Raw genomic sequence first — 115,343 nt, 5'->3', positions numbered from 1 at the left:
CGCCCTTCAAATGCCCTTTGTCGAGAAGCCTCCGCACACCCAGCAAAAGGCTGGACCAATATCCGCTAGCGATAAGATCGAACATCATTTGATTGATGGGCGGTTTTTCGCGCCTGTCTTTGTTCGCTAGGAGTACGATCCTGATGGCCGTCCGAAAAGCAGCGTAGTTCCACAGAAGATCATTGACCGTTTTCAGAATGCCAGTGGTTTCATCATTGAAAGCTTCTCGCCATGTGTCGATCCGAAGCTTCAACTGTTGCTCAGCCTGAGTGCCCATTTTCTAACTAGCGCTCCGCATGTTCCAAGGCAGCAGATATTTATTGATTAAGCCAAGCTCAAGTCCAGCGGCTCCGTGAACGGGGAGGCCATTCCATTCCATGTCACTTGGGGTCGAAACGTAAATATCAATCGATCTTGACTGGCTCAGCTCCTCCTTGAGGAAACTGTTCAGTCTAATATTTGTCCGCTGTGAAACACCTGGCTTGCCATATGTATAAAGCCGCTTGTGTAGGCCGACAGTCGCCACTCCAACGTAGATTGCAAACCCATCTCTCACGAAGGAATAGACGCCGACTGCCTTTGGCGCTGGCACGTCTAGGACAAGATCGCCATCAGGTGACAAAAGCCAGCGGCTTGCAAGGGTGAACCCCCCGGCGATCAGCGTATCCAAGGGCAATGGCGGCTTGATACGTTTCGTTGCTACGGGCAAATTAATAATAGCGACGTCAGTGATCGAAGCCGAGCGATTTCCAACTTTAAGAACGTTGTAGGCATGCTGGTATCGAATGCCGAGATGGCGGGCAATTTCAGCGACTTCCAAGCCGTCTGCTGCGAGCGCTCGAATTGATCTGCCTTGGTCAATTCCATGGCTGTGTCTCACTCAATTTCGGTAAGCCAAGCCTCACGACTCATCAGCTTCCTTCGTCCGCAGCTTCAAACTTCCCGTCCAATCGAAATGGACATCCGTCGGCTCATATTGCTCGTTGCTATAGTACCTTTATCATGTGTGAAGTCCGCGTTGAACCACATGCGGTTTTCCGCTCTGCGCCATTCACGAAGGAAGTAAATCGCGATCAGGTTTTCGCCTGTTCATAGGCGACGAACAAATCTGTAACGAGAACGCCGTTGATCCGCATGCCCGTTAGATCGGCGTCTTTGATGTCCGAATCTGCCAACGTCACGCCGCTTATCGTTAAGCGCGATAGGTTCGCATTCGTGATGACGGCTCCAGAGAGATTGACGTTGTTAAAGCTAGAATCTGCAAGATTGATATCGTCGAAAACGGCTTCGCTTAAATTTGTGTCGGTAAACCGTGCCTTGGACAAACAAGCGTAAAAGTGTGCGTCGGCGAGGTTTACGCCATCGAAATTAGACGCTGCCATATCGGCGCGCTTGTAATGCATTCCCTGCATCTGAGGGCCATCAAACTCAATGTTTTTTTGTGGTTCGGCCATCTTGGTATCCTCCATCCGATTATGATTGCTGCTCGAAGAATGCCAGAATGTCCGGTTATTTGCGACCGGCGAATCCAAAATAGAAGCAAGTCCAAGGTGATCCCGAAGAAACTCCCGTGATTTTCCTCATCGCCAAGCCTGTCGCGAACGTTAGGGCTTCACGGCTATTGCTCCAGCGGGCGAATGCCCGGTTTGGGCCGACTGCGGCCTTATCAGATTCGCGCCAACAGCAGACATGTGAGTTGGCAAGCCATGTACGCCTTTACCTACGGCGCTTTGGCTCGGCTCGGCTGGGGTCTTGTATTTTGGTCGTGCTCCTGACAGTTCGCTCTGCCACAAAACCATTCGCACCCCAGAAGTTCTCAATGCCGCCTGGAACATCCTTGTAGAAGTCTTTGACGTCGAAAGGGATGCGATCAATAAGCTTGAACAACTCCGGTGCCTTCGTCAGTTCATCGTCGATCTCCTTGGCGCGGTCAACTTCCTTTTCCTTGACGTAGGGAATGGCAGCCTCAAGCAGGTTTTCGAGGATATCGGACATCATGCTGTCACTGTTGACCCGATGGTGTACCGCAGTGATGGCATCGCCGTGGTACTGCTGCAGATACAACACGCGTTCGTCATGCCAGCCACCACCCGACCCGAAATGAGCGAGCACCTTGTCCCGAAGCGAGACGATGATCTTGTGCGCCTCGCGTTGCTCCGGTGAATACGCGCCAATAACGCCGACATCGTATCGCTCGACGGCCTTGGTGTGGCTGGCGCGGCAATATACCACGACGGCATGGGTAAGGAGGGCTCTTGCGATGTGACCACTACCGCCCACGTCCTCCCGCATTTTCTGCAATTCCTCGACCGACTTCTTCACATCGGCAAGGTCAGTGCTGACAGATATGGCAGACTGGAACTTTCGGACGGCCTTTATGAACGACTGAGCCTTAGGATTAGCGGTAAGAACTGCGGCGGCGGCGGTGAGGTCGAAGACGCGTTGCATGGTGATGCCTCAGGCTATTGAAATCTGGCATCACTTCAGCAGCTCAAGTTCACTTCTTCAAGCCCTTGAGTGGCGTCTTGGCCAACGACCTGAAACCGTTCCGCCGCCTGCCATTCGGGAGAGTGCCGATTTGTTTCAAAATCGTCCAGCGTTCCATCACCGTCCGGCCCCTCGTATCATAAATCTTCGCGGCAAATTCCGTCCTCCGCGCAGCCAGGTTTCCACGAGGAAGATAGTCGTCAGAGGGGCTCGCCTCAGATTTGCGTACGCCGGGTGGCCCAACGATCACGACACCCTCCCAAGCCTTGTCGCCTTTACTAGCCTTGGGCGCCACCGTACCTGGTTCATGGATTGTCCGACTTCGTGTTATATTCGGAGGGAGTTTTTCTCGGTCTTCAACTCAAACGCGACGCAGCCGACGATGCCGCTCTCGCGATATCCCGCCAAAACCCGAGCACTAATAGCGAGTGGATAATTCGATCACAGGTCGTTGAAGTCGCGTCCGACATGCCCGTTAATCCGTGAGCGACTACATTCCTGAGATTTCTAGCGCGCGGATCGACATACAGAGCTCTGAAGTAGTGAACCGTATCATCACCCAATGCCGTCTGGAGTACGGGGTTCGATAGGACCTCGCCCATATTAAGAAGTGTCTGCCTTCCAGGCATCGTGGGGTGATTGCGCACGATGGGTTCGCCGAGCCCTCTGAGCGTCCGCCTCAGTCCCAGCTCGATCTGTGGAACAAGTACGTGAAGCGTCTTGATCCAATCGCCGGTGCGCCATGCCTCGACACCCTCGATCACCATAGTTAGATCATCGAATGCGCCAAGACGGTTTGCCCATCCCGCAATCTCGTAGGAGTCGAGGCCATGGACAGACATGCAGCGCTCTAAGGCCTGATCCAAAAAGATACCCACAAACATGGCTTCCTGCCCCGCTTGGTGCATAATCCGCCCTTCCATGTCCTCGTCCACACTTCCGACGACAGCCGCGATGTGTTCGTCCTCGTGGATGTTGATCGAAATGGTGGCCTGTATTGGTGCGACCCTGGCGTTCTCCAAGACCCTTTCTCTGAGAACGCTGATCCTTGGGACGAACTCGTTTGCGATGTTAGCAAGCGACAATCCAAGGTTTTCCGGAGTGACAATGCTGTCGAGAAAACGCTCCATATCGTCGAAGCCAACTTCGAAACGGAACGAGTGAGCCACCATTTCGACATTGCTCCTGGCCACTGCCTCCGCTCGAGCTGTTCGGACACGGTTGAACGCTACTTCGTCGCCTGCGTTTCGGTACTCGGTCGCTGCCACATCAAGATGCGCAGCCGCCGCCATTGGTTCGCTCCGAGCGGCAAGCGTCTCAAATGCGCGGGCAACCGCCGTATGCACGCGAACCACGTCGGCTCGGGAGCGCAAGCCATTATAGTGCCTTTTAAGGCGGGTACCGATGTCACGGGCCGAATGAGCGTTGAATCTGTCGCCCTCCCCGGCACTCTGCTCGAGAGCGGCGTCCAACGCGCCGACTACTTCCTGCGTTATCTCAGGGGTGCCGACGTTGCGTTCCCAAAGAAGTCGTTCCACAATATCGAAGTTGAAACGGTGGGAACTTCCCATGAGCTCCCGGAATTCCTCCATCAGCAACTCCCTTGATCGCACCTTTGCATCCTCGTCCCTTATTGACAGAGCGAGTGTCAACATACGCAGCGCCGCATCGGTTTTGTCGAAGAATTCTTCGTAAGCGCTTTCGGCAATCATCAATTCGTATGCTGCTAACGCCGTACGTGCATGGACAGGGTCACGGCGTCTCCCCAATTGCGGTGCAATCTCCCAAAGCAGATCACTGTATCGAGCACGAAAAGCAGGGTGATCTACCACGTCTAAGCGTTGAGACCAGAGGTCGAGGGCTCGCTCATCCAGCTGGTGAACATCGGGAATGTACTCGACAGTCCCATCTTCGTAGGAACGCGCGCCTTTTGGGCCGAAGTATCGTTGCCATGGCTCTGCAAAATGATCCGTGTCCAACCCGAATGCTACGGCGTCGACCCAGGCCGACATGTTATCTTGCCCGGAGAGTCCGAGTTCCCTCCGCGTGTTGTGCATGCTGGCTTCGAGACGATAAAAGTTTACAGGCGCACCTGTGGCTGCCTCTTCTCGGATGGCGGTTTCCATAGCCTCGATAAGCGGAAGGGGTTCATCACACATCAAAGAGTTCCATCGTTGGTGGGAATCATAGGCGTATACACAATGGCGAAGTTTTAGATGGTGTCGAGACGAGCACCCAATTGCGAGTGCTCCAGGAATGTAAGAGACGTTAAGCTTGGTGACGACGATCTTGCCATCCCCGAAGGAAAGCTCGAACTGCACCGGGGCGTTCGGCCGCAGCAAACAAGAGAGGAGAAAAAGCCAATCCCTTGACCAAAACCCAATCATAAAACCAGTTAGAGGTGGCTCACTACTCGGTGGAAAAGCCGGCTCAGCTCCGCATGGAAACCGATAGCTCTACGAGTTTGAACCCTCGGTAATTGAGCGAAAGCGTTCGACTATCTTACCAACGGAGCCGCTATTACGTCTCCAACGAGTATGCCATGGGCTTTGCCTTTCACGCTAGCACTGAACAGCATAGCTTGGCCTCTAAGAGCCAAAAACGGAATTTCTAAGATCGGAGTAGCTCACCCGCATGTCGCCACGCGAAATACAGCGCGCCGCAGACTATGGTGATGCGGGAATTCATCTGATCCGGACGAGATCGCTCCGACGCGGCCGCCTCACGAGCCGCTCCGCTCACCGGGCGGTCCCGGAAGGGAACATTACCGGAAGCGGTTGGTTACTAGGCTTCCAGATTAACGAGGAGAAGAATTTATGGTCACCATGGTTGGAAACGAAGGAAGCATCGAAAAGCTGGTCAAGGATCTGCTCTATCTCGAATACGACGCTATCGCAGCATATGACTCATGCATGGAACGCCTTGACGACAAGGCGCTGGCTGCGAAGATTGATGAATTCAAGCAGGACCATCTTCAGCACGTGGCCGTGCTAAACGAGATCGCATTGGAGATCGGTATCGAACCTCCTGCGGAAGGCGACATGAAGCAGATGCTGACGACGGGGAAGATCGCGCTTGCCGATCTATTCGGCGATTCCGCTATTCTCAAAGCCATGAAGACGAACGAGGATGACACGGTAACCGCTTACGAGCGCGCAGCAAAACACGAGGATGCCATTCCGAGCACGAAGGCATTCTTCCTCACCGCTCATCAGGATGAGCTGAAACATCGCGCGTGGATGGAAACCACCGCAGAGTCGATGTGACCTTGAAAAACGCGTGGGCGGTGCTCATCTAAGGATCACCACCCATATATCGACGGCCTGCAGCAACCATGACGGTTGTGCGTTTGCTGTCGCGGGTGACGAGGGCGCTCCCCATGATGGGTTGAGCGCCCTCCGTTTGTTTCCCAACACCGAGATCAAATGTCAGCATCGCACCTCATCATCTTCCTCCACGGCATCGGCGCGTCCGGCCAGCAGCTCAAACCTCTGGCATCGTCGTGGAACGGTCGGCTGCCCACAGCAGTATTCGCGACTCCGGATGCGCCATATCGTAATGGGTACGGCGGCCATCAGTGGTTCAAAGTTGATGGCATGCAGCTAGATCCTGGTCGAATACGCGCGGCACGAGAGGGTTTCGACCGTAAGATCCGCGACGTGATCACACAGAAAGGCTTCGGAGACCGTGTTCATGACGTTGCATTCGTGGGAGTGTCACAGGGCGCAATCATGGCTCTGGATGGCGTCTCGTCTGGCCGTTGGAGCATAGGAGCTGTAGTGGCGTTCTCGGGCCTTTTGCCTCCCATATCCATCTTGCCAGAAAGCAACCGGACCCCTGTGCTCCTCATACACGGAGCTAATGACCGCACTATACCGTCTGTCGCTTCCACGACGGCGGCCGGACAGTTGCGAGCCGCTGGGTTCTCAGTCGAGTTGGAGATCGAGCCTGGAGTGGGTCACACGATCTCAATGAGCGGTGCGGACACTGCGGCGCGGTTTCTTCAGAATGCCTTGGCTCGATAACGGCAGTCGCTGACACCTCTAGTGTCGGATGAACGCGAATACGGCGGTCACGTCAGCCTGATTTCCGGCTCTTGAGCTCGTCTGCGACCGACTTGCGCAGGGCGTCCATGATGTTGATCACGTTGGACTTCGGCTCAGCGGCTTCCGATTTCTTGCCCTTCGTGGCCTTCTTGGGCTTGAGTGCCTTCTTCTTTTCGGCGATCAGCTTGAGCAAGCTTTCCTGGATGGGGTCGCTTACCATGTCCGGCGACCACCTGGCCGTCTTCTGCTTGATGAGCTTCTGGACAAGCGGGATCAGATCGGGGTCACCGTCGTCGTCGATGTCTTCAAAATATGCTTCTTCTGGCCGAACCTCGTCGCCGAAGCGAAGCGACCACAGAACGATACCATCGTCGCGCGGCTCAAGGACGACCGCTTTCTCACGACGCCCTATGACGAGCTTCGAGATGCCTACGACCTTGTCGGCTTTCATCGCGTCCCGGATGACGGCGAACGCCTCGTGACCGACCGCGTCGTCCGGCATAAGGTAATGGGGCTTCTCCAGGTACACCCATTCTATGGATTCAGCCGGAGCGAATGTTTGGATGTCGATTGTCTTGACCGTGTCAAGCGCAACGTTGTCGAGGTCATCGTCCGTGAGTATGACGTAGTCGTTCTCACCACGCGCATACCCCTTCGCCTCGTTCTCGTCCTTGACAGGCTTGCCTGTCACAGAGTCCATGTACTGCGACACGACGCGATTGCCCGTCTCCTTGTTAAGCGTGTGGAAACGGACCTTCTCCGATTCTGACGTCGCGGGCATCATGTGCACCGGACAGGTGACCAGCGATAGTTTCAGATAACCTTTCCAGTATGGTCGAAGTGCCATGATCGGTTTCCTTAGCTGGCCTTGCGCTGTTGCGCGGTCTTGGAAGAGGTGGACTTCGCCGCACCACGCGTTGCGCGCTGCCTGCTTGCTCCGGCATTCGCGTTGGCCGCCGTGCGTTTCGGCTTGTCAGTGGCTTTCATCATGCCAGCGCTCTCGCGCAGCGCAGCAAGCAGATCGTTCGGCTTGGAAGCCTCGACCTTCTTGCGTTTCGGCATCGCCTTGCCTTCGATCTTGGCCTTCACCATCTCCTCGAGCGCGGCCTCGTATCGGTCGTCGAAAGTGGCTGGGTCGAAGTCGCCCTTCTTGGTGCTGATGATATGCTTCGCCAACTCCAGCATTTCGGCATCGACCTTGATCTTTGGCATTTCCTCGAAGGCCTTCTTCGAGGAGCGAACCTCATAATCGTAGTTCAGGGTCGTAGCTATCAGGCCCTTACCGTGAGGGCGGATCAGCACAGTTCGCATCCGACGGAACAGAACGGCTCTGGCAATGGCCGCAACCTTCGATTTGCGCATGCCGTCCCGCAAAGCGACGAACGCGTCGGAACCCATCTTGTCGGGGGTGAGGTAGTAAGGCTTGTCGAAGTAAACATCGTCTACGTCCGAGCACGGGATGAACGCTTCAATCTCGAGCGTCTTGTTGCTCTCAGGGATTGCCGCGGCCACTTCGTCGGGGTCGATGATGATGTAATGGCCGTTGTCGATCTCGAAGCCTTTGGTCTGGTGTTCCTTCTCGACAAGCTCCTCAGTCTCGCTGTCTACGAAGACGCGATTGACCCGGTTTCCCGTCGCCTTGTTGATCGTGTTGAAGGTAATGCGATCGGATGTCGATGCGGCTGTATAGAGTGCCACTCCTGCTGCCACTTCCCCGAATTTAATAAAGCCCTTCCACTGTGCACGCTGGCCTGCCATCGAACTCTCCCACGCAACTAACGCAACTTAGGCGATTCAACCGAATCACTTGCGGATTGGTTCCGGAGCAAAAAGCGACTCTTTTTCAATGACTTGATTCAGTTTTCCACCACAACCGGAGGAGTCCAACCAAGCCGCTGGAATCGATGCATCTTTTCGCCAGGTCGCGAGTTATCGTCGTATCGCAACCGCAGGAGATTCCCATGAGCAAGCGAGAGCTGATCGATACCGGAACTGACAAGCGATACGTCCGCCGTGACGAAAAAGGGCAGTTCAAGGAATCTGTCGATGTCGGTAGATCGCTGTCCGCCGACAAGCGTCACGAGGCGAAGCACGATGCGAAGCCGGGCGAGGGTGACAAAGGCGACCACAAGCGCAAGTGAAAGTCGCCACATATAACGTGAACGGCGTGAACGGTCGGCTCGATGTGTTGCTCCGCTGCTGAGCGAGGCAACCCCGGACATTGTCGTGCTTCAGGAACTTAAAGCGCCTGATGCCAGATTTCCGGTGAAGGAGATCGAGAACGCCGGATACGGCGCTGTGTGGCACGGCCAGAAGTCTTGGAATGGTGCCGCGATACTTGCCCGCGGTCGGAATCCGATGCTTACGAGGAAAGGTCTTCCGGGTGATCCGGAAGACGAGCAGAGCCGCTATATTGAGGCAGTCGTCGACGGCATCGTGATAGGCGGCCTGTATCTGCCGAACGGAAATCCCTATCCCGGCCCGAAATTCGACTACAAACTGCGATGGATCAAGCGCTTACACGATTATGCAGCCGAACTGCTGGACCTTGAGGTACCTGTCGTTTTGGCGGGGGACTACAACGTCATGCCAACTGAGCTTGATGTCTACAAGCCGGAGAGGTGGAAGGACGATGCACTCTTCCGCATCGAAGTGCGTGAAGCCTTCCGCGAGCTGGTGGGGCAGGGCTGGACGGATGCTCTTCGGCAACTTCATCCGGATGAACGCATTTACACGTTCTGGGATTATTTCAGGAATGCCTATGGGCGAGATGCAGGACTTCGGCTGGATCATTTCTTACTTAGCCCAGACCTTGCCAAACGGCTTGCGACGGCGGAAGCCGACAAGCACGTCCGCGGATGGGAGCGTACGAGCGACCATGCCCCGGTTTGGATAGAACTCGCCGACAACTCAGTAAAAAAGCGGAGGAAGTGATGAGCAAAGAATGGCACGCAGATCTGCGACTCAAACTAGATGATCTGGTCGATAAATTCGTCGTCGACGGTGCGGAACATAAGGATGTCATCGAGGCGCTCCGAAAGGAGATCGAACATCTCAGCAAGGCCTACGAACATGACCCCGATCCCGCCGAAGATGACACGGTGATTGACGAACCTGCGGCTACCTGAAGATTAAGATTATGCAAGCTGCTCAGGCCGCGGTGAGCGGAATCAGGTGTCTATAGAAAGAGGTGGAGCGGCGACCTTCTCCAGCAGCGTATAAACTTGTGGTCGCGCAATGGACCCCCGAAGACGGCAATGCGATACTTATGGCACGAGCGTGCCGATCGCGAACCTTTGAAATTGGTCATGACCCACTCTCGTCACTTGCAGCTAAACCTCAAATCCTGGAAGTTAACCATTGCTCTCATGGCTTGCCTCGTTCAGTGCAGGCATCCACAATCATTTCTAAAACCTTCCGAATATTTTCGAATGGGTAGTCGTCAGTGGCCAACGTTCTGAGAAACTCATCCCGCTGCCTATTTTTCTCGGAGCCGCGCTGATCGATGGCACCCTGGTATTCCCCGGCTTTCTCGTCAAAATTTGTCCATCGCACGCGACAGTTTTCTGGGAGCCTCAGATAGCACTCGATCGCAGCGGCTCTGCCGTTGATGTCAGCAGGATGCTCTCCGTTGGGCCCGATAGTTGGAAAAGATTTGAATTTTTCGAGATCGGGCAGCTTGACTGCGTTCACATCAGGCACCCTCGCCAGCGCGTTCAAGGAGCCAACGCCTGCGGCATCATTATCAAATATTGCCACGACTCCACCCGTTTTCTGAATACTACTCAAGCCCTTCATGAAATTCAGAAGATTGCCATGACCGCCGAATGGGTAGTTACGCTCCATGTCGACATACCGAAAAAAATCCTTGATCTCGGGGCGAAGGATATCAAATGCATGACGAATGATGTCTGTGTCACTGGTCCCCTCGGTAACCAGCAGGAAGCTCTGCCCTGCCGAGCCTACCGTGAAGTCTTCACGCTCGAAATATCCGTTTTCGACGACATCCATAAAATCCCAAACGACCATCAAATCCAGGTTTTCGGGACGTTCGGCTAGCACACGGAGCATATCCTCTGCGTTGAGGCGTTCAAGAAGGCTAGTCAAGTCCCAGCCTGGTCCAAGACTGAAGCCGCCTAAATAATTCGGGCCTCTGAGGCGATCGTGATATTCCGGAGGCAAGATGCCGGGGCTGTCGCTATTCATGTCGAACTCAGGTATTGTTTCCAAGTCAGCGTTACGAACCAGTTCGAGCGCGTCCGAGAAGCTAACATCGTGCGGCTGGTCATAAGTAACGTAGGGATCGGAGAAGCGACGTTCGATCGCGGGCAATGTTGAACCCATTAACTCAAGTCGGGTGACCAGATCGCGTAGCGGAGCCTGGAAAACCTCCACTGGCTTTCGATCGTCTCTTCCTTCACGGATTATGGTTTTGCTATGGCTTGGAAGAAAAATAGACTGGTGTCTTGTCGTCGAGAAATTCCCGCTTTCCTCGACTGTGAATTTGCCAATTTTTAAGTCAGAATAAGTGCCCATAAGATTGATATAATCACATACCCAGGCGCGTTCCAGATTTTAAACTCGGCTCAAACGAGTTAGATTTACCGTTTGATTGTGCGCTTCCGCCTAGCTTGCGGCATGTGTTGTAGCATTCGAGGCGCGCTCCACGGCAAGTTCTTCATCGATATCCCTAGCTGACGCTTTTCAAGGAAGCAGTAGTCGCTTCGCGATCGGCCCGAGTTGCGAAAACGGTAGATAGGGCGCTCCGACGACGAGCATAGGCAGAACGACGGGCAGAAACCAGAGAAGGATTTTGCCCTTTTTAATCTTCAGCGCAGAGATTTTCATCGCGGCCCTATAAATCGACCTCGCATTGTGGAGCTCCGCCATTTCCGGACCACCTTCATCGACAAAAACATTTTCAACCAATGTGGCGCGCTCGCTCCACGAATTCACCGATGCAAATCAGGAAAGCAGTTGTGCGGCCTGCCCTTGCTGCATCACCAATTCGACCGCCTGTTTATCGAACGAGACGAAGGTTTCGCCGCCGAGCCAATTGCCTTCATAGGCCATGATGCCGTCCGCAAAATCGCCGCCCGCTTCGAGGATCGCAAGCCCCGCTTCAACAGCGGGCCTGTTCATCACGACATTTCCTGCATCCAGCAAATCGCGGATGGTCACCGCTACGTCTTCCTTCGACAGTTTCGCCCCCCGACGCAATATCCAAACCAACTCGCACAGGCAGGGCAAAGAAACTGCGATCAGCGAAGCCTCTTTCAAGAGTTTGCTTGCGGCGCGTCCTTGTTTTGCATCGTCCTGTAAGACAGCGCGAGCCAGCACGTTCGTATCGACCGAAATTTTCATTCCTCGCCCGCCCACCCAGAGGCGGCAATCTCGTTCATTTCCTCAATCCTCATCGGCTTCTTGACTTTGGATGCGTGCCTGCCAATGAAGCTGTCAATCGTGCCGACAGGTTTTGCGGCCTTCACCCGAAGCTCGCCACCCGGTAGCTTGTCGAAGTCGATCCGCTCACCTGGCTTTATACCGAGATGCTGCAGGAGATCTCGCTTTAGCGTGACCTGCCCTTTCATTGTTACCGCCAATGACGTCATAGGAGTTCCTTTCGTTGACCAGATCACTATAGTAATTGAATTTTTCATTACAAACAAGTTTCATCATCTGCGGTGCTTGGCTTGTTTCCCAGTTTTGCTCCTGAATGTCAGAGATGCGGCAGCGCTTGCAAGCCGGGCTGGGGAGAAGAGGCGTCAAGTCGCGCCGTCTTGGGATGTGCGACTTGACGCAGAGATCCAGCACTGGACCGTGCAGGAAATCATTCGTCAAGTGTTTTGGCACGATCCGCCGGACTGGTGCGGCGAGTATAGTGGCGCTCTAAAGCCTCCTGTGCACCCGGAACCGAGCGATGCATTGCCACCTCCGACTACACTCCGGACCACTTCCACTCAGCCGCCGAGACTTTGATCTCCCCGGAAGCAAGATGCTTGCTCATCTCTGACCAGAGGGTGTCACCCGTAAAGCTCGTCAGATCACCGCTTGCTTCGAATAATGGCAGCGAACCGTAATCTTCTACGAGTGCTAAAATACCTCCAGAGCCATTGATGTCATGGAACGGATCACCGGCGCTGGGCCGCAACACCCGATGTCCCCACATCCCTGGGTAATTATCCTGCCGTAGATCGTTGAGAAGATCACCATCGCCAGATCGTTCGACACATAACGCGGCAAGGTATCTCAGTACTGGCAAGTAAACCGGCTGCCTGCACCCACCAAGCGCTCTGATGCCGGGCAGGATCGATAGGACAAGGAACGCCAGGAAGAGGGTAGGGAGGAGCTTACGGTCTCGGATTGCGCTTGCTATTTTATCAGGAGCGAATTTCACCATGACGTCCGTAGATGCCACGTCCCTAAGATTTCCATCATCAAGAACCAACGGTAACACCCTTTCGGGCCCGACATACCAGAAGTAATCCGTTGTGCTGCGCACCCATCCTCGCCAAGGTCCTGCGTTGAGCCGATCAATCGCGTCCGGCAAAACCGCAGCGTGTCTTTCAGCGATGAAAAATTCATACAGCCAGGAAGTCGGATCTTCGAGGTGATCAGCGATCAGACCGGCGACGTCGAAATCGTCGAGTTGAAGCAGGTTGACTGAACGACCGAAATGCGAACTCCAAAGCTTTGCATTGGCCACCTTGATCGCTTCAGATGCAGAAGGAAACAGGGTAGGGGGTAATTCTTCAAGTAAGCGCTTGGCGGCTCCAGTCGGAGCCTCAACCCCCGCAGAATTGGAAAGCGCGAACTGGTATGGACCATCGGAGCAACATATGCTGCGTCCATCCATTCGACTGCGCGGCAATCCAAAGAGATTGAGCACCTCCCCCTCCATCTTGAGCCATCCTGGCCCCTTTTTGGCGGACTCCTTGAAAGACATGGTCGATCCGGCATAGGTGACATGCCACCGCCGTCCGCTCGACTGCAATCCCATCAGGCTGAAAAGATGGGTGTAAAAAGCGTCTGGCTCGAAGAGTAAAAGGGTGTGTGGGCCGGTCTGCAGGACAGGGGAAGCGGTTAACTCAAGGCTGGCACTTCTGGCATCATCAAGGCCAAAACCTGCCTTTTGCGCAACCCGCTCCACCATGGATCGAACCAGCAGCATGGCTTGGTCGCGAACAAAACTCGAAGTCGTCTGCCGCCGAAGATCGTAAGCCGCAGCGGCGTAGTTCCTCAGCGGCTTTTTCCAGTACGGCTCGATCGACGGCATCAGTCTATTCAGCGCGCGTCGAATGTCGTCGGGACTGCAATAGTGGGGAGGTGTCGGAGACATCACACGTCCGATTCAAGAGGCGAGAAGTCGGGGCAGGGCATCCGTCATCGGATGGGACGATCGCCATTTTAGTGCTGTCGCAAGGGGTTGTGCCTCCGTATCAATCAAAATGGCAGGCAGTGAATGATGACAATAGGCGGGGGGAATGGCAGGCTCGATCAAGAGAGAAACAAAATCAAGGATCGCCTGGCGCGCATTGGACGAAACGATAGTATAGAAATTTCCGCTATTCCAGATCGCAACCGAGTAGCGAAAGAAGGTGCCGAGCGCCGCAGTTGTGGTCTCCAGATCGACCTGCAGATTGTCCATCGTATTGAGGACTTCATCTCTTTTGTCCGAGATTTTGGTCGGCGAGAAATACCTCGATTTGAAGAGGTCGTCCTTCTGCCGTTCATGCTCTTGGTAGAGCTCGACATCGCGGTTAGCGAGCTTCTGTACCTGAACGAGGAGACCACCAGGCCGCAGGCGCGGCGTTATAAAATCGAGTTGGCTTAGACGGTCACGATCGTACATCTGAAAGGTCGTATCCTCCATAAGGATGTCAAACCCGTCCTGGAACTGCTGCAGTTGAGGATCGGCCGCGTATCGTTCATCATCAAGATCGAAGAACGGTCCGTGAAAGAAATGCGCATTCGGGCTGCTACGTTTTGCATAGAATGCTGTTCGATTGGCTTCGGTCGGGCTACAGCACAATGTTTCGATACGTCCACCCCCGAGCGTCGCGAGCGTGCGGGCAAGGCAGCCCGTGCCGGTGCCAAGAGTGTAGATTTTGGTTGGCGCTCGCGTCCTGGCCCAGTTTCGTAGGCCGAACGCTAGAAGTGACGATCCGATCCGACATTCCTCTTCCAACCGATAGGGGATGCTTGCGAAGTAGTGTTTGTCAAACGGCCCCCATAACCGACGGTGCGTGTCGGAAAAGACAGCGCATTCGAGATCGAAATCCAGGAGGCCCAGGTCGACGGTTGGAACAGCACGATCAGGTGCCCCTCCCAGTCCACTCGCAGTCCGCTCGAAAAATTCCGCAAGTGAGGTCAACCGCGGTGCATTTCTCCAATGCTCGATAACATGCATGGAAACCATGGCTCGTTCCTTTTTGTTCGCTTGGCAAGAATCCTTCTGGATTGGTGTGAACACGTGGTGCCGCACCGCGACGGCCTACTTGCTCACACGCTATGATCGGACCCCGCGGAACCTGTAGCAATCTATCGAATTCGTCAGGTTGACGAGAAAGTTGCAGGGATTCGCACCATCAATTCCTAGATTTTAATTATCTCGCAAAAACTCGCCCTCGCCACGGCCTGATGACTTGTCTTTGCATCGAGCTTTCGCCGCGCAGAGCGGAGATAGAGCCGCACCGAACTTTCCGAGATCGAGAGTTTTGCAGCGATCTGTTTTGGGATGAGCCCCCTGGCGATATGCTCGAGACATTGTCTTTCTCGCGGCGATAGCGCCCGCCAAGACCGACGAGTTGGGAGATCGAGTTCCGAAAGCACCTTTTCATGGAGCAGATGCGAAATGATGGAGAGCTCACGAGTGCTATTTGATTTTAGTAAGGACCAGTCGGCACGAGAATGATCCGATGACACCGAGAACAGACAGCGTTCCCCCTGTGGACCCCGTAGTGGTATAGTCATCCCATGAGAGCCAACGTCGCTTAGACGAGCGTCTTCAAAAAACTGGCGGGCTTGTCCCGAGTCCAGTGACGACCAGTCAACGGGAAGCCTGCTCCATCCTAAAATTTCGATAACCGGATCCGTGTCGAAGAAATTCCCTGCGACATAGGCTTCTGTCCAGGGTTTCGGATAGGTGGTGCAATAGTAGGGATATTGCGTGGGTGCGGCTCCTGCGCGAACGACCAGGAATGTCATGTGCTTGAGGCTGAAGAGCCTACAGATCTGCAGCAATGCGTTTTCCAACTGATCGGAATTGTCGATCGACTGGAGCAGGGTCAGCGACGCTGAAAGACGGCCGGTATCGTTCATGGCACAGTTCTCAAGGTTATTCAGTCGTCGGCTGCCTCACCTACGCCTGCGGGGAAAGGGCGACTCTATTTCGTTTCAGAGGCTTCCTCCGGAAAAGACGAGGCGATTGCTTTGACCAAAACGACAACACGCTTGCGGACATTTGGGGACTTCAACTTGGAAAATGCGGTATTCAGCTCTCTGCCTTCCGCCGATTGAAGAAATGCGGTGAGGTCGTTGGCCGCGAGCAGGTCAGTTCGCATTTCTGACTCCATCGCTTGCCTTGAATTGCCATCAAAAAAGAACCCCACAGGAACCCCAAGTACATTCGCAAGATTTTGAAGGCGACTCGCTCCGACCCGGTTCGTGCCGTTTTCATATTTTTGGACTTGCTGAAATGTTATGCCAAGCGCACGCGCGACGGTGGTTTGGCTCAGCCCGTTTGCTCGGCGCTGCGAACGAATCCGGGCTCCGACTTCGACGTCGACCGCCTTGGGCGACTTCGTCCCGCCCTGACCTCTACTTTTCGGAACTTCGTGCGACAACTTTGCCCTCTCGACGGCGTCGGTTAATGATACTGCGCCGAGTGAAGCACAGGCGTCCGAAATATGTAATTCGATTTCCGTCACCCGTCGACCGGCAAGCCGCGCGATATCGCGCACACTTTTGCCTTGCGAGATCCAGAGCAGGCACGCCTTTTCAATAGGTGATAGCATCGGTACAGCTCATTGTTATGTTATAACATATCGCATAATATAGGTTATGGAACTCGCGGCTGAGTTCGACGTGTGTAGCTCTTACGGAAATACGTCGTGCACATTGGCCCTATGTCGGGCGAAATCCGGTTTACAACAGTCCCGCAACTGTGCGCTCGTGTATAAACTCTCCGCCCGGGCCACACGCAAGCGCGAGACTTCCGCCAGCCCCTGAATACTGTCTCCCCTGAGATGAAATGAGAGAAAGAGGCCACCTTGTGGTCGAATAGAAACCATGTAGCCAAAGCTCCAGACCCGTGCCTTAGAGCTGCCATTTAAACTACAAACGCGTCGGTCCGCTAGGATCGCGAAGCGTAAAAACTATTGCGTCCTCGCCTCAACGAGCGAGGCAAAATAAGAGGCCCCGAATGGAAGCGCTTCGTCATTGAAATCGAACCAAGCGCTGTGAAGAATGCGACCATTGCCATCTGGGCCGTTGCCGATCCACCCATAGCAGCCGGGTCGGTCTTCGAGCATGAAGGCGAAGTCTTCGACGATCATCGTCTGTGGCGGATTCGTCTCGACCTTGTTGAACACCGACGATGCGGCCGCTTCTGCGGAAAGGGCGGCAGCCGTCGAATTGATGAGCGTGGGATATTGCTGGGTGTATGTGGTCTCGCATTCGGCGCCAGTCGAAAAGGCAATGCCTTTCACTATACGGCGAATGGCCGATTCTGCCGCGGCTCGCGCGGCGGGAGAGAACGCTCTCACGGTGCCCCGGATCTTGATCATGTTTGGCAAAACATTATAGGCATCGCCACCGTGAATTTGCGTGGCGCTAACGACGACCGCGTCAAGAGGATCGATGTTTCTTGCCGTAATCTGCTGAAGCGCAACGAGGATGTGACCCGCCGTCAGGACCACATCGACTCCTTTGTGCGGTTGCGCCGCATGCATTCCCTTCGACGTTACCTCGATCTCGAAGGCATCGCCAGACGCCATCATCGGCCCCGCCTTAACGGCGAAGGTCCCTACCTCCATTCCGGGCCAGTTGTGCAACCCGTAAATCTCGTCGCAGCGAAAATTCTCGAACAGCCCTTCACGGATCATGCGCGCTGCACCGCCGTCATTCCCGCCCATCTCCTCGGCGGGCTGGAAGATGAAAACGACGCGACCTGAAAAATCCCGAGTTTCGGCCAAATAGCGTGCGGCACCGAGGAGCATCGCCGTGTGCCCATCATGACCGCAGGCGTGCATGACACCCCGGTTCGTGGAGCGATGCGCGAAGTCATTGCGCTCTTCGATCGCAAGCGCATCCATATCAGCCCTGAGCCCAATGGAACGTCCACTTTCATGGTTGCCATGAAGCACGCCGACAACGCCTGTACCGCCCACGCCTGTGGTCACTTCGATCCCGTAGGAACGCAACTGGTCTGCAACGAAGCTGGCGGTTTCAAATTCTTGGTAGGAAAGCTCCGGATTGGCGTGAAGATGTTGCCGCCACCGGATCATTTCGTCGTGGAACTCTGCGATCCTGTTTTTAACGGGCATCTTCACTCTTCTCCTGTTTGTATATCATGGTAAGCAAGCTGCAAATGCTCGCCTAGAGCTGCAATTGCACCGGTCTCGTCGCCATCCTGGCAGGCCCGAAGCAACCTTCGGTGCTCGGCAGCCGATTTTTTCGGACGGGCGACAATAGAACTCGCGATCACCTCAGCGAGAGCCGATGCCCTGTTTAACTGCTCGATGGTCCGCAGCAGCATCTGCCGTTTTGACGGACGGTAGAGAGCATAGTGGAAATCCCAATTCAGAGCCGAAAGCCTTGACGGCTCGCCTTCTGCGTCCGCGGCGTCGAGTGCCATCTCGGCCCTGGCGAGATCGAGCTTCGTGATCTGTGGAAATGCGGATCTGAGAGCCACCGGCTCCAAAAGCAGCCGCATCTCGAAGAGATCGTCGATCATCCCCCGGTCAAGTTCTATGACCCTTGCGCCCTTGTAGCCGATCGTTTCGACCAATCCCTCTTCAGCAAGCGCTTGGAGGGCGTGACGCAGCGGTGTTCGACTGACGCTTAGTTGTTCGGACAATGCATCCTGCCGCAACGGCTGGCCGGGCTGCAACGAGCCGTTCAGGATCAACGTCCTGATCTTGGCAGCAGTCAATTCTGCCTGTGTCTGTTGCGCATCCGAAATCATAATTGTATCCAATAATGCTCTCATCTCACATTGTCAACTCAGAATGAGGAGGAGCAATCACCAAGGACAGGCCGTGTCATAATGACAATAATAGATAAAGATCGGCTACATCGCTCACGTGACCTGCGGGCCGGCGGTTGCCGCCTTTGTCGATACACGCGACGACGCCCTTCTGGCGCGCCATCGGCATGTAAAGTCAGATAAGACTTTGTTTCGCGTAGTTTTACTTGGTGTCACTCGCAACAGCCGCCAGGCACCTGCTTGCATTCCGTCACTTTTGATAGCTACCCCTTGAGGCGTCTACGCGCGAAACATTCAGCGGCAACTCCAGTGGGAATGCCCTCCACTTCTGAGAAGGCCAATACGTTGCGCGTAGTGTCGTGGATTGTTTTCACCCGGGCTAGTGCCTCAGCCAGATTAAACTGAGCGCCCTTGGGTGCTACCGAGAGAACACCGCCGGCGTTTACGATGTAATCAGGGCAATAGGTGACGCCGCGCTCCCAGAGCAACTTATCCTGCAACGGGGAATGCAATTGATTGTTCGCAGCACCGGCAATAATCTTGGCCTGGATTTCAGGAATGGTGTTTTCGCTAAGAGTTCCTCCCAGTGCGCACGGCGAATAAACGTCGGCTTCTGTCGAGTGAATCTGTCCAGAAGACGCAGCGGTTGCACCGAATTTCTGTTGGGCAACTCTAACTTTCTGCTCGTCTAGATCACAGACGATCAAATCAGCACCTGCGCTGTTTAGCAACTCGCAAAGCGCCATGCCTACCTTACCCAATCCCTCAACGGCCACTGTGCGGCCGGACAGGTGAGGAAGACCGCGAAACTCAAGAGCCGCCTGAATACCGTGAAACACGCCCCAAGCCGTACAAAGAGCGCCTTCCCCTCCATCTTCCAAAGGAAGGTTGCGAATATGCTCGGTGGTCGAACTCATCAAACGAACGTCAGCAGTAGAAATCCCAGCGTCTTCTGCAGTCGTGTAAAGACCGCCTAGTTTTTGGACGATACGTCCAAAGGCTAGGAGACGCTCGTTACGTTTGCTAGCATCTAGATCGTCAATGATCACGGCCTTGGCTCCACCATGCTCCAGTCCACTCGCAGCATACTTGTAGGTCATTCCCCGCGACAGTCGTAGGACGTCGCTTAAAGCTTCCGCATCGCTGCCATAGGCTCTCATCCGACATCCTCCCATGCCAAGGCCTAGTGTCGTGTCGTGAATGGCAATGAACGCGCGAAGGCCTGTGGTTTCGTCCGTGCAATATAGAACCATCTCATGGCCCTCGAAATCAGGGTGTGTTGCAATTTCCACTTAACGACTCCTTTACCGAATAAAATTCGTTACTGTAACATCTGAACAGCAGGATATTCGGAGATAACCGGGAAGCAAGGCGATGGATAAAGTTACGAAAAACGTTCGGCGGAAAAGGCAACTCGAAGATGGGCTGGACGCTATGGACCGAAAACTTTTAAGCCTGTTGGCAAAAAATGCGGAGTTGAGCTACGGCGAACTCGGCAATGCGATTCATCTTTCGCCTCCAGCCGTCCACGAACGGGTAAAGCGGCTCCGAGCCGGCGGCTTCATCCGCGCGACCGTGGCACTCCTTGATGGGCCAAAGATCGGCAAAAATCTTCTGGCATTTGTGCATTTGGAAACCAGCAACTGGGAGACGACGCGGAAGGTTCTTGAGATGACGAGCTTCAGCGAGATCGAAGAGGTCCACACGGTCGCCGGCGACACGGCCATGATTCTGAAGGTGAGAACTGAAGATCCTTCATCCCTCGAAAGACTTCTTGGAATGTTCCATCGTCTGGAAGGCTTCAAGAGCGTCAAAACATTTGTGGCCTTGGGTACCTACCTGGAGCGGGGACCACAGATCGGATGATCCAACGTGCCTTGAAGCCCTCGGCCAAAGCGTCCGCTAGAAATGCGCACCGGAAACGACATCTGCCGTTCGTGCGGTCCTAAATGTGAGCGCCGAGTGGCAGTCCCTGTCATACAGCCCCTCTTTATCGGTCATGGACTGAATTATAAGAGAAATCTTTTTCAGTTGCGTTTTGCTAGAGCCCATCGACCGTCGCTTATGACAGGCAAAGCTCGCTGCGATGACCGACGCGTTCCCTCAAGCTTTTGAGGGGCTCTCTGGTAAAGCTATTATGGTGGATAGCGAGCCTCCGTCTCTCTCAATCTGCCATGTGATCGACGTCGGCTTTGAGCGCGTCGTCGGGATCTGAAGTGTGGTCTGCGGTGCAATTGCAGGCTACTCTGAAAGCTTGTATTTTACACCTTAATCTAGCCATGATCTTCCGGCGTTATATGTGTGAATTACACATTTTGTGAATTCCAGCCACCGGAGCGTCCATGTCTCTCACCATTCGATTTGACCGTGCTGCGATGTCAGCCACCCTAGGAATTTCGCTTGCAATCTCGGGGGCATTATCAGAGGCATTCGGAGCCGACACCGGTCTTTATGAACAAAATCCCGAGCCCTCCTTCGACCAAAACCGTTTCCACAACGAAGCTGGATCGCCGGACTGGAGCCTGGTTATCGGCGGAGGCGGGATGTATCGCCCTGAATATGAAGGGAGCGAGAAACTTCAAATAAACCCGGTACCGGTTGTGCTCTTTACCTATGGCGAATGGCTCAAGATTGACCCTAGCGGGATTTCAGTGAGAGCGTTCGAACGCGACGGCTTCTCGCTATCTGGAAAGGTTGGCTATGAGATGGGTCGCGACGAAGATGACGCTGACCGCCTGAACGGCTTGGGCGACATTGACCTCGCAGCCACGATCGGCGCTAGGGCCGCTTACGTGTGGAACGGGATCGAACTCTACGCCGAACTCGACCAGACGATGGGTGGAAGCGAAAGTTTGGTCGCCACATTCGGGGCTGAATACTCGGTTCCTGTCACTGAGCGTCTTATCCTTGGTACGGGTACGGAGGCAATTTTTGCGAACAAGAACCATATGCAAGCCTATTTTGGCGTCAACGCGGCCCAATCGGCCGCCTCCGGACTTTCAGAATATGAAGCCAAAGCAGGGTTGAAACGCGTGAATGTCAAGGCGTCAGCGACATACCTGCTGACTAAAAACTGGTTGGTCCGGGGCGAGGCCGGGCTCGGCATTCTGACGGGCGACGCGGCGGATAGCCCGGTCGTGGAAGAGAAACTTCAACCTTCTGCATCGCTTTTCGTTGGCTACAAGTTCTAACTTGAGCGGTTGATCGGACAGCGTCCGGACACGCTGTGTTTCGGTTTAGGCCGATATCACCAAGTCATGATTGCTGAAGCAGAAGAGCATTTCTACATCTTTCCAACGATTACAACAGCATACCGAATCCTGTTTGCCCTTCAACCCAGCGCTTGCATCGCCTTCCCTCGCAAACCTTGTGGTCTGTTTTGGCGCATTGTGAATGTGGACCCGTTCGTCATGCGTCAATAGTCCGTTTCATTGATCTTGTGGATTAGCAATGCAATCCCGCTCCCTGTTCAACTACGAGCTTGTGCATGCCCTCGGCATCGTTGTTAACAGCATGACCCTACGTATGTGTGGAACACGCCATAGCCGTCTCCAGATCTTTTGTGACGGGGACAAGTCCGCTGAAAATGGTCTCCGCCAGTGGCGCGCCCGGGGGATCCGAGACGAGCAGGTCTACGAAATCATGTGTATTATGCAAGCAATACATTGACGTCACCAGCGCAAACCTATAAATATGTATTATACACATAGATGCGCGTCGACCCGATAGTTCGCATTCAGGTCGTTGTCGGCCCACTGGAGGCACAATATGACAATTTCATTCGGGGCAGTTCGCGCGTCAATCGTATTCGCAACGCTTATAGTCGCGGCACCATCGTATTTGCAGGCGGCCGAGAAGCCAACATCGAGCCAGAGCCTGCCGTCCATCGTGGTCACCACCGCAAAGCTGCGATCGTTGGTGGACAGGGTAGCCGCCTCTGGCACTATCCGCCCGGTCGCTGAAATCTACATTCAGCCCCAAGTCGATGGGCTCTTGATCGGCACCCTGAACGTCGACATTGGGGATAAGGTCGCCGCAGGAAGCACTCTTGCTACCTTGAATCCCGATGCTCTAATTCTGGAGAAGAGCCGAAAGCAGGCGACCAGCGCAAGGAACGAGGCAAATGTAGCTCAACTTCGCGCGCAACTCGCCGAGGCACGAGCGAATGCGGAACAGGCCCAGAGGCAGCAGAACCGATCTCGTAAAATGGGCAAGACTGGGTCGGTCTCCGTTGCTTCGGTCGAAGAAGCAGATGCGGTCGCAGCCACCATGGAGGCTCGGGTCAGTTCTGCCGAGCACGCCGTCCAAGTCGCCCTTTCGGAGTTGAAGATCATCGAGACCGAGATTGCCGATGTCGAACTGAAACTTACAAGAACCGATGTGACGGCCCCTGTTGCGGGGACAATTGCTTCCAGAAATGCCAAGGTCGGCAGCATCGCTTTTGGCAACAACGACCCGCTCTTCACGATCATTCGTGACGGCGAAATCGAGCTTGTCGCCGACGTTGGCGAAGACGACATTTCAAGGATTAGCGCTGGCCAACAAGCGAGTATTTCGCTCTCCGGCGGCCGCGAGCAGGTTGCTGGCCTTGTTCGCCTTGTCTCGCCCACGATCGATCCCATAACCCGTCTTGGCTTCGTCCATATTGTTTTAAGCGACGAAAGCAAGGCACGCGCAGGCATGTACGGGAGCGCGGAGGTCATTGTTGCTGAAACTGAAAACGTAGCTCTTCCGCTATCTGCGGTTCTGACATCAAGCGAGGGAACATCAACTCGCAGAGTGGAAAACGGCGTTGTCACATTCGCGGCAATCGAAACCGGCATTCAAGATGGTTCATATGTCGAAATTTTGAACGGTCTGAAGGAAGGCGACGAAGTTGTTGCCAAGGCCGGCGCCTATGTTCGCGACGGTGATCGGATCAACGCCGTTCCAGAACCGTCCGACGCTTCCCATAGGGAGATGGATCGATGAATTTTTCAGCTTGGTCTATTCGCAATCCGATTGCGCCATTATTGTTTTTTAGCGTGCTTCTGGTTCTTGGGATCCAGTCCTTCAACAAGTTGCCGATTACGCATTTCCCCAATATTGACGTGCCCCTCGTCTCAATTGTCGTGTCACAAAGCGGAGCATCCCCCGCGGAGTTGGAGACGCAGGTAACAAAAGAAATTGAGGACGCTGTCGCATCTCTTACCGGGGTAGACGAAATCCAGTCTACAGTCACAGACGGTCAGTCAGTGACGTCAGTAATGTTCCGCATGGAAGTGCCGACGGAACAGGCCGTGCAGGACACAAAGGATGCGATTGACCGCATTCGCAGCGATCTCCCAGCCAACGTCGAAGAGCCGGTCGTTGCCAAGGTTGATGTCGAAGGTCAGGCGATTCAAACGTTCGCTGTATCGTCACCGAATATGTCGATCGAAGAACTATCCTGGTTCGTCGACGACACGATCAAGCGCTCGTTGCAGGGCCAATCGGGCGTTGGCCGCATCGACCGCTACGGCGGTGCCGATCGCGAAGTACGTATTGAACTCAATCCTGGCAAGCTGAATGCATATGGCATCACCGCCGCTAGCGTGGACCAACAGTTACGGGGAACCAACGTCGATCTAGGTTCTGGCCGCGGTCAGCTCGCTGGCAGCGAACAGGCGATCCGCGTCCTCGGCGACGCCCGCGATGTCGGCGAATTGGCCAACACGACAATTGCGTTACCGAGTGGACGCTTCGTCAAGCTGAAGGACGTGGGCGCTGTAAAAGACACCTTTGAGGAGCCGAAGTCTTTCTCGCTCTTCAAAGGCACTCCTGTCGTAACTTTCGGTGTCTTCCGCGCCAAAGGTGCCAGCGATGTCAGTGTTTCCAAAACCGTCGCTCAAAGCCTGGACAGAGTCCGCGCCAGTAATCCGAATGTCGGCATCGAGCTGGTGGATGATCCGGTGTACTTCACATACGGCAACTACGAAGCCGCTATGGACACCTTGTTAGAAGGTGCGTTGCTCGCAATTTTCGTCGTTTTTCTGTTCCTTAGGAATTGGCGCGCCACCATCATTTCCGCGATTGCCTTGCCGCTCTCTGTTATCCCGACCTTCTGGATCATGGACTTACTGGGTTTTTCGTTGAACCTCGTCAGCTTTCTCGCCCTGACGCTCGCGACTGGTATTCTCGTCGATGACGCAATCGTTGAGATCGAAAACATCGCCCGCCACATCAAAATGGGCAAGACACCTTACCGGGCTGCAATAGAGGCAGCCGATGAAATCGGCCTTGCCGTGATCGCTACCACGTCCACGATTATCGCTGTGTTCGTGCCGGTTTCCCTCATGCCCGGTATCCCTGGTCAGTACTTTATTCAGTTCGGACTGACCGTCGCCTTCTCTGTAACCTTCTCGCTCGTTGTCGCACGTTTGATCACGCCGATGATGGCGGCCTATTTGATGCGCGCCGAAGACGCCTTGGAAGATCATCACGATAACGATAGCGTATTATTGCGTGGATATACGCGGCTGGTGCGAGCCACAACAGGGCAGTGGTGGCGCAGATATGCCACCCTCATGGCGGCCGTTGGCTTTCTGGTTGCTTCCGTGTTTTTACTTTTGCAGGTTCCCAGCACCTTCATGCCCGTGGACGACACGTCCCGCGTTGTGCTCTCGATCGAATTGCCTCCGAATGCGACGCTGCAAGACACGGAGCGAACAAGCATGGCGATATATGATCGTATCAAAAGTATCGATGGTGTGGAAAGCGTGCTGATTCTCGGAGGGGCTTCGCCGAAGGGAGAGCTCGAGGTGCGACGGGCAACGATCACCGTGTCGTTGTTCAAGCCCGACCATTCGCTGGCTAAAAAGCTATTCAATGACGTGCTGGGGTCAATCCCTGTTATTGGCCGGCATTTGCCGAAGGTTGATGTTCATGGCCGTGACCGCCCACAATGGGATATCGAAAAAGACGTTTTCGCCAAGATCGACAATATCCCAGACGTTCGCATCGTAAAGTTAAATGAAGGCAACGAACGCGACTTGTCGTTCAACTTCCTCTCCAAAGACGAGCGCGATCTCAGTGCTGCCGTCGCCATTCTTGAATCAAAGCTGCGCGCCGAGCCGCTTCTCGCTAACATCAGCACTGACGGCGCCCTGCCCCGCCCGGAACTGCAGGTTCGCCCGCGTAAAGATCAGGCTGCCCGCCTCGGCATTACTGCCCGGCAGATCTCCGAAACCATACGGATTGCTACGATTGGCGATTTTGATGCCGCACTTGCAAAGATTTCGCTCGACGATCGCCAGATCCCGATCCGCATTCAGGCGTCGCTTGACATGCGTCGCGACCTCCGGGCGATCCGCTCCCTGAAGATTATGGCTGGCAGTGGCGGCAGCGTTCCGCTGTCGACCGTTGCAGACATCACCTATTCTGAGGTTGAAAGCTCGATCAAGCGCAGCAACCGCGACCGCGTCGTCGCGATTGGCGCCGACCTGCCACACGGCGTCGCGCTGGATGCTGCTTCGGCCCGCTTCCTACAAATCGTCACTGACACGGATATGCCTTCTAGTGTCCGCTTGGCGGAGAGCGGCGACACCAAGCTCCAGAAGGAAATGCAGCAGAGCTTCGTCAACGCCATGTTGATGGGCCTGATGCTAGTGCTTGTGGTGTTGATCCTACTCTTCAAAGACGTCATCCAGCCGTTCACCATTTTGGTCTCCCTGCCGCTGGCAATCGGGGGCGTGGCGGTCGGGTTGCTCATGACCAACAATCCCATTTCTATGCCCGTATTGATCGGCATCCTCATGCTGATGGGTATCATGACGAAAAACGCCATCCTCCTCGTCGATTTCGCGATCGAGTTGCAGCGCCACGGATCGGGGCGCGTCGAAGCAATGGTGGAGGCCGGTCGTAAGCGCGCCCGCCCAATCATCATGACCTCAATTGCCATGTCGGCAGGAATGCTGCCATCTGCTATGGGCGTCGGCGAAGGTGGTTCGTTTCGCGCACCGATGGCGATCGCCGTGATCGGCGGCATCATCGTCTCGACGGTTCTCTCGCTCGTTGTTGTGCCCTCGCTCTTTCTGATCATGGACGATCTATCCCGACTACTCGGGGGAATATTTGGCCGCTTCGTTGGTAAAAAAGATGAGGAAGTATCGACCATGTCTCGCGAGGTACTTACAGATGAGGTTGGATCCCTGAAGGCTCGCATTAAAGCAATTGAGGATTCAGCGGCGGAAGGAGGCGCGCCGGAAACCGCCCGCAGAACGGGTAGGTATCACACAAAGCCTCACGCGGCTTATTGATGAACTCATTCCAGATTACTACATTTTAGCCATTGGGCTCAACGAGGCCGGAAAGGTCATCATCCCGCATTCCGCGAGGAATAGGCTTCCTGAAGGTCTCGAACTGAGCGGAGGGGGCAGCCATCTTCGACGAACCCAGCGATGCAAGGATTTCGGCCCGGACGTCGTTGCGTTTCCTACTTGGGCGGCACCGTCACAGCCATCTGCCGACGAGCTTGGCAACGCATCACGCGGAAGGCAGGTGACGACACATCGTCGCCCGCAGACTTGTGTTGCCTCAGATCTCAATGACAATCTTGCCGAAGTGCGATCCGGACTCCTCATACCGGAACGCGTCTGCCAGTTCCTCAAGCCTGAAACTACGATCTAGAACGGGCTTGATATTTTGGGTGGCGAGAAATTCAACGAGGTCGGCCTGGTCCTGCCAACTACCGTTGAGGCAGCCTTGGAGCCGGATCTGTTTGGCGAATATCGGGATCATCGGGATGGTGGCCTCCAAGCCGCCGAGGAGGCCGATCATCGCGATATGGCCGCCGATCTTCACGGCTTCAATCGACTGCGGCAGGGTAGCTGGTCCGCCAACGTCGATTATGTGATCGACGCCCTTGCCGCCGTTCCACTCATAGGCAAGTCGGCCCCAATCCGGGTTGTCGCGATAGTTGATGACGTGATCCGCGCCGAGCTCACGGAGCCGAGCGAGCTTTTCCGGGGAGGAGGATGTCGCAATGACTTTAGCGCCAAGGGCCTTAGCGATCTGTAGCGCGTAGAGAGATACGCCGCCCGAACCCTGCACCAACACCGTTTCACCCGCCTGGAGTGGTCCGTTCACCAGTAATGCCCGCCATGCAGTGACGCCGGCGGTCGTCACGGTCGCTGCCTCCGCCATGCTGTAGCCGCGCGGCACCTTCGTAAACAGGCACGCTGACGCAGTGAACGTTTCGCACGCGACCCCGTGCACGCCATCTCCTGGCGTCTGCGAAAAGTCCGAGACCTGCGGCGGTCCCGAACGCCACTGCGGAAAAATGCATGTCAGCACAGCGTCACCGGGTAAGAAGTCCGTTACCTCGCTGCCGACTGTTTCAACGATGCCCGCGCCGTCTGCGAGCAGGATGCGACCGTCTTCTGTCGGCGCCCTGCCGCTGGCGATTCCGTAATCGTGATAGTTTATGCAACTGGCCTTCAAGCGGACCCGTATCTCGTTGGCGGCCGGTGGACGGGCATCTTCGACGTCCGCTAGTCGAATTCGATCGAGGCCGCCAGGCGCGTCAAGGATCATGGCTCTCATATTTGTTTTCTCCTGGTTGGTTGGTGGTCGGTGGAAATGAAGACCTGACGTATAGAACTGCACGTCAGATTTTCTCTTTTAGTTACGCCACCAGAGCACGTAGGCTTGGCGAAGAGCACTTTGGCGGGACCGCTTAGATGGCTCGCCGCGCGGTCGCCGGCGGCAGCATTTTCGTGTCGCCTCCCCGCCTATTGGCTTCCCAATGTCGGAGTTTCCCTGCCCTTAAACAACGCCCGATCCGATCGAATCTTTGCCTAATCGGATCAATCGCCTTGTTCGCATGGAGGCTTTAAGCTAGATCCGACCAATGCAAGATTTTCTCGAGACTATGCGCGATCGCGTGTTGAAACATTTCGCCGCGTCGCAGATGACAACGCCTGTTCCGCGAATAAGCGTGGCAGTATCGCGCGGTGTCGGCGATCCAGAAAACACGATGTGCGGACCAGGTTTCTGTTTGGTGCTTCAGGGGACCAAGCAACTCGTTATCGGTAACCAAGCACTGCAGCAGGATGCCGGGCGATCTTTCGCCTCACTAGTCGAATTACCCGCCACGCGGTGCCTGTTTGAAACAGCGAGCCGAGAGCCGTATGTGGCGGTCGGGCTTACTGTCGATCCCGTTTTGCTGGGCGAACTGCTAGCTGATTTGCCTCCGTTGTCGCCGCGTTCCGAACCGTCGAGCTTCAGCATAGCAGACGGAACGCCTGAGCTTCTCCACGCTTGGAACCAACATCTTGCGCTCCTAGATGCCCCCGGTGATATCACCGCACTAGCCAGACCGCGGGAGCGCGAACTGTTGTATCGCCTGCTGCAGAGTGGGCACGGCGGCGTCCTGCGGCAGTTTGTCTGGGAGGACGGCGGTTTAGCGCAGATACGAAAAGCAGTTTCATGGATGCGAAGCCACTTTGATCAATCCATCCCCATTAAGACGCTTGCCGAGATCGCCGCTATGAGCGTCCCTTCGTTCAATCGGCACTTCAAATCCGCCACCGCGACCAGCCCTCTTAAATATCAAAAAGCGTTGCGGCTGCAGGCTGCGCGCCAGTTGCTTTTCAAGGGAAATGATGTGACGCGAACGGCGCAAGCGGTTGGTTACGATAGTGTCTCCCAATTCAGTCGTGAGTATGCGCGGAGGTTCAACTGTCCCCCGAAACAGGATGCATTGGCGATGCGGGAGGAACGCGCCGGACCGCCGGTTGCAATGATTTAACGGCGCAGATGTTTTTTTCAGCTGCTGACTTTTAGACAGGTTGACCAAGCCCTGCGTTCCCTTCGGGCCGCAGATGAAATAGCAAGCGCCAAGCAATTCAGGGGCCGTTAAACATGCCAAATCCGCTTTACGCCCCTTCGAGGGACGTAACGCTCCAAAGGGCTGGAACCACCTTAGCCTACTCCCCATCAGGCTAACACGGTCTTTCGACTTCCTGGTTCCGTTCAATCTCCGCCCACCGTGCGGCTGCCGCTCTACATAGACGGTCGCGGGCACAGTTTTTGGTGCCCGCAGCGCAGCGTGATGTCCGTCTGCCTAACGGAGCGCCACTTGAGCCTTATCGTCAACAAAGGCCGCTTTGAACAACGTCTTGCCCTGTCCGTCCAACCACTCATCAAGTGACGTCAAATGACCAAACTCGCCCTCGAGCGACGGGATATCGGCCGCTCCTGCCAGCAAACCACTATCTAAAAGTTCAGTTAGGCGGTTAAGAAAAGGGTTTTGGGCAAGCAATTCGTCGGAAAAGCGCTTGTATGTGATCGTCCGACCAGCGGCGGCTGTAAATGCCCGCTCCAGGTCGTTGCCGGTCACAGACGCACTGGCCAATTCAATGGTCTTGCCATCGAAGCGATCCGCCGCCACTAGGATTTCGGCGTTGATTCGTCCGAGGTCGTCTACAGCGATCATCTGCATGGACTGCTCTGGTCGCATAAAGAAGGTAAATTCGCCCTGAGGCAACCCCATGCCGGGCAAAAGCATCATTTCCATGAAGCTTGCGGGACGAGTGATCGTACTCTTAATGGGAAGGCTTCGCACATGGGCTTCGATCTCGGATTTGCTATCGAAATGTCCCATTCCAGTCGGATCCTTTCCCGCTGCCCCGCCGGAAGAATAGACGAGATGTCGAACGCCCTGCCGAAGCGCACTGTCCGCTATGGCCTTGCCTTGCCAGACCTCCTGTTCGTCCGTGATTTCACCAGCCGGTGAGCTGGTCTGGACACTGAAAACGCCGGCAATGTCGGCCATCGCCCGGTCGATCGAAGCAGGATCGAACAGATCGCCGACTATCAAGGAAATACCTTCGGCAGCCAAGGTCCTCGCCTTACCGCTTTCTGGATCGCGGACAAAAGCTCGGACTTTTCTCCCCTTCGCTTTCAGTGCGCGCGCAACAGCCCCTCCTTGTTGTCCGGTCGCGCCGAACACGAGGAATTCTGCACTCTGATCCATATCGGTTACCTTTCGTAATTATTGACAGTTACCAACTGGGACCAATTGAAAATCTGCGCAAGACGGCACATTCTTGGTCCTCGGTTACATCAAGATAACTATTGAAGGAGTTCATTTGTGCAGCGTGAAATCAACGGTCGCCCTATCACCGAAACCCCAAGAGGACCGGTGCTGACCCCATGCGCGCCCGGAAGCGTGCTGGCCCGTCTCGGTGACAAATGGACTATTCTGGTCGTGTCTATGCTCGCCCTCGCACCTGACGCGCCAATGCGGTTCGGCGCGATACGACGTGGCATTCCAGACATTTCGCAAAGGATGCTGACCCTCACTCTTCGTAGTCTCGAACGCGACGGTCTCGTGGCACGTCACTACTATCCCGAAGTACCGCCGCGAGTAGAATACGAACTGACGACGCGCGGCATATCCATGCTGCCGCCCTTGGCCGCATTCACGAACTGGATCAGGGATACCTGGCAGGACATAGAAGCGTCGCGGCGCGAATTCGACGATAGTGAGCGAATCGGATCGAGCGCTCTGATGCGCTGGAAGTGAAGATGGCACGATCCTCTAGTGCCTTGAGCAGCGGCTCTAGCGGCGCATCGGAGTTCGGCATGTACGCAAAACAGTTATGCCAAGCCGGTCCGGTCGATCGACGCGGCCTACCTGAACGCACCGCTGTGCACACAGGGAAATCGCACGGGCGATTTGGCGGCGTGCGTTTCGAACCACACGCTCTTAGCCTTACAGCTTTTGAGCTTGCATTAACGATTGAAATTATCGGCTGAATGGTGCTGCTTTGGCAGAACGATGGGTACGGAGCCCCCCGGCTCTTGATGAGCGCCTTGATAAGCCGCTAGAAAGGAGAACCTTCGATGGGTCCATATCGAAGCTACTTAGCGAGTGCGATGACCAGAGCCTTTGTTGTCGAGGTTGAACGATGATACTTGAAACGTACGTTCGCGTCTTCGTCGATCCGGGGGTCCTTGATCGCACGATAGATTTCTACCGCTCGCTACTGTCCGGTGTCGTTAGTCTTCGTTTCGCCTATCCGCAACAAGAGCTGGAACTGGCTGCCGTCAGTTCGGAGAAGCTTTCCGTACTGATCATCGCCGGAACGGCCGAAAAGCGCGTGCCGTTTGAGGCGACGCGGCTGACGATAAAGGTTGACAATCTCGAGACGATGATCGCCGCTCTCCTGAACGGCTCGGCCGACCAATTGGAGCCGATACAAACCACGCCGGTAGGGCGCAAGACACGCTTCCGGCACGCTGACGGGACAGTCGTGGAATACGTCGATCATGTTGACCCCCGTTCCACTGTGCCACAGAGTTCATGATGGATGAAATCAACGCCGCACCGGACTTGTCCTAGCCAAACAAGGACGTTTCGATTACTCGAAGCGCTGGTCGTAGCCTCTTGCCTTGGGTGTTACGTGACCGGCAGACGACGCCGAAAAAACGTGACCTGAACCAGATTGCATCATGGTCCGCCGCGTAGTTGAGCGTCCCGCGCCGAGACTGCGACGACTGTTCGCGCTCTGGGTGGGAAACCGACATCAGTCAGGCGTCAGGACTTTGAGCGGGTGGTGCAGGACATTTCGGTCGGAGTCGAGGGCTATTGAGGCGTGGTCCATCTTATGGCCTGGGTGGCGTGAAACGAAAAGCCGAGGATTGCCGCGTCCCTAATCACCTCGATCATGCCCACTAGGCCGGCTTTGTGATGAGGCAAGGCTGCGGAAAAAAAGTCAGGCCTCAATGGCGTCGATCAGCGTCGCAACTTGGGAACGGAGCCATTCTGCAGCTGGCTCGCGGTCTGAATGAGCCGACCAGACCATCGCGATGGGACTGACAGTGAGGTCTAGTGGCACGGGGCTTTCTGTCAAACCGAACGTGGAAGCGAAGCGCCTGATAATACGTGTCGGTAGAGTGGCCAGCAGCGGCGCCATCCGTGCCGCAGCCAGCACGGTTAGAAACTCAGGGGCCGCCATGGCGACGTTAAGCTTGACGCCAAGCTTATCGAGCGCCTCGTCAAGGCACCCTTCAATGGTATCTTTTTGGGACACCAGGACGTGCTCTAGACTCAGATATGTCGTCCGATCGACTGGCTCACTCAACGCCAGCAGCTCTTTGTTGTAACAACACATCAGAGACTGCTCGAAGAGGTGCCGGTGGCGGTGGCGGTTGTTTCCCTTGCCATAGCAGCCGACCCCGAGGTCGATTACGCCCTCGTCGAGCATTCGATGAACCTGCTCGGGACTTGCCGCACGCGCCAGCAATTTTATTCCTGGTGCCGTCTTCCTCAGGACCGTCGTCAACTCTGGCATCAAGATGACTTCCAACTCGCTCGAAAAGCCGATGCGAAATGTGTGCGACTCCTGCGAGGGATCGAACGCTCCCGGCGAGGTCAGAGCATCGTGGGCTTGCGTGAGGATCTGCTGAATCACGGGAGCGAGGGCGTGCGCCCTCAGCGTCGGCTGCATAGTCTGGCCAGTTCTCACGAACAGTTCATCTTGAAATAATAATCGCAGCGTCGCGAGATTGTGGCTCATCGCCGGCTGCTGGAGCTTCAGACGCGCGGCTGCTTTCGTCACGCTTCTGTCCCGCATGAGGGCATCGAAGGCGACGAGCAAATTGAGATCGAAAGACCACAAATTGAAATGATCGATTGAGGCTATTTCATTCATCGATTTGATCGTTAACCTGTTCTGTCGTTACTGTCCAGCTTCTTTGGCGACCACGCCACTAGAATTGGAGGTAATATGATGCACGAACATAAGGTCCACCATATTGGTGAAGTGACGATCCAGAGGGTTCTGGAGCAACCGCTTCGAAACGTTCCTAAAAGTTTCGTCTATCCAACGGCAAAGCGGGAAGATTTCGAAGGTATCTCGGAGCGTCTTTCCTCCGTAGACCTGGAGGACAACCAGGACGATTTGGTCCAGAGTGTTCATACTTGGGTGGTTCGTACGCCCCGCAATCTTGTGCTAATCGATACCGGTTCCGGAAATCACAAGCAACGCCCGCTCAACCCTCTATTTCACGACCAGAATATTCCTTTTCTGGAGCGGCTTCGGGAAGAGGCCGGCGTGGACCCGGCTGACGTCGACTACGTCTTCAACACCCACCTCCATGTAGACCACTCGGGTTGGAACACGGTGCTGGACAATGAACGCTGGGTGCCAACGTTTCCGAACGCACGTTATGTGTTTCCACGAAAAGAAGCCGAGTACTATGGCAGCCCCGCCAGCCATAACGACGTTAATATTCCGAGTCTTGGGGTGTTCGAAGACAGCATTCTTCCGGTCATCGAGGCCGGTCTTGTAGATTTCATAGGATCGGATGGCGGAGATTATCTTGATATTTTCAAGTTTATCCCGACACGCGGTCATAGCATCGGGCATATGTCGATCCAGCTGAAGTCGGGCAGTGAAACGGCGATTTTTGGCGGCGATGTGCTCCACCACCCTATCCAAGTCCTCAGACCACACCTCAACACGGTCTTCTGCGAGTTCCCCGAGGATGCAGCCGCTTCAAGAGAGAAGATCCTCCGGATACTCGCAGACGATCACGCGCTCTACTGCGCAACTCATTTTGCGGGTTCGTCCGCCGGTTACGTAACGCGCGCGGATCACGGCTATACCTGGTCCTACGCTTGAAAGGAAGCAATCATGTCAGACAACATAATCAACCTCGAAGAAATCCTATTCGAGGATCATCATATCACCACCGACACACCCGGCATCACCCTATACCTGCGCAACAAGCGTCGTCGCGGGGTAGAACGGTTTGGTCCGGAAAAGACCGTCGTCATGGTGCACGGTGCGACCTACTCTTCAGGCAGCCTTTATGACGTCCGACTTGGGGGCATGTCCTATATGGATTTTCTCGCGGCTCGCGGATTTGACGTCTTTGCCGTCGACGTTCGCGGCTATGGCCACTCCACTCGGCCACCCGAGATGGAACAAGATGCAAGCCTCTCGCCACCTGTGGTAAAGACCGAAACCGGCGTCATCGATCTTGGTCACGCGGTTAATTTCGTCCTGCAACATCGCCAACTGGATCGTGTAAACATTTTTGGTATGTCTTGGGGCGGTACCGTCGCTGGAGCGTTTAGTGCCGACAACCCCGAGAAAGTCGTGAAGCTCGCGCTGCTCGCGCCTCAATGGCTCAGCGACAAGCCCATTCCTATCGACATGGGCGGAGAACTGGACGCCTACCGACTTGTTCCAGTACTTGAAACGAAAGCGCGCTGGCTTTCGACTGCACCTGAAAATGCGCGAGATAGCTTGGTGCCAGAGGGATGGTTTGAGACTTGGGCTGAGGCGACGCTGGCGGAGGATCCGTGGAGCGCCGGAAAGTCGCCGGAGCGACTTCGCGCCTCCAATGGTCCTATCCAGGACATCCGAGACTACTGGCGCCAGGGTCGCGCTTTTTACGACCCGGCTCTTATTGGCGCGCCGACTCTGCTGGTGCATGGCGAGTGGGATGTCGACGTCACGATCGATCTTGCGCTTTCGATCTTTCAGAAGCTGACGGGTGCGCCATACCGGCGCTGGGTCGAGATCGGCGAAGCCACACATCTCGTGCTGATGGAGAAAAACAGATTGCAGGCCTTCGAGGCCATCGCATCTTTCTTCTCAGAAGAGTACTCGCCAGAATGAGAACTTGGGATGCCGCCAGAATCAAACCCTCTACGTGCGTTGGTTGATCTGACTACTTCGTAGGAGAGCTCTGACGACAAGCCCTGGAACCCCTTGAGGCCGCGATCCGCGCGGCTTCGCTTATATGCTCTTTGCGGAAGCCTGGGGCATCCGGGACAGGCTCAAGCCGTTCCTCCTGAACCACGTCTTACCGCCCGCACGCAAATAAGCCCTCTCCGGCCGGCGTGAAACTGACACGTCTCGCCCAGCGTGAACCATCTCATGCTCGAGCAGTCAACTGTCTGCTGATCGCGGATTGCTCGACGCGCGGTTCAGCGGTTGGGGCGCAAATCGTTTCATTTCTGATGACAGAGAAGAAATAGCGTAGCGAGTTTTTTTGCATGTTCCCATCGCTGCTTTTTCGTAAGATACGGGAGCCTGCACCGCTGAGATTTGACGAATCGATGTACACCTGCCGTGCCTACACATAGGCTGCAGGCTTACCAGTGACGAGATCGAAGATGTGGAGCAAACCCTCAAACGTCGAATAGTCGCCAACGATGCGGCGTTCCGATCCGCCGGCGGCGTACAGCTGCTTCTCTGCGCTTCGTAACCGGCCTGTCTATGAAACAGCATCGTCGGACGGCAATCAAGCGCCGAGCATGTACTTCTCGTCCGCGTGTCCTGCCGAGCAATTATCCGAGCATTGCGAGATGCTACAGCTGCGCCAATGTCGCTGGAACGCTGAAAGCACCCTTCAGATGTCCAAGGAAAATATCGCCGGGGCAGAACAACGTTGGTACCGACGCCATTTTGAACGGGGAAAATGGTCGCCTCGAGTAATCGCGAAATCGCCCTCGCCACAGGCCGCTTCCTTACTCCCGGCTAACGATGAGTAGGTCCTTGGCATCGATCTGGTCACCGGCCTTGACGAGAACTTCGGCGATCGTGCCGTCCTTCTCGGCGTGGATCGCGGTTTCCATTTTCATCGCCTCGATCGATACCAGCACATCGCCAGCAGTGATGCCCTGCCCCGGCGAGACGAAGACCCGGGAGATGACGCCCGGCATCGGCGCACCGACATGGGTAGCATCTCCCGGCTCCGCTTTTCGGCGAGCCGATGCATTTTGGGTACCGTTGACGCGGTTCGGTACCTTGATGCGGCGCGGCTGGCCGTTGAGCTCGAAAAAAATTGTTACCATGCCCTGGCTGTCGGTGGCACTCATCGCCTGGTTGACGATAACCAGCGTCTTACCCTTTTCAATATCGGCTAACAGCTCCTCGCCATCGCCGAGACCGTAAAAATAGGCAGGTGTTGGCAGTACCGAAACCGGGCCGTAAGTGTCCGACGCCAGCGCAAAGTCAGTGAAGACCTTCGGATACATCAGGTAGGAAGCGAATTCGAAATCGCTAACCTTGCGCTCGAGCTTGGTCTCGATCGTCTTGCGCTCCGCGTCGAGATCAGCCTCTGCAAGCAGCGAGCCCGGACGGACGGTGTATGGCTTGTCGCCCTTCAGCGCCTTCTTTTGCAGCGCTTCAGGCCAACCGGATGGCGGCTGGCCGAGATCGCCCTTCAGCATCGAGACAACCGACTCCGGGAAGGAGACTTCCTTGTCTGGGCTCACGACATCAGCGACCGTTAAATCCTGAGAGACCATCATCAGCGCCATGTCTCCGACGACCTTCGAGGATGGCGTCACCTTGACGATATCGCCGAACATCTGGTTGGCGTCGGCGTAGGCCTGCGCCACGCGATGCCAGCGGGTCTCCAAACCAAGCGAGCGGGCCTGCTCCTTGAGATTGGTGAACTGGCCGCCCGGCATCTCGTGCAGATAGACTTCAGAGGCCGGACCCTTGAGATCGCTCTCAAAGGCCGCGTACTGATGACGCACCGCTTCCCAATAGAAGGAGATGCGGCGGATCGACTCAGGATCGAGGCCCGGATCACGCTCGGAACCACGCAGCGCTTCGACGATGGAACCGAGGCAGGGCTGTGAGGTATTGCCCGACAACGCATCCATCGTCGCGTCGACTGCATCGACACCCGCATCGACGGCCGCCAGAACGGTCGCAGCAGCAATACCCGACGTATCATGCGTGTGGAAATGGATGGGCAGGCTGGTCGCCTCCCGCAACGCCTTGAACAGCACCTTGGCAGCGGCGGGCTTAAGCAGGCCTGCCATGTCCTTCAGCGCGATGATATGCGCGCCACTCTTTTCGAGTTCGGCGGCCAGATCCGTATAGTACTTCAGGTCGTACTTCGGGCGCGCCGAATTCAGAATATCGCCAGTGTAGCAGATCGCGGCCTCACAGATCTTGTTCTCTTCGATGACGGCATCCATCGCGACGCGCATGTTCTCCACCCAGTTGAGGCAGTCGAAGACACGGAACAGATCGATGCCACCCCTCCCCGCCTGGCGGACGAAATATTTGACGACATTGTCCGGGTAGTTTGTGTAGCCTACGCCATTGGCACCGCGCAGTAGCATCTGCAACAACAGGTTAGGCGCCGCTTCACGGACCTGGGAGAGCCGCTCCCACGGATCTTCAGTCAGGAAACGCATAGAGACGTCAAAAGTCGCGCCACCCCAGCATTCCAGCGACAGGAGATTCGGCAGTGAGTGCGCATAGGTGCCAGCGATGCGGGCGATATCATAGGTGCGCATACGGGTCGCCAGCAGCGACTGATGGGCATCGCGCATCGTCGTATCGGTCATGAGAACGCGCTTTTCGTTGCGCATCCATTCGCCGAATTTCTTCGGACCGAGCTTGTCGAGCAGCTGCTTGGTACCGTTGGGAATGCCGCCGCCATTGGTATAGGGCACGACGGGCTCGGCAATGTCGGCAGATGGCTTCGGCCGATCCTTGACTTCCGGGTGACCGTTGACGGTGACATCGGCCAGGTAGGTGAGCAGCTTGGTGGCGCGGTCCTGGCGCTTGACCTGCTGGAAGAGCTCCGGCGTCGAGTCGATGAAGCGCGTGGTGTAGCTGTTATCCTTGAAGCTCGGATGTGTGATGATCGCTTCGAGGAAGGTCAGATTGGTCGCGACGCCGCGGATACGGAATTCGCGCAGTGCGCGGTCCATGCGGGCGATAGCTTCCGAAGGGTTCGGCGCCCAGGCTGTGACCTTCACCAGCAGCGGATCGTAATAGCGGGTGATGATGGCGCCCGAATAGGACGTGCCGCCATCGAGACGGATACCGAAGCCGGATGCCGAGCGGTACGCGGTGATGCGGCCATAATCCGGGATGAAGTTGTGCTCCGGATCCTCAGTGGTGATGCGGCACTGCAGCGCGTGGCCGTTAAGCTTGATGTCTTCCTGCTTGGGAACGCCCGATTCCGGCGTACCGATCGCGAAGCCGTCGAGAATATGTATCTGCGCCTTGACGATATCAATACCGGTGACGACTTCGGTGACCGTATGCTCGACCTGAATGCGCGGATTGACCTCGATGAAGTAGAATTTGCCGGTATCGGCATCCATTAGATACTCGACGGTGCCGGCACCGATATAGTTAGTGGCCTCGGCGATCTTCAGCGAATAGGTGGCAAGCTCCTGGCGCTGCGCTTCGGAGAGATAAGGCGCAGGCGCGCGTTCAACGACCTTCTGGTTACGGCGCTGGATGGAGCAGTCGCGCTCGAAGAGATGCACAACATTGCCATGTGTATCGCCGAGAATCTGGCTTTCGACATGACGGGCGCGCTCAACGAGCTTCTCCAGATAGACCTCGTCCTTGCCGAAGGCAGCCATCGCCTCGCGCTTGGCTTCCGTCACTTCGCGAGCAAGATCCTTCGGGTCACGAATGGCGCGCATGCCGCGCCCGCCACCGCCCCAGGAGGCCTTGAGCATCACGGGATAGCCGATCTCCCCGGCCATCTTTGCGACGACCTTCATATCGTCAGGAAGCGGCTCGGTTGCCGGGACGACTGGAACACCGATCGAGATCGCAAGATTGCGGGCCGCGACTTTGTTGCCTAGCTGGCGCATCGTATCCGGCTTCGGCCCGATGAAGATGATGCCGGCGGCGTTACAGGCATCAACGAATTCGGGGCTCTCGGACAGCAGGCCATAGCCTGGATGTATGGCATCGGCACCCGAAAGTTTGGCGACGCGGATCACCTCGTCGATCGACAGATAGCTCTCGATCGGCCCGAGATCACGAGCAAGATGCGGCCCGCGGCCGACCTGATAGCTTTCGTCGGCTTTGAAGCGGTGCAACGCGAGTTTGTCTTCCTCTGCCCATATTGCGACCGTCTTTATCCCGAGTTCGTTGGCCGCGCGGAATACGCGAATGGCAATTTCAGAGCGGTTGGCGACGAGAATCTTGGATATGGGCAAGTTGAACTCCAAACGTGGGCACACCGTAGCAAACAAATTTCCGCCGGTTCGCATGTTGAGCGCGGCGAGCCAGCGATGTAGAACGGTGACGCGATTAAACGGTAGTTTCTTGGCAGGCCGGGAGGATCTTAGGCCTCGTCAGACTGTTCAATCTGATTGAGAAATGCCTGCGTCTCGAAGGCTTTTGCGACGGCTAGGAGCGTATGCTCTTCAAAATGCCGACCGACAATCATCATGCCGACAGGCATGCCTCCCACCGTTGCGCAAGGAAGGGACAAGGCAGGATGGCCTGTCGCGTCGAAGGTTGCAGTGTTGGGCATCATGTTGAGCGCAATCTCCATGGTCCGTCCTAGTGAAGCCTCGGGCTCGTGACGTGGCGCGGTGGTGGGCGTCGTCGGCATGACGAGTATGTCGACCTCGCGGAGCGCTTGGTCGTAGGCTGCACGTAGCTTTCGCCGAAGATTTTGAGCCTTCGCATAGAACACGCCGCCGGTCTGCTCGGCGAGATACTGCCCGAGTAGAATGACACCCTTGACAGTAGGCGAAAAGAGCTGCGCTTTCTCAAGTTTGGCTTTTCGATAGAAATCGATAAGGCCGATATCCTGGTGGGCTTGTGAGCCGTAAGCAATGACGTTGTCGCGAACCATGACGCTCCAAGCGCCCTCAGTGGCTATTCCTGTCCAGATATCGAGACCGTGAAGGTGCATCGGGACGGAAACCTGTTTCACCGTCATTCCCAACTTTCCGAAGGCCTCGGTGGCCTGCCGAACGGCGTCGTCAACATCGGGATCCGAGAGCCCTTCCCATCCGAAACCCTCCTTGAGAATGCCGACACGCAAGCCTGCGATGTCCGCTTCGAGCGCGGTGCTGTATGAGGGAAGTGCATGGGGTACCTCGATCTGACGGGCATCCAGGCCATCCCTCCCGGCGATCACGTCAAGCATCAGGGCGATGTCGTCAACCGTTCGCGCCATAGGTCCAAGGTGATCGAGGCTGGGCTCGATGGGAAATGCACCGGTATAAGGAACCAGCCCCCAGCTCGGCTTAAGGCCGACGACGCCGCACCACGATGCTGGGATGCGAACGGACCCCCCCTGATCTCCTCCTATCGCGATGTCACAGTCATTCGCAGCAAGAAGCGCGCCGTTTCCGCTCGATGAACCGCCGGACATCCGCTGTGTGTCCCACGGATTGAGTACCGGGCCTGGATATGAGGTATGTGAGCCACCGGAGAAGCAGAGATTTTCGGAAACTGCCTTTCCTGCGATCTCGGCACCCGCTGCCAGTATACGCGATACAACGGTGGCATCCGAGTTGGGAACGTAGCCTGCCAATATCTCAGATCCGTTAAGAAGCGGAACGCCTGCAACTGAGATATTGTCCTTGATCGCAATCCGTTTGCCATGCAACGCCCCACCTTCCCCTGTGCGAATGGATGTTTTCCATGCCCATGCGCCATATGCGTTTTTTCCTGGAAGGGGCGCATGCCCTCTGTCCCGGTTCAGAGTTCGGTCGGGAGGGTCTGAAAGGTTCTCTATAGTTGTATAAGATGCGAGCGATTTTGCGATTGACTGCTGGAAGGCTCCAATTTCTGCGTCGCTCAGAACAAAATGATTTGCTTCTGCAATGCGGTGAAGATCGTAATCGGTCGGTTGTTTCGGCATCGTGCTCCCCATCAACTGGTTATGTCTCCGGTCAGCCACCCGGAGGGTGCCTGACCGTTGTTTTTTAGCGGCTGCCGGCGCTCTTCCACTTCAACAGGAAGCGCTCCAAGACACCCACGGCCATGCTTAGGACGAAGGCAAGAATCATCAGGCTGAAGATGCCCAAGAGAACGAGCGGAATGTTGTAGTTCGCACCCGCAATAAGGATGATGTTACCAAGGCCCGCCTCAGAGGAAATGTACTCCCCGATCACAGCGCCGATGAGGGCGAAACCTACATTCAGCTTGGCTGCAGCGACGACCCACCCGTAAGAGGACGGGATAACAACCTTGGTAAAGATCTGTATCTTAGTTGCGCCGAAAGACCTCAAAAGTTTGATGAGATCCTTGTCGACCTGCTGAGCTCCTTCATAGGCCTGAAGAAGTGCTACGATGACGCAGGAGACGGTCGCCAGGATGATCTTGGATTCGATACCGACTCCAAACCAGATGATAATGAGCGGGCCAAGGGCAAGCACCGGAACCGAGCCAAGAGCGAGTATGTAGACGCCCATAACGCGCGCAACGAAGCGTGAGTACCAGAGACCAAGCCCGATAGCGGTGCCGATCACGCTCCCGAGAAGAAAACCGATGATTGTCTCAAGTCCGGTCACGTAGGCACCGTACAGGAGAGAGCCGTTCTCTATTCGGGCCATCGCGAGTTTTAGAACCTGTGAGGGCGAGCCAAACAGAAACGTGCTTATGCTGCCTGTTCTCGCCCCCCATTCCCAGGCGCCAAAAAGCAAGACCGCTATCAACAATTGAACAATACGAACGAGGACAGTTTCACGCCGCTCACGGCGCTCAATTTCACGGGCCGCATTTCGTTCATCAGTGGCATTGAGGGAGAATTCGTTTCGAACCACGTCCGTCATTGCGCGCGCTCCTTCCTCAGATCTGTGACGACTTCGAGCTGATTCCAGATCGCAGCGTAGTGCACATGGAATTCGGGGTTCTTGCGTGCGTCGATGGGGGATTCTCGTTTCATGTTGAGACGAATGGTTCGAAGATCCCGCACGGTACCGGGACCCTTGCTCAGAATGTAGACCTTGTCAGCGATGGATACGGCTTCTTCAATATCGTGGGTGATAAATAGAACTGTGCGCTTCAGTTCGCGAACCATCTCAAGCAGATCGGCCTCAAGGGCGACACGCGTCGGATAATCCAGTGACTGAAAGGGCTCGTCCATAAGGATGATGTCCTGTCCCATGACCAGCGTGCGCATAAGCGCGACCCGCTGGCGCATGCCGCCCGACAGAGCTGCAGGATAGCTGTCGCGATATTTTTCCAGCCCGAAGAGCTTCAAATAGGCGATGGCTTTCTCCCGGGCTTCGACAGGCGGTTGTCGCTGGATCTCCAGCCCAATAGTGACGTTCTGCAAGATCGTACGCCATGGAATGAGCAGGTCCTTCTGCTGCATGTATCCCATGCGACCGGCAATACCTGCTTGGACAGGCGTGCCATCAACGAGAACCTCGCCTGAAGTCGGATCGAGCAAGCCGGCGATGATGTTGAAAAGTGTGCTCTTTCCACACCCGCTTGGACCGACGATGCAGGTGAATTCCTGGTCGCGCGCGACGAGGTCGATATGGCGCAACGCTTGAACCGTACCTTCCTTCGTTGCAAAAGATTTGGAAACGGATTTGACCTCTACGCGGGCACGAGGTTCAGCTAAGCCGAGAGCCTCGGATTTGTTTTCTGCATTCATGATATTCCCCTCCGAAAGGGCACGTGGGTGCTTCCCACATGCCGGATCACCGCTGTCACTGGGTTACAGTTTTGGCGATCGGACGGGGTCCGGACCATTCGATCCGCCCCAGCGTGCGATAGGCAGATAAAGCAGCCGTATTATCGAGGCCATCTTCCACCGTTGCTGCCTTTTTGATCGTACCGACGAAGACATGCATCTTCTGACTGGCCGTGAAGGCGTTGTATTCTGCAAAAGCATGTTCGGGAAAAGCCAGCTCGGAGATCATCCGTTCGACTGCTTTACGGACGATTTTCTCGTCGAGGTCGGGAAACTCCCGGATGGCGATTTTAACGGCCTCCTCCGGATGACGATAAATATACTGGCTCGCCTTCTCAAAGGCGTTCATGACCTTTTGATGCGTCTGCGGATTTTTTTCGATGAACGCCTGTGTCGTGTTGAGGCTCGAAAACAGATATGGTCTGGAAGCCGCAGCAAACGAGAACGCGACGTGCAAACCTTGGTCCTCCGCCTGCTCTACCACTGGCGGATAGGATAGCCCGATGTCCGTTTGGCCTGCAAAAACGGACGCCATTTCGCTGCCGATCGGCACCTGCACGTTCGTGTATGTGCTACCCGATGGCTTGATATCAAGGCGCTGCGCCAGATCAGTTAGACGAGCCCAGCCGGAGTCCGGCTGTGGTTGTGTCGAAATTTTGTAGCCCTGAGATAGAAGGTCCGAGAAATTAGCGGTCAGCTTGATGTCTGAGTTCTTGGCAAGCGCATAGATGGTCTCAGCGTTGCAGATGGTGCCGACCACGACACCAGGTCCACCTTGTTCCCGGCTGATAGTCGGGAAAACCGGGTCTTGAATTGAGTAATCGGCGCTGCCGCCCAGAACGGCCGACCAGGCCTGCGAGCCGCCGCCACCCGTTGTCACCTTGACATCGACGCCCTCCTCTTCGAAGAACCCGGCGTCATGTGCCACGTAGAGGCTGAGGTACAGCAACGACTGGAAGGCCTGATTGATGCGTACGGTCTTGGCTTCCTCTGCCATGGCCGGACTGACGAATACTAGCGCTGCCGACATTGTTGCAGCTGCACATATCGTTCGAATGTTCATAGTTCCCGCTCCGTTTCTTTGTTGATTTCTGCTGAGCTTTTTTTCTCCGCGTAACAGACATGCTGCTTGGCCGTCGGATGACCTTCATTGCGGCAATTCGCGCTGAGTGCCTCACTGGGCGACCACTAGTATGTCAGATGATTTCTCGAGCGCAAGGGCTTTTTTTATCTTCGCCGATGATGTCACCACTTCAGGGCAACATTCTCGTTTTCCCCGGTCCTAGTGGAAGCTATTGACTAAAAATACGGCCGGTCACTGGACGCCACTGATATACAACTGATAAGCAAAGTGGACCGATGGCCAATTTGTCATCGGCAAGAGGACGGTGTGAAATTGGAGATGAAGTTGAAAGCAAAGATCGACCAGGAATCGATGGCGGAGAAAGCGTATCGTCGCATCGAAGAAATGATCGTGATGCAGGACCTCTTGCCCGGCTCAATGATTTCAGAAGCGCAACTCGGCCAGGAACTCGGTTGCGGGAGGACTCCCGTTCGGGAAGCTTTGCAACGGCTAAAGCTTGAGGGATATATTGATGTTCATCCTCGGCGGGGAGCGTTGGTCACCCCGGTCGACGTCTTGAAGCAATTGGAGCTTTTGGAGGTACGACGCTCGTTGGAAGACCTCGGCGCCCGCCTTGCCTCTGTACGTGCAACTGGTGCAGAGAGGCGCAGGTTGATCGAATTGGCAGACGAGATCGACGCTGCGGCTGGCACTGGCGATCGAGCAAAGTTCTACGAAGCGAACAAAGCCATTCACGAGACGGTGGCAGCGGCGACCCACAACGAGACGTTCGAGAAAACGATCAGGGCCGTCCACGGCCTCTCCCGGCGTTTTTGGTATGCCTATATTGGGGAGGAGCAGATGAAGGGTGCCGCCAAGCTTCATGCCAAAGTCGTCACGTCCATTGCCCACAACGCTCCTGCAGACGCCGCCGAACAAGTTGTCCAACTCATGGACTATCTTGAGAGCCTAACCAGAATGGCAATTGAGCGACGCATCTAACGCAATTCGAACCAAGTCCCGGCCGCCGGATGGGGCCAGGGCTTGGTCATGGAACGCGGAAAACCTGCGGGCGGCCTAAGCTGAGGCCCTCTCAAACACATCGGCGACAGCAAGCAGCTTGTCGTCTTCGAATTTCCTGCCAACGAGCATCATGCCCACCGGTAGTCCACCGGATGTCCCGCAGGGGACGCTCAGCGCAGGATGCCCTGTCATATTGAAGGGTGCGGTGTTCGCCACCATGTTCCATCCCGCGAGCACGAGTTCTGCCGGGGACTGGTCCGGATTGTAAACGTGCGCAATCATTGGCGTTGTCGGCATCAGCAAAATATCGACTTGTTCCAACAAGGTATCGTAACCTGCCCGCAGCGTGGCTCGCATATTCTGTGCCTTGGCGTAGAAGCGCCCCTGGTAGTCTTCACGCAGATAAGTTCCGAGCATCAGATTGAATTTGGCTTGTAGGGGCATTCTGTCACCCCTTTCTTGCATGCCGGTGCCGAAAGCCTGTGAGAGTTCCGGATTGTAGGCACCATCCCAATGGTGCCCATGACCATTGCCCTGGAAGGTCGCCGTCACGCCTTCGGCAAACACCCCCCAAACAATCGGCCCAGCCTCTGCGTGGCCGGGATACGAAAGTTCGATGATCGTCGCTCCGAGCGTTTCAAGCGCTTTTGCTGCGCCTAGCACGGTTGCATCAACGTCTGGCTCGGAGCCGGCCGTGCCAAAACCTTCGCGTAGGATGCCTATCTTGATGCCGCTCAGGTTCTTCCGGTCGAGCGCGCCTACATAGTCGACAACAGTAACCTCCCGCTGTCGCGGATCAAGTGGGTCCTTGCCCGCGATCGCGGCAAGCGTTTCAGCCACCTCTCGCGCCGTTCGTGCCATTGGACCGGTGTGGTCGAAGGTGAGATCGTATCCCAGAATGCCCGTATACGGCACCAGCCCGTAGGTTGGCTTCAATCCGACCACACCGCACCAGGACGCGGGAATCCTAATCGATCCCGCTTGGTCTCCACCGATGGTGATGTCGACCTCGCCGGAGAGCAAGGCTGCGGCCGAGCCACCCGATGAGCCACCTGCGAGCCGGGTCCTATCGTGTGGATTGCGCGTGGGGCCATATGCGCTGGTGTCACCCGCACCAGAGAAGGCGAGATTGTCCATATTCACGACGGCAACGATTTCGGCTCCCGCGGAAAGCAGGCGTGACACGACCGTTGCATCCTGTTGCGGGGTGAACTCAACAACATCCGAACCGCACGTCATCGGCACGCCAGCGATGCTAATGTTGTCCTTGATGCCGATCCGCTTGCCGTGAAGCGGGCCCTCGCTTGCGCCCCGTATGGACAGCTTACGAACAAAGGAGTTGCAAAAATTCTCATGCGGCGCGGGTCGATGGCCTGGATCTCGCGTTGGTGGGACGCTTTGGGAAGCTGGGCTGGCTTCTAGAGCGTCATACTGCTCGAGAATATGGTCGAACAGCGCCGTATATGAACCCTCCTCTTCCGAACCGATGGAGAAATGGTTGACGCTTGCAAGTTTGTGAAGCCGGTCGAGGCTGGGGCGACGGATGCTCATTGACTATTCTCCCTGTGTCTGTCTGCCGTGCGGTGCCGCCTAATTCTTAATTGCAAATTTTTTCAGCGTAGCTGCGGCTGCCTCATGGGCACAGTTTTCCGCAAATATCTCGCCGGCCTGCGCGTCCCACACTTCCGCCGCGCCCAGTACTTCCGCCTGGAAATAGCGCTTGGTCGATTTTACCGCCACGCGCGGCAAGGCAGCGAGGCGGCCGGCAATCTCCCGCGCCTTTTCAAGGGCCCCATCCGGCGGGGTCAAGTAGTCAGCAACGCCCAATTTGCATGCTGTGGCGCCGTCCAGGACCTCATAACCCCAGACGAGCCGACGAGCAGTCGTCATTCCGACGCGGCTTGCAAGCGCCTTCAATCCCCACGGCGGCAGCCATCCGTTGGGAACCTCTGGCAGGCTCCACTTTGCAGTCTCGGCCGTGACGACAAGATCGCATGACATCGCTAGGATAAACCCTCCACCCAGGGCGTGCCCCTCGACGGCTGCGATGACAGGAAGATCGAGAAGCCCGATCGCGCGAGCCATGCGTGCGGTATGAGCTTCGTGGCGAACCATCCCTTTAACGTCCATGGTACCGAGTTCTTTGAGGTCACTTCCCGCGCAGAAGCTTGGGGCGGCACCCGTAAGGACGACTGCGCCGATATCGGCATCTCCGCCTAGTTGGAGGAACTTTTCTTCGAGCATCTCGACTAGTTCCGTGCCCAGAGCGTTGCGGCGTGTCGGGCGGTTGATCGTCAGGATGGCGACGCGGTTTTCGATGGCCAGATCAAGCATTGGCTACCTCCTCTGTTTGGTCTGCGGCAGCCGCCTGAAGGAAAAGCGAGCTGTCCATAAGTGGCAGCGGATCGGCAATTTCCGCTGGGGCGTAATCCATCCGTTCCAACACATCACGCCTTACATCGACACCAGGCGCGATCTCCGACAATCTTAGCCCTCGCGGCGTGACATCGAACACGGCGCGTTCCGTGACAATCTTTGCGGTCTGCCCTCTGTCGCGTACGCCGTCCAGCACGCGATAGGTGACACTTTCAGCCTGTTTCGCAAACTTTGAGATCCGCCCGTCCTGAAGGATCTTGAGTTTTCCGTTCTCGAAAACTGTTTCCAAGCCGCCGGTCGTGAACGTCCCGGTGAACACAAGTCGTTCAGCATTGTGAGCGATGTCGATAAAGCCGCCAGCCCCAGGGTTCGCGGCGCCGAATTTCGATACATTCACGACTCCCTCAGCGTCGAACTGGGCAAAAGCGAGAGCGGCGAAACGGCATAAGCCGCCATCGATGGCATCGAACTGATAAAGGCCGTCCATGATCGCGTCCGGATTGATGTTGGCAGAGAATTGCCATCCGGACATCACGACGCCACCGTAGGATCCGTGCTCGGTCGTAAACCAGTAGTCATGGCCTGCTGGATCGTCAAGCATGCCTTCTTCAGCCATTACCAGAGGAATGTCCGCAGAAGCGCCGAAGCCAAATATTGATAGCTCCCGCTTGCGCACCTCATGAGCGGCGCGGCGCGCGATAACCTTGTCTGCGGACATGGCAGGTATAGGCAATTCGCCGATCGGACGCCGGCTACCTGAAAAGTAGGCGGAGTCAAACGGCGTGTGTGACGTCATCATCATGTCCGGAACAACGACAACGTCGTCGACGAAATATCCCGGAACGGAGGTTTGCGAGGCAAGCCGTTTACCAGTCGGAACGATACGCCGAACCTGTGCAATAACCCGCCCCCCCGACGCTTTGGCCGCCAGAATCAAGCCGATGTTCGCCGAAACCAAAGCTTCGTCTTCCCAGGACAGGTTGCCGTACTCATCGGCGGACGATGCCCTGACAATCGCGACGTCGATCGGCCATGTCGGATAATAGAGCATCTTACGACCCTCAAATTCGACCTTACGGATAAGGTCGGCCGTCGCAATTGAAGTAAACCGACCACCGCCAAGTTCTGGATCTGCATAAGTGCCAACGCCAATGTCCGTGAGATATCCGGGGCTCTTGCGAGCCACCTCACGCAGCCAGTGCATCGACGCACCGATCGGCCATGAATAGGCTTCTATCCTGTTCTCGCGAATGAGCCGCATCAGCTCCGGCCGCTTCCCGGTCACCGGGTCAACCGGATTGATGTAGGACCCGGCGACTATGCGCTTCATCAAGCCTTCCTTGGCGACGTGGTCCATTCCCCTGATGCCCTGCGCATCACCGGTCCCACATGGGAAGTAAAAGGTCAGCCCGTGCGGCGAACCTGTTTCGGCGAACCGATCACCAAGAGCCTTCAAAACTGCGTCCGGCGTTACCCACCCAATTACGCCAACCGAGGCTACCGTTGCGCCGTCGGCTATGCCGGATACGGCTTCCTGTGAGGAAACAACTCTCATTATCTTCACCTTCCAACGATGATTGAAACATTGGCGCTAACTGAAATGCACCAGCCGCTCCGGTGCTTCTATTCGCGCCTCATCATGCTGACATATCAGTGGTGGACAACGAAATCAATATAAGCACTGCGTTTTTTCGCAGAATATGAGCTGCGTTTCGGTCTTTCCATCTTATGATTGATAAAGAGCGCTTTGAATTCCTAGCATTCACAAGTCGCTAATTGACACTGATATGTTACTGGGTTATCAATTAAACGCCTGCCCGATAGGCCAATCGATCTTCTTACAAAAAAGGGGAATGCCATGAGTGACAGTCAGAACAGAGTGGGAATTACGCGCAAGCAGTTCCTCAAGGGAGTAACGGCAATCGCTGTGGGGAGCGTTGCTGCTCCCGCTATCCTGAGCGTGACCTCGCCTGCGCGGGCAGCCGGACAAGGGCCAGTCAAGTTAGGCTTCCTGTTCGATCAGTCTGGTGGATTTGGCGAATACGGTCTTCCTGCCGTGCACGCGGCAGAATTGGCGATCGAGGAAATCAACGCGTCTGGCGGCATCAACGGGCGGGAGGTCGAGGCCGTGATTGTCGATACCCAGTCTGATACCTCGCGGTATGTTTCAATGGCCAGGATGTTGATCGGACGCGATAAGGTCGATGCCATCTTCGGCGCCATTGGTAGCCAGGATCGCGAGGCCATTAGGCCGATCGCGCATGCAGCAAAAATCCCCTACTTTTACCCGACTTGTTATGAAGGCGGGGTCGCCGACAATTGGACCTTCTGCACAGGCGTTGTTCCAGAGCAGGGCTTTGCCACGCTTATTCCCTACATGGTCGAGCAGTATGGTGCGAATGTCTATGATCTCGCTGCAGACTATGTTTGGGGTCAACTTTCCACGCTCTGGCTGACTAAATATGTCAGTATAGCCAAGGGAAAGCTGGTTGGTTCGGAGGCCGTTCCGCTTAATGTTTCCGACTTCAACTCGACACTCGGTCGCGTCCAGGCAGCAAAGCCGAATTGGATCTACTCATCGCTGACGGGCAAGGAGCAGAGCGCGTTTTTCACCCAGCGCGCGTCTCTTGGCGTGAACATTCCGCTCTCGGATTTTGTCATCACACTTGCACAGGCTGGCGGTCATCGTCGCATGAAGTCGCCGGTACTCGCGGGGCTGCACGAGACTTTCAGTTACCTGGAAGAATTGCCAGGCGAGCGAAACGCGGATTTCGTAAAACGTTTTCGGGCAAAGTTCCCCGACGAGGTTTTCATAAGTCAGCCTGCGCAAAACACGTACGTCGCCGTCCAGCTCTATGCTAAGGCTGCAGCTCTCGCCGGCAACGTTACCCCTATCGAGATCGTCAAGGCGCTTGAAACCGGCATCTCCTATGATGCGCCGGAGGGTACGGTCCGTGTGGATCCGAAGTCGCATCACGTCTCCCACAATGTTCATCTGGGGAAGGTTGCGCAGGATCACACGCTCGAAATTGTTAAGAGCTGGGAAAACATCGAGCCTTTCTGGCTTGGCAGCATTGGCGTTGATCTGACGAAGAAGCCAGAAAGCCGCCAGTATTCGCCCCTGGACGCATAACACCTCAGTAGTTGGTTTGGATACGCGCCCGGGTTGCGGAGCGCGTATCGCCAGCCCGCTTTAGCTCGCAGCTTAGGGGCGTCATGTTACGTGGCTGCCCACTTGATTGAAGGCCGCCATTGGATCGGCTGCCCCCGGCAGGCGACATTGGAGAGATCATGTTTGGACTTTTCTATCAAATACTGGCCACTTTCAGCTTTCTCGTTCTGTCGACGACTGGCCTCGCGATTATTTTCGGTGTGATGAACATCATCAATTTCGCTCACGCCTCGTTCATCATGCTGGGAGCCGTGGTAACCGTCTATCTTGTCAGCGCAGCCAATCTGTCAGTCTTCCTTGCTATACCTCTGGCCGCTTTGATTGCGGCAGCGGTGGGCGCATTCCTGGAAATGACGCTGATCCGCAGGCTGTACAATCGAAAGCTCGACTGCCTGCTTGCGACATGGGCAATCAATATCATCATCGTACAAGCTGTCTTCCTGTGGCTGGGAACCAGCCAGCCAGGCATCGATCAACCCTTTGGCTCCTTTACGGTAGGAGACGCGGCCTATAACTACTATGAGCTTTTCCTTTTCGGATGCGCAGCTCTCGTGCTTGTGTCGGTATTTCTTCTGTTCCGGTTTACACGCTTCGGCCTGAATGTTCGGGCCGCGATGCAAAACAGGGATATGGCCGAGGGGCTCGGCACCAATACGAAAGCGATGTATCTAAAAACGTTCGCACTCGGCGCGGGGCTGGCGGGTCTGACTGGTGCCCTATACGCCCCTCTCATGCCGGTCTCGCCATATTTCGGCGACCGCTTCCTGTGGAGAGCTTTCACTGTCTTGATTGTCGGGGGCGCGGATCCGCTGATTGGGCCACTGATGTCAAGCGTAGCGCTCGGGGGTGTGTATGGAGGTCTAACGTGGCTTTGGGACTCCGTCGCCGGTTCGATCGGCATTCTTCTTATCACGATGATCTTCATCCGGGTTCTGCCCCAAGGGTTCACCGGCCTCTGGGACATCCTGCGGGCAAGAAAGTGAAATAGCGATGCGTTCTAAGTTTTTTGACCTTATTACGGCCCTTAATGGCCCCCAGACCGTAGGCACCTCGCCTCTTTACTGGAAAAGCCTTGCCATTGTCTGTGGCCTGCTGCTCTTGTACCCGATCATAGGCGAGGACTATGCCGTCTCGAACAACGGCTTCCTCCTGGTTTGGGTTTTTCTCGGATTGAGCGTGTGTATACTGTGGGGTTACACCGGTATATTCAGCTTCGGGCAGACAGCCTTCTTCGGCCTGGCTGGCTATGTCTATGGGGTGGTGAGTATCAACATCCCGCCCGAATACAGCATGCTTGCGGCCGTTTGCGGCATCGCCCTGATTATGTTGCTATCCGCGATCGTGGGCTATGTCATCTTTTACGGCGGAATTTCATCGCTCTACATCGCGATCTTTACTCTGATGCTGACGCTGCTTGCCGAAACTCTGCTCAGCCGAACGTCCGGCCCGCAATTCCGCATTGGATCTGCTTTGCTAGGTGGCTCCAATGGAATGGTCGGCATTCCGCCGCTGCAGATCGGCAGTGGAGATTTCGCCATCGTGTTCGTCGATAAACCGTTCTTCTGGCTGGTCGCCGCCCTGCTAATTCTTGTCTTTCTCGGTCTGCGTTTCCTGCTGAATTCAAACTGGGGTTATCTTATGGTTGCCACCCGCGAAGATCCCCTGCGCACCCAGCTGTTCGGTTACGATATTCGTAGAATACAATTGGTCACCTATATCATTGCCGGAGGCATTGCCGCTCTGGGTGGCGTACTCTTTGCATCCTGGAATAATTTTATCGCACCATCGTCGATGGGCATGACGGCGGCGACCCTGCCGATCATTTGGGTTGCAGCTGGTGGACGTGCAAGTATTCAGGCTGTCACGATTTCCACGTTCACCCTTCAATGGATCAATCAGCAACTGGCCTACGGCGGCGGAGAGTATTCGCTGATGTTCTTCGCTATCCTTTTGCTCTGCACTGTCATGCTCTTCCCTCAGGGTATCGTGACAACCATTGAGATGGCACTGGACGGATACCTTGCCCGACGGCGAGCCGCGCGTCTGGAAAAAAGCCCCCTGCTTGGAGGTCGTCTTTGATGTCAGATCTAGTAACAGTCGAAAATCTTCATAAATCTTTCGGTGGCCTGCAAGTGCTGCGCGGAATGAGCTTCGGTGTTCCCGAGGGGGAGATGCGTGTTCTCCTTGGTCCGAACGGATGTGGCAAGTCGACATTTCTCAAAACGATGATCGGTCTGCATCGCCCGAGCGCCGGCGAGATAAGGCTAGCGGGCGAGCGCATCGACGGTTTGCACCCCCACGAGATAGCTCGGCTTGGTGTCAGCACCAAGCTTCAGGTTCCGAGCGTTTTCCGGGAACTCAGCGTCTACCAAAACATCCGCATCGCAGTTCAACGCGAGACAGGTCGAGATGCCCGTTCACGCAACATGGTGATCGATGAGACCCTCGATATGATTGGCTTGCTAACGCAGGCTGGAAATCGAGCTGGAAATCTATCTCACGGACACCAGCAATGGCTTGAGATCGGCATGGCGATTGCCAGTCAACCACGCATCTTGTTGTTGGACGAGCCAACTGCGGGGATGACACCCGAAGAAACGCAGCAGACCGCCCAGATCGTGTTGCGCTTAAATAGGCAGAAAGGCATGACCGTCATCATTGTCGAGCATGATATGGCCTTTGTATCCGCACTCGACGCTCCGATCTTGGTACTCAATCAGGGCTCAATCTTTTTCGAGGGAACGCTTCGGCAGGTTAGAACCCACCAAGGTGTGAAAGAAATCTATTTTGGATCCAGAGCATAGGACAGTGGCCATGTTGCAAATGAACGACATTACCAGTGGCTATGGTAGAACAAAGGTTCTGCACAATCTCAGCCTCTGCATTCCTACGGGAAAGGTGACCGCGATTGTGGGGAGAAACGGTTCCGGCAAAACAACCTTGATCCGGACCATAATGGGCTACAATAAACTTCATTCAGGCACTATCAGCATCGAAGGACGATCGATCGAGCGCCAAGTGACTGCCGCTCGCGCCCGAGCCGGCCTGGGTTATGTTCCCCAAGGACGGCACATATTCCCAGACCTGACAGTTGCGGAGAATCTCGAGATGGGAATGAATGTCTCGTCCGACGTTCCCAACCGGAAGCTGCTCATGAAGGAGATCCATGAGATGTTCCCGATACTCGAGGAGCGTAGACGGCAAAAAGGTGGCACGATGTCAGGTGGCCAGCAGCAGATGGTCGCGATAGGTCGCGCTTTGGTTGGCAATCCTAAACTTCTTCTGCTTGACGAACCTTCAGAAGGAATTCAGCCGTCCATCGTCGGGGAAATAGAACAGCATATTGTCCGGCTGCGCGATCGGATGGGATTGACGATTCTCGTAGCTGAGCAAGATGTGACCCTGATTAAGACTGTTGCCGATATCTGCCACGTACTAGATATGGGGCGTATCATAACCACCTTGAGGAGAGAGGAATTCGCTGGGACAGATGCACTCGAGCAGCATCTTGCACTTTGAGCGACATCGGTACTGCTCCGTACTAATGCTGTCCCACAAAACCCACGACCTGAGGGCCAAATATCTCCCGAGCCGTCGACCGCCATCAGAACCAAATGGCAGACCAGGCCCGCGCATGTCGGTGCCCCTCAGTGTGGCTATGTGCGGCAGGTGCAAGCGATCGCGCATCCTAATCGCGCAATCGTTGAGCATGAAAAGATCTTTGGTCGGCGAGCCGTTAAGGTCAGGTTCAAAACGGTCCGCCCTTGTTAGCCACGCCTCTTTAAAAGGCCCATGGTAGTTTTGCAGTATCGCCGGAAGCCACGATAGCCCCGACATATCCATCAGGCCGAATGAGTATCGACTCGCCCGATGCGAGCCCGTACGCATCACGGAAGTGGGCCTTGTCATCTTCCAGTTCGCATCCGTTACCGATCCGATGGATGTGAAGTCCCTTCTGGCCGGTTACCTCGTCACCCGCCGTTTCATAGCCGATCAGGGTCCAGTGGGGCCCTTGGAACAGGTCAAAGAGGCGACGGATAGATCCTGCGGCACCCCGTACCGGCGCATCGGGCGCCCGATCACCCGCGATCAGAATTGCATCTCTGCCGGGTGGATTGAGTGACAGTGATGACCCTCGATATCCTATATCGAGTTGGCGCACCTCGCGTCCCCGTTGCATTCCTCCCTGTTTCGCAGCCTCGAGCAAACCTGTCGCGAGCCCGAGCATCGCTTCAGCGACAGGGCGACGCTCTTCCTCATAGGTATCAAGCAACTGGTCCGCGGCGCCGCCAAGCACTGCCGCTAACTTCCACCCGAGATTATAGGCGTCTTGTACGCTTGTGTTGAGGCCTTGGCCCCCTGTCGGCGGATGGACGTGAGCAGAATCGCCAACAAGAAACACCCGCCCAACCCGGTAACGCTCTGCAAGGCGAGCGTTCATTGAATAGGCGGACGCCCAGGAAACCGACTGGACCTTAATGTCACTTCGGCCCGTCTTTTCGGAGATCATTTGTTGCAGCGCTGGTGCGGACAACTTGACCTCACCCACCGGCGCGATTGGTGCCTGGATCTGAAAAAGTTCAGTTCCCGCGAGCGGGCAAATCGAAACCATTCGTCGCATATCTCCGCTGTTGAACTGGTGCCAGGCCTGACGGTCGAGCCCCGACAGCAAGACATCTGCTACCAGCGCACGTACACCAAGTGTTTTCCCAGGGAAGTCCACGCCAAGCGAACGTCTTACGAAACTTCCGCCGCCGTCTGCCCCAACAAGATATTCGCAGCGAACGACTTCCTGACCGGATGGTCCAGCAAGCCGGGCAGTTACACATTCCTCGTCCTGTTCGAAGGCAACAAGCTCAAGTCCGAACTCGACCTGATGTCCGAGTTCGGCGAGCCGCTCACGCATCACCTTCTCCGTGAGAAATTGCGGCACCATCAGGGCGATTTGATAGGGCTCCGCGGGTGTCGGATCAACTCGTTCGCCCATGTCCTTGTCCAAGAACGTGCCATCGTCCCGATACTCGCGCATTCGCGGATAGGTACCGCCTGCCGCGACAATACGATCGATGATCGCTAGGTCCTCGAAGACTTCCTGCGTTCTCGGTTGAATGCCCTTGCCGCGCGAGCCCGGGAATGGCTGGTTCATTTTCTCGATGAGGCGGAACGCCACGCCGCGTCGGGCGAGGTCAATGGCAAGCGTAAGGCCGGCAGCGCCCGCGCCGCAGATCAAGACGTCGATCACGTTATCAACTTTCATTTCTGCCTCCAATGTGTATGATGCACATATCATCAGGAGACACGACGATGTCAACAAAAAAAGTGCAAAATGCACACATCTTGGAAACACTGCCCGAACTGCATCGTTCGCTCATGGATATTGCCGGGCTCATGAATCGTCCCGAACGGGATGCGCAATTGCTGGAACTGGCAGGGCTGACGCTGGAGCGCGCGCTGTTCCCGCTTCTCGTCGGCATAGAGCGACGCGGACCGATTGGAGTTGTCGAACTCGCCGATGGTGTCGGACGGGACTACACGACCGTCAGTCGCCAGGTAGCACGTCTTGAGCAACTCGGTCTCGTCGAGCGCCGCTCCTTACCAACCGACAAAAGAGTGCGCGAAGCGGTCATAACGGCAAAGGGAAAAGCCGCGACTGATGCGCTCGATAAGGCGCGCGAGAGAATGGCGTTATCCATCCTGAAAGACTGGACGCGTGAAGACTTCGACCAACTGGTTCGCCTCATGCGGATGTTCGCCGACAGCATCGCCGCCGTGCCCGTGCAAGAAGGCTAGAAGCGACGCCATGTATTGGCAGGTTCTCCGAGCCCGCTGGCGCCCGATGGGGTCACGTCGCTTGGGCCGGGGGTACTGCAAGATTGAACAAGACGCGAAGAGCCGATTGCACAGGCGTTTCTTTTCATGCCCCAAGGTAGTTCTTGATGATTTATAGCAGCCAATGAACTTGCATTCGTTGCAACGGTCGAAATAGTCGCCTTATGGCGTTGCAGGTAAGCATACACAGCACCTTCGGCTGTTACTCCAGCCAGTGCTCGATGGTCGTAGCGAGCGCTCAGCCTCATCACAGATCGACGACTAGGCGCGTGCGGTATCGAGCGACACTTTCAGCTGCTCTGCAGCGCAACTGGAGTGAATGCTAGCGGTCCGGCGCGCCCATGAGAGCCTCCAAATTGATTGCAAGCGGCAAGCCACGGGTTACCCGTGTCTAGCGCCTCTATTGCGCGCCTGTCGGACGCTGTTTGTCAGTCCACGAGGGCGGCATACCAACCTGCGAAGCTGCTAAGTCCGTCAGTCCGGGAGACCGACCAAACATATCGCACGCAGGATACTTCGGTTTCCCACCAAGACCCGACTTTATTTTCTGCCCGGACGGAATTTTCGGTAGCCCCTTGAACGGAGTCTTGCCGGTGACGAGCATCTTGGAAAAATCACCTCCAAAGCTCGCCGCAAGTGAATAAGCGTCACCAATCTGCGAAACTCGAGCACTCGTGGTCACAAAGTTCGCTCCTCTAGCCCATACCATCGCTCCTACCTGCTTGCCATCTCTCATCGTGGCTTCAGCCTCCACGGAAAGGCCTCCAAGCCCCATGGGCAACCTTGGAACGGGCACCGGGGAAAAGATGCTGGCTCCGAGTGACGTCGCTGTAGAAAGACCAGCCATTGTGGCGTTCGTAGGAACGATTTGGGTAATGGTTGCGTGAACAACAAGGTCGGCATCCTCCCTCCTACTTACAACCTCAAAACGATCGCTGACACCGACGCAGAGGGCGCGGCTTATCACATTCGCCACCAGCGCTCGGTCGGAAGATTTCTTGATAGAATGCAATGCTGCGCCTGACACCATCGTTGGCTCGATGTAGATTGTCTTAGTGGTGGCGAGATCCCCTGAAGAGACCTTATAGTTTGCTTTGGTCGATCGCCCGTTATTTGATGTCAAACCTTCGTAGGACGTTAGAGAGTTCGCCTGTTCAAGCGATACAGACGCGCACCCGACGATCGGTAACAACGACAATGAAAGGAGGGCAGACGCAATCGGTCGATAAGCCGGTTGGATAGTTGCCAAGCCGAGGCGGGGATATGACATTTCATTCTCCTGTTGTGTGAGTGAAGCCGATGCGACATCATCGTGCTCAGCGAACCGTCAGCAGTTGCGAGCCAGCCGTGATCGTCATCTTTCTGTTGGATCGGACTTTTCCGGAAAGAGAGAAAGCAGTCCGACTGCGGCGAGACCCGTTAACGCGAGCGCGACTAGGACCGAGGCCCAGCCGATGTAATTTTGTTGCTTGATCAAAAATCCGCCGGCGATCGGCCCGATGATGTTGATGAGCGAGGCAAGCGATTGCGCCATACCCATGGCGACACCCTGAGAACCGGCGGGCACGATCAGCGTTAGTGCGGCAACGAGTGTCGGTCTTGCCAGCGCCAGGCCCGACGCGGCCGTAAAGACACCCACGGCCAGGCCAGCGATCGTATCGCCGAAACCGATGAGGGCGAAACCGACCGCGAGCAATGCGAACGACGCTGCGGCCAGCGTTCGCTCATGGAACGTCTTCCTGATCGCGCGCACGACCACAACCTGAACCAAAATGTTTGTCGCGCCTGCTACGGTGAACAGGAGCCCGATTTCGGTCGGTCCAAATGGCTCGCCATCCCACTGGTACCGCGCTTGGAGCACGAGCGCGAGTTGTGAAGCAAACAGGCTGAACGCGAGGTAAAGTATGGCAAGCGCTGTTAGAAGCGCCTTGGCATTAGGAAGCGCGATTAGATCAGTGATCTCACGATATAATTTCGTCAGGGAAAACTTTGCCGCGCCGTTTGCGTTGTTTTTCAAGACTTCCTTGGCACAACGTGCTTGGTTGGCCAGACGCTTTCTCTTCCTGAAGACATGGCTATCGAAACGGATGCGGGAAGCCCGATCATCCGCAGGAAGGAGAGTGGAGGTCGCTACAATGCTGGCAAGGGAGAGACCCGCAGCAACCAAGAATGGAATTGCCAGGCCGAACGGGGCGAGTGTTCCACCAAGAGCCGGACCGACCATCGTGCCCAAACCCATCGCCGCGCTCACGAACCCGATCGCCTGTCGGCGGACCTTAGCTTCGCTTCGATCTGCGACATAAGCGATCGCTATGGCAACATTGCCCGCCGACAACCCTCCGAGGATGCGGGCCAGGAAAACAACGAACAGATTGGGCGACACGGCGAGCAGAAGGAAGCTTGCGCAGGTACCGATCTGACTTATTAAAAGCAACCGCTTCCGGCCCGATCTGTCAGACGCGTTGCCCAGGATGGGGCCAGCAAGAAATTCGCAGATGGCAAAGCTTGCAAATAGAAACCCGATCGTCAGTGGTGTTGCACCGAAATCCTGCGCGTAAAACGGGAGAAGAGGCAGGATGAGACCTGCACTGGCGGTGTCCACGACAACAATTGCGAAGATTGGGAACAAGCTCTGCAGTTTCTTCCCTGCCGGGCGCGGGACATCAGCTTCGTGGGTCATCAGAGGCTCGCTTTTGGTGTGAAACACGCACGTGTCTAAACAGGCAGCCACGTGGAAAATTAACCGCTGCAGGGCGCTCATTCTTTGGTTGCCACCTCGGGGAGCGGTTCCTGCCAAGGCGACACAGGACCTGACAAGAGACCACGCTCTTGTGCGGTGACGAAATCACCTTGAAACAGGCTGCAATAAATTCAACGGAAAGATTGGTGTATCCTTCCACAATGCTTCCGCGGTCGTCTGCTCGTAGCCAAGTCTGTACACGGCCAGCATATAATTCCTGTCGAGCGGGTTAAGCATTGAATAGGGAATCTGCACGTCGATCGATGCAACATTGAAATTCGCTCCTGTGCGGCTGGCGTGGTTATATAGCGCGGTTAATTCGCTCTGCGCCTGAGACTTCAGGAAGGTCGCGTATGCACGGCCCAGGGAGGAGACAGTCCTGTTAGGGGTAACGTCGAACTCAGGGATGAGCGCGTTGTTGACGATTACGTACAAATTGACTTTTTGCTGAGCAGACGCCTTGGAAAAAAGGGCGTTTTCGACGAGAAGAGGTGGCGTCAAGATTTGGGACGTCGATCCTCCGTCGGAGTGCAGTTCCTGAAACTGCCGTCCGTTTGACGTCGCCTGGATCATGACTGGAGGAAAGACGCCCGGGACACTTGCCGAAGCGACGATAACATCGCGAAACAGCTTCAGGGCATTCGGGTTCCCGCTCGCAGCAATGGCGCCCATGTTCCAGATCACACCGCGTTGGGTATCGAGGTTTGTCGTGAGAACAAGCAGCCGTCGACCGTTGCGGTGTTCGGCGGCGATCTGGTTGAGAATAGTAGGAGTGATGGAGCGTTCTACGTGTTTTTTTAGCGGCTCGGGCTTCAGCAAGCTCGAGCCGAATACCCCGAATGGCCCGTTGATCGCGACAAGCTCCCGGGCAACGCCGCTGGTAAATAGGTGCACCAGTGTCTGGTCGTAAGCCGAACCTAAAAAGGCGTATGGCGCGATCAGGGCACCTGTGCTGACGCCGGTTACGACATCAAAGGGCGGGCGCGTGTTCGTGGCAGTCCACCCCGCGAGCACACCGACACCGAAAGCGCCGCCGCCACCGCCACCCGAGATCATCAGTATATTTTTCTCATCGGACTGGGTGTTGACCATCCAGTCGCCATGCCTAGCAAGCGCTTCGTTGCGAGAGGAGTAGCGGTAGGCGCGGATTTCTCCATATCCCGCGATCGAAGCATTGTCGGCCTCACGCGCGTCAAAAGCCCGCTCTGGCGTGTGTGTGCAACTGAAAAGAACCAACGTGGCGAACAAAAGGATTATCAATGACCGCATTGTCGGCCTGATCACGAAGCGAATAGCCAACGCCCTCAAATAGACCCGAAAGAGAACACCGCGCGCGGCGGACGTCATCCTTATATATCCTGCCGATTGCATGATGCTTATGTTTTCCAAGATGTTCAGGCCTGTCATTGAGTATTCTCTAGAGCCGGGTGAGATGAGGACTGCTGCCATTGACCGGCAACCGTTTGCTTATTCGTTCGCATGTCCCTCTGCCTCTGGGTCGGTAAGCGGCAGCTTTGTCCACGCGATTGTCGCGGCAATCGCAACGAACGCAATGATCGCGCCGGTCCAGACACCATAGAGTGCCTGACCAATGAGAAAGCCGGCTAACAAGGGAGAGACAGCCTCCGTGGCAGCGAGCAGCGATTGGGCAGTTCCCAGCACGATCCCTTGCCGTTCGCGCGGGGCATGGACGGAGAGCGCCGAGATAAAAGTGGGCCGCGCCAAGGCGTCACCGACGCTCACGCAAAGGATGGCAAAGACAACAACCGGAAGCGTCGTCGCAAAGCCGACAGTGATGTAGCCGACAGCCACAATACCGCAAATGAGAACGATCAGCAGGCGTTCCGTGAAGTGTCGCCCGAGCCATCGCAGCAGGAACAACTGGACAATGATGTTGATCCCACCATCCGCGGCCATTACATAGCCAAGCTCGCGCGGTCCAAACGAACTGCCGTCACTGGTAAAGGTCGCTTGAAGATAGTTGGCGATCTGGGAGCCATACATGCCATAGGCAAAAAAGTAGCAGAGCAGCACGATCACAAGAACTCGGATCAAGGGAGATCTGACGATCGACCTGAACGAGGATGTATCGGAAGCATCCCGGCTTTTGACTTTCTCATCGAAGACGTCGGATGGTGCGTGGCTGCCCTTGATCCAGGCAGCCGTCACGACGAAGCTGGTTGCGGAGAAGCCCATGGCGGCATAAATCGGAACGGTCAGCGAGATGCCGGACAGATAACCCGACAGGCCCGCTCCGGCGATACCCCCAAGCCCGACGGCGGCGTTTAGGACACCGATGGCCTGCCGGCGGTTGGCAGGGGAACTGTGGTCTGCCGCGTACGCGGCGGCAGCGGTGAATGTCCCTCCCGTAAAGCCGAACAGGATGCGCGCCAACACAACGGGCACCACTACCTCTGCAATAGCGAGCAAGAGGAAGCTGGTAAAAGCAGCGGCCTGAGTCGCCAGCAGGATTTTCTTACGTCCCATCCGGTCTGAAAGCTGACCGACGAGTGGCCCTGCCACAAATTGGGTCAGCGCTTCTGTGGCGATCACAATACCGAAAACAAGTGGCGTTCCACCCATTTCCCTGAGGTAAAATGGCAAGATTGGCAAAACAGCGGTCGCGCCAGCCGCAAAGAGGCTGACGCTGAGAAAGACCGGCAGCATCACGCGCCAGTCAAGTGTTGGCGCCGCCCGATCGTTTACCACTTTAGGTAAGTCGGCGTTCATACTGCGCCTCTCTGCTGTAGACCGCAAAGGGGTGCGGATGCCCGAATTCGCTGCGCAGGGATTTTACTATCACCTGCTCAATGTGTAATATGCACATAACCTAGAAGCAGGAAGTTCGTCAATATGAAAGTGTATAATACACATTTATTTATGCCCCCGCTGCGTTCTTTCATTCCCGTAATCTTGCCGACGAGCAGGAGAGAGCCCCTATAGAAGCTGGGACATTCGCTTAAGACTAATATCGGCAGGGTGATGTTTTGCTGCCGAAACGGGCGGGCGCATTGTCTAATAGCACCGAGCCCTGCAACCCTGGTAGATGGACCGACCATCCTGAGGATAGCTGCGAAATCGGCCGCTCACGACATGAGGATTACACTGGCTTTAAGTACAACTGAATTTGGTCGCAGTTGCCCTCCAAATGACCAAAAGCTATGTGGTGAACAGCATCTCAAATTCGCGGTTCCCTGTACCAGCCACTTCACGAAATGGTAGAAGCGCGGGCCGACTCTCCTTCCAGAAGAGCGCATGAAGCAAATTTCCGATAAAGAACTTCAGACCATTTTTCTAGGATAATTGGCATCGGTCGCGTTCGTTGGTTGAACGTCAGGACGAAGCAAAGCGGGCATTTCTTTCGCGAATTGCCTTTTCCGTTCTGGGTGCGAACATCTCCAATCCAAAGCCGATGGCATTTGCTTGTACCTTCTCCACGAAGGGCCGCAGGCTTCGATCATATTCTTGGAACGCCATTTCGGCATTGCCCTCGTACTTTATAAGAGCATCGGCCAAGGCAGTCGCTCCGACCATCGCGAGCGCCCCCCCCATTCCCGCTGCAGGCGTCGCACAGTAGGCGGCGTCTCCCACCAAAGCGACACGACCCTTTGACCACGAGGGCATTTTGATTTGGCAGAATTTGTCAAAATAGAAGTTTTCGCACTGCAGCGCTTCCTCAAGGACTTCGCGGGTACGCCATTTCTCATTGAAGAATTGCTCGTGAATAATGCGTCGATGCTGATCCTGATCACGGTAGTCGTACCGGATCTCATCCGCGGAAAAGAACAAAAACGAGATGTCCGTCTTGTGGTTGTAGGCATTCAGCATCACCGCCTTGCCGGGAGCGTTGTAAATCTGAGTCGTGTCCGTCTCGATCAGCAGCTTGTTCACGATCGAGATCCCAAAGTAGTTTTGAAGAGAAACGGCGTAGTCGGACTCCGGACCAAAAACCATTTTCCGGATCGAGGAATGGTTACCGTCGCAACCAATAACGAGACTAAAGGTGCGCTGTTCTCCACTTTTAAAGCTAACGCGCACCTGGCTCTCATTCTGTTCGAGAGACGATATGCTGTCGCCGAAGATAACCTCGATTTCATCGCCTAACGCCTCGAACATGGTCTCGAGGAGCGTGTCTCTCTCGATTTCATATTCCTCCCCAGAGGTCGGCCCCTCGCCCGTTTCGGGTGAAATTGTCGCGACGGCGACGTCGCAGGCGTTTTTAAAATACAAGCGCCTTGGTTTCAAACTCCGTGCGCGGATCCGTTCGTAGAGACCCATGCGCTTGATGACGTCGATGCTACCATCTCGAATATCAACGGGAGAGCCGCCGTATTTCAGACCATTGCCGACCTCGACGATGGTCACATCGTAGCCGAGCTCGTTCAACCAGTATGCGGTTGAGAGGCCAGCAAAGCTTGCTCCGGAAATGAGCACGCTTGATCCGCGTCCAACGATCTGCAACGTTTTCTCCACTTGGCATCTCCTGCCAGTCCCTAACATTTGCTATGGTGTTACCAAGCAGCGCGAATTAACACTCACTATCAATATATACTGAGTGTCATTTAATTTGTTGGGAAAAGCATGTCAATGGAAATCGACCGAAGAACTCGAAAGCGGCTCGCGACAAGGCAGGTAATATCGGACGTCGCGACACGGCTTTTTTTAAAAAAAGGATTCGATAACGTCACAGTCGACGAAATCGCAGAAGCAGCTGATGTCGGGAGAAAGACAGTCTTCAATCACTTCGCTCGAAAGGAAGACATGTTCTTTGACCTCGACGGTCAAGGACGCCGGGATTTGGAAGATGCACTTAAATCACGACAAGGCGGTGCGAGCTTAGTCGAAACACTCCGACTGTTCGCGCATCGATCTGCGCTCGAAGGTCGACCGTACATTCGCTTTTTCCCGGGGAGCCAACAGTTCGTATCAGCCGTTGTCGCTAGCGAAGCGCTCACGGCTCGCGCTCGGGCAATCCGCGATGAGCTGACCGACGTACTATCCAACGCGCTCTCAGAAGCTGCAGGGCAACCAGCAGGCGATCCTGCCGCAAATCTCTCGGCAGCCCTGTTTGTAACAACGTGGGTCGTTGCAGCAATCGAAGGCCACCGAGTGTTCGGTGAGCGGGAGGATGCTGAAGAGGCCGTGGCTTCCTTTCTCGCAATGATTGACCTAGGAACAAGAGGGCTCAAAGTCGCGATGGATAGCACCCCTTATGAATAAGTGTTGGAGCCTAGTAGGATTTCGACGCGGGGTATCGCACGTGACAAAATATATCGTGGTCAACCATCAGGGACGCCAAATTCATAGCCTCTGATTTCCTCGTCAACCGTCGCATCGTGTACCTTTTTCGGTGCTCGGAGTGGACGGAAAACCAGCTGCTATGTCGGCGAGAGTCACTCCTGCAAACCTTTCCAACAGTCGCTGTTCCGCGTCAGCAAACACATCCCTAAGCGTGGCATTCACGGCTTTTTCAATTGCGCATCCCGGCATGTCGTAGGCTGGCCCAACAGCGAAAATGGAAGGCTCGCCGACCGCTCGGTGGATGTCTAGGAGTGTCAGTTCGCCAAGAGGCCGAGCCAGCGTCCATCCGCCACCATGTCCCTTTACGGAACAAACATAGCCCTGGTCTCGCAAGCCCGCCATCGTCCGGCGGATTACAACCGGGTTGGCATCCAGCATGGACGCGATCATATCTGATGTCATCGGGCCGTCGTGACGACCCATATGGATCAGCACATGCAACATGCGAGATAACCGACTGTCCTGTCTCATGCAGCAAATCCCTCTTGCAAAGACCGAAATCTATCCAATCGCAACGCTCTTGTCACATCAAATGTATCATGAGAGTTGACATCGCTGTCTCACGACACTTATGATGTGTCGAGAAAAAGGGAGGTTATGCATGGACAGTGAAATTCATGACGTCATCATCATCGGCGGAAGCTACGCGGGTCTTTCTGCCGCATTGCAGCTTGGTCGTGCCCGACGCAAGGTCTTGATCATTGATGAAGGACTGAGGCGTAATCGGTTCGCCAGCCATTCGCATGGGTTCTTAACTCAGGATGGTGTCGATCCAGCAATCATAACGGCCAAGGCCCGGGCGCAGGTCTTGAAGTATCCAACAGTCCGATGGGTTGCAGCAAGGGCCGACTCCGGTCGAAGACTAGGCGATACCGGTTCGACACATGCTGCTTTCGAGGTTGCGGTTGGCGACACTCGTTACCTCTCTCTGCGACTGCTGCTCGCTTCGGGCGTCAAGGACATCCTGCCGAACATCGAAGGGCTTGCGGAGCGTTGGGGTAGAAGCGTCTTCCACTGCCCATACTGCCATGGCTATGAGCTGAACCAGGGCCAGATAGGCGTGATCGCAGGGTCCGAACTCTCCATGCATCATGCGTTGATGCTGCCCGACTGGGGACCGACAACTCTTTTTCTCAACGGGGCTTTTGAGCCGGATGCAGAGCAACTCGCTGCCCTCAAGGCTCGCAGGGTGACTGTGGAGCGTACCGCAGTGGCAGCGATCACGGGTCATGCCGACGTCCGTCTTCACGATGGGCGTACGCTTAGCTTTGCGGGCATCTTTGCTCTAGCGCCCTTTGAACTGGCTAGCCCCATGGCAGAACAACTTGGATTAGAGATGGACCGAGGCCCACTCGGAGCAGTCATCAAAACCGATCCGATGAAGGAAACGAGCATGCAAGGCGTATTCGCCTGTGGGGATGCGGCACGCATGATGGCTTCGGTAGCGCTGGCTGTAGGGGATGGAAACCTTGCCGGGGCAGGGGTGCACAGATCGTTGATGTTCGGATCGACCTGATGCTGACCATCCATTGTTACGGAGGTTTCTTGTTTGAACTCATCAGGGAGAAGATGAATGCGCCAGAGACATGATCCCTTTGCGAGCCCCGGGATGATCGAGACCTATATCACCGAAACGCCGCGAAAGGTCCCAGGGCTGGCTGATCTGCACCGGATGACCATGCTCCTGCTCAGCGAGTACGCCCAGAATAAAGCTCATATCCTAGTGGTCGGTGCGGGTGGAGGAATGGAACTGGTGGCTTTGGCCAAAGCCCAACCCGAATGGAGCTTCGTTGGCGTCGATCCATCCGCCCCTATGCTGGAACTGGCCCGACGGACCATTAAATCAATCGCAAAAAGAGTTGAACTTATCGAGGGTACTATCAAGGCTGTACCAGCGCACGAATTCGATGGCGCAACATGCCTCCTCGTCCTTCACTTTCTGGACAGACGGGAACGACTCAATACGCTGATCCAAATCCATCAGCGGCTGAAGCCGGGAGCAAAATTGGTCATGGCGCATCATAGTGTTGGAGCCGGCGATGCAGCAATTTGGTTGACGCGCTTGGCTGCGTTTGCTGACCGAGCAAAATTCTCATGGGAAGCGGCCTCTGCTACCGGCACCGCCATAGCGGCAGCCTTGCCGTTGCTTGCTGCATCAGAAGAAGAAACGTTGATGCGTGAGGCCGGTTTTGCGGATGTCGAGCTTTTCTATTCCGCATTTTCGGTCAAAGGGTGGGTTGCAACGGCATAGTTTCTCCCCGATTGAGCCCCCTTCACCGGGCGACTTTGCCATTCAGGCTTGCATTCACACGTACTGGCTGAATGGAGGAGAAGCGCTGTCTTCGCGGCGTCATATTTGCTAGCTTTCCTCCTCAACCAGACCCCTCATTGGCTCGCTGCTGTTCATAGTTGCCGCCGACAACCGCGCGCTGCGGCTGTTTCCGGGTATCATGCTTTTAGGCTGGGGGATCAGAAACGCACAGCATTGCTACCACTGATTGCACAGAAGGAGTTTCCTCCTGCAGAGACAGTACTCGTTGTGCCACAGATCGTCGCTATCGGTCAGGCCGGGTATGCTTTCGCACCGGCGGCGTTCGGGTTGCTGCGTGGGTATGATGGTGCCGACGCAATGGGATCGGCACCGGTTCTTGTCTATGCAGCCGCAATCCAACTTGCCGAGAGGGAGTATGCTTGTGGGGCTGCACCAATAAGCTCGATTGCTCCACGGCGAGCGACTGTCGATCGACGCGAGCTCAAGGCCAGTGTTCAAACCACTGCGCGACAAGGGCACCATGCCTGCGTGTGTTGGCTATGGTGAGCGTTACCTCAAGAGCAACACCCGCGCTTACTCTTTGCATCTTCCATAGGCGGCAGCTTTCAATACCTTCAAAGCATCGTCTGCCAATCGCTCATCATAATCGTAAAAGCGACAGACGCGCCAGACCGGGAGAGCAGGCGCAAATGGAGGAGAAGAGTGTGAGAATACGTATTTACAGTGCGGCATTGGCCGCATTGACAATGGCGATCACGCCCGGTTGGGTGAGCGCCCAAGAGAGTTCCATGCTCGCCAAGGTCAAGGCACGGGGCGAACTCAGTTGTGGTGTCGGCACTGGACTTGCAGGCTTCGCACTGCCTGATTCGGATGGCAACTGGCAGGGTCTAGACACCGACTATTGCCGTGCGCTGGCAGCCGCGGTCATCGGCGATGCCAAAAAGGTCAAATTCGTTCCGTTGACGGCCAAGGATCGCTTCGCAGCAATTCAGGCCGGGCAAGTCGATGTACTCGCGAGGACCACGACTTGGACACTCTCTCGTGACACAGCCAACGGTCTCGATTTTCGCGCGGTCGATTTTTACGACGGACAGGGATTTCTCGTCAGAGCCGATAGCGGCTTGACATCTGCAGCCGAACTCGACGGTGCAAGCATATGCCTAACGCAGGGATCGACGGCCGAGCTAAACACGTCGGACTATTTCCGCACGAAAGGCATGAAATACAAGCCCGTAACTTTTGCTACGAGTAGCGAAACGGTAAAAGCCTATGAAAGTGGGCGCTGCGACAGCTATTCGAACGATTCCTCCGCGCTTTACGGTGAACGTCGCAGAATGGCCGAGCCGGACAAACACGTCGTCCTCCCGGAGATCGTTTCGCGGGAGCCGCTTGCCATCGGTGTTCTGCAGGGCGACAGCCAGTGGTCGGATCTCACAGCCTGGCTTCATTTCGCCCTACTTATCGCGGAGGACAACGGCGTCACCCGCGACAATGTCGATACTTATCTGACGAGCGAAAACCCAGAGATCCGCCGCCTTCTTGGCGTAGAAGGAAATGTCGGTGAACTTCTGGGCGTTAACACGGACTGGGCACTGCGCGCTATTCGCGCGGTGGGCAATTACGGCGAAATGTACGACCGAAATCTCGGTTCGGGTTCACCTTTGAAAATACCGCGGGGCCTGAATGCTCTCTGGAGCAAGGGAGGCCTGCAATACGCTCCCCCGCTTCGATGACCGAAAGGGTCGGAAAAACGATCTATGAGGGCCACAAACGTTAGCCAACAACATCAAAACGATGGGAAATCACATGTTCTCCCGGACACCCACGAAGTCCTCGCGGGGCCCATCGGCCACCGCGAAGGAAATATTGTGGCAGGCGATACTGCTTGTTGCGATTGCCGGCCTGGTGGGGGGCGCGTTATGGAATGCTAGCGGTAGCCTTGCCCAGCAGGGGGTCGCATCCGGATTCGGGTTTCTCGGCCATACCGCCGGCTTTGACATCAGTCAGAGCCTGATCCCGTTTAGCGCAGTTTCGACCTATGGACGCGCCTTCCTGGTCGGTCTGCTGAACACGGTCGAAGTCACCGTAATCGCCATTCCTCTTGCAACTATTTTGGGTTTCACCGTCGGCATCTCCCGGCGATCGTCCAATTGGTTGCTCAACCGTGTGGCGGCCGCCTATGTGGAGGTCTTCAGAAACACGCCTTTACTCCTCCAGCTTCTGTTCTGGTACAATGCCGTATTGGCGGCTCTCCCAGCGAAAGCCTTGGAAAGTCTGCACCTCGGCAACGTTATCTATCTGAACCGTCGCGGACTTGCTCTTCCACAGCCGGTCGTTCAGGATTTCGGCGGCGCCTGGCTCGTCGTCGCTGCAGCAATTGCGGCGCTATTTTTTTTGACCGCACGTCTTGCTCCAATATGGCGGGCACGAACAGGGCACGGTTTTCCGCATCGTTCCATGAACCTGTTGATCCTCTTCAGCCTGCCTTTGGCTTTCTGCCTTGCTATCTACCTGATAACTGGCCGTTCACCGATCCTATTCAATATTCCCGTGATGGGACGGTTCAGCGTGGATGGAGGATGGCAGTTGTTGCCTGAGTTCGTGGCACTTCTCATAGGCCTGATCTTCTATACGGCCTCATCGATTGCCGAAGTGGTCCGGTCTGGCCTGGCGGCTGTACCCAAGGGACAGTATGAGGCGGCCCGTTCGCTTCATCTTCCATCGGGAAAGATAATGCGTAAAGTGATCTTGCCGCAGGCGATACGTGTCATCATTCCACCTCTTACCAACCAGTATCTCAATCTCCTCAAGAACTCTTCACTGGCGGTGGCAATCGGCTATCCCGATCTCGTGCAGATTTTCACCGGGACAGTGTTGAACCAAACTGGTCAGGCAGTTGAGATCGTCTTCATGACCATGGCGGTCTATCTCACCATCTCGCTTCTTACGGCACTCGGGATGAACGTCTATAACCGCCGCATCGCTACGGTGGAAAACTGATGTCATCCGGTACCTATCGACACGAGCCGTTGCTACCCTCGACTTACTGTCAGAGCGACCCTTACCCGCCTGCCCCGCCGCCGCTTGGCGATCGAGGCTGGTTCAGTTGGCTTCGCCGCAACCTGTTTCCCACCTGGCGGCAATCCCTCCTGTCGATTTTGATCTTCTCCCTTCTCGCTGGCACAGCGTGGCAACTGGCTAAGTTCCTGTTGGTGGACGCGGTATGGTGGGGTGACACTGGGGAGGCATGCCGACCCTCGGATGGGCGCCCTGTGGGTGCGTGCTGGGCGTTCATTGCCGATCGCTACAAATACTTCATCTACGGCTCCTACCCTCTCGATCAGCGATGGCGCGTGAACACGTTCTTTATCGCCGGCGGCCTTGGTCTCGCTTATCTGCTGTGGCGGCGTGCTCCGTTCCGGCGATTGGGCCTAACTCTCGTTATTGTTGCCCTTCCGTTAATCGGCTTTATCTTCCTAAGCGGCTGGGACGCGGTGGGGCTGCCGGATGTTCCCACGAATCTGTGGGGCGGACTGATGGTTACTATCGTGGTCGCCGCCGTCGGTATCGCCACCGCCTTGCCGGTCGGGATATTGCTTGCTCTAGGGCGTCGCTCACATTTGGTGATCGTGCGGTGGTTGAGCATCGGATTGATTGAGTTGCCGCGCGGCGTCCCTTTGGTGACGGTGCTTTTCATGGCAAATACGATGCTTCCGCTTTTCCTCCCGCCCGGCCTCAATCCCGACAAGTTGGTGCGGGCTCTGGTTGGTATCACTTTCTTTGCGGCGGCATATCTTGCGGAAATCATTCGTGGTGGGCTGCAAGCCATCCCGCGAGGGCAGTATGAAGCGGCATCGGCATTAGGCTTCGGCTACTGGAGGACCATGGTTCTCATCACTCTACCGCAAGCCCTCAAGGTCGCCGTTCCGAATATCGTCAGCATTAATATCGGCCTCTTCAAGGACACATCGCTCCTTCTGATCGTCGGGATATTCGACTTCCTGTCAACCGTCGAAACGGCGCGCATCGATCCCCGATGGGCAGCGCCCACGATCAGTACGACCGGTTATGCATTTGCCGCGATTGTATATTTCAGTTTCTGTTTCGGCATGTCGCGTTACGGCGCTCTGATCGAACGTCGATTGTCTCGTGATCATGGAAGGTGATATAATGGTCGCGACCGAAACACCTATCCCAGTCACATCTTTCGCCGTGCAGGTTCGTGAACTCTCCAAATGGTTTGGAAACTTTCAGGTTCTGAACCGTATTGACCTCGATATTTCCGTTGGTGAGAAGGTCGTTATTTGTGGCCCGTCCGGATCAGGCAAGTCCACGCTCATTCGTTGCATAAATCAGCTCGAACCTTTCGAGAGCGGTCGCCTTCATGTCCATGGCGTGGAGATGTCTGATGCGCGAAAGAATGTGCAAATGGTAAAGCAACAGATCGGCATGGTATTTCAGCACTTTAACCTGTTTCCTCATCTGAGCGTCATGGAAAACTGCGTTCTGGGACCGATGACGGTCAGGGGATTGTCGCGGCGGCAAGCAGAGGATATTGCCGATCATTATCTCGCGCGGGTCCGAATTTCCGAACAGGCATTTAAATATCCCGGCCAGCTTTCGGGCGGCCAGCAGCAGCGCGTGGCCATCGCCAGAGCCCTCTGCATGGAGCCAAAAATTCTGCTCTTTGATGAACCGACCTCCGCGCTCGATCCGGAGATGGTGAAAGAGATCCTGGATACCATGACGGATTTGGCAAGAGACGGCATAACGATGATCTGCGTTACCCACGAGATGGGCTTTGCGCGGCAAGTCGCCGACAGAGTGATCTTCATGGACAAGGGGCAGATCGTGGAGGTTAACAGGCCGGATGTATTTTTCAAACTCCAGTCCAATGAACGCACCCGGCAGTTTCTGGCGAACCTCGTTCGTTGACCGATCACCACGATTATAGTCCCCAGATGCGTGCCATCGCGTTGGGGTGTTGCTTTCAAGGCAATGCTTGCATTCAAAAGCTGCTGCTTCCGCAAAAACCCATCGCCCGATAGAGGCCATATCGTGTTTGGCGCAAACTTGGGGGTGGATCGTGCGAATACTTGTAGCGGGGTTTGAACATGAGACGAACACGTTCGCGCCTTCCAAGGCCCACTACCGGAACTTCCTCAAAGGAGAAGGGTATCCGGCGCTGAGGCGCGGAGCCGAACTTTATGAGTTGCAAGAGATCAACCTCGGTGCGGGTGGCTTCATCAAGGCGGCGTTGTCCGCTGGACACGAGCTCATCCCCGTCGTCTGGGGTGGCGCGAGCGCGTCCGCCCATGTGACGACTGCTGCTTTCGAGCAGATTTTCGGCGAGATTGCCGAAGCGGCAAGGAAGCATTCCTATGACAGTGTTTTCATCAATCTCCATGGCGCCATGGTCACAGAGGCACATGACGACGGGGAAGGTGAAATACTGGCAAGGCTGCGCTCGATCATAGGTTCGGATGTTCCTCTAGTCGCGTCCTTGGACCTACACGCCAATGTCACTGCAAAAATGATCGATCTTGCAGACGGCCTGATCGCCTACCAGACTTATCCGCATCTCGACATGGCGGATACCGGAGCCAAGGTCCTCGAACTGCTCCATGAATACCGAGTGTCGCCGACGCCCTGGTTCAAGACATTTAGCAGGCTCCCCTTTCTCATTCCGATCAACGGGATGTGCACGTTGGTCGATCCGGCCCGTCGCGTTTACGAAAGGCTGCGGGAACTTCAGAAAGGCGACGTTATTTCTCTGTCTTTCGCCCCGGGCTTTCCCGCCGCCGATTTTCCCGAATGCGGACCCACCGTTTGGGGCTATGGGCGCGATCGGCACGCCGTTGAAGACGCCGTCTCAACGCTTGTCGATATGATCGTTGCCGAAGAGAAGAACTGGCGGGTAGATTTTCTCTCCCCACGCGACGCCGTGGAGCAGGCCATGAGAATTACTGCGGACGCTCGGAAGCCGGTGGTCATCTCCGATACCCAAGACAATCCCGGTGCGGGTGGTGACGGGAACACGACCGGAATGCTGAAGGCATTGTTGGACTGTGGAGCGGCCAATGCTGCAATCGGTGTGTTCTACGACCCCGCAGCATTCGAGGCTGCACGCGAAGCCGGCGTCGGCACTGACATAACCATAGCGCTGGGCGGCACATCGGATGTGGAGGGCGATTCGCCTCTCTGTGGCACGTTCCATGTCGATTTCATCGGCGATGGGACCTGCACGTTCGAGGGGCCGATGTTCCATGGCAACAAGGTCGACCTGGGAGGTGTAGCCTGCCTTCGCATCGCAGGTGTCAGCATCGTCGTTAGCCCGACCAAGGCCCAGATGTTTGATAGGGTGCTTTATCGGATCGCTGGCATCGAACCCGAAACGAAATCCATACTCGTCAACAAGAGCTCCGTGCATTTTCGAGCTGATTTCACAGAAATAGCGGCAGCCATTATCGTAGCCAAGGCGCCAGGGCCTATGAAGGCCGATCCCGATGATCTGCCATGGACGAGGTTGGCAGAAGGAATGCGCACTTCGCCCATGGGACCGGCGTTTTCCAGTTTGATTTCAGAGGATTGATCAGATGCAGAATGTCGAAGCTGCTCCGCTGAAGCGCAATCCGGACAGTATATATTTTCTGATGGACGAACCGGCGCTGCGCCGTCGTGGTAATCTCAAGTGGTCCACCTATGGGGAAGATGTCCTTCCGGCATTTGTGGCCGAGATGGACTATGCGGCGGCGCCAGCGATCGCCGATGCTCTGTCACGAATAGCGACTGCTCAACAATACGGGTACCCGGCAAGAAACGGATCTCGCACGCCGGCCTCTGTGGCATTGCTCTATGCTGAACGCATGAGCAGGATTTTCGATTGGCGTCCGGACCCGGAAAATGTTGTCGTCGTTTCCGATCTCGTGCAAGCAATTTTCACAACCATACTGGCGTTTTCGCAAACAGGCGATGGCGTTGCGGTCCAGGAACCTTGCTATCCGCCATTTCGAGACGCGATAGTCTCGACCGGGCGCGTTTTTACCCCCGTCGGAACCGTGGACGACGGAAATCGTTTATCCATCGATTTCGACAACCTCACCAATACCATCGGACCCCAGACACGCCTGCTTGTGCTGTGCAATCCACACAATCCGACGGGAGGCGTGCTCGATCGCCAGGACCTGGAAAAACTGGCGGAGTTCGCTCTGGCTCGCGATCTGCTCATCATTTCGGACGAGGTGCACTGCGAGATTACCTTCGATCAGTTCCGGCATGTTCCCATTGCCTCCCTTGGCAAGGAAATAGCAAGGCGAACGATCACTCTGGGTTCGGCGGCGAAATCATTCAATACGGCGGGCCTGAAATGCGCGTTTGTTCACTTTGGCACTGCGGAGTTACGCGATCGCTATCTCAAGTCCTTCCCGCGCAGAGTGATTGTCCCGGGACATGTCATGGGTATCGATGCGACGATTGCAGCTTGGGAGCGCAGCCATCAATGGCAGCATGATGTACTGTCATATCTGGCCGACATGCGCGGCCTGCTCATGCAAAGGTTGCAAAAGGACCTGCCGGAACTCCGGGTCTATGCACCCGAAGGCACGTACATGGCGTGGCTCGACTGCAGCGCACTTGGATTACCCTTGCCGGCCTACGATTTCTTTCTGGGCGAAGCGCACGTAGCCCTAAGCGCCGGGCAGACGTTTGTGACAGGCGGTGAGGCCTTTGCAAGGCTGAATTTTGCGACATCGGAAACGATACTCAGCGAGATTCTGGAGCGCATGACCCATGCAGTACGCACTCGCGGCTAAGTTCGTGTGCCAAGGCCGCATGGCTGGGCACCTCTGCCGGATTGGCAAACGCCGGGCGACGGTCGCGCCATTTAATTCGCCTTGAGAAGGAGACATGGGTATGAATGAAATCACAATCGATCTTGCAGGTGTTCTTGCGGCCGTGGACAAGAGAGCGGCTCGTTATTCCCGGCTGGCCGACGAGATCTGGGAATTTGCCGAATTGGGGTTCTCCGAAAGTCGCTCCAGCAAAGCCCAGATGGACGTGCTGGCAGCTGAAGGCTTCAAGATCACGGCGGGCATCGGCGGATTGCCCACTGCCTTTGTCGCGGAACGTGGCAAGGGCAAGCCGGTGATTGGTCTCCTGGGCGAGTTCGATGCTCTGGCGGGGATGAGCCAAGTCGCGGGCTCGGCGAAAGAGGAGTTTCTTCATCCAGGCATGGCCGGCCACGGTTGCGGGCACAACCTGCTTGGCACCGGATCGGCGCTTGCCGCGGCAGCCGCAGCAGAAATACTTGAAGCCATGGGCATTCCAGGCACCATTCGCTACTACGCCTGCCCGGCGGAAGAGGGTGGCGGCGGAAAGGCTTTCATGGCCCGCGCCGGGGTCTTTGACGATCTCGATGCCGCCTTTTCGTGGCATCCGGCCCCAACGTCCTCCGCCCACATGAGCCGGACCAACGCCTTTTTGCAAATACGGGTCATTTTTCGCGGACATGCCTCGCATGCGGCCCTAACGCCGCATCTCGGACGAAGTGCTCTCGATGCCGCCGAACTGATGAATGTCGGCTGCAACTACCTGCGCGAACACATCGAAGATGGCGAGCGTATCCATTACGCCTATCGTGATGCTGGAGGAATTGCCGCAAACGTCGTCCAGTCTAGAACAGAGCTCGCCTACATCGTAAGGTCGCGTACCATCGAAGGTTTGAATGCCCTCGTGGCGCGCGTCGAGCAGGTTGCGCGCGGGGCGGCGATGATGAGCGGATCCCAAGTTGAATTCTCGATCGAATCGGGAATGTCGCCGTATCAACCTAATCTGGCTCTGACCACGATGATGCACGAGCAGTTCATCGCGCTTGGCGCACCTGACTTCGATGAGAAGGATTTGGCAGCGGCAGTCGCGTTCAATGATCCGGATTATCAAGGCAACCGCGCGCTGGACGGCGATATAGCTCCGCTTGCGGATCACGTCGGCAATTCGCTCGGGTCGACAGACGTGGGCGATGTTTCAGTTGTGATCCCGCTGGCGCAGATTTGGGTCGCCAGTTTCGCGCGCAGCACGGCCTTTCATTCGTGGCAACTCGTCTCACAGGGGAAATTGCCGGCTGCACATAAGGGGATGTTCCAGGCTGCGAAGGTTATGACTGCTTCCGTGTTACGCGCAATCAAAGATACTGATTTGCTTGAACAGGCGAAACAGGAACATCGTAACCGCAATGCCGGGGGGGGATACGTCTGCCCGATCCCTGACGAGGTCCTGCCACCACTGCCGCAAGGTTAGTGGCAGTTTTTCCGATAGGATTGGTGTTGCCCAACAGGCAACACCATTGTGTTCCGTTTACGGTTTTACGTCTCAGGCCTTTGTGCTTACGTTAGCTCCAAAGAATAGGCATCGCCCCTATCGAGAGCGATAAGCCAACAACGGGTGGAGCGACGATGACAGGGACGAGACGTGAATTCCTGCAGCACACGGCGGCGTTTGCACTACTTGCATCAAGCGCAAATCGAGCCTCGGCGCAGTCCAGGCCCAATGTGTTGCGGTTTGTCCCTGCCGGAAATCTTTCGTCGATAGATCCGATCGTCACAAGCGGATATCCAATCCGCAATCATGGCTATTTGGTTTATGACACCTTGTTTGCGGAAGACGAAAACTTTGAAATTCAGCCGCAGATGGTGGATAAGGCGGAGGAAGGCGACGACAGCCTCGCCTACACGTTCTCGCTGCGGCCCGGATTGAAATTTCATGACGGCGCACCGGTGCGCGCGCAGGATTGCATCGCGAGCATTAAACGTTGGGGGGGTAAGGATGGCCTCGGACAATCCCTGCTCGAGGCTACGGACAAGCTCGAAGCCGTTGATGACAATACGATCCGCTTCACGTTGAAATCCCCCTTCCCGCTCATCTACGTTGCACTCGGTAAATCTTCCACGCCGGTGTGTTTTATCATGCCCGAGCGCATCGCCGGCGCTACGGACAGCAAAACGCAGATCACTGACGCCACCGGATCCGGCCCGTATCGCTTTCTACCGAACGAGTGGGTACCGGGCAGCAAAGCCGCCTATGAAAGATTCGACGGTTATATTCCTCGCGAGGAAACGCCGAGCGGCATTGCTGGCGGCAAACAGGTCAATTTCGATCGTGTCGAGTGGCTCATTATCCCCGATCAATCAACAGCGGTCGCGGCACTAAAGCGTGGCGAAATCGACTGGTTCGAAAAACCCGATCTCAACCTTGTCGAGCTTTTGAGAGGCGATCCTAATGTCGTGGTCGGCGATTATGATCCCTACCAGGGGACAATGTTGCGCTTCAACCAACAGCAAAAACCCTTCAACAACGTGAAGGTTCGTCAGGCGGTGATGGCCGCCATCAACCAGGAAGACGTACTCGTCGCCATGGTCGGAGAAGGCAATTACGAAGTTTGCAAGTCGTTCTTCTTCTGCGGCACTCCGATGTCTTCGGGCACCGGATCGGACGTGATGAAGGGCGATCTGGAACTGGGCAAAGCCCTTTTAAAGGACGCTGGTTATGCCGGCGAGAAAGTGGTCCTCATTTCGGCCACCGACATCCCGTGGATCTATTCAGCCAGCCTCGTCGTCGAGCAGCTTCTGCGCAATATTGGCATGACGGTCGAAGTCCAGACCATGGATCTTGGTACCTATTTCACGCGTCGAAATTCGACGGAGCCGGTTGAAAAAGGCGGCTGGAGCGCCCTTGTCTCGGGTGCTGGGTCGGTTGATTTCCTCAGCCCGGCGCAACATCTCGCTCTACGCGGCAACGGTCTTGCCGCATGGCCTGGCTGGCCGGATGATGCCAAGCTGGAATCCCTTCGGACGGATTGGATGAAGGCGACATCCCAAGACCAGCGAAAGAAGATAGCAAGTGATGTCGAAGCGCATGCATTTCAGTCGGTACCCTATGTACCACTTGGCCAGCGTTCCCAGATTACCGCTTATCGCAAGACCGTAAGCGGGATTGTAAAGTCGCCTGCCCCGCTCTTTTGGAACGTCCAGAAGACTGCCTGAGGCGGGACAGTTCTCTGCGATACAGGACAGGCGGCGCCCTGCGCGGCCATCCCGACTTATCTATGAAAATTGAGAGGGTATCCGTGGTCGAAACTGTATTATCCGTTCGGGATCTGGAAGTCGCATTTCTGTCGGGGCACGGCCGATCACAGGTGGTTAACGGCATTTCGTTCGACGTCAATCCGGGTGAAACGCTCGCCATCGTCGGCGAAAGCGGCTCCGGCAAAAGCGTGACGAGCCTCGCCATCACACGCCTGCTCGATACCCGATCAAGCGAGGTTAAGGGCCAGATCCTGCTTAATGAGCGCGATCTCACCGTGCTGCCGGAGCGGGAGATGCGCAAGGTACGCGGCGGCGAGATCGGGATGATCTTCCAGGAACCGATGACGAGTCTCAACCCCGTCCTCCCGGTGGGCAGGCAATTGTCGGAAACGCTCGTCTTGCACCGCAAGATGTCGGTCTCCGAAGCACGAGCAGAGACAGTGCGGCTCTTCGACCGCGTCAGCATACCGGCGGCCGCCACTCGTCTGGATGATTTTCCTCACCAGTTTTCAGGCGGCATGCGCCAGCGCGTCATGATCGCCATGGCGCTTGCCTGCCGGCCTAAATTGCTGATCGCCGATGAACCGACCACGGCGTTGGATGTGACGATCCAGGCGGAAATATTGCAATTGCTGCGCCAGTTACAGGCAGAAGAACAGATGTCCATCCTGTTCATCACCCATGACATGGGAGTGGTTGCAGAGATTGCGCATCGAACACTCGTCATGTTTCGAGGCAATTTGGTTGAGCACGGGGACACCGTGGATATTTTCCACGAACCGAAGAACAATTATACGCGTACACTATTAGCGGCGGTGCCGAGGCTTGGATCGATGACAGGCACATCGGAGCCTGCACATTTCGTACTTCCTTTACAGGATCAGCAGGCCCTTCCCCCGCAAACGCCGGAGACTTCTAGCACACGCAAGCTGACAATCGAGAAGGCTGCGACCGTTCTGGAGGTTAGAGACCTGGTCACCCGCTTCGACATCAACAATGGTTTCCTGGGTAGGCTCGGCGGGCGGGTCCACGCGGTCGAAAACATCTCCTTCAACCTGAAGGCAGGCGAGACCTTATCCGTTGTTGGGGAATCCGGATGCGGCAAATCCACGACCGGCCGGTCGATCATGCGGCTCGAGCACCCACTGAGCGGCGAAATCGTCGTCGATGGCCAGGATCTCATGAAATGCTCGGCGGCCGAACTGCGCAAGGCTCGGACGAAGATGCAGATGATCTTCCAAGATCCTTATGCAAGCCTCAATCCTCGAATCCGGATAGGCGATGCCATTGCTGAGCCGATGCTTCTGCACGGAATGACAAGCAGACGCGAATCCAAGGATCGCGTCGCGCAGTTGCTCCGGGAGGTGGGGCTTTTGCCGGATATGATGAGACGGTTCCCACATGAATTCTCAGGCGGCCAGCGTCAACGCATTTCGATCGCACGCGCTCTGGCTGTCCGACCGAAACTCATCATCGCGGATGAGGCAGTGTCGGCGCTTGACGTATCGGTCAAGGCGCAGGTGGTGAACCTGATGCTCGACCTTCAGAAGGGAATGAATTTGTCCTATCTCTTCATCTCCCACGATATGGCGGTGGTAGAACGGATCAGTCATCGTGTCGCCGTGATGTATCTGGGAGAGATTGTCGAAATCGGACCTCGAGCCTCGATCTTCGGCAATCCCACGCATCCCTATACGAAGCGTCTGTTGTCAGCAGTTCCGGTGCCTGAGCCGCGCGAGCGCGGGAAGCGTCCCGCGCCTCCGATCCGCGAACTGCCCTCGCCGATCAGGCCGCCGAACTACATCGCCCCCAAGCGCGAGTATCGGGAGGTCTCGGTCGGCCACGTCTGCCAGGAGTGGGATCGATCTGAGTGGGCACAGTGATTGATGCCTTCTGAGGCAAGTCGTTTAAATTTCAGGTTTGGGAGAGATCCGTTTGAAAGTCTTCATTTCCACTCTCGCGACAGAAACCAACACGTTTTCGCCTTTTCCATCCGTGCGAGAATCGTTCACCACCCGTGAGTATTTTCGCGGCGACGGAGGACTGCGCGCGCCGGTGCTTGGCAACATTCCGTTGATCGAATGGCGTCGTCTGGCGACCTCGGACGGGGATCAGGTGGTAGAAAGCATATGCGCTTTCGCGGCTCCTGCGGGCAAGACGCAACGAACCGCCTATGAAGGATTGCGGGACGAAATCCTGGAGGATCTGCAGAAAGCGTTGCCGGTGGACAAGGTGTTGCTCTTCCTGCATGGCGCCATGGTGGCTGAAGGCTATGACGATTGCGAGGGTGATATCATCGCAAGGGTTCGAGAGACCGTCGGACCATCGGTGCCGATCGGCGTCGAGATAGACCTCCATTGCCACCTGACGGAGCTGATGCGCACCAAGGCGGATATCATTGTCGCCTTCAAAGAATATCCCCATACTGATATCGCCGAAAGGGCGAGAGAGGTCTACGACCTCGTGGGCCGCACGCTCGCAGGAGAAATCAGGCCCGTAATGGCACTGGAAGACTGCCGGATGATCGGCGTCTGGCGTCCGCCGACCGAACCAATGCGATCCTTCGTCACACGCATGTCCGAGGCGGAGGGCCACGACGGAATACTCTCGGTCTCCTTCGGGCACGGCTTTCCATGGGCTGATGTAGCGGACGTTGGGGCTAAAATGCTCGTTGTGGCCGACAACGATATGAAAGCTGCGGTAAAGACCGCCGAGCGATTTCGTCAAGAATTGTGGGATATCCGGGATTTAGCGGCCCAGCGCTACGATACGGTCGAAGAGGCAATCAGTGCCGCTCTCTCGTCCTCTGCGGCACCAATCGTGTTTGCCGATGTCGCAGACAATGCGGGTGCGGGCGCGGCCGCAGACAACACTAATATTCTGCGCGGCTTGATTGATAGAAAAGTGGAAAACGTCGCTATCGGGTGCTTTTGGGACCCCGTTGCTGTTCAGATGTGCCTGGAAACCGGTGTTGGTGGAGAACTCGACCTTCGCGTCGGTGGCAAGATGGGGCCGCAGTCCGGCGACCCGGTGGACCTGCGCGTCACTGTCATGGGCATCAAGCGGGACCATTCACAGCCCGCGCTGAGCGGCGGGCGCATGAGCCTCGGGACCGGGGTGTGGGTAAACGGCGCGGAAATTGACATCGTTCTCACCTCGACCAGACTTCAGACTCATTCGCCCGAGGCCTTCACGGCCCTCGGATGTGAATTGACTGACAAGAAGATAATCGTGGTCAAGTCGATGCAGCATTTCCTGACTGGCTTTGGACCTCTGGCTGCGGAGGTCCGTTACGTGGATGCCGGCGGATCGGCCTCGACAAAGTTCGCAACCCTCCCTTACTCGAAGAAACGCCAGCCCTACTGGCCAGCCTCTCTCGACCCGTTTCAGGCAAATGCCGGCTATTCCCAAGAGGAGGTCAGATAAAATGGTTGAAGTAAGCGAACCGAACTCAGGAGCGAGCCGATGATATCCTTCCTTGCACGGCGGATTCTCGCCGCTCTTCCGGTCATGTTTCTCGTTGCGCTAATCGCATTTTCTTTGCTTTATTTCGCTCCCGGCGATCCGGCTGCGGTTATCGCGGGGGACATGGCGCAGCCCGCCGACATCGAGGCAATTCGGGAAACGCTCGGTCTCAATCAACCTTTCCACGTGCGGCTCGGTATCTTTCTCTGGAATACTTTCCGAGGAGATCTGGGAATTTCAATTTTCTCCCACAAGCCCGTGACCGCGTTGATTGCGCAGCGCCTTGAGCCGACCTTGTCGTTGGCAGTCCTGACGATCATCATATCGATAGCGGTCGCGGTTCCGCTCGGCACGCTTGCCGCATGGCGGGCCAGAGGCCTAATTGACCGGATAGCAATGGCAATTGGGATTTTGGGGTTTTCGGTTCCGGTATTCATCATCGCCTATCTGATGATCTGGTTCCTCTCGGTCAAACTCGCCTGGTTTCCGGTTCAAGGCTACACGCCGTTGGCAACGAGCTGGTCGGGTTGGTTTTACAATCTTATCCTTCCAGCGCTTTCGCTAAGCACGGTCTATATTGCTCTGATCACGCGCATCACGCGAGCGAGCGTTATTGAGGTGCTTTCGCAGGATTATATTCGCACCGCCCGTTCCAAAGGACTGAGTGAACATGTCGTGTTATTGCGCCATGCCTTGAGAAATGCCGCAGTCCCCATCGCCACGATCGTGGGAATTGGTATTGCGCTGCTGATGGGCGGCGTGGTTGTCACCGAGACAGTGTTCGCTATTCCTGGTCTCGGCCGACTACTGGTCGATGCAATCCTGCAACGCGATTATCCGGTTATCCAGGGCGTGCTCATTCTACTGTCGGCGATCTACGTAGCGGTAAATCTCCTGGTGGACATCAGCTATGCCATTTTCGATCCCAGAATCAGAAACTGATCCCATGACTGTAATCCTAGAAAACACACCCTCACGCTATGCGCTCTGGAATCGATTTGTGCACCAGAATCTATCCGTAGTCGTCGGCGGCATTTTGCTTTTGAGCGTGATCCTGATCGCTCTTGTCGGACCGATTATCTACACGGTTGACCCAAATGCTATTTCCCCGCTGAGGAGATTGAAGCCCCCGTCCTCACTTTATTGGTTCGGCACCGATGCGCTTGGTCGCGATCTTTTCGCCCGCGTGATTGCAGGTGGTCGTGTTTCCCTGCTCGTCGGGGTGTCCGTATCCGTGTTGTCGCTCGCATGCGGAATCCTTCTCGGCCTCGTATCGGGTTTCTTCAGGTCGGTGGATGCCATTATGAGTCGTGTCCTCGAAGCCTTCATGGCAATACCGGCCGTTCTCTTGGCCATCGCCCTGATGGCGCTGACGACAGCCAGCGTCGGCAACGTCATCATCGCATTGACGATTTCGGAGATACCGCGGGTCACCCGTCTGATGCGTTCCGTCGTCTTCACTTTGCGCGGCCAGCCTTTCGTTGAAGCGGCAATAGCGTCAGGTGCTCCGATCCACCACATCCTTTTCAGGCATATCCTGCCCAACACTCTGGCCCCGCTGATAGTTCAGGGAACCTTCATCTGTGGTTCCGCCATTATCGTCGAGTCGATCCTGAGCTTCATCGGCGCAGGCACGCCATCGTCTATCCCGACATGGGGCAATATCATCGCTGACGGGCGGACGTTCTTCCAGATCTATCCCCATATGATCTTCTTTCCCGCCGTGTTCCTGTCGATCACCGTGCTAAGCATCAATCTCATAGGCGACGGATTGCGGGATTATTTGGATCCGCGCATGTCGCGGAATATTTAAACGGACTGGACGGCCCCGGAGAAGCTCCGGCGCTTTGTCTCGAAAGGATGTTGGCGAGAGAATGCGGGAACTCAATGAGCGCCGACTACGCTATTTCTACAATGTTGCGCTGCATGGCTCCATCCGCCGGGCAGCCGATGAGTTGAACACCGCCCCTTCAGTCGTGACGCGGCAGTTAAAACTGCTTGAGGAGGAGATGGGCGTCAAGCTGTTTGAGCGCGACGTCTCTGGCAGTAAACCGACTGATGCCGCACAGTTCCTGCTCGACTACTGGCATTCTTCCCGTTCGCTTATGGAGATCCTCGAAGAGCGTATCGCTGAGACCCGGGCGCTCAAGCGCGGAAAGGTTTATATCTCAGTTTCTGAGGGGTTCCTGGTTGATTTTGTCGACAATGTCGTCAAGCCATTCAACAGGGACTTTCCCAAAATAGAGCTTTCGGTGAACGTGCTTTCAGTCGGAGACATCGTAGATCAGGTCGCGTCGGATATCGCGCATCTCGGAATTGTCTATAACCCTCCGAAGGTCAGCTATATCCGCTCGTTCCTGCATGTCGATGTGCCTATCAAGCTTTTTGTCAGCAATGATCACGAACTCGCCAAAACAACCGAGCCAATCACGCTGGCCCGCGCCCTGTCGTACCCAATCGCTAAAATGCCGAACAATTTCGGGCTTGGTCGCACCACTGAACTTCTGGCCGATTCAAAGCGCATTCCTCTGAACGTCGTGTTCTCCTCGAATTCCTCCCGAGCCATCGCCCACTTCATCTGCAACGGCACGGCCGTTGCGTTTCTTGGTCCGCGCTATGTCGCGGCCGAGTTCGGTAGTGGTGAATTGAAAGCGCTCGAGATTGACCATCCGTTGCTGACCGAAAACCAGGCGAATGTCATTGCGCGATCTGGCCGGACGCCGACAAAGGCGATGACCACGATGATCGATTATATTCGACGACATTCCAAAATCTTCGGTCGATGTTGAACCCACCGGAGGCAGTGCCCATAGGGCAACATGCTGGCGTAACGTTTGCGCATATCGTCGCCACCTGCCGCTTGCTACCTTCCCGGTTGGGACCGGTCCCATCCGGAACCCGATACAATTTCGAGGAGGTAAACACGTGACGTCAGGGCATGGCATTGAAATCGAAACGTTGACACCGGAGGCATTCGCGCCTTTCGGACGTGTCTTTCACCCGCACGAGATCCCGGACTTCGACTTGCCGACGAAAAGTGTTCACAGATTCCCTTGGCAGTGCGACGGGCCGCTCATTCTGCAACTCATCAGCTTCAAGCCGCAGCCCTTCAAGGTCCATAAGATCGAGAGACACTTCCATGTAACAGAATCCCGCATGCATATCGGTGGATCTCCCACGGTGATTGTTGTAAGCGAGCCGGCGGAAGAGGTGCCTACGCCGGCGAAGTTGCGGGCATTTCGCCTCGATCGCCAAGGCATTATGTTTAAGCTGGGCACCTGGCATGCGGTCGATGCCTACCCCCTGGGAAACGAACCGGGACTATTCCTCTTCCTTTCGGATAAGGAGACGCAGAGCGAGCTCTTCGACAATCCAGTTGCCGAACCGAAGCGAAGCATCATCCGAACATATGACGAAAATCCGCCGGAAATTTTGGTGGACTGATATGAACGACCGCTCTCCATTTTCCCGTGCAGACCGGCTCCTCGGGATCGAGGTGTCGGGTATCGTGCGGATTTCGGAAGCCGCCGCACTGTTGAGGGCAGAAGGAAAACACGTCATTGATCTGGGGGTCGGCGAGCCTGACTTCCCTACTCCTGAACATGTCGTGGACGCAGCGTTTCAAGCGGCACGAAACGGCAAGACGCGTTACACCGCCAATTCGGGCACCCCAGAATTGCGCGCCGCTATCGGGAAGCGCCACGACGCAACCGAAAAGGAAGTGCTCGTCAGTACGGGAGCGAAGCAGGTCATTTTCAATGCCTTAATGGCAACGTTGAATGTTGGTGACGAGGTTATTTTCGCAGCGCCTTTTTGGACCACGTACATGGACATGGTGCAGATCGTCGGCGGCCGCGCGGTGGTGGTGCAGACCGCAGACACGGGATTGAAGATCACCCCGGAACAGCTCGAGAACGCGATTACAAAACGAACTCGTTGGCTGCTGCTCAACAATCCCGGCAATCCCTCAGGAGCTGTTTATCGGCCGGATGAACTGGTTGCGCTGGCGGATGTCTTGAGACGTCATCCGCAGATCGCCGTTATGAGTGACGAAATCTATCGCGAGATCAGCTACGCTCCTTTTGTCAGCTTGCGCGACGCAGCTCCCGACCTCAGGGAAAGGATGCTCGTCGTTGATGGAGCATCAAAAGCCTATGCCATGACCGGCTGGCGTATGGGTTGGGGCGTCGGTCCGCAGTCCCTGATCGGAAACATGGCGATCGTTCAGGGTCAATCGACATCATGCGCGTCGTCGATCTCGCAGGCGGCCGTGCTTGCAGCTCTGACCGGCCCGGACGATTACCTTGCCGAGCGGTGTCGTTCGTTTCGGGATCGCTCGCTGTTTCTTATCGAGAAGCTGCGGGCTACCCGACTATTTGACTGCGCTGCGCCGGACGGCGCCTTTTATCTTTTCCCGCGCTGTGCACGTGCTTTGGGTATGAAGCAGCCTGATGGCAAGGTCATCGCAACCGACGACGATGTCAGTCGCTACCTGATGCAGGAGGCGCACGTGGCCGTCGTGCCGGGTGGGTTGTTCGGCAGTCCCGGACATTTGAGGATATCCTACGCGTTAAAACAGGATGAATTGGCAGATGCCTGCCGGCGGATTGCTGAGGCGTGCGGAAGGCTTACGCCCTTTTAAAAGCGGCCTCTCGGTGTTGATGGTCCGATCTGAGGGCGCCGGAATTTCAGATTTCGGCGCCCACATTACCATCGTTCAGATGATTGCGATGACAGCCTCGACCTCGATCTGGGCATTCAACGGCAACGCGCCTACCTGATAGGTCGCCCGGGCAGGATAAGGTGCGGTAAACATCTGGCCATATGCGGCATTTATGTCCGCAAATCGCGAAAGGTCGGTAACGAGCACCGTCGTCTTGAGACAATGTGCCATGGATGTGCCGGCAGCTTCGGCAATCGCCTGGATGTTTGTCAGGCATTGCTTGACCTGTTCGGCAGGATCATCGGAGGAAATCTTGCCGGTCAATGGATCGATCGGTAACTGCCCCGACACAAAGAGTAGCCCGCCGTGAACTCTGGCTTGCGAATAGGGACCAATGGCGGCAGGCGCCCGATCCGTTGTAATGACGTTTGAATTGGACAAAGATGACTCCCATGCAGATTATGCGTATGCAGCTTGCAACACGAACGAAATTGAGGAGGGCCGGGCTCTGCTTCCTGCCCGGCCATCCCGAAGAACTGCTATCGGCTCAAGCTTTCTGCAGGTTCCAGGCGATCGGGATCGGCGCCTTCAGCATGCCAGTAATCGTTTTGCGTCTGGCTGAAGGCGTTTTGAATTGGCCGAGCGGCACGAATGGCACGGTCGCGAAGGTTCGCATTTCGATCTTTCGTGCGACGGAAGCCCTCACATCGTCCGTTCCTGCCTGAATCCAGTCGAAACGCAGTGCTTCAAGATCCGGATCTGTTGGCCAGCCCGGCCAAGTCGTCTTGCCGGTGGCCTGAAGTCCGAGATGAGTTGATGGATCAAGAATATCCGTGACGCTCCAGCCCGCATGGAAGATCGACCAGCCACCCTTGTCAACCGTATCCATGTTGGTTCGCCGGGTATAGAACGTGCCCAGATCCATCGCTTGGAGCTCGACATTCATACCGAGGCTCTTGAGAAGAGCTTCGGTGACCAGATTAGCGTTGTACAGCCACACAAGGTCGGTGGGTGCGAGCAACACGATCTTCTCGCCGTTATAACCGGCCTCCTTGATCAACTGAGCCGCTGTCTCGACATTGCCGGTCATTGCCTCGCCACCAGCGCCGGTGGATGACGGCGTGCCGCAGAAGAACATCGACTTGCATTCGTTGTAGAGAGCCGGATCACCTGCTTCCGCCGCAAGATAATCCAGTTGACTGACCGCCATCATGATCGCCTGGCGTATCTTCACGTTGTCGAAGGGGGGATGAAGATGGTTGAAGCGGATGCAGGTTACGTACCCGAAGTCATCGAAAGGCGTCAGGTCGATCTGCGATTCATTCTGAAGCAGTGGCAGGAGATTGGTGTCCGGGTTGTGATACCAGTCTATCTCTCCGCGAACGGCCGCGGCCGTCGCGGTCGCGGCATCCGGAATGATGTGCCACTCATATCGGTCGATATAGACCTTCTTGCCGCCGGTCGTGCCGCTTGGTTGCTCGTTGCGCGGAACGTAGCCGTCGAATTTCGCATAGACGGCGCGGTTGCCAGGCACCCACTCATCTGCCACGAACCGGAAGGGACCGGATCCGATTGCCTCGGTGATCGACGTGTTCGCATCCGTGTTGGCAATCCGCTCTGGCATAATGAAAGGCGCAGGTCCTCCAACCTTGCCGAGTGCTTCTGGCACGAGACCGAAGGATGACTTGAAGCGGAACCGCATGGTCTTGTCGTCGACCGCCGATACCTCGTCGGCGAGTGTGAACATCCGCTGACCCAAAGGGTCCTTCTGGCCCCAGCGCCGCAGGCTTGCAACGCAATCCGTCGCACGGACGGGCTCGCCGTCGTGAAACTTCAGGCCGTCCCTTAGCTTGATCGTCCAGTCTTTCTTGTCCGCCGAAGCTTCAAAGCCATCCGCCATTTGTGGCTTGGCTTTCAGATTGGCATCTAGGCCGAATAGGGTATCGTATATTTGATAACCGTGATTGCGGATTGGTTGTCCCGAAGTCACGATTGGGTCGATACCAGACAGATTGGAAATTGGGATAACCTTGATAACCCGTCCTTCCGCGCGGGAAATCGATGGCGCGCCCATCACTGCGGCACTAGCCGTGCCGGCGGCGGCTTTCAAAAACGTTCTTCTCTTCATGTCGTCCTCCCCATTGCATCCTCGCCTTACTGCAGCGAACCGCTGCTCTTGCGTGTCCGATCCCGTTTCTGCGGGAACGACAATTGACACGGATGGCAGAGTGCATCTTCTTTAGCGTACGAAAAAGATGCAATGCATCTTTCGCATCGTTGCTTTCAGAGCAACAACGGGAGCGACAATGAGAGATATTCATCCGCAGCGGCTTCGATATTTTTACGAGGTGACCGTCAGTGGCTCGATCAGGGGCGCGGCTGAACGCTTGAATACGGCGCCCTCAGTGATCACACGCCAAATCCGGCTGCTGGAAGATGAGCTCGGAGCCAAGCTTTTCGAGCGTAGCATTGCCGGCAGTGTTCCGACGGAAGCCGCGCTCGAAGTGCTCAGATATTGGAAGGCTTCACGGCTGCAACTCGAGGACCTCGAGCAGAAAATCAGCGAAATTGGTAATCTCAGTCGCGGTCACGTCCGAATTGCCGTCGGCGAAGGGTTCGCCCCCGGCTTGCAGCAGGAGGTCATCCTGCCGTTTACAGCATTGCACCCCAATATACATTTCACAGTCGAGGCTCTTGGGGTCGCAGACATTCTAGAGGCGGTCGCGGACGGCATCTGTCATCTAGGGATAGCATTCAACGCTCCAGCATCTCATCGGGTGACCTCACTTGCAGAGGTGGACGTCCCGCTACGGCTGCTGGTAAGGCCTCAGCACCCTCTCGCGGCCGCGGCAGCACAAGGACCGCTGACAGTTCGCAAAGCATTTTCCTATCCTCTCGCGCTCCTCACGACATCCTACGGTATCCGAAAGATCCTCGATCACATTGCTTATTCAGAAGAAGAGCAAATGATCGCCTCTATGACCACCAATAATCTGCGAATGCTGATTGACCAGGCCTTGCAAACGAATGTCGGAACGTTTCTGGATCCCTTTCATGTCGCAGACTATCTGGACGATGGCCGACTGGTCGCGCTCAAGGTCGACCATCCTTTGCTGGAATCTGGCAAAGCCTCAATGCTAGTGCGGTCCGGGCAGGTTCTTCCGAGACCGGCAAAGGAAGTGATCGACTGGATCCTGGGCAGATCTCGAGTTTTCGCTCAACGCTGACCCGTTCTAATTTGAGCAACAACCCGCAGCTCCTTTTACCGCTATGACAAAAGATTGCTTTGGCGAACTTACCGGCAGTCGGCGCCGTGATCGTATTGCGCCTGTATTGGAGGCAATGATATGTCCGGTGATATCCCCGTTTTCGACGGTCATAACGACATTCTGCTGAAGCTCTATCGCAACCGGCACGACGATCCCGTCGATGCCTTTATCCAGGGCCGTGACAGTTTCCATATTGACCTGCCCAAGGCTCGTGCCGGCGGACTGTTCGGAGGGCTTTTTGCGCTCTACTCGCCCTCCAGCGACAACATCTCATTCGACGGGATGAAGGATGGACGGTATCAGATCCCGATGCCCACGCCTATGGATGCTAGCGGGGGGCGACCGCCAATCCTTGCGAAACTAGCCATTCTTCTTCGTATCGAACGCGAATCGCACGGTGCTGTCGTCCGTTGCACCTCCACCCGGGATATTCATGCGGCCCGCGATCGAGGCGCGCTGGCGGTCGTTGTCCACCTTGAGGGAGCCGAAGCGATCGACCCTGACCTCGAGTTCCTGGAGGTCCTCTATGCCTGCGGCCTGCGTTCGCTCGGGCCCGTCTGGAGCCGCAACAACGTATTTGGTCATGGCGTGCCGTTCCACTTTCCGGGCTCACCCGATATGGGGCCCGGCTTGACGGATAATGGCAAGCGCTTGATCGAAGCCTGCAACCGGATGAAAATTGTCGTCGATCTCTCACATATTACGGAAAAGGGGTTCTGGGATGTGGCGCGCCTATCAACCGCGCCCCTGGTCGCGACCCATTCAAATGCTCACGCGCTTTGCCCTTCGCCGCGCAACCTCACAGACAGACAGTTGGATGCCATCCGCGATACCGGCGGGATGGTCGGACTGAATTTCGCGACCTGTTTCCTGCGTTCCGATGGCGAAATGCGCAGCGATACCCCGGTGGATTTGATGGTTGAGCAACTGGATTATCTGATCGAGCGGCTCGGCGAGGATCATGTCGGCCTTGGTTCAGACTTCGACGGTGCGGCGATACCCGAGGCGGTTGGCTCCAGCGCCGGCCTGCCGGTGCTGATCGATGCATTACGCACTAGGGGGCACTCGGACGCTCTCTTGCGCAAAATCGGCTCGGAGAACTGGCTGTCGCTTTTGGCGCGCACCATCGATTGAAACCCGGCCGGAGAATCAACACAATGAAGGTCGTTGTTTTGGGCGCCGGAATTATCGGCGTGACATCGGCGTACGAGCTGGCGAAAGCCGGACACGAGGTCACGGTCATTGATCGGCAGAAAGGCCCAGCGCTGGAAACAAGTTTCGCAAATGCCGGCGAGATTTCGTTCGGTTATTGCTCGCCATGGGCTGCGCCCGGAATCCCCTTGAAGGTCATGAAATGGCTCTTCATGAAACATGCGCCACTGATCCTTCGCCCAAAACTCGACACGTCGATGCTTACGTGGATGGCCAGGATGTTGACGAATTGCACGGCAGATCGCTATGCAATGAACAAGAGCCGCATGCTGCAGCTTTCCGACTATAGCCGCAAGGCCCTAGCCGCTATCCGCCAGGAAACCGGAATAGCCTACGATGAGCGCATGCGGGGCACGCTGCAGCTTTTTCGCACGCAACAGCAGTTGGACGCTTCGGGGAAGGACGCAGAAGCCTTGGCCGCCGACGGGATACCCTATGAAATGGTCGACCCCGACGGCTGTGTCCGGGCCGAGCCTGCACTTGCCAGGGTCAGACAGAAGTTCGTAGGTGGCCTCCTGACGCCGAACGACGAGACGGGCGATTGTTTCAAATTCACAAACGCGCTTTCCGCCAAATGCCGGGAACTTGGCGTGGGTTTCACCTTTGACACGACCATAACGGGGCTGGATATCGAGTCGGGCCGAGCAAGGGGCGTGTTTTTGGTGGGACAAGAGCGTGTCGATGCAGATGCTGTGATTGTTGCGCTGGGCAGTTACTCACCGCTCTTGCTTCGGCCTTATGGCATCGCCTTACCGGTGTATCCTGTAAAAGGCTATTCGCTTACCGTTCCGATCGTCGATCCACTCCAATCCCCGGAATCGACTGTTATGGACGAGACCTACAAGATTGCCATCACCCGTTTGGGGGACCGCATCCGGGTCGGCGGCATGGCCGAGATTTCCGGCTACAACGGCACTTTGTGTCCGGCGCGTCGCCTAACTCTGGAGCATTCTGTCACAGACCTGTTCCCTGGCGGCGACATGGGCAAAGCAACGTTTTGGTCGGGGCTGAGGCCGATGACCCCCGACGGCACGCCAATAATTGGCGCGACAAATATCGACGGCCTTTTCTTGAACACCGGTCACGGCACGTTGGGCTGGACAATGAGCACCGGCTCCGCGCGTTTGATCGCCGCGATCGTTGACGGTCGCGAACCGGAGATTGGTGCAAGACAATTCAGTTTGAACCGGTATGAGTCTAGTTGACCTCAGCAAATTTCGATTAAAACGTCCGCCTCCGTCTTTGCAGGCGATGCGAGCAAAAAAAAGGCCCGCACCGAACAGCGCACATGATATTTATTAGCGTGATGATCGCGCTTCCGGATACGCGTAGTTCCCGAAAAGTACATATACGGCGTCATCTTTCATCTTGGAAGCGAACCACACAATCCACTACGATAGTCATGATCAGAGTAGAAGGTCGGAGAACAGATTTGGTTGAGCGTGTGGGAGAACTCGATGTTGGTCTTTTGCTCGCACTTGATGCATTATTGCGAGATGGAAACGTCACTCATGCGGCGGCTAGGCTGAATATCACTCAGTCTGCTTTGTCGGGCCGGCTAAACAAGCTTCGGCACATCCTGAATGACCCGCTTTTTCTTCCAGCGTCGAAGGGACGGGGCGTGACAGCGACGCCGCATGCTTTTGCATTAAAGCCGGAGTTGGATCAACTTCTCGATCGTTTCAAGCAGTTTTCTCAAAAAGCTTACGTATTCGACCCCTCCTCAAGCGACCGGACATTCAAAATCGCAGCTTCGGATAATCCTGCGGGAATTATCGCTCCTGACCTGCTTCCCCACATTCACAAAAGATCGCCCGGTGTCAAGATTGCCTTCATCTTTCCGGACAGGGCGATGATTGGCGAGCATTTGGAGCGCGGTGACGTCGATCTTTACATCGGCGCAGCAAATGATGCGCCGCAAGATCTGATCGGCCGCAAGCTGTTCGATGACGAACTCGTAACGGCTCAACGGATCGGTCATCCTCGTGGGAACGGCTCTCTCTCCCTCGACGAATTCTGCTCCCTCGACCATCTGTTGATTTCGTCTCGTGGCGGTATGTTCGAGGGGGTCATCGATGGAGTTCTGGCTGAGCACGGTCGAAGGCGACGGGTCGCAGTGTCCGTTCAAAGCTATGCGCTGGCTCCTCTGATCGTCGCTTCGACCGACTGCCTTTGCACGCTGCCTAAACGTTTGCTAGGGCGCTTCGTCCACAGCCTCGACCTTTTCGAGCCACCGATCGAACTGGGGACGTTCGCGTTGAAATACTTTTGGCATCCGAGGATGTCAGCGGACCCCGCTCATCAATGGCTGCGTTCCATGGTTGTGGAAGCCGCTCTAGGAAACGCCTGAGACCACACTTAGACATCGGCGATAACGATACGTCGCATTGCTCATCGCGATTGGTCTTTCAGACCCTGAAATGGCACTTTCCAGACGGCCCGGGGAGTCGACCCGTTCACACGGACGCGATCGCTCGCGTTGCACTGCATCTACGGTGCGGCGCGTCCCCGGCCGCCGGGTCCAACTGAGGATCTCTCGTTTACCAAAAGGATAAGAATCTTGAAAAATACACGATCTCTCCTGTTCTCGACCGCTGTTGCACTCTCAGTAGGCCTATCAGCGCGTACATTCGCATCGAGCGAGGCGCCTGCCGTTGAGAGCTATCAGCAAGTCACCAACAGCTACTCTTTCCCCCTCGGCGATTTCCGGATCACAGCTCTTTCGGATGGAACCGTTCCTCAGGATCTCTACAAACTCCTTATCGGAACATCTCACTCCCATACCGACCATTTGCTCGACAGAGAATTCCTGGAAAATCCAGTTGAGGCGTCGATCAATGCATTTCTAATCCAAAGCGCCGACCATACCATCCTTGTCGATACAGGCTCCGGCGAGCTCTTTGGGCCGGGGTATGGTGGCAAGCTCTTAGACAGCCTCGCGAGCGTCGGCCTGAAACCTCAGGACGTGACCGAGATTCTCATCACGCATATCCACACGGACCACACCGGTGGTCTAGTTCGCGATGGCCAGCCGGCATTTCCGAACGCCACAGTGTACGTGGGCGCACCGGATCTGAAATTCTTTCTCGATCCATCAAATGCCCAGAAGACAGGATATGCGGAACAGTATTTTGACGAGGCCGCAAAAACCATCGGTGTCTACGAAAACCTTGCGAAAGTGAAGACGTTTGGCGAAGGCGAAACCATTCTGCCCGGTATAAAGACTTCGCTACACCCGGGTCACACTCCGGGCAGCGCTTTCTTCACCGTTAGCAGTAGGGACCAATCGATGACCTTCATCGGTGACGTCATTCACGTTGCAGCGGTCCAGTTTCCTGACCCGAACGTGACAATTGTCTACGACGTGAAGCCGGAAGACGCCGCGTCGGTCCGCAAGGAGACATTCGGCGATCTGGCCAAGCGCCGCGAGCTCGTCGCCGCGCCTCATCTGCCGTTCCCTGGCGTCGGCTACGTGCGCGCTGAAGGAGCGGGATCGTTTTCTTGGCACCCACTTGAATATCGGAACCGCGCGAGCCGATAGGCTGAAAGCGTTCCGCCCAGTTCGTCCGCTGCACCTCAGCCTATGACATCATCGTATTAGTTAGTCAGTGTGAAACGGCGCAGGAGTAGCAGCCCTGCGCCGCATCCAATGGGCTTGTAAGGATGGACATGAGAGGGCCAGAAAAAGGGCCGACCGGGCGCAATGTGCCCCCCCCCCCCGCTAACCTAATCATCGGCAATCTTGAATCGCGTTCGTGCCAGTTTTCTTTTTCACTTACATCGGACCCGAATTCATTCGACGACCGTTGTGTCGCGAAAGATCTGAAGGTAACTCGGACGGTTTGGCGACCCGAAGTCCCGGATGGGAAAGCGATGATACTCCGAAGACCCAGTGGAAAACTACAAAGCAACGTTGGTTCTCAAGGTCTTATATGTGAAGTCAGTCAGGTAATCGTTGAGTGCCAAGGAAGCTGTAACTGCAGCTTCCTCGTCACCGGCCGCCACAGCGAGAAGCGTTGTCCGATGAAGAGTCGAAGCTCGTTTTAGCTCCACGTCAGGATCATTGATGTTGGCAAACCAAAACCGTCTCGACAAACCCTGCAATGGGGCCATTGAGAGCTGAAGGTATTCATTTTGCGCCGCCTCGACGATGATTTTATGGACTTGCTTTAATTGGCCACCGAAAGCGATCATGTCCCCGGCCCCAGTTAACCGCTCCAGCTCAACTGAAAGAGCCGACATAGCCTGTTTTTGCACCGGCGTGGCCCGAAGGCAGGCCCATTTCACGGCGAGTTCCTCCACCGTCCGACGCACGGCCAACAGCTTAAATTGAGCTTCAACTGATATGGGCGGGACAATAATACCTCGTCGCGGGTGAACCTCGACCATCCTCTCCCATGACAGGCGCTGCAGTGCAGACCTGACAGGATGCCGACCCAGAGCGGTCAACTCCATGAGAGTGCCTTCTGACACCATACTCCCGGGCTTAATCTCCTGAAATGTGATCATCCGCTCAAGTAGATCATAAGCGTGGTCCGCTTTGCTGATGTCATTCGTCATTCACTTCTCCGGATTCACGTCGCGATTAGGTTGTTATGGACGTAACAGATTCGGCATTCTTGCTCCATCTCACGACCACAACCGGCTGGTCCGACTAAAATGCCCTGGCCACGCTGGACAAACAAAAAGTGAGAGTTTATCCTGACATGCAATTGATCGACAACTGAGTATCTCAGAGGGAGAATGTGTACGTGTTTGAAGGATGGAAAATCGAGTGCACTGCCGACTCGAGCATAGACCTGCCGCAACTCGCGGACGTCGATGTCCTGGTGGTCGGAGGTGGCGCGGCGGGAGTTGCAGCGGCGACCGTGGCGGCAGAAAAAGGAAAATCGGTAGTGCTCGTCGAGCGATATGGCTTTTGCGGCGGCGCCGCCGTGGCCGGCATGTCTGGGACGATTTGTGGGCTCTACATGGCAAGCGAGAATAGCGACCGCCCTGAGCAAGTTGTCTTTGGCTTTGCCGAGCGCTTCAAGAAAGCATTGGCTGAGCGTGGCGGTTTAACGTCCCCCCAAATCTACGGCAAAACTTATACAGTGACACATGATCCTCTGATGTGGCGCGAGACTGCCGACCAGTTTCTGGAAGCAGCCGGAGTCAAGGTCCTCTTCCACACCGTAGTCACTGGCGTAATCATGAAAGGCGAGACCTTTCTTGGAATTATCGCCGAGTCAAATGCAGGTCGTACCGTAATTCGCGCCAAACGTATTATTGACGCTTCAGGCGATGCGGCAGTTGTTGCACGGGCCGGTCATTCATACACCTTCGGCGATGATGGCCGCATTCAAAACCCAACCATGTTTTTTAGGCTGGGAAATGTGGACATGGACGCGTTCTCCGCATTTTGGGGGGAGGACACTATATGCCCACCAAAGGTCATCGATGCTATTTCTTCCGCACACCAAAGCGGGAAATACATCCTTCCACGCAATAAAATCTGGATCTTTCCAACCACGCGACCTGGCGAACTGATGGTGAATGCCACCCGACTGTCTGGACGAGATGGACGCATGTTGAACGTTATTGATCCGGCGGATTTCACCGAAGCCGAGATTGAAGGACGTCGTCAGGTAAGAGAGTATGCACGGTTTCTTGCCGAAGCTATCCCTGGTTGCGAAAACAGCTTCGTTGTAGATACGGGTGTCGAGGCGGGCATACGACAAACTCGCTCGATCGTCGGCAGAGACACGCTCCGCAACGATGATGTGCTCACATGTCGTAAACGACCTGACGGCATTTGTCGCGTGCCATGGCCAATCGAGCTCCATAGCGGAGATAAGCCCAAGCTTCATTGGCTGTTAGACGATTACTATGAGGTACCCTATGGCGCCCTCGTACCTGAGCATGGCGAAAACATCATAGTAGCGGGTCGTTCGTTGAGTGCCGAGCATGAGGCTCTCGCCTCGGCACGAGTTACTGCACAGTGTTTTGAATATGGGAACGCCGCTGCTACCGCCGCCGTCATGTCGATCGAAGATGGCAGATCCTTTTCCAGTATCACTGGCGAGGAGGTTCGCGCAGAAATGGCTCGGCTCGGCAGCGCGCTCTAAAGCCAACGATACCGGTTCGCACAGCTCTCGGTCTCAAAAAATTCAATGGAATCTTCGTCCCGGTAGCTCTTGGACAACGAAGACCCGTGTTTGCAATTGTGGAGGAAGAAAATGAAGTCAATACCTTACCGCTGGGTGATCGCGATCACTCTATTCGCAGCCTACAGTATACAGTACTTGGACCGGGTTAAAACGAACGTCCTGAACCCCGTTATCGCTCATGACGTGGGTCTCTCGGTAAGTGATCTTGGGACGGGAGCATTTTTGATGCTTTTGTTTTATGGCCCGTCGCAATATCTCTCCGGAATTTTAACCGACAAGTTTGGGGCCAAGCGCATTTTGATTTTCTCGGTTATCGCCTGGTCAGTGATGACGGCGTGGATGGCACACATTCAATCGAGAGATGAGTATTTTTTCCGAATGGCATTGTTTGGCGCTCTTGTGGGAACCGAATATGTGCCTTCAGCGCGAATCCTCATGCGATGGTTCAATAAAGAGGGACGGGCCCGTGCTCAAGCACTTCTCTCATGGGCATGGATTTTGACGCCTGCATGGGCAAGCGTTTTCGCAACGCAGTTCGCACATGCGGCTGGCGACTGGCGAATTGTTTTCTATGTGACCGCGGCATTCGGGGTTGTTCCCCTCGTCATGATTGCGCTCTTGGTTTTTGACAGACCTGAGCACTATAAAAAGGCGACGCCAGCAGATTTGGAATACGCCTACCGCGACGAGATTGAACGAGGCGATATCCGAGAAGGTTCTTACGGAGACGCTCAGAAGCAAATCCTTGAAAAGCACGACATCAAGTTCTTGGACCTGTTCAAAAATAGAAGCTACGTGGCGGTGATCTTCGTGGATATCGTCATGCAGATCACACTCTACGGAGCTTTGACGTGGATACCGCTCTACCTCTCCGACGTTTTTCATTTTAAGCTTCAGGAGATGGGACTGTGGAGCGCGCTTTACTTTGGTGCCGGTGCAGTCGGAAGTTTCTCATCCTCGTATCTTTCCGACAAAGTTTTCAGCGGCAATCGCAGGATTATGATCCTAACCTGCTTCATCGGCCTCGCACCGTTTGTCTTTTTGCTTGCCACTCTCAACGAGGCTCATCCAGGAATGCTGGCCTTCTGCCTCTGCGGCATGGGGTTCTTCGGCAACATGGCATGGGGGCCCTTCCTTGCTGTACCTGCGGAAATTTTCACGCCTGAAGTGTATGGAAAGGCTATGGGGTTCGTGAACGGTGCCGCCTACACAGTTGCCGCATTCAGTGCAAAAATATTTGCGGCATTGGTCGTTGTCAACGAGGCCGGCAAAGACTACTCGCTGGGCTGGGTGTTCATCGGCGCATGTGTGCTAATGGGCATAATTGCTGCAAGTTTTATCCAAACGGGGCCCGGCAAAACGCAAGCTGTTGCTCGCACTGCATGAGCCTAACCGCTGAACGATTTCGTCAGCTTTAGGACTTCAGCTTCTGTTTCGAGCGGATAAGTAAAGCAACAAATAGGGCGCCGGGTTAGGTCGGCGCCCGTGTCATGGTGATCGGTTCTAACTGCTCGGCCGCCTCGCTACTGAGGCCGTCGTCGCTGCGCATCTGATTTCGGCTCCTATAGCTCGGACAGCTGGAGATTGCACCCTTGGGGCAATCCGTTGGTGCCTCACCGCTGCGCTGATGTTGCCCACTCTCGAAACGTTCGCCTATCAGTGCTTGTTTACCCGCTGGTTCGACAATCGTCCACTTTCTGGCAGGTGATGCCACCGAAGTCTCTGTTTCTGTTGAACATCAGTCCGCCAAACACACTTGCCGTCTTGATAGATATTTCATAAAGAAGGCGCCGCCAAAAGGCCCAACACTCTTACTTCTTGCCCAACGATCGGATCTAATTGAAAACTGTGCCGCCGACACCCCCTTGAAGTGGCTGCGGCCGGGTGTTCGCCGAAAGCCGGAACTTCCCTGATGCCCTGGAACTTGTTCTGCGGTTCCGGTGAGCGTGGCGGGCAGTCGCGTTCATTGCATGCAGACGCGTGCCAGTGACTGACGCCGCTCAGTTCTTCTTAGGTATCTGATTGCTCGTAATGTCCGTAGGGATGACCGCCGTCAGGTCGAGCCAATCGCGATGCCGCGCGAAGTGTTCGCCCATCAGATCGATGAATGTTCTCACCTTACTCGACAGCTTGTGACGATGTGGATAGATGGCGTTGATCGTAAATTCCACGGGTCTCCAGTCCGGAAGTATTTCAACCAGTCGTCCCGCCTCGATGTCGTCGGCGACCTGGAAACTTAGCATCAAGCAGATTCCCTGACCGTTGCGCGCCATCGCCAGCAGAGTGTCCGGGACATTGCTCACCAGATTACCTGAAACCCTGAGCGACGTCGGTACTCCGTCAGGCCCGAAGAAATGCCATTTGTCACCATGAGGATAGAAAGAATATCGACCACAGTTGTGCCGAGTTAGATCGTCCAGCGTCTCAAGCGGCGGGCAACTTTCCAAATACGCTGGTGATGCACAAAGAATGTGGCGAAAGGCGAGTAGATTACGAACGATCAATGTCGATTCCGGCGGCCGCATGGTGCGGACTGCCAAGTCATACCCTTCTTCAACCAGGTCAATCATCCGGTCACCGCCCGTCACGTCCACCTTCGCCGATGGGTAACGGCTCAAATATTCGCTGATGGCCGGGGCAAGAAATCCTCCAATCTGGTAGTTGGTGTAGAGCCTTAGCGTGCCCATAGGCGTCGAGTGCAAAGCACCTGCGGCGCGATCTGCATCGTCAATCTCGGCGAGGATGCTGTTGCATCGTTCGTAATAGGCCCTTCCGGCCTCCGTCAGGCCTATGCTGCGGGTGGTACGATTGAGCAGACGCACGCCAAGATGCTCTTCAAGCGCTTGCACGTGTTTGCTCACCATCGTGACCGACGTATTGAGGCGTCGTGCGGCGGCAGTAAAGCCATCCGCATCGACCACCTTCACGAAGATTCCCATACTCGTCAGTCGGTCCATCATTATAATCTCGATGTTTATAATATTTCCATATATCGCAGGATTATCATTCTTTCTACAACGTCCTAGGCTGAGCGGGTCAAACTTGCGAGGATATAATATGGACGCCGGCCCCATTGTTAAGACGCCTGTACGAACTCGTTCGTCCCGCAGCGTCAGGACGCTGATTCTGGGAATGATCGTGCTTGCTGGCGGGGTCGCCACCGCCTATTACCTTAATCGATACATTACTCATGGCCAGTACATCGTCTCCACGGACAATGCCTATGTGAAGGCCGACGCCACGATCGTTGCTCCGAGGATTTCCGGATACATTTCGGCGGTCGTCGTCGGCGACAACGAGCAGATAAAATCAGGACAAACGCTTGCTCGGATAGACGATCGCGACTACCAAGTCGCTCTTGATCAGGCGAAAGCCAACGTAGCCGGAGCGTCGGCTGCACTGGCCAGCAAAAAGGCTTTGCTCTACTCGCAAAAGTCAGTGATTGAAGCCGCGCAGGCCGCCGTTTCAATCGACGAGGCCAATGCGGCTTTCGCCGAGCAGGATGCCAAGCGATACTCTACCTTGGCGGCCTCCAACTCGGGCAGCGTCCAAAACGCACAACAGGCAGAAACTCGCCGTGCCGTGAGCCGCGCGACACTCGAACGCGATAGTGCCGTATTGATAACTGCGCGCAAGCAGGTCGATCTGCTGAAGGCTGACGTTGATCAGGCGCGAGCCGCCCTCGTTCACAGCCAAGCCATCGAACGGCAAGCAGCCCTAAACCTCACCTATACGTTGATCGTTGCGCCACTAGACGGCACCGTCGGCAACCGCACGCTGAGGGTTGGTCAATACGTCCAAGCGGGCACGCAACTCATGGCCGTGGTGCCGCTTGCAAGCGTCTATATCGTCGCAAACTACAAGGAAACTCAACTCCGCGACGTGAGAGAGGGACAGCCAGTCGACCTTGAAGTCGACATGCTGTCTGGCATGACCCTTCGAGGCCATGTCGATAGTATCGCACCAGCGAGCGGCCAGGAGTTCGCGCTTTTGCCCCCCGATAACGCGACGGGAAATTTCACCAAGATCGTACAGCGCATCCCCGTCCGGATCCGCGTTGACGACTTCGTCGGGCATGAAGGCACTCTGCGCCCTGGCATGTCGCTCGAGGCCAGTATCGACACCAGAAGCGGAAGCTAATCATGCGTGTCAACAGTAATCAGAGCGAGACAATGGATAAAGGTTCCACCCGTGAAAAGGCGACCGGACTGCGTATCTGGGTTGCGGTGATCGGATCAACGCTCGGCGCGTTCATGGCTGTGCTGAACATTCAGATTGTCAATGCATCGCTCGCCACCGTTCAGGGTGCGATTGGGGCGGGAACGGACGAAGGAGGCTGGATCTCGACGGCCTACCTAGTCGCCGAGATCATCGTTATTCCGCTGACAGGCTGGTTGTCGCGTGTTTTTTCGATGCGCCGATATCTGCTTGTCAACGCGGTGCTTTTCCTCGTGTTCTCCGCTGGCTGCGCACTGGCACAGAACCTCGGGCAGATGATCGTGTTGCGAGCGCTCCAAGGCTTTGCTGGAGGCGTCCTGATTCCGATGTCGTTCACCATCATCATCACGCTGCTGCCGAAATCGAAGCAGCCGATCGGAATGGCAATGTTCGCGATCTCGGCAATATTTGCACCCGCTATCGGCCCCACAATCGGCGGCTACCTGACGGAAAACTGGGGGTGGCAATATATCTTCTACGTGAACCTTGTTCCCGGAGCCGCCATGGTTGCAATGCTCTGGTTCTCGCTCGACTCCCGACCCATGCAACTGCACCTCATCAAGCAGGGCGACTGGCTCGGAATCGGAACATTGTCGATAGGTCTGGGTACACTCCAAACGGTGCTTGAGGAGGGCAACAAGGAGGATTGGTTCGGTTCTCCTTTCATCACCCGGCTTTCGGTGGTCGCTGCCCTCTCTCTCATTCTATTCGTGTGGATAGAGCTGTCCACCAAGCGCCCGCTTCTCGACCTGCGTCTTGTCCTTCGGCGCAACTTTGGTTTTGGAATGGCCGCGAGTTTTCTTTTGGGTATAGCGCTATACGGCCTCGTGTTTCTGTTGCCCCAATATCTGGGGCGCATTCAGGGCTACAATCCTGAGCAGATCGGTTTTGTGCTCGCCTGGATTGGCTTGCCGCAATTGTTTCTAATCCCATTGGTCCCGCGTCTGCTCAGATGGTTCGATGCCCGTCTCCTGATTGGGGTCGGCCTCGGGCTGTTGGCAAGCGGGAATCTACTCGGTATCAACATGAGTGCCGACTATTCTGCCGATCAACTGTTGATTCCCAACGTTCTACGCGCCATCGGTCAAGCCTTGTGCTTCGCTCCGCTCTCGGCCGTGGCCATGGCTGGGATCGAACCGGAGAATGCCGGATCAGCCTCGGCCCTGTTCAATATGATGCGGAATCTCGGTGGTGCCATCGGTATCGCCGTGCTGCAGACGTTCCTGACGAAGCGCGAGCATTACCATTCGAATGTGATCAATCAATCAGTATCGGTCCTCGATCCGGAGACCCGGCGGCGCATAGGTTCTCTTACCAACTACTTTCTCGGTCGTGGCATCAGCGACGCAGCTGTGGCCAGCCAAAAGGCACTAATCGTTATTGGTCGGCTCATCCGGCAGCAAGCGGACATCATGGCTTTCAGCGACAGTTTTTTTCTTCTAGGCGCGGCGCTGGTTCTTGCTTTGGCAGCGTCGTTGTTCCTAAAAAAACCGGGCACCGTCAACACCGGGGACGCACATTAAAAAGAGATCTTGCCGAGGGCAGAGTGCCAGGACGTCCCGCAGGCTCCGACCTCAACTCTCGCGAGACGTACGCTCTGGTCGTTCGATGATTAGCTAGAAAATTCACGCTGACGCACCTTTCATGAATACCAGCGCGGCCAAGGTTTCTTTAAATCAGGCCGAACTGGCATTTTTGCAAAATCTAAGCTGAGACCGAGAATGCACCGCGTCTGACGCCCGTGCAGAATTGGATCGCTGTACTGCAAGTGAGCATTGTTGAGTATCAGTGAAGGCGGAGGCGTCAGCAGAAAGAAGGCTCGCATGCTTGCCCATGGTGGCCGACAATCGAGCGCGCCTCGCGATGAACCATCGTCTCACGTCAAATGCGCGAGGTCACGGAGTTACGCCCGACTTTGGCTTCTTGTCGGTCCACTGTGGCGGTAGCCCGAACTTTGTCGCAACAGCGCCTTGCACACCGGGCGAACGACCAAAAGCTTCACACGCGGCGTATTTCGGCTTTCCACCCAACCAGGATTGTACTCGATGCCTCGAAGGGATCGACGCGTCGAGCATTTTGGGTTCCCTACCGACGATCAATATTTTCGAAAAGTCGGCGGCAAACTTCGATGCCTGATTGTAGGCGTCGCCCACCTCGGAATAACGCGGCTTGTCCTGCAAGAAGTTCGCTCCGCGCGCCCACATCATCGCCGCGCGCTGTACATTTAGGTTATCGACAGCTTCCGCCTCAACGGCAAGGCCGCCGAGACCGAATGGTATGCGAGGGATGCCAACAAGCGGGATATTGTCGGGAAGCGCAAAACCGCCACCAACGCTGACGACCGTCGCAGCCGCGGCCATATCTTTGTTCGTTGGCACGATGTCCGTGACCACAGAGCGTATCGTCAAATCCGCTGGTTGGTTAGTGGGAACAATTTGATATTTGTCGCTAAGGGCGACGCACAATGCCCGGTCAAGTGCGTTGGAAACTAGCGCCCGGTTGGCATCAGTTTTGACCTTGGATGCAGCGATGAACGTAAAACTCGTCGGGACAATCCGCACCGTCTTAACCTGGGCCAGTTGTTGGCCGTCTACGTAAAATCGGCGCTTCTTCCCCAGTTTATCTTTGGCTACGCCAAGATTGCTGTACGAGGTAAGCGTTCCACTTTCCTTCATGGGCATTGTGGTACACCCCGAGGCAGCAATCGCCATGCTCACGAACAGGACCGAAAATAAACGCTTGAGTGGATCCTTGTCTAAGGGACGGAAGGAAAGAAGATTGCTGTGCACTTTGTTAGCCTCCGATAAATTTGGGAGGACAGTTGCAGTGGAGGATTGCCGCAACATTACAAAGACCTGTCAAAAGATAGCACCTATGAGAATCGGCCGGAGCTTGGATGCTCGCAAGGGTGGGACGAAATAGGTTCGCTGCTTCAAAGCTGAACTGTCGACTTCGTGCCACGCAGGCTACTTTGTAAGCTGACATGCCCGCTGTGATTTGTAACAATCTGCTTGACAAGACACAGACCGAGCCCCGCGCCGTGGCTCCCCAGGGTAACGCGGTAAAAGGGTTCGAAAGCCAATTCCTGTTTGATCATCAGCCATTCCCGGTCCCTGATCGGCCACAGCCACTGCACCATCTGCTCACATCGATAGGACAATCATTCTTTTGCCATCGCGGTGATTTATTCCATTGCCAACAAGATTGCTTACCGCTCTCGTCAGTGCCGGACCGTTGCCGCTCCATTCGAGCCTCTCAATATTGCTATGAAAGGAAGAAGCTGGTGACGGAGCTGTTTCAATGTTTATGCAGTTATGGCGTTAAGGTGGGGCACGACATTTGACGTTACAATGTATTTTTTCGTAGACTCTTGGCATCGAAGTCAAAAGAAGCATGGCATTAACAAATGACCGATTCACACAGTTTGTGTCTTGCGGTTGGAAGGGTCACACTGTGATTTTCCCTCCTGGTGCAGATGGCTTCCCCATTCACCAACGAACTCACGCTCGACCGCGTGGGTCTCATATTTCGTGGCGCTAAGAAGGTTAAATTGAGTAAATCACTTTGATCTGCGAGACCGAGGACGCATCGCGACAAGAGAACAGGCCGCGATGCCACGATCAGTTTTTAGAACTGGTACCCAACGCCGAGCATCGCGAAGGGTTGAATGTCATCTTTCACAATCGGACTGTCTTTGGCGTCTCCAAGAAGGAAACCTGCACCCGCTGCGCCCGTGACCATCCAGTTTTCCGTCCATTTGTACGTTACCGATCCTTTTAGATCGACGCGTTTAAAGCCTGCGCCTGCCTCGTACTCTCTCAAGCCAGAGCGTGCAGACTGTGCCGAGTTCACAGCAAAATAGGACTCCATATGCTTGCTGTCGGCCCAGGTGCCGGATACATCCGCCGAAAAAACAAAGCGTTCGTACTGATACGATGCCTTTGCTCCAACGGTACCGGTCAGGCCTTCGCTACCACCGAGTGTCTTGTCGAGTGAGGCATATACTTCGAACGGTCCGGTTTCATAGGTGAGCAGCGCGCCAACAACGCCGCCCATATTAACGTCGCCGAGGCCGCGAAGATAATCGGAATCGTCTTCCTTTCGCCCCATCTCGACCCCGCCTTTGGCGGCTACGCCGAAGCCGTTGTGTTCCCACAAGTCGACCACAAGTCCGTCAATGCCCAGATGGACGCGGTCGCCGAATTGGGCTGACACGATCGGAAAGGGCTGGATCTCGAATTCATCGGAGCCTTCATATTCGGGAAGATAAACCGCACCGACACCCACTGTGACCTTCCAGTCGTGCAATTTGCCGCGTACGCCGCCGAACCGCTCCTTGTCAAACTGTTCCGGCGGCGTGACTGGGGCTTCCTCCATAACGAAATCAGCAGCCCAGGTGGTTGCGGGGAGCATCAAAGACACCAAAGCTGTCGTCATGACCAAGAGCCTGACGATTGATCCACTCTGAAGATTAAAGAGAACCTGCGTCGACGCCGCGCGTCGTTTCGGCATGGGGGGAAGATGATTGTCTTTGAACACCTGGGATATCTCCTGTTGTCAGCTACGCAAAAATCGCCGATGGCGACTGCCTTGGACACTGGGAGAGAAGCATTGCGGCTGCATTACAAGATTGGCCAACCGACGCCGCTTCAGCACGTGGAACCGCTGAGGGCGAGCTACTGAATGAAGCGGCGCGATACTATTATCAGGAGAATAATCGGGCCCCCGAACAGCGCAGCGACGAGAAACGCGGAAAAGAGCAGGCGGCCGACAATGCGCTTAATCGCTTTGCAGTTTATTGACATTGTCCTACCTCGCCGGTTGCGGATGGTTTTGGGGCGCAACGATGCGAGGCGGGCCCTTCACTTTCCGAATCAAGCTGTCGATGCAGGAAATGATCACCGGGATAACGATCAGACTGAGAACTGTGGAGCTTATAAGCCCACCGATAACCGCATGTGCCATGGGAGCCCTCTGTGCGCCGGCCCCGGAAGTTGCCAGGGCAAGCGGGATCATCCCGAAGATCATCGCCAGCGTTGTCATCACGATCGGGCGAAAGCGCACGGCACCGGCATTTGCTAAAGCCTCCACAACGGAAAGTCCCCGTCTGCGCTCCTGATTGGCGAAGTCGACCAGCAAGATGCCGTTTTTCGTGACGAGACCCATCAACATGATAAAGCCGATCATCGAGAACATGTTGATGGTGCTTTCAGCCAGCAGCAATCCGATCAACACACCGACCAGCGACAGAGGAAGCGCCGCCATGATGGCAAGCGGTTGCAAGAAACTTCCGAACTGCGACGCAAGTACGACGTAGATGAAGATCACTGCCATGACCAGGGCCTTAAGCAGGCTCGTAGTTGCTTTCTCGACGTCTTCAGCGTCTCCTCCAAACTTGATCCGGTATCCCGCCGGAAGTTCCTGCTTGGATATGGTGGCCTCGAGATCGGCCGTGACGTCACCCATGGCACGACCCGATACATCGGCGGAGATCAGAACTTCACGTAATTGGTCCAGGCGACGGATCTCTGATGCAGCCGGAACCAGATCGATGTCAGCAATCTGGCCGAGCCTCACCATCCGTGGACTTTTGCTGTGGCCGGTATTGGGCAATTTGATCATAAAATTGCGGATAGCGGAGACGCTGTCTCGTTGATTCACGGGAAGTCGAACCACCAAATCGTAAGTTTGACCCAGCGGATCGGACCAGGTTCCGACCTCTTCGCCATTGACGAATGGCGAGAGCATCGCGGAAAGCTCGCGAATGCCGACACCAAGGTCGCCGGCTTGCTCGCGCTTCAGCCGTACCGAGAAAAGCAGTTTTCGATCGCTGGCGCTTGAATTGATGTCCACCACTCCTGGGATCCGGTGCATGTCCGTAATCAGCTCCGCTGCGGCTTTTTCCAACACCGCCCGATCATCGCCGAGCAAGCTCAGTTGGATGGGGCTTGCACCACCACCGAGACCTGCTTGGATGATGGCGATGTTGATCCCGGGGATCACCGAAAGGCGCTTGCGGATCGGGTTAGCCAGCATCACGGGAGTTCGTTGGCGTTCTTGTTGAGGTACAAGACTGAGAAGCAATGTCGCGTTGTGTTTGCCAGGATTGCCGCCCGTGTTGATCGTTGAATAGGTGGAGGCCACCTCGGGAAATTCACGCAAAGCGGCTTCAACCTGTCGAAGTTTTGCGGTGGTGTAATCCAGTGATGAGCCCGCTGGAGCGGCTATATTGATCTGAAACTGTCCCTCGTCCGAAGTTGAAACAAACTCGACGCCCACAAGTGGAACCATGAAAATGCTGGCAATGAACACTGCTGTTGTGAGCAAGAGCGTGACCAGGCGGTAGCGCAGCGTCCAGCGGATCATCTTCCCGTAGATCGCGACAATCACCTCAAAGCCGTTATCGAACCGCGCGATGGTACGGCCAATCGGGCCGCGAACCGCATTAGGCTCTGCGTCTGGGTCATGCCATATGCTGGAAAGCATGGGGTCGAGCGTAAACGCCACGAACAGCGAAATCATAACGGCTGCGGAGACGGTAACGCCAAACTCATAGAAGAAGCGACCGACCATGCCGTCCATGAAGGCAACCGGAAGGAAGACGGCAGCAATTGCCGCTGTTGTCGCCAAGACGGCAAGCCCGATTTCGGCTGTGCCATCGAGTGCCGCCTGAAAATGCGACTTACCCATGCGCAGGTGACGAGTAATATTCTCACGGACGACAATGGCGTCATCGACCAGGATGCCGATCGAAAGCGTCAGGGCAAGCAAACTGAGCATGTTGAGGGTAAAACCCAGGAAATCGATGACAGCGAGTGTGCCAATCATCGAGATCGGCAATGTCAGCGCGGTGATGACTGTGCTTCGCCAGGAATTGAGAAAGAGAAAGACGATGGCGACTGCCAGCGCCGCCCCTTCGATCAAGGTCGATTGCACGTCACCGAGCGACTCCAGGATGGGTCTGGATGCATCCTTGATGATTTGAAACTGCACATTCTTCGGAGCCAAAACGACGGTGAGCTGGTCAAGCCGTTTGCGCAACTCGCTTACCACCTGCACTGTGTTTTCGTCATCAATCTTGACGAGGTCAATCGCCAACGCCGTCTCGCCATCGTACATGGCCCGACTTTCCATATCCGCCGGGCGGGTTCTTAACGAGGCCACGTCCGAAAGGTAAACAGGGAACCCACCGCGGCGGTCAATCATCAGATCAAGTAATTCCTTGGGCTCCGAGATCCGACCCTGGATCTGAATAGTGCGTTCGGAGAGGTCGCTGATGATGCTTCCGGCTGGCCGGTTCCTGTTGCTGCTCCTGATTGCCTCGATCACGTCGTCGGCGCCTACACCAAGAGCGGTCAACCGCGTTTCGTCGATTTGAATATCGATCTGCTCTTTCTGGCCGCCAACCAGTGTTGCCTGCCCAACTCCCGACACGGTCGCGAGCTCGCGGAGCACGCGGTCCTGAACAAGATTGGTCAATTCGGGCACGCCCAGGGTTGCGGACGTGACGGCAATCGAGAGGATCGGCTCGTCCAACGGATTGAAGCGCGAGACGATGGGCTTGTCGGCCTCTTCCGGAAAATCTGCGTCAAGGGCTGCGACCTTGTCACGGACGTCTTGCGCCGCGACCGGGCTTTGCACCTCGAGTTGAAAACTCGCCACAACGACGGATCGACCTTCGTAGGATGTTGAGGTTACGTCCTCGATACCGCTGATCGTGTTGAGCGCCTCCTCGATCGGCTTGGTTACGTCCATCTCGACAGCTTCGGGTGTGGCGCCAGGGTAAGTGGTGGTGACGACGACAACTGGGACATCGACATTTGGAAACTGATCAACCCCAAGCCGATCATACGAGAACGCGCCGATCACCACCAGAACCACCATCATCATGGTGGCAAAAACCGGGTTATCGATGGAAATGCGGGTGAGAAACATGAAGTTATCCCACCTTCGCGACTGTGACGACAAGGCCCGGCTGCAGCTCGGCAAGTGGCGCCATTACGATCATGTCGCCGGGCGCAAGACCAGAGACCTCGGCCATCTGGTTATCATCCCACCTTGAGATGACGCTCACCGGCTGGCGGATGAGAATGCCGTCCACCAGTTTGAAAACATGAGCGTCTTTATCGCCTCCCCGAATTGAGGCGACAGGAATGGCAATTGCATCTTCAGTCTGCCGGACCAGGATTGAGCCGTGGACAAACATGCCTCCCTTGAAGTGGTAGCCATTGCCTGACAGACGAATATGGACAGCCACCGAGCGGCTACCGTCGTCCACGACCGGACTGGTCCGAGCGACCTTTCCCCTGATCACCTGCTTTTGGATGCCATCGACCTGAAGGTCCACGACCTGTCCTTCAGCGACACGCGTAACCTCTTGCGTCGAAATCAGAACCCTGGCTTCCATATCGCTCACGTCGACAAGGGTGAGAAGTTCCGCATCTGCCGCGATTTGCGCACCCTGATTGACCGAAAGCTTGGATATCACGCCGTCAAAGGGAGCAAGAATCTCGGCATTCTGCAACGCTGTTCGCGCTATTTCGACCTGGGCGGCAAGGCTATCCAGCCGGGCTTTTCTTGCCCCAACCTCGCCACGTGCTTTGTCGAGTTGGTCCTGACTTGCGACACTTTTGCTCGCAAGTTGCTCAATCCGGTTGAGCGACTGCATGGCAAGCACCATTTCGGCGATTGCGCCTTCGTGGTCCGCCTCCTTTTGTTTCAGACCGGCCTGAAGGTCATTCGATTCAAACCCGATCAAGACGTCACCGGCCTTTACGGCCTGTCCTTCCCGAATGTTTGAATGGGTTATCCTGCCGCCGCTAACGGCACGTAGTTCTACGAGACGTGAGGGTCGAAGTTCGCCCGTTACCCTGAGCCGCTCAACGAGCACGGCCGGCTGAATTGTAGCGACTTCCATTGGAGACAGTTCAAACGGTATTGTCCCGCCACGGACATGCGCGGTCACCACCTTCTGCAGTCGTTCGTTCGCAACGCTCGTTCCCCGTGCAGGGCCGATCAAAGCGACGGAACAATAGATGCCGCCAAGAAGCACTGCGGTTATCATGAGTATTCTATTCCATTTGGATGCCATCAGGTCGACCTCGTTGTGATAGAGCAGCGCACATCAAGCCGTCTGGTGCCGCGTCTGTGGGTGGACGATGAGGTTCGACAATTGCAGCAACATTACCTCGATCTTTTTATCCTCGTAATGCTGCTGCAATGTTCTTGGCGACACTGCTGCTAGGCGAGGATGCGGGGCAACGATGAGACTTCTTTTGATCGAGGACGAAAGGGAACTTGCGACAGCGCTATCGGCTGCGCTGTCAAAGCACGGGATCGTTACCGATCACACGATGCACCTCGCCGATGCCCATGAGCTCGTTCTGCAAAATGACTACGACGCCATCCTTTTGGATCGGCGTTTGCCGGACGGAGAGGGACTGACATTCATCCCGGTGTTAAGGCGTGCAGGCAATGATACGCCAATCATTGTACTTACCGCCCGAAACGAGCCGATGGAACGGGTGGCGGGCCTCGATTTCGGTGCGGATGATTATCTTGGAAAACCGTTTCTGGTCGAGGAACTTATGGCGCGCGTCCGCGCGCTGTTACGACGCCCCTCTGGCGTGGTCGATCAAGATATCAAGGTTGGGCGATTGTTGATCGACCCGTTGAACCTTACAGTCAAAATCGAAACCGACACGCTCGATATTCCCCGCCGGGAGCTTTTGGTTCTCCAGGCGCTTGCAAAACGCAAGGGTAGAACCGTTCTCAGGGCCACGCTCGAGAGGGCGGTTTATAATTATGAAGAAGAGATACAATCAAACGCGCTGGACGCCCACATCTCGAGATTGCGCAAGAGATTGTCGGATGTCGAGGCGGGTGCGACGATCCATAACATCCGTGGTGTTGGCTACCTCCTGAAAGAAGAATGATGAGCGCATATCGATCAACGAACCCATCGCTTTGGTGGCGTCTAAGCTGGCGACTCAGTCTGGTGATCAGCATTGTGATTGGCGCTGCAATCATTGGGCTATCGATGTATGGCACGATGGTCATGTCGCCCAATATCGCGATGGAGAGCGAGGTCAAGAATGCTGTTGCGGAATCGATCAGGCGGAACGGCCGCGGCCAGCTTGAACTCGAGGAAACCGTCTCACTTCGGACGCTGATGGAAGAGAACAGCCGTCTGTGGTTTGTAGCCGCCACCCCGGATGGCGAGTTCATCTCTCTGGGAGCAATCCCCCCACCATATGCCGCGATTGCCCCTATGACCTACCTCATTAGGGCCGCTGATATTCGTGGGGCGGACGGAATCAAGGAGATCGCATCAATTGATGATGTTTCCACGACTCTCGGTGAAGTGCGAGTATTTTTCGGTGGCATTGCTGGAAAAGGCTCCCCCTTACTGGCCTTGCTCGGGCGGGCCTATCCGATCTATGTGTCGCTGCTTGCGATGGCCCTTCCAGCCATTTTCACTGCAGTACCGATTATCGTGGGAGGTGGGCTTGCAAAGATCAAAGATGTCGCCGAGAGGGCAGCGCAAATCGACCCCCATCGCCACGGCAGCCGGCTTCCGGTTGAAGGAATTCCGGGCGAAGTCACTCCGTTGGTCATCGCGTTCAACGAAGCTCTCGAAAGACTTGAAACCGAATTTAAGAAACGCCAACGGTTCTTGATTGACGCTGCTCATGAGCTGAGAACACCCATCGCCATTATGCAAACGCGCATCGACGGCATGTCAGATGGTTTGGAGCGCACACGCATGTTGCAAGATGTGGCACGCCTGGCTGACACGGCAGAACAATTACTTGACTTCGAACGCAACGACCAAGCGGTAGACCTTGAGGAAGAGGTTGATCTGGTGACGGTTGCGCGTACCGTCGTTGCAGACTTTGCGCCTCTCGCAATCGCAGCCGGCTATGAAATTTCATTTCATAGCCGGCTGGATGCGCTCCCTCGCAAGGGCAACACCATTGCGTTGACCAGAGCGATCGGTAACCTGGTCCGTAATGCGATTGACCATTGCAATGGAAGAGGAACGATCGAGGTGTCCGTCATTGCAAGTGGAGAGATCACCGTCACCGACGAGGGACCTGGCATACCAATTGAGCATCAGGAGTTGGTTTTTCAGCCATTCTACCGCGTCACACCGAGAAGCCAGGGCGCGGGGCTTGGCCTAACCCTCGCGAAGCAGATTGTCACCAACCATGGTGGACAAGTCAGCATCCAGAGTCGTTCAGGCGGGACGAGGGTTACTGTCACCCTTTGATGTGCGTTGGACTTGCGTTTTCTTGCCATTCTCTCTCGCAATCGGGTCTAACGGGTGGCGGATTATCGAAATGCCTGATCGTTGTCATGGGCTCGGCCACCGCCGTCCGCTCCCCGCCAAATCTCTGACAGCTCTAACCCTGTGAGCTCCACGTTAGGAAGGTCTCTGGTTTGACGCTATCTATCCGCGTCATCTCGATCAGCGGCCTCAGGGTGTCTTCGACGAATTCTTTCATTGTCGTGCGTAGCGCAGGACGATCATCGTGAAACTTTACACGCCGATCGTTAAGAGCGGCCAAGGTGTCATTATCGTAGACCCACCGTCCGAGCGTTCCGAACCTCTCGCGGAAGACCGCCTCGACTTCGCGATCGTTCCTGTCGATGAAGCGATAGCCCACCTCTCTGTCGAGTGCCCGGCTGATAATCACGGCGATCTCGGTCATCGTGTAATCAATGCCCAGTTGCTTTACCGATCGGTGCTGGTCAGTCGGCGTGTCGAACTCCTTCGCCGCGAGATCCGCGATTTCCTGAATTGAGACCCAAGGAGTTTTGACGTTGGGGTCAAGCGACCAGCCGATACTATCGTGCTGCGCGATCGAGTGGACCCACCCGGCCAGGTCCTGCATGAACCAGCCTGCCTGAAGGTGCACCAATTTGACCGCTCGTAGTCGGTTGAGGATCTGATCCAGCATATAGAAGCCCTGGAAATGGCCGGTGTTTCCGCTAACCTCGGATCCCATCCCGGTCAGGTTTACGGCCAACTTCACAGGGGAATCCCGAAGCGTGTCGAAAAACCGAAGCGCTACCGTAGGGTAGTGTCCATGGAGGTCCTCCGAGCCCCAAATGGTTTTGACCATCAAAAACGCAGCATCAGCGTCTTCGAAGAACCTGTTGAGATCACCAGCACCTGAGTCAAAGCTGCCAATAAACGGTTCTGCTCCTTTTGCGACAAGTGCATCTAGGGCCGGTCCTCCTCTCGAGAGAGCTTTGACGGAATGGCCACTGGCCAAGAGTTTCTCGGTAAGTTTGGCGCCGATCCTGCCGGTCGCGCCAACCACAGCTATACGCATGGGTGATCTCCTGAAGTTGCTCAAGCAGGAGCCTAAAGGATTGCGGCGCGAGCAAAAGTGGAGATAATGCCATATGATCTCGAAATCGGGCCAACCTTCCAATAAGCCACCTTGTGGTACCGCGATAAATCTAAGCCTCTTGCGCGGGCCAGCGATGGCAATCAGGATGGACTTCGCCGACTATGAAGCCGAGGGGGTGCAGCACCAGCACCCGCAGGGCCAACTGATTCTGGCGCTCCATGGAGCGGTGACATGTAGAGCGGAAAGTGGGGTCTGGATCGTCCCACCCGACTGTGGAGTCTGGATACCGGGTGGCGTTCCTCACAGCAACCAGGTCACATCCAATGCTCGTCTGACCTATCTGTTTGTCGAGCCCGGCGCGGCCATGCTTCCGGCTGAATGCTGCACGCTTTCGGTATCGCCGATGCTTCGAGAGATGATACATCGGGTAGCGGACCTACCGGGAAATCAAACGCGCGACACTCACGTTGATCGGCTCGTGCGGGTTATGCTGGATGAGCTCGCGCTGATGCCGCGGGAAAGGCTGGAGCTACCGGTATCTGATCATCCAAAGATCGCCGTGATAGCTGCGGCGCTGTTGGCAGACCCGAGCGACCGCCGAACGCTCGGCCAATGGGCTGAGCATGTCGCCGTCAGCGAACGATCGTTAAAGAGGCTTATGGTCCAAGAAACAGGATTGAGCTTCGGCCGTTGGCGGCGTCAGCTACATCTTGTCATCGCGCTGCGAGAACTTGCCGGAGGTGCGACTGTGCAGCAGGTGGCAGGCGACTTAGGGTACGAATCGACGACGGCCTTCATCGTCATGTTCAGGAAAGCGCTTGGGACCACGCCTTCGCGCTACTTTGCCGATCGGCTTTTGCGCGCCGAGCGAGCGAGAAGTGATACCAATGAACATAGATGAATGACTGGGTGACGCTATTATAAACGGCATGGATTGTGGCTTATACGATAAGTCGATTTTATCTTGAAAAAGAAACTTCCTAGGGTGGCTGAACAAAAGCCTAAAGGAGGTGTGCTATGCAAAAATCAGTAGTCGTCACGGGCGGGTCGCGCGGTATCGGTCGCGCCACCGCCCTGCTTCCTTGCCGCACACGGTTGGGACATTGTCGTCAACTACGCCAACAATCATGACGAAGCGGCCTCTGTCGTCGCAGAGATCGTCGGACGAGGTGGGCGTGCCAACGCGGTTCGGGCCGACGTTTCATCGGCATCCGAAATGAAGGATCTTTTCGATCAGGCGGAGCATGCCTATGGCAATGTCCGCGCGCTGGTCAGCAGCGCAGGGCTCATCAGGCCGTCTTTGATGAAGGATCTGAACGAGGCGCAGCTCGCCGAACAACTTGATACGAACCTTCGGGGCACAATCAACGGCATGCGCGAAGCCGCGCGACGGATCATCGACGGTGGCCGGATCGTCAGTATGTCCAGCACCACGCTTGCCCTCAACCCTCCAGGCTACGGCATCTACAACGCTACAAAAGCCGCCATCGAGGCTCTTACACGTGTCGTTGCCAAGGAACTTGGAGGCCGACGGATTACCGTCAACGCCGTGGCTCCCGGCCCAGTCGAAACCGAATTGTTTGTCACGGGTAAGAGCCAGGCCGAGATCGACCGCATGGCAGAAGCAGCGCCCTTCAAACGTCTTGGTCAACCGCACGACATAGCCGAGGTCGTCGCCTTTCTTCTGTCCGACGCAGCTGGATGGGTCAATGGACAGGTCGTGCGCGCCAATGGCGGCTTGGCTTGAGGAGAGTTAAAATGCATCAGAAAGTCATCGTCGTCACTGGCGCCGGATCCGGCATCGGTCGCGCCGTCGCCAAGGCGCTCGCCATCGCGGGCCACATTGTCTACGCTTCGATGCGATCTCTCAAGGAGCGAAACCAGGACCGTGTCGAACAGCTGTCGCGGTTTGCGGCAGAAAAGCAGGTCGACCTGCGCGCGCTCGAGCTCGATGTCCTCTCGGAGGAGAGCATAAGAGCAGCGTTCG

General features: G+C 55.8%; 98 protein-coding genes and 1 pseudogene (2 of these 99 cut by a window edge). 53 read left to right on the top strand and 46 right to left on the bottom strand.

The window, feature by feature from the left end; genetic code table 11:
- The 5 genes from ATO67_RS14325 to ATO67_RS14300 all read right to left on the bottom strand — a co-directional run.
- Window positions 1-253, bottom strand: the 5' portion of a protein-coding gene (locus ATO67_RS14325) for an AbiU2 domain-containing protein (protein ID WP_245303987.1). It extends 626 nt beyond the left edge of the window; 253 of the gene's 879 nt are visible here — the first part of the coding sequence; it begins with the start codon at window positions 251-253; its stop codon lies beyond the left edge, outside the window.
- A gap of 27 nt (window positions 254-280) precedes the next feature.
- On the bottom strand, window positions 281-820 hold the full coding sequence (locus ATO67_RS14320; protein ID WP_245303986.1) for a GIY-YIG nuclease family protein: 540 nt from the start codon (window positions 818-820) through the stop codon (window positions 281-283).
- Between the two features lie 253 nt (window positions 821-1,073).
- Entirely contained in the window at window positions 1,074-1,454 is a 381-nt protein-coding gene (locus ATO67_RS14315; RefSeq protein ID WP_106404962.1) for a pentapeptide repeat-containing protein, read from the bottom strand.
- Between the two features lie 262 nt (window positions 1,455-1,716).
- Window positions 1,717-2,448, bottom strand: coding sequence for a hypothetical protein (locus ATO67_RS14310; protein WP_067650300.1), 732 nt, complete (start codon window positions 2,446-2,448; stop codon window positions 1,717-1,719).
- Between the two features lie 395 nt (window positions 2,449-2,843).
- Entirely contained in the window at window positions 2,844-4,613 is a 1,770-nt protein-coding gene (locus tag ATO67_RS14300) for a DUF4209 domain-containing protein (protein WP_210176134.1), read from the bottom strand.
- A 690-nt stretch (window positions 4,614-5,303) separates the two neighbouring features.
- Here ATO67_RS14300 and ATO67_RS14295 point away from each other — a divergent pair.
- Together ATO67_RS14295 and ATO67_RS14290 are read left to right on the top strand one after the other, a co-directional pair.
- A complete protein-coding gene (locus ATO67_RS14295) occupies window positions 5,304-5,753 on the top strand; it encodes a DUF892 family protein (RefSeq protein ID WP_067650291.1) in 450 nt (149 codons plus the stop codon).
- Window positions 5,754-5,912: 159 nt separating this feature from the next.
- Window positions 5,913-6,512 (top strand): alpha/beta hydrolase, encoded by a 600-nt coding sequence (locus ATO67_RS14290; protein ID WP_067650287.1) that lies wholly within the window; start codon window positions 5,913-5,915, stop codon window positions 6,510-6,512.
- 52 nt (window positions 6,513-6,564) lie between these two features.
- Here the strand turns inward: ATO67_RS14290 and ku (ATO67_RS14285) are convergent, their stop codons facing one another.
- Together ku (ATO67_RS14285) and ku (ATO67_RS14280) are read right to left on the bottom strand one after the other, a co-directional pair.
- Complete coding sequence (gene ku, locus ATO67_RS14285) at window positions 6,565-7,380, bottom strand: non-homologous end joining protein Ku (RefSeq protein ID WP_067650284.1); 816 nt, start codon at window positions 7,378-7,380, stop codon at window positions 6,565-6,567.
- Between the two features lie 11 nt (window positions 7,381-7,391).
- On the bottom strand, window positions 7,392-8,291 hold the full coding sequence (ku, locus tag ATO67_RS14280; RefSeq protein ID WP_067650281.1) for a non-homologous end joining protein Ku: 900 nt from the start codon (window positions 8,289-8,291) through the stop codon (window positions 7,392-7,394).
- 203 nt (window positions 8,292-8,494) lie between these two features.
- Between ku (ATO67_RS14280) and ATO67_RS14275 the strand changes: the two genes are divergently transcribed.
- The 3 genes and pseudogenes from ATO67_RS14275 to ATO67_RS14265 all read left to right on the top strand — a co-directional run bounded on the left by ATO67_RS14275 (window position 8,495) and on the right by ATO67_RS14265 (window position 9,661).
- Window positions 8,495-8,674, top strand: a complete 180-nt coding sequence (locus ATO67_RS14275; RefSeq protein WP_067650719.1) for a hypothetical protein — start codon at window positions 8,495-8,497, stop codon at window positions 8,672-8,674.
- Window positions 8,671-9,467: pseudogene (xth, locus tag ATO67_RS14270) on the top strand (exodeoxyribonuclease III). The gene ATO67_RS14275 and the pseudogene xth overlap by 4 nt, the downstream one beginning before the upstream one ends.
- Window positions 9,467-9,661 carry a hypothetical protein gene (locus ATO67_RS14265; protein ID WP_067650278.1) on the top strand — a complete coding sequence of 65 codons (195 nt, stop codon included), beginning with the start codon at window positions 9,467-9,469 and terminating at the stop codon, window positions 9,659-9,661. Before xth ends, ATO67_RS14265 begins: the two are co-directional and overlap by 1 nt.
- A 238-nt stretch (window positions 9,662-9,899) precedes the next feature.
- Here the strand turns inward: ATO67_RS14265 and ATO67_RS14260 are convergent, their stop codons facing one another.
- The 11 genes from ATO67_RS14260 to ATO67_RS14210 form a co-directional block, all read right to left on the bottom strand.
- The gene (locus ATO67_RS14260; protein WP_067650275.1) at window positions 9,900-11,069 is read right to left on the bottom strand and encodes a HEPN/Toprim-associated domain-containing protein; all 1,170 of its coding nucleotides are present in this window, start codon (window positions 11,067-11,069) and stop codon (window positions 9,900-9,902) included.
- A 168-nt stretch (window positions 11,070-11,237) separates the two neighbouring features.
- Window positions 11,238-11,462 carry a hypothetical protein gene (locus tag ATO67_RS23370; protein ID WP_067650272.1) on the bottom strand — a complete coding sequence of 75 codons (225 nt, stop codon included), beginning with the start codon at window positions 11,460-11,462 and terminating at the stop codon, window positions 11,238-11,240.
- A 36-nt stretch (window positions 11,463-11,498) separates the two neighbouring features.
- On the bottom strand, window positions 11,499-11,897 hold the full coding sequence (locus tag ATO67_RS14250) for a type II toxin-antitoxin system VapC family toxin (RefSeq protein WP_067650269.1): 399 nt from the start codon (window positions 11,895-11,897) through the stop codon (window positions 11,499-11,501).
- Entirely contained in the window at window positions 11,894-12,145 is a 252-nt protein-coding gene (locus tag ATO67_RS14245; RefSeq protein ID WP_067650267.1) for an AbrB/MazE/SpoVT family DNA-binding domain-containing protein, read from the bottom strand. The genes ATO67_RS14250 and ATO67_RS14245 overlap by 4 nt, the downstream gene beginning before the upstream one ends.
- Window positions 12,146-12,471: 326 nt before the next feature.
- Window positions 12,472-13,809 carry a hypothetical protein gene (locus tag ATO67_RS14240; RefSeq protein WP_245303985.1) on the bottom strand — a complete coding sequence of 446 codons (1,338 nt, stop codon included), beginning with the start codon at window positions 13,807-13,809 and terminating at the stop codon, window positions 12,472-12,474.
- A 75-nt stretch (window positions 13,810-13,884) separates the two neighbouring features.
- Window positions 13,885-14,952, bottom strand: coding sequence for a class I SAM-dependent methyltransferase (locus tag ATO67_RS14235; RefSeq protein ID WP_067650265.1), 1,068 nt, complete (start codon window positions 14,950-14,952; stop codon window positions 13,885-13,887).
- 176 nt (window positions 14,953-15,128) lie between these two features.
- The gene (locus tag ATO67_RS14230; protein WP_067650263.1) at window positions 15,129-15,854 is read right to left on the bottom strand and encodes a helix-turn-helix transcriptional regulator; all 726 of its coding nucleotides are present in this window, start codon (window positions 15,852-15,854) and stop codon (window positions 15,129-15,131) included.
- A 65-nt stretch (window positions 15,855-15,919) separates the two neighbouring features.
- Complete coding sequence (locus ATO67_RS14225) at window positions 15,920-16,378, bottom strand: helix-turn-helix domain-containing protein (RefSeq protein WP_067650710.1); 459 nt, start codon at window positions 16,376-16,378, stop codon at window positions 15,920-15,922.
- 531 nt (window positions 16,379-16,909) lie between these two features.
- A complete protein-coding gene (locus ATO67_RS14220; protein ID WP_067650260.1) occupies window positions 16,910-18,079 on the bottom strand; it encodes an amidohydrolase in 1,170 nt (389 codons plus the stop codon).
- 2 nt (window positions 18,080-18,081) lie between these two features.
- A complete protein-coding gene (locus tag ATO67_RS14215) occupies window positions 18,082-18,720 on the bottom strand; it encodes a GntR family transcriptional regulator (protein WP_067650257.1) in 639 nt (212 codons plus the stop codon).
- A 284-nt stretch (window positions 18,721-19,004) separates the two neighbouring features.
- The gene (locus tag ATO67_RS14210; protein ID WP_158667362.1) at window positions 19,005-20,033 is read right to left on the bottom strand and encodes a Leu/Phe/Val dehydrogenase; all 1,029 of its coding nucleotides are present in this window, start codon (window positions 20,031-20,033) and stop codon (window positions 19,005-19,007) included.
- A 142-nt stretch (window positions 20,034-20,175) separates the two neighbouring features.
- Between ATO67_RS14210 and ATO67_RS14205 the strand changes: the two genes are divergently transcribed.
- The 4 genes from ATO67_RS14205 (at window position 20,176) to ATO67_RS14185 (ending at window position 27,017) form a co-directional block, all read left to right on the top strand.
- A complete protein-coding gene (locus ATO67_RS14205; RefSeq protein ID WP_245303984.1) occupies window positions 20,176-20,607 on the top strand; it encodes an Lrp/AsnC family transcriptional regulator in 432 nt (143 codons plus the stop codon).
- Window positions 20,608-21,083: 476 nt separating this feature from the next.
- Window positions 21,084-21,932: a MipA/OmpV family protein gene (locus tag ATO67_RS14200; protein WP_067650248.1), complete on the top strand. Its 849-nt coding sequence runs from the start codon at window positions 21,084-21,086 to the stop codon at window positions 21,930-21,932.
- 577 nt (window positions 21,933-22,509) lie between these two features.
- Window positions 22,510-23,712, top strand: a complete 1,203-nt coding sequence (locus tag ATO67_RS14190; protein WP_067650242.1) for an efflux RND transporter periplasmic adaptor subunit — start codon at window positions 22,510-22,512, stop codon at window positions 23,710-23,712.
- Window positions 23,709-27,017: an efflux RND transporter permease subunit gene (locus tag ATO67_RS14185; RefSeq protein ID WP_067650235.1), complete on the top strand. Its 3,309-nt coding sequence runs from the start codon at window positions 23,709-23,711 to the stop codon at window positions 27,015-27,017. Before ATO67_RS14190 ends, ATO67_RS14185 begins: the two co-directional genes overlap by 4 nt.
- Before the next feature lie 277 nt (window positions 27,018-27,294).
- On the opposite strand, the gene ATO67_RS14180 is transcribed toward ATO67_RS14185, so the two are convergent.
- Window positions 27,295-28,302 carry a zinc-dependent alcohol dehydrogenase family protein gene (locus tag ATO67_RS14180; RefSeq protein WP_067650232.1) on the bottom strand — a complete coding sequence of 336 codons (1,008 nt, stop codon included), beginning with the start codon at window positions 28,300-28,302 and terminating at the stop codon, window positions 27,295-27,297.
- 307 nt (window positions 28,303-28,609) lie between these two features.
- On the opposite strand from ATO67_RS14180, the gene ATO67_RS14175 reads away from it, so the two are divergent.
- Window positions 28,610-29,509 (top strand): AraC family transcriptional regulator, encoded by a 900-nt coding sequence (locus ATO67_RS14175; protein WP_067650229.1) that lies wholly within the window; start codon window positions 28,610-28,612, stop codon window positions 29,507-29,509.
- Window positions 29,510-29,824: 315 nt separating this feature from the next.
- Here ATO67_RS14175 and ATO67_RS14170 read toward each other — a convergent pair whose 3' ends face one another.
- Window positions 29,825-30,736 carry an NmrA/HSCARG family protein gene (locus tag ATO67_RS14170; RefSeq protein ID WP_067650226.1) on the bottom strand — a complete coding sequence of 304 codons (912 nt, stop codon included), beginning with the start codon at window positions 30,734-30,736 and terminating at the stop codon, window positions 29,825-29,827.
- A gap of 117 nt (window positions 30,737-30,853) precedes the next feature.
- Here ATO67_RS14170 and ATO67_RS14165 point away from each other — a divergent pair, with 117 nt between their 5' ends.
- Both ATO67_RS14165 and ATO67_RS14160 read left to right on the top strand, forming a co-directional pair.
- Window positions 30,854-31,288, top strand: coding sequence for a winged helix-turn-helix transcriptional regulator (locus ATO67_RS14165; protein ID WP_067650223.1), 435 nt, complete (start codon window positions 30,854-30,856; stop codon window positions 31,286-31,288).
- A 385-nt stretch (window positions 31,289-31,673) separates the two neighbouring features.
- Entirely contained in the window at window positions 31,674-32,072 is a 399-nt protein-coding gene (locus tag ATO67_RS14160; RefSeq protein WP_067650220.1) for a VOC family protein, read from the top strand.
- A 408-nt stretch (window positions 32,073-32,480) separates the two neighbouring features.
- Here the strand turns inward: ATO67_RS14160 and ATO67_RS14155 are convergent, their stop codons facing one another.
- Window positions 32,481-33,419 carry a LysR family transcriptional regulator gene (locus ATO67_RS14155; RefSeq protein ID WP_067650217.1) on the bottom strand — a complete coding sequence of 313 codons (939 nt, stop codon included), beginning with the start codon at window positions 33,417-33,419 and terminating at the stop codon, window positions 32,481-32,483.
- 75 nt (window positions 33,420-33,494) lie between these two features.
- On the opposite strand from ATO67_RS14155, the gene ATO67_RS14150 reads away from it, so the two are divergent.
- Together ATO67_RS14150 and ATO67_RS14145 are read left to right on the top strand one after the other, a co-directional pair.
- Complete coding sequence (locus ATO67_RS14150) at window positions 33,495-34,391, top strand: MBL fold metallo-hydrolase (RefSeq protein WP_067650214.1); 897 nt, start codon at window positions 33,495-33,497, stop codon at window positions 34,389-34,391.
- A gap of 12 nt (window positions 34,392-34,403) precedes the next feature.
- Complete coding sequence (locus ATO67_RS14145; protein WP_067650212.1) at window positions 34,404-35,396, top strand: alpha/beta hydrolase; 993 nt, start codon at window positions 34,404-34,406, stop codon at window positions 35,394-35,396.
- 854 nt (window positions 35,397-36,250) lie between these two features.
- Here the strand turns inward: ATO67_RS14145 and pyc are convergent.
- The 5 genes from pyc to ATO67_RS14120 all read right to left on the bottom strand — a co-directional run bounded on the left by pyc (window position 36,251) and on the right by ATO67_RS14120 (window position 44,227).
- Complete coding sequence (pyc, locus tag ATO67_RS14140; protein ID WP_067650704.1) at window positions 36,251-39,715, bottom strand: pyruvate carboxylase; 3,465 nt, start codon at window positions 39,713-39,715, stop codon at window positions 36,251-36,253.
- A 128-nt stretch (window positions 39,716-39,843) separates the two neighbouring features.
- Window positions 39,844-41,379 carry an amidase gene (locus ATO67_RS14135; RefSeq protein WP_067650209.1) on the bottom strand — a complete coding sequence of 512 codons (1,536 nt, stop codon included), beginning with the start codon at window positions 41,377-41,379 and terminating at the stop codon, window positions 39,844-39,846.
- Between the two features lie 64 nt (window positions 41,380-41,443).
- Complete coding sequence (locus ATO67_RS14130; protein ID WP_067650206.1) at window positions 41,444-42,292, bottom strand: ABC transporter permease; 849 nt, start codon at window positions 42,290-42,292, stop codon at window positions 41,444-41,446.
- Entirely contained in the window at window positions 42,289-43,125 is an 837-nt protein-coding gene (locus ATO67_RS14125; RefSeq protein ID WP_067650203.1) for an ABC transporter ATP-binding protein, read from the bottom strand. Before ATO67_RS14125 ends, ATO67_RS14130 begins: the two co-directional genes overlap by 4 nt.
- A gap of 55 nt (window positions 43,126-43,180) precedes the next feature.
- Window positions 43,181-44,227 carry an ABC transporter substrate-binding protein gene (locus ATO67_RS14120; RefSeq protein WP_082760279.1) on the bottom strand — a complete coding sequence of 349 codons (1,047 nt, stop codon included), beginning with the start codon at window positions 44,225-44,227 and terminating at the stop codon, window positions 43,181-43,183.
- A 339-nt stretch (window positions 44,228-44,566) separates the two neighbouring features.
- Here ATO67_RS14120 and ATO67_RS14115 point away from each other — a divergent pair, with 339 nt between their 5' ends.
- The gene (locus ATO67_RS14115; RefSeq protein ID WP_067650195.1) at window positions 44,567-45,229 is read left to right on the top strand and encodes a GntR family transcriptional regulator; all 663 of its coding nucleotides are present in this window, start codon (window positions 44,567-44,569) and stop codon (window positions 45,227-45,229) included.
- A 75-nt stretch (window positions 45,230-45,304) separates the two neighbouring features.
- On the opposite strand, the gene ATO67_RS14110 is transcribed toward ATO67_RS14115, so the two are convergent.
- The 3 genes from ATO67_RS14110 to ATO67_RS14100 are packed head-to-tail and all read right to left on the bottom strand — an operon-like array spanning window position 45,305 to window position 49,181.
- Window positions 45,305-46,801 (bottom strand): amidase, encoded by a 1,497-nt coding sequence (locus ATO67_RS14110; protein ID WP_067650192.1) that lies wholly within the window; start codon window positions 46,799-46,801, stop codon window positions 45,305-45,307.
- Window positions 46,802-46,840: 39 nt separating this feature from the next.
- A complete protein-coding gene (locus ATO67_RS14105; protein WP_067650189.1) occupies window positions 46,841-47,584 on the bottom strand; it encodes an enoyl-CoA hydratase/isomerase family protein in 744 nt (247 codons plus the stop codon).
- Window positions 47,577-49,181 carry a CoA-transferase gene (locus ATO67_RS14100; protein WP_245303983.1) on the bottom strand — a complete coding sequence of 535 codons (1,605 nt, stop codon included), beginning with the start codon at window positions 49,179-49,181 and terminating at the stop codon, window positions 47,577-47,579. Before ATO67_RS14100 ends, ATO67_RS14105 begins: the two co-directional genes overlap by 8 nt.
- A 303-nt stretch (window positions 49,182-49,484) precedes the next feature.
- Between ATO67_RS14100 and ATO67_RS14095 the strand changes: the two genes are divergently transcribed.
- From ATO67_RS14095 to ATO67_RS14075, 5 genes are all read left to right on the top strand, one after another.
- Window positions 49,485-50,759, top strand: a complete 1,275-nt coding sequence (locus tag ATO67_RS14095; protein ID WP_082760278.1) for an urea ABC transporter substrate-binding protein — start codon at window positions 49,485-49,487, stop codon at window positions 50,757-50,759.
- A gap of 158 nt (window positions 50,760-50,917) precedes the next feature.
- The gene (locus ATO67_RS14090) at window positions 50,918-51,781 is read left to right on the top strand and encodes a branched-chain amino acid ABC transporter permease (RefSeq protein WP_067650183.1); all 864 of its coding nucleotides are present in this window, start codon (window positions 50,918-50,920) and stop codon (window positions 51,779-51,781) included.
- A gap of 7 nt (window positions 51,782-51,788) precedes the next feature.
- Window positions 51,789-52,877, top strand: coding sequence for a branched-chain amino acid ABC transporter permease (locus ATO67_RS14085; protein ID WP_067650180.1), 1,089 nt, complete (start codon window positions 51,789-51,791; stop codon window positions 52,875-52,877).
- The gene (locus ATO67_RS14080) at window positions 52,877-53,602 is read left to right on the top strand and encodes an ABC transporter ATP-binding protein (RefSeq protein ID WP_067650177.1); all 726 of its coding nucleotides are present in this window, start codon (window positions 52,877-52,879) and stop codon (window positions 53,600-53,602) included. The genes ATO67_RS14085 and ATO67_RS14080 overlap by 1 nt, the downstream gene beginning before the upstream one ends.
- A 10-nt stretch (window positions 53,603-53,612) precedes the next feature.
- On the top strand, window positions 53,613-54,317 hold the full coding sequence (locus ATO67_RS14075; RefSeq protein WP_067650174.1) for an ABC transporter ATP-binding protein: 705 nt from the start codon (window positions 53,613-53,615) through the stop codon (window positions 54,315-54,317).
- A 262-nt stretch (window positions 54,318-54,579) separates the two neighbouring features.
- Here the strand turns inward: ATO67_RS14075 and ATO67_RS14070 are convergent, their stop codons facing one another.
- Complete coding sequence (locus ATO67_RS14070) at window positions 54,580-56,055, bottom strand: FAD-dependent oxidoreductase (RefSeq protein ID WP_067650171.1); 1,476 nt, start codon at window positions 56,053-56,055, stop codon at window positions 54,580-54,582.
- Window positions 56,056-56,102: 47 nt separating this feature from the next.
- On the opposite strand from ATO67_RS14070, the gene ATO67_RS14065 reads away from it, so the two are divergent.
- Window positions 56,103-56,588, top strand: a complete 486-nt coding sequence (locus ATO67_RS14065) for a MarR family winged helix-turn-helix transcriptional regulator (RefSeq protein WP_067650169.1) — start codon at window positions 56,103-56,105, stop codon at window positions 56,586-56,588.
- 439 nt (window positions 56,589-57,027) lie between these two features.
- Here ATO67_RS14065 and ATO67_RS14060 read toward each other — a convergent pair whose 3' ends face one another.
- The 5 genes from ATO67_RS14060 to ATO67_RS14040 form a co-directional block, all read right to left on the bottom strand.
- The gene (locus ATO67_RS14060) at window positions 57,028-57,897 is read right to left on the bottom strand and encodes a DUF3313 domain-containing protein (RefSeq protein WP_067650166.1); all 870 of its coding nucleotides are present in this window, start codon (window positions 57,895-57,897) and stop codon (window positions 57,028-57,030) included.
- A gap of 84 nt (window positions 57,898-57,981) precedes the next feature.
- A complete protein-coding gene (locus ATO67_RS14055) occupies window positions 57,982-59,388 on the bottom strand; it encodes an MFS transporter (RefSeq protein WP_082760277.1) in 1,407 nt (468 codons plus the stop codon).
- Window positions 59,389-59,472: 84 nt separating this feature from the next.
- Window positions 59,473-60,774, bottom strand: coding sequence for a patatin-like phospholipase family protein (locus tag ATO67_RS14050; RefSeq protein ID WP_425352214.1), 1,302 nt, complete (start codon window positions 60,772-60,774; stop codon window positions 59,473-59,475).
- A 60-nt stretch (window positions 60,775-60,834) separates the two neighbouring features.
- The gene (locus tag ATO67_RS14045) at window positions 60,835-62,097 is read right to left on the bottom strand and encodes an MFS transporter (RefSeq protein WP_067650160.1); all 1,263 of its coding nucleotides are present in this window, start codon (window positions 62,095-62,097) and stop codon (window positions 60,835-60,837) included.
- Between the two features lie 603 nt (window positions 62,098-62,700).
- Entirely contained in the window at window positions 62,701-63,840 is a 1,140-nt protein-coding gene (locus tag ATO67_RS14040; RefSeq protein WP_210176131.1) for an FAD-dependent monooxygenase, read from the bottom strand.
- 114 nt (window positions 63,841-63,954) lie between these two features.
- On the opposite strand from ATO67_RS14040, the gene ATO67_RS14035 reads away from it, so the two are divergent.
- The gene (locus ATO67_RS14035) at window positions 63,955-64,587 is read left to right on the top strand and encodes a TetR/AcrR family transcriptional regulator (RefSeq protein ID WP_342585717.1); all 633 of its coding nucleotides are present in this window, start codon (window positions 63,955-63,957) and stop codon (window positions 64,585-64,587) included.
- Window positions 64,588-64,689: 102 nt separating this feature from the next.
- Here ATO67_RS14035 and ATO67_RS14030 read toward each other — a convergent pair whose 3' ends face one another.
- Window positions 64,690-65,139 (bottom strand): Rrf2 family transcriptional regulator, encoded by a 450-nt coding sequence (locus ATO67_RS14030; protein WP_067650154.1) that lies wholly within the window; start codon window positions 65,137-65,139, stop codon window positions 64,690-64,692.
- Between the two features lie 130 nt (window positions 65,140-65,269).
- Between ATO67_RS14030 and ATO67_RS14025 the strand changes: the two genes are divergently transcribed.
- The 17 genes from ATO67_RS14025 (at window position 65,270) to ATO67_RS13940 (ending at window position 86,125) form a co-directional block, all read left to right on the top strand.
- Complete coding sequence (locus ATO67_RS14025; RefSeq protein WP_067650151.1) at window positions 65,270-66,184, top strand: NAD(P)/FAD-dependent oxidoreductase; 915 nt, start codon at window positions 65,270-65,272, stop codon at window positions 66,182-66,184.
- 93 nt (window positions 66,185-66,277) lie between these two features.
- Complete coding sequence (locus ATO67_RS14020; protein ID WP_245303982.1) at window positions 66,278-66,919, top strand: class I SAM-dependent methyltransferase; 642 nt, start codon at window positions 66,278-66,280, stop codon at window positions 66,917-66,919.
- 710 nt (window positions 66,920-67,629) lie between these two features.
- Complete coding sequence (locus ATO67_RS14010; RefSeq protein WP_067650142.1) at window positions 67,630-68,673, top strand: amino acid ABC transporter substrate-binding protein; 1,044 nt, start codon at window positions 67,630-67,632, stop codon at window positions 68,671-68,673.
- Window positions 68,674-68,746: 73 nt separating this feature from the next.
- Window positions 68,747-69,940 (top strand): amino acid ABC transporter permease, encoded by a 1,194-nt coding sequence (locus ATO67_RS14005; protein ID WP_067650139.1) that lies wholly within the window; start codon window positions 68,747-68,749, stop codon window positions 69,938-69,940.
- Window positions 69,940-71,106, top strand: coding sequence for an amino acid ABC transporter permease (locus tag ATO67_RS14000; RefSeq protein ID WP_067650136.1), 1,167 nt, complete (start codon window positions 69,940-69,942; stop codon window positions 71,104-71,106). Before ATO67_RS14005 ends, ATO67_RS14000 begins: the two co-directional genes overlap by 1 nt.
- A 4-nt stretch (window positions 71,107-71,110) precedes the next feature.
- The gene (locus tag ATO67_RS13995) at window positions 71,111-71,875 is read left to right on the top strand and encodes an amino acid ABC transporter ATP-binding protein (RefSeq protein ID WP_067650133.1); all 765 of its coding nucleotides are present in this window, start codon (window positions 71,111-71,113) and stop codon (window positions 71,873-71,875) included.
- A 148-nt stretch (window positions 71,876-72,023) separates the two neighbouring features.
- Window positions 72,024-73,532, top strand: coding sequence for a M81 family metallopeptidase (locus tag ATO67_RS13990; protein ID WP_210176138.1), 1,509 nt, complete (start codon window positions 72,024-72,026; stop codon window positions 73,530-73,532).
- 4 nt (window positions 73,533-73,536) lie between these two features.
- Window positions 73,537-74,751 (top strand): MalY/PatB family protein, encoded by a 1,215-nt coding sequence (locus ATO67_RS13985; protein WP_067650129.1) that lies wholly within the window; start codon window positions 73,537-73,539, stop codon window positions 74,749-74,751.
- 100 nt (window positions 74,752-74,851) lie between these two features.
- Window positions 74,852-76,234, top strand: coding sequence for an amidohydrolase (locus ATO67_RS13980; protein ID WP_082760292.1), 1,383 nt, complete (start codon window positions 74,852-74,854; stop codon window positions 76,232-76,234).
- 155 nt (window positions 76,235-76,389) lie between these two features.
- Window positions 76,390-77,976: an ABC transporter substrate-binding protein gene (locus ATO67_RS13975; protein WP_067650122.1), complete on the top strand. Its 1,587-nt coding sequence runs from the start codon at window positions 76,390-76,392 to the stop codon at window positions 77,974-77,976.
- Between the two features lie 62 nt (window positions 77,977-78,038).
- A complete protein-coding gene (locus ATO67_RS13970; RefSeq protein WP_067650119.1) occupies window positions 78,039-79,901 on the top strand; it encodes an ABC transporter ATP-binding protein in 1,863 nt (620 codons plus the stop codon).
- 52 nt (window positions 79,902-79,953) lie between these two features.
- A complete protein-coding gene (locus ATO67_RS13965; RefSeq protein WP_067650117.1) occupies window positions 79,954-81,444 on the top strand; it encodes a M81 family metallopeptidase in 1,491 nt (496 codons plus the stop codon).
- Window positions 81,445-81,483: 39 nt separating this feature from the next.
- Complete coding sequence (locus ATO67_RS13960; protein WP_067650114.1) at window positions 81,484-82,425, top strand: ABC transporter permease; 942 nt, start codon at window positions 81,484-81,486, stop codon at window positions 82,423-82,425.
- Window positions 82,426-82,483: 58 nt separating this feature from the next.
- Window positions 82,484-83,296 carry an ABC transporter permease gene (locus ATO67_RS13955; RefSeq protein ID WP_210176130.1) on the top strand — a complete coding sequence of 271 codons (813 nt, stop codon included), beginning with the start codon at window positions 82,484-82,486 and terminating at the stop codon, window positions 83,294-83,296.
- A gap of 61 nt (window positions 83,297-83,357) precedes the next feature.
- Entirely contained in the window at window positions 83,358-84,272 is a 915-nt protein-coding gene (locus ATO67_RS13950; RefSeq protein ID WP_067650108.1) for a LysR family transcriptional regulator, read from the top strand.
- A gap of 136 nt (window positions 84,273-84,408) precedes the next feature.
- On the top strand, window positions 84,409-84,927 hold the full coding sequence (locus tag ATO67_RS13945; protein WP_067650106.1) for an ureidoglycolate lyase: 519 nt from the start codon (window positions 84,409-84,411) through the stop codon (window positions 84,925-84,927).
- 1 nt (window position 84,928) lies between these two features.
- Window positions 84,929-86,125, top strand: coding sequence for a pyridoxal phosphate-dependent aminotransferase (locus ATO67_RS13940; protein ID WP_067650103.1), 1,197 nt, complete (start codon window positions 84,929-84,931; stop codon window positions 86,123-86,125).
- 75 nt (window positions 86,126-86,200) lie between these two features.
- Here the strand turns inward: ATO67_RS13940 and ATO67_RS13935 are convergent, their stop codons facing one another.
- Complete coding sequence (locus ATO67_RS13935) at window positions 86,201-86,587, bottom strand: Rid family detoxifying hydrolase (RefSeq protein ID WP_067650100.1); 387 nt, start codon at window positions 86,585-86,587, stop codon at window positions 86,201-86,203.
- A 106-nt stretch (window positions 86,588-86,693) separates the two neighbouring features.
- Window positions 86,694-88,274 (bottom strand): ABC transporter substrate-binding protein, encoded by a 1,581-nt coding sequence (locus ATO67_RS13930; RefSeq protein ID WP_067650097.1) that lies wholly within the window; start codon window positions 88,272-88,274, stop codon window positions 86,694-86,696.
- 178 nt (window positions 88,275-88,452) lie between these two features.
- Here ATO67_RS13930 and ATO67_RS13925 point away from each other — a divergent pair, with 178 nt between their 5' ends.
- The 5 genes from ATO67_RS13925 to ATO67_RS13905 all read left to right on the top strand — a co-directional run bounded on the left by ATO67_RS13925 (window position 88,453) and on the right by ATO67_RS13905 (window position 94,168).
- Window positions 88,453-89,373 carry a LysR family transcriptional regulator gene (locus ATO67_RS13925; RefSeq protein WP_158667361.1) on the top strand — a complete coding sequence of 307 codons (921 nt, stop codon included), beginning with the start codon at window positions 88,453-88,455 and terminating at the stop codon, window positions 89,371-89,373.
- A gap of 120 nt (window positions 89,374-89,493) precedes the next feature.
- A complete protein-coding gene (locus ATO67_RS13920; protein WP_067650092.1) occupies window positions 89,494-90,549 on the top strand; it encodes a dipeptidase in 1,056 nt (351 codons plus the stop codon).
- Between the two features lie 23 nt (window positions 90,550-90,572).
- Window positions 90,573-91,832, top strand: coding sequence for a D-amino acid dehydrogenase (locus tag ATO67_RS13915; RefSeq protein ID WP_067650089.1), 1,260 nt, complete (start codon window positions 90,573-90,575; stop codon window positions 91,830-91,832).
- An 83-nt stretch (window positions 91,833-91,915) separates the two neighbouring features.
- Window positions 91,916-92,977, top strand: a complete 1,062-nt coding sequence (locus tag ATO67_RS13910) for a LysR family transcriptional regulator (RefSeq protein WP_245303981.1) — start codon at window positions 91,916-91,918, stop codon at window positions 92,975-92,977.
- A 210-nt stretch (window positions 92,978-93,187) separates the two neighbouring features.
- A complete protein-coding gene (locus ATO67_RS13905; protein ID WP_106404960.1) occupies window positions 93,188-94,168 on the top strand; it encodes an MBL fold metallo-hydrolase in 981 nt (326 codons plus the stop codon).
- Window positions 94,169-94,527: 359 nt separating this feature from the next.
- Here the strand turns inward: ATO67_RS13905 and ATO67_RS13900 are convergent, their stop codons facing one another.
- Window positions 94,528-95,187, bottom strand: coding sequence for a GntR family transcriptional regulator (locus ATO67_RS13900; RefSeq protein WP_067650083.1), 660 nt, complete (start codon window positions 95,185-95,187; stop codon window positions 94,528-94,530).
- 191 nt (window positions 95,188-95,378) lie between these two features.
- On the opposite strand from ATO67_RS13900, the gene ATO67_RS13895 reads away from it, so the two are divergent.
- Both ATO67_RS13895 and ATO67_RS13890 read left to right on the top strand, forming a co-directional pair.
- Complete coding sequence (locus tag ATO67_RS13895) at window positions 95,379-96,734, top strand: FAD-dependent oxidoreductase (RefSeq protein WP_082760273.1); 1,356 nt, start codon at window positions 95,379-95,381, stop codon at window positions 96,732-96,734.
- Window positions 96,735-96,845: 111 nt separating this feature from the next.
- A complete protein-coding gene (locus ATO67_RS13890) occupies window positions 96,846-98,162 on the top strand; it encodes an MFS transporter (RefSeq protein WP_067650080.1) in 1,317 nt (438 codons plus the stop codon).
- Window positions 98,163-98,776: 614 nt separating this feature from the next.
- On the opposite strand, the gene ATO67_RS13885 is transcribed toward ATO67_RS13890, so the two are convergent.
- Window positions 98,777-99,733, bottom strand: coding sequence for a LysR family transcriptional regulator (locus ATO67_RS13885; RefSeq protein ID WP_067650680.1), 957 nt, complete (start codon window positions 99,731-99,733; stop codon window positions 98,777-98,779).
- A 100-nt stretch (window positions 99,734-99,833) separates the two neighbouring features.
- Here ATO67_RS13885 and ATO67_RS13880 point away from each other — a divergent pair, with 100 nt between their 5' ends.
- Together ATO67_RS13880 and ATO67_RS13875 are read left to right on the top strand one after the other, a co-directional pair.
- Window positions 99,834-100,916, top strand: a complete 1,083-nt coding sequence (locus tag ATO67_RS13880; RefSeq protein ID WP_067650077.1) for an HlyD family secretion protein — start codon at window positions 99,834-99,836, stop codon at window positions 100,914-100,916.
- A gap of 32 nt (window positions 100,917-100,948) precedes the next feature.
- The gene (locus ATO67_RS13875) at window positions 100,949-102,517 is read left to right on the top strand and encodes an MDR family MFS transporter (protein WP_067650677.1); all 1,569 of its coding nucleotides are present in this window, start codon (window positions 100,949-100,951) and stop codon (window positions 102,515-102,517) included.
- 372 nt (window positions 102,518-102,889) lie between these two features.
- On the opposite strand, the gene ATO67_RS13870 is transcribed toward ATO67_RS13875, so the two are convergent.
- The 5 genes from ATO67_RS13870 to ATO67_RS13850 form a co-directional block, all read right to left on the bottom strand.
- Window positions 102,890-103,705 (bottom strand): DUF3313 domain-containing protein, encoded by an 816-nt coding sequence (locus tag ATO67_RS13870; RefSeq protein ID WP_245303996.1) that lies wholly within the window; start codon window positions 103,703-103,705, stop codon window positions 102,890-102,892.
- Between the two features lie 221 nt (window positions 103,706-103,926).
- Window positions 103,927-104,091, bottom strand: coding sequence for an ATP-binding protein (locus tag ATO67_RS23875; protein WP_157940927.1), 165 nt, complete (start codon window positions 104,089-104,091; stop codon window positions 103,927-103,929).
- A gap of 530 nt (window positions 104,092-104,621) precedes the next feature.
- Window positions 104,622-105,431, bottom strand: a complete 810-nt coding sequence (locus tag ATO67_RS13860; protein ID WP_173645942.1) for a MipA/OmpV family protein — start codon at window positions 105,429-105,431, stop codon at window positions 104,622-104,624.
- A 372-nt stretch (window positions 105,432-105,803) separates the two neighbouring features.
- Window positions 105,804-108,929 carry an efflux RND transporter permease subunit gene (locus ATO67_RS13855; protein ID WP_067650065.1) on the bottom strand — a complete coding sequence of 1,042 codons (3,126 nt, stop codon included), beginning with the start codon at window positions 108,927-108,929 and terminating at the stop codon, window positions 105,804-105,806.
- A 4-nt stretch (window positions 108,930-108,933) separates the two neighbouring features.
- Window positions 108,934-110,058, bottom strand: a complete 1,125-nt coding sequence (locus ATO67_RS13850) for an efflux RND transporter periplasmic adaptor subunit (protein ID WP_067650061.1) — start codon at window positions 110,056-110,058, stop codon at window positions 108,934-108,936.
- Window positions 110,059-110,257: 199 nt separating this feature from the next.
- Here ATO67_RS13850 and ATO67_RS13845 point away from each other — a divergent pair, with 199 nt between their 5' ends.
- Window positions 110,258-110,929: a response regulator transcription factor gene (locus ATO67_RS13845; RefSeq protein ID WP_067650058.1), complete on the top strand. Its 672-nt coding sequence runs from the start codon at window positions 110,258-110,260 to the stop codon at window positions 110,927-110,929.
- Window positions 110,929-112,266 carry a sensor histidine kinase gene (locus ATO67_RS13840; protein ID WP_067650674.1) on the top strand — a complete coding sequence of 446 codons (1,338 nt, stop codon included), beginning with the start codon at window positions 110,929-110,931 and terminating at the stop codon, window positions 112,264-112,266. Before ATO67_RS13845 ends, ATO67_RS13840 begins: the two co-directional genes overlap by 1 nt.
- A gap of 133 nt (window positions 112,267-112,399) precedes the next feature.
- Here the strand turns inward: ATO67_RS13840 and ATO67_RS13835 are convergent, their stop codons facing one another.
- Window positions 112,400-113,335, bottom strand: coding sequence for an NmrA family NAD(P)-binding protein (locus tag ATO67_RS13835; protein ID WP_067650055.1), 936 nt, complete (start codon window positions 113,333-113,335; stop codon window positions 112,400-112,402).
- A gap of 73 nt (window positions 113,336-113,408) precedes the next feature.
- On the opposite strand from ATO67_RS13835, the gene ATO67_RS13830 reads away from it, so the two are divergent.
- The 3 genes from ATO67_RS13830 to ATO67_RS13820 form a co-directional block, all read left to right on the top strand.
- The gene (locus tag ATO67_RS13830) at window positions 113,409-114,257 is read left to right on the top strand and encodes an AraC family transcriptional regulator (RefSeq protein WP_067650052.1); all 849 of its coding nucleotides are present in this window, start codon (window positions 113,409-113,411) and stop codon (window positions 114,255-114,257) included.
- A 201-nt stretch (window positions 114,258-114,458) separates the two neighbouring features.
- Window positions 114,459-115,103, top strand: coding sequence for an SDR family oxidoreductase (locus ATO67_RS13825; protein WP_342585720.1), 645 nt, complete (start codon window positions 114,459-114,461; stop codon window positions 115,101-115,103).
- An 11-nt stretch (window positions 115,104-115,114) separates the two neighbouring features.
- A protein-coding gene (locus tag ATO67_RS13820; protein WP_067650049.1) for an SDR family oxidoreductase crosses the window boundary here: on the top strand, window positions 115,115-115,343 show its beginning. 671 nt of this gene lie beyond the right edge of the window; only the first 229 of its 900 coding nucleotides appear in the window; the start codon lies at window positions 115,115-115,117; its stop codon lies off the right edge, out of view.

The organism is Agrobacterium bohemicum (genome assembly GCF_001562555.1).
GTDB lineage: Bacteria > Pseudomonadota > Alphaproteobacteria > Rhizobiales > Rhizobiaceae > Agrobacterium > Agrobacterium bohemicum.
This window is presented reverse-complemented; position numbering and strand designations above follow the sequence as displayed.

Excerpts from the sequence above, each read along its gene's own strand:
- ATO67_RS14315 (WP_106404962.1), bottom strand. The coding sequence starts at position 1,454 with ATGGCCGAACCACAAAAAAACATTGAGTTTGATGGCCCTCAGATGCAG.
- ATO67_RS14310 (WP_067650300.1), bottom strand. The coding sequence starts at position 2,448 with ATGCAACGCGTCTTCGACCTCACCGCCGCCGCCGCAGTTCTTACCGCT.
- ATO67_RS14300 (WP_210176134.1), bottom strand. The coding sequence starts at position 4,613 with ATGGAAACCGCCATCCGAGAAGAGGCAGCCACAGGTGCGCCTGTAAAC.
- ATO67_RS14295 (WP_067650291.1), top strand. The coding sequence starts at position 5,304 with ATGGTCACCATGGTTGGAAACGAAGGAAGCATCGAAAAGCTGGTCAAG.
- ATO67_RS14290 (WP_067650287.1), top strand. The coding sequence starts at position 5,913 with ATGTCAGCATCGCACCTCATCATCTTCCTCCACGGCATCGGCGCGTCC.
- ku (WP_067650284.1), bottom strand. The coding sequence starts at position 7,380 with ATGGCACTTCGACCATACTGGAAAGGTTATCTGAAACTATCGCTGGTC.
- ku (WP_067650281.1), bottom strand. The coding sequence starts at position 8,291 with ATGGCAGGCCAGCGTGCACAGTGGAAGGGCTTTATTAAATTCGGGGAA.
- ATO67_RS14275 (WP_067650719.1), top strand. The coding sequence starts at position 8,495 with ATGAGCAAGCGAGAGCTGATCGATACCGGAACTGACAAGCGATACGTC.
- ATO67_RS14265 (WP_067650278.1), top strand. The coding sequence starts at position 9,467 with ATGAGCAAAGAATGGCACGCAGATCTGCGACTCAAACTAGATGATCTG.
- ATO67_RS14260 (WP_067650275.1), bottom strand. The coding sequence starts at position 11,069 with ATGGGCACTTATTCTGACTTAAAAATTGGCAAATTCACAGTCGAGGAA.
- ATO67_RS14250 (WP_067650269.1), bottom strand. The coding sequence starts at position 11,897 with ATGAAAATTTCGGTCGATACGAACGTGCTGGCTCGCGCTGTCTTACAG.
- ATO67_RS14245 (WP_067650267.1), bottom strand. The coding sequence starts at position 12,145 with ATGACGTCATTGGCGGTAACAATGAAAGGGCAGGTCACGCTAAAGCGA.
- ATO67_RS14240 (WP_245303985.1), bottom strand. The coding sequence starts at position 13,809 with ATGCCGTCGATCGAGCCGTACTGGAAAAAGCCGCTGAGGAACTACGCC.
- ATO67_RS14235 (WP_067650265.1), bottom strand. The coding sequence starts at position 14,952 with ATGGTTTCCATGCATGTTATCGAGCATTGGAGAAATGCACCGCGGTTG.
- ATO67_RS14230 (WP_067650263.1), bottom strand. The coding sequence starts at position 15,854 with ATGAACGATACCGGCCGTCTTTCAGCGTCGCTGACCCTGCTCCAGTCG.
- ATO67_RS14220 (WP_067650260.1), bottom strand. The coding sequence starts at position 18,079 with ATGCCCGTTAAAAACAGGATCGCAGAGTTCCACGACGAAATGATCCGG.
- ATO67_RS14215 (WP_067650257.1), bottom strand. The coding sequence starts at position 18,720 with ATGATTTCGGATGCGCAACAGACACAGGCAGAATTGACTGCTGCCAAG.
- ATO67_RS14205 (WP_245303984.1), top strand. The coding sequence starts at position 20,176 with ATGGACCGAAAACTTTTAAGCCTGTTGGCAAAAAATGCGGAGTTGAGC.
- ATO67_RS14200 (WP_067650248.1), top strand. The coding sequence starts at position 21,084 with ATGTCTCTCACCATTCGATTTGACCGTGCTGCGATGTCAGCCACCCTA.
- ATO67_RS14190 (WP_067650242.1), top strand. The coding sequence starts at position 22,510 with ATGACAATTTCATTCGGGGCAGTTCGCGCGTCAATCGTATTCGCAACG.
- ATO67_RS14185 (WP_067650235.1), top strand. The coding sequence starts at position 23,709 with ATGAATTTTTCAGCTTGGTCTATTCGCAATCCGATTGCGCCATTATTG.
- ATO67_RS14180 (WP_067650232.1), bottom strand. The coding sequence starts at position 28,302 with ATGAGAGCCATGATCCTTGACGCGCCTGGCGGCCTCGATCGAATTCGA.
- ATO67_RS14175 (WP_067650229.1), top strand. The coding sequence starts at position 28,610 with ATGCAAGATTTTCTCGAGACTATGCGCGATCGCGTGTTGAAACATTTC.
- ATO67_RS14170 (WP_067650226.1), bottom strand. The coding sequence starts at position 30,736 with ATGGATCAGAGTGCAGAATTCCTCGTGTTCGGCGCGACCGGACAACAA.
- ATO67_RS14160 (WP_067650220.1), top strand. The coding sequence starts at position 31,674 with ATGATACTTGAAACGTACGTTCGCGTCTTCGTCGATCCGGGGGTCCTT.
- ATO67_RS14155 (WP_067650217.1), bottom strand. The coding sequence starts at position 33,419 with ATGAATGAAATAGCCTCAATCGATCATTTCAATTTGTGGTCTTTCGAT.
- ATO67_RS14150 (WP_067650214.1), top strand. The coding sequence starts at position 33,495 with ATGATGCACGAACATAAGGTCCACCATATTGGTGAAGTGACGATCCAG.
- ATO67_RS14145 (WP_067650212.1), top strand. The coding sequence starts at position 34,404 with ATGTCAGACAACATAATCAACCTCGAAGAAATCCTATTCGAGGATCAT.
- ATO67_RS14135 (WP_067650209.1), bottom strand. The coding sequence starts at position 41,379 with ATGCCGAAACAACCGACCGATTACGATCTTCACCGCATTGCAGAAGCA.
- ATO67_RS14130 (WP_067650206.1), bottom strand. The coding sequence starts at position 42,292 with ATGACGGACGTGGTTCGAAACGAATTCTCCCTCAATGCCACTGATGAA.
- ATO67_RS14125 (WP_067650203.1), bottom strand. The coding sequence starts at position 43,125 with ATGAATGCAGAAAACAAATCCGAGGCTCTCGGCTTAGCTGAACCTCGT.
- ATO67_RS14120 (WP_082760279.1), bottom strand. The coding sequence starts at position 44,227 with ATGAACATTCGAACGATATGTGCAGCTGCAACAATGTCGGCAGCGCTA.
- ATO67_RS14115 (WP_067650195.1), top strand. The coding sequence starts at position 44,567 with ATGAAGTTGAAAGCAAAGATCGACCAGGAATCGATGGCGGAGAAAGCG.
- ATO67_RS14110 (WP_067650192.1), bottom strand. The coding sequence starts at position 46,801 with ATGAGCATCCGTCGCCCCAGCCTCGACCGGCTTCACAAACTTGCAAGC.
- ATO67_RS14105 (WP_067650189.1), bottom strand. The coding sequence starts at position 47,584 with ATGCTTGATCTGGCCATCGAAAACCGCGTCGCCATCCTGACGATCAAC.
- ATO67_RS14100 (WP_245303983.1), bottom strand. The coding sequence starts at position 49,181 with ATGAGAGTTGTTTCCTCACAGGAAGCCGTATCCGGCATAGCCGACGGC.
- ATO67_RS14095 (WP_082760278.1), top strand. The coding sequence starts at position 49,485 with ATGAGTGACAGTCAGAACAGAGTGGGAATTACGCGCAAGCAGTTCCTC.
- ATO67_RS14090 (WP_067650183.1), top strand. The coding sequence starts at position 50,918 with ATGTTTGGACTTTTCTATCAAATACTGGCCACTTTCAGCTTTCTCGTT.
- ATO67_RS14085 (WP_067650180.1), top strand. The coding sequence starts at position 51,789 with ATGCGTTCTAAGTTTTTTGACCTTATTACGGCCCTTAATGGCCCCCAG.
- ATO67_RS14080 (WP_067650177.1), top strand. The coding sequence starts at position 52,877 with ATGTCAGATCTAGTAACAGTCGAAAATCTTCATAAATCTTTCGGTGGC.
- ATO67_RS14075 (WP_067650174.1), top strand. The coding sequence starts at position 53,613 with ATGTTGCAAATGAACGACATTACCAGTGGCTATGGTAGAACAAAGGTT.
- ATO67_RS14070 (WP_067650171.1), bottom strand. The coding sequence starts at position 56,055 with ATGAAAGTTGATAACGTGATCGACGTCTTGATCTGCGGCGCGGGCGCT.
- ATO67_RS14065 (WP_067650169.1), top strand. The coding sequence starts at position 56,103 with ATGTCAACAAAAAAAGTGCAAAATGCACACATCTTGGAAACACTGCCC.
- ATO67_RS14060 (WP_067650166.1), bottom strand. The coding sequence starts at position 57,897 with ATGTCATATCCCCGCCTCGGCTTGGCAACTATCCAACCGGCTTATCGA.
- ATO67_RS14055 (WP_082760277.1), bottom strand. The coding sequence starts at position 59,388 with ATGAGCGCCCTGCAGCGGTTAATTTTCCACGTGGCTGCCTGTTTAGAC.
- ATO67_RS14050 (WP_425352214.1), bottom strand. The coding sequence starts at position 60,774 with ATGACAGGCCTGAACATCTTGGAAAACATAAGCATCATGCAATCGGCA.
- ATO67_RS14045 (WP_067650160.1), bottom strand. The coding sequence starts at position 62,097 with ATGAACGCCGACTTACCTAAAGTGGTAAACGATCGGGCGGCGCCAACA.
- ATO67_RS14035 (WP_342585717.1), top strand. The coding sequence starts at position 63,955 with ATGGAAATCGACCGAAGAACTCGAAAGCGGCTCGCGACAAGGCAGGTA.
- ATO67_RS14030 (WP_067650154.1), bottom strand. The coding sequence starts at position 65,139 with ATGAGACAGGACAGTCGGTTATCTCGCATGTTGCATGTGCTGATCCAT.
- ATO67_RS14025 (WP_067650151.1), top strand. The coding sequence starts at position 65,270 with ATGGACAGTGAAATTCATGACGTCATCATCATCGGCGGAAGCTACGCG.
- ATO67_RS14020 (WP_245303982.1), top strand. The coding sequence starts at position 66,278 with ATGATCGAGACCTATATCACCGAAACGCCGCGAAAGGTCCCAGGGCTG.
- ATO67_RS14010 (WP_067650142.1), top strand. The coding sequence starts at position 67,630 with ATGGAGGAGAAGAGTGTGAGAATACGTATTTACAGTGCGGCATTGGCC.
- ATO67_RS14005 (WP_067650139.1), top strand. The coding sequence starts at position 68,747 with ATGTTCTCCCGGACACCCACGAAGTCCTCGCGGGGCCCATCGGCCACC.
- ATO67_RS14000 (WP_067650136.1), top strand. The coding sequence starts at position 69,940 with ATGTCATCCGGTACCTATCGACACGAGCCGTTGCTACCCTCGACTTAC.
- ATO67_RS13995 (WP_067650133.1), top strand. The coding sequence starts at position 71,111 with ATGGTCGCGACCGAAACACCTATCCCAGTCACATCTTTCGCCGTGCAG.
- ATO67_RS13985 (WP_067650129.1), top strand. The coding sequence starts at position 73,537 with ATGCAGAATGTCGAAGCTGCTCCGCTGAAGCGCAATCCGGACAGTATA.
- ATO67_RS13980 (WP_082760292.1), top strand. The coding sequence starts at position 74,852 with ATGAATGAAATCACAATCGATCTTGCAGGTGTTCTTGCGGCCGTGGAC.
- ATO67_RS13975 (WP_067650122.1), top strand. The coding sequence starts at position 76,390 with ATGACAGGGACGAGACGTGAATTCCTGCAGCACACGGCGGCGTTTGCA.
- ATO67_RS13970 (WP_067650119.1), top strand. The coding sequence starts at position 78,039 with ATGAAAATTGAGAGGGTATCCGTGGTCGAAACTGTATTATCCGTTCGG.
- ATO67_RS13960 (WP_067650114.1), top strand. The coding sequence starts at position 81,484 with ATGATATCCTTCCTTGCACGGCGGATTCTCGCCGCTCTTCCGGTCATG.
- ATO67_RS13950 (WP_067650108.1), top strand. The coding sequence starts at position 83,358 with ATGCGGGAACTCAATGAGCGCCGACTACGCTATTTCTACAATGTTGCG.
- ATO67_RS13940 (WP_067650103.1), top strand. The coding sequence starts at position 84,929 with ATGAACGACCGCTCTCCATTTTCCCGTGCAGACCGGCTCCTCGGGATC.
- ATO67_RS13930 (WP_067650097.1), bottom strand. The coding sequence starts at position 88,274 with ATGAAGAGAAGAACGTTTTTGAAAGCCGCCGCCGGCACGGCTAGTGCC.
- ATO67_RS13925 (WP_158667361.1), top strand. The coding sequence starts at position 88,453 with ATGAGAGATATTCATCCGCAGCGGCTTCGATATTTTTACGAGGTGACC.
- ATO67_RS13920 (WP_067650092.1), top strand. The coding sequence starts at position 89,494 with ATGTCCGGTGATATCCCCGTTTTCGACGGTCATAACGACATTCTGCTG.
- ATO67_RS13915 (WP_067650089.1), top strand. The coding sequence starts at position 90,573 with ATGAAGGTCGTTGTTTTGGGCGCCGGAATTATCGGCGTGACATCGGCG.
- ATO67_RS13910 (WP_245303981.1), top strand. The coding sequence starts at position 91,916 with ATGATATTTATTAGCGTGATGATCGCGCTTCCGGATACGCGTAGTTCC.
- ATO67_RS13900 (WP_067650083.1), bottom strand. The coding sequence starts at position 95,187 with ATGACGAATGACATCAGCAAAGCGGACCACGCTTATGATCTACTTGAG.
- ATO67_RS13890 (WP_067650080.1), top strand. The coding sequence starts at position 96,846 with ATGAAGTCAATACCTTACCGCTGGGTGATCGCGATCACTCTATTCGCA.
- ATO67_RS13885 (WP_067650680.1), bottom strand. The coding sequence starts at position 99,733 with ATGGACCGACTGACGAGTATGGGAATCTTCGTGAAGGTGGTCGATGCG.
- ATO67_RS13880 (WP_067650077.1), top strand. The coding sequence starts at position 99,834 with ATGGACGCCGGCCCCATTGTTAAGACGCCTGTACGAACTCGTTCGTCC.
- ATO67_RS13875 (WP_067650677.1), top strand. The coding sequence starts at position 100,949 with ATGGATAAAGGTTCCACCCGTGAAAAGGCGACCGGACTGCGTATCTGG.
- ATO67_RS13870 (WP_245303996.1), bottom strand. The coding sequence starts at position 103,705 with ATGGCGATTGCTGCCTCGGGGTGTACCACAATGCCCATGAAGGAAAGT.
- ATO67_RS23875 (WP_157940927.1), bottom strand. The coding sequence starts at position 104,091 with ATGATCAAACAGGAATTGGCTTTCGAACCCTTTTACCGCGTTACCCTG.
- ATO67_RS13860 (WP_173645942.1), bottom strand. The coding sequence starts at position 105,431 with ATGACGACAGCTTTGGTGTCTTTGATGCTCCCCGCAACCACCTGGGCT.
- ATO67_RS13855 (WP_067650065.1), bottom strand. The coding sequence starts at position 108,929 with ATGTTTCTCACCCGCATTTCCATCGATAACCCGGTTTTTGCCACCATG.
- ATO67_RS13850 (WP_067650061.1), bottom strand. The coding sequence starts at position 110,058 with ATGATAACCGCAGTGCTTCTTGGCGGCATCTATTGTTCCGTCGCTTTG.
- ATO67_RS13845 (WP_067650058.1), top strand. The coding sequence starts at position 110,258 with ATGAGACTTCTTTTGATCGAGGACGAAAGGGAACTTGCGACAGCGCTA.
- ATO67_RS13840 (WP_067650674.1), top strand. The coding sequence starts at position 110,929 with ATGAGCGCATATCGATCAACGAACCCATCGCTTTGGTGGCGTCTAAGC.
- ATO67_RS13835 (WP_067650055.1), bottom strand. The coding sequence starts at position 113,335 with ATGCGTATAGCTGTGGTTGGCGCGACCGGCAGGATCGGCGCCAAACTT.
- ATO67_RS13830 (WP_067650052.1), top strand. The coding sequence starts at position 113,409 with ATGATCTCGAAATCGGGCCAACCTTCCAATAAGCCACCTTGTGGTACC.